This is a genomic window from Mesorhizobium sp. AA22 (genome assembly GCF_001672375.2).
Taxonomy (GTDB): domain Bacteria; phylum Pseudomonadota; class Alphaproteobacteria; order Rhizobiales; family Rhizobiaceae; genus Mesorhizobium; species Mesorhizobium wenxiniae.
On the sequence record NZ_CP048406.1, the window covers coordinates 172,633 to 287,975 of the forward strand.

The 115,343-nt window shown below is 62.4% G+C and carries 99 protein-coding genes, 1 tRNA gene and 5 pseudogenes (2 of these 105 only partly in view); 58 read left to right on the forward strand and 47 right to left on the reverse strand.

The features are described 5' to 3' along the window. The 3 genes from A9K68_RS00795 to A9K68_RS00805 all read right to left on the reverse strand — a co-directional run. Window positions 1-1,084, reverse strand: the 5' portion of a protein-coding gene (locus tag A9K68_RS00795) for an amidase (protein WP_065006146.1). 290 nt of this gene lie to the left of the window's left edge; only the first 1,084 of its 1,374 coding nucleotides appear in the window; its start codon is at window positions 1,082-1,084; its stop codon lies off the left edge, out of view. Window positions 1,085-1,253: 169 nt separating this feature from the next. Next, a complete protein-coding gene (locus tag A9K68_RS00800) occupies window positions 1,254-2,054 on the reverse strand; it encodes a class II glutamine amidotransferase (RefSeq protein ID WP_065005998.1) in 801 nt (266 codons plus the stop codon). A gap of 14 nt (window positions 2,055-2,068) precedes the next feature. After that, the gene (locus A9K68_RS00805; protein WP_065005999.1) at window positions 2,069-2,323 is read right to left on the reverse strand and encodes a DUF6356 family protein; all 255 of its coding nucleotides are present in this window, start codon (window positions 2,321-2,323) and stop codon (window positions 2,069-2,071) included. Window positions 2,324-2,435: 112 nt separating this feature from the next. Between A9K68_RS00805 and A9K68_RS00810 the strand changes: the two genes are divergently transcribed. From A9K68_RS00810 to A9K68_RS00835, 6 genes are all read left to right on the forward strand, one after another. After that, entirely contained in the window at window positions 2,436-2,906 is a 471-nt protein-coding gene (locus A9K68_RS00810) for an Lrp/AsnC family transcriptional regulator (protein ID WP_065006000.1), read from the forward strand. Window positions 2,907-2,990: 84 nt separating this feature from the next. Beyond that, window positions 2,991-3,476: a dUTP diphosphatase gene (gene dut, locus A9K68_RS00815; RefSeq protein ID WP_065006001.1), complete on the forward strand. Its 486-nt coding sequence runs from the start codon at window positions 2,991-2,993 to the stop codon at window positions 3,474-3,476. Window positions 3,477-3,488: 12 nt separating this feature from the next. Further along, a complete protein-coding gene (locus A9K68_RS00820; RefSeq protein WP_065006002.1) occupies window positions 3,489-4,196 on the forward strand; it encodes an HAD family phosphatase in 708 nt (235 codons plus the stop codon). Window positions 4,197-4,230: 34 nt separating this feature from the next. Then, a complete protein-coding gene (locus tag A9K68_RS00825) occupies window positions 4,231-5,079 on the forward strand; it encodes a hypothetical protein (RefSeq protein ID WP_065006003.1) in 849 nt (282 codons plus the stop codon). A gap of 69 nt (window positions 5,080-5,148) precedes the next feature. After that, the gene (locus A9K68_RS00830) at window positions 5,149-5,952 is read left to right on the forward strand and encodes an oxaloacetate decarboxylase (RefSeq protein WP_065006004.1); all 804 of its coding nucleotides are present in this window, start codon (window positions 5,149-5,151) and stop codon (window positions 5,950-5,952) included. Next, a complete protein-coding gene (locus A9K68_RS00835; RefSeq protein ID WP_065006005.1) occupies window positions 5,949-6,944 on the forward strand; it encodes a proline racemase family protein in 996 nt (331 codons plus the stop codon). Before A9K68_RS00830 ends, A9K68_RS00835 begins: the two co-directional genes overlap by 4 nt. A 143-nt stretch (window positions 6,945-7,087) precedes the next feature. Here A9K68_RS00835 and A9K68_RS00840 read toward each other — a convergent pair whose 3' ends face one another. Next, the gene (locus A9K68_RS00840; RefSeq protein ID WP_029347756.1) at window positions 7,088-7,783 is read right to left on the reverse strand and encodes a sulfate transporter family protein; all 696 of its coding nucleotides are present in this window, start codon (window positions 7,781-7,783) and stop codon (window positions 7,088-7,090) included. Window positions 7,784-7,978: 195 nt separating this feature from the next. On the opposite strand from A9K68_RS00840, the gene A9K68_RS00845 reads away from it, so the two are divergent. Then, window positions 7,979-8,971, forward strand: a complete 993-nt coding sequence (locus tag A9K68_RS00845) for an adenosine kinase (protein ID WP_065006006.1) — start codon at window positions 7,979-7,981, stop codon at window positions 8,969-8,971. A 58-nt stretch (window positions 8,972-9,029) separates the two neighbouring features. Here A9K68_RS00845 and A9K68_RS00850 read toward each other — a convergent pair whose 3' ends face one another. Next, window positions 9,030-11,309, reverse strand: coding sequence for an NADP-dependent malic enzyme (locus A9K68_RS00850; protein ID WP_065006007.1), 2,280 nt, complete (start codon window positions 11,307-11,309; stop codon window positions 9,030-9,032). Window positions 11,310-11,450: 141 nt separating this feature from the next. Here A9K68_RS00850 and mutS point away from each other — a divergent pair, with 141 nt between their 5' ends. Continuing rightward, entirely contained in the window at window positions 11,451-14,201 is a 2,751-nt protein-coding gene (gene mutS, locus A9K68_RS00855) for a DNA mismatch repair protein MutS (RefSeq protein WP_065006008.1), read from the forward strand. A 51-nt stretch (window positions 14,202-14,252) separates the two neighbouring features. Here the strand turns inward: mutS and A9K68_RS00860 are convergent. The 3 genes and pseudogenes from A9K68_RS00860 to A9K68_RS00870 form a co-directional block, all read right to left on the reverse strand. Then, window positions 14,253-15,099, reverse strand: a pseudogene (locus tag A9K68_RS00860) (aldo/keto reductase). Between the two features lie 79 nt (window positions 15,100-15,178). Further along, window positions 15,179-15,580, reverse strand: a complete 402-nt coding sequence (locus A9K68_RS00865; RefSeq protein ID WP_065006009.1) for a DUF305 domain-containing protein — start codon at window positions 15,578-15,580, stop codon at window positions 15,179-15,181. 43 nt (window positions 15,581-15,623) lie between these two features. Then, window positions 15,624-18,128, reverse strand: coding sequence for a heavy metal translocating P-type ATPase (locus A9K68_RS00870; RefSeq protein WP_065006010.1), 2,505 nt, complete (start codon window positions 18,126-18,128; stop codon window positions 15,624-15,626). Between the two features lie 242 nt (window positions 18,129-18,370). On the opposite strand from A9K68_RS00870, the gene A9K68_RS00875 reads away from it, so the two are divergent. From A9K68_RS00875 to A9K68_RS00895, 5 genes are all read left to right on the forward strand, one after another. After that, entirely contained in the window at window positions 18,371-21,172 is a 2,802-nt protein-coding gene (locus A9K68_RS00875) for a [protein-PII] uridylyltransferase (protein ID WP_065006011.1), read from the forward strand. A 46-nt stretch (window positions 21,173-21,218) separates the two neighbouring features. After that, complete coding sequence (gene murJ / locus A9K68_RS00880; RefSeq protein ID WP_065006012.1) at window positions 21,219-22,817, forward strand: murein biosynthesis integral membrane protein MurJ; 1,599 nt, start codon at window positions 21,219-21,221, stop codon at window positions 22,815-22,817. Between the two features lie 207 nt (window positions 22,818-23,024). Beyond that, a complete protein-coding gene (gene trpS / locus A9K68_RS00885) occupies window positions 23,025-24,137 on the forward strand; it encodes a tryptophan--tRNA ligase (protein WP_065006013.1) in 1,113 nt (370 codons plus the stop codon). 90 nt (window positions 24,138-24,227) lie between these two features. Further along, window positions 24,228-24,719, forward strand: coding sequence for a universal stress protein (locus A9K68_RS00890; RefSeq protein WP_029347740.1), 492 nt, complete (start codon window positions 24,228-24,230; stop codon window positions 24,717-24,719). Window positions 24,720-25,067: 348 nt separating this feature from the next. Further along, window positions 25,068-25,637, forward strand: a complete 570-nt coding sequence (locus tag A9K68_RS00895; protein ID WP_029347737.1) for a NifU family protein — start codon at window positions 25,068-25,070, stop codon at window positions 25,635-25,637. 371 nt (window positions 25,638-26,008) lie between these two features. On the opposite strand, the gene A9K68_RS00900 is transcribed toward A9K68_RS00895, so the two are convergent. Beyond that, window positions 26,009-26,626, reverse strand: a complete 618-nt coding sequence (locus A9K68_RS00900; RefSeq protein WP_029347736.1) for a L,D-transpeptidase — start codon at window positions 26,624-26,626, stop codon at window positions 26,009-26,011. Between the two features lie 226 nt (window positions 26,627-26,852). Here A9K68_RS00900 and A9K68_RS00905 point away from each other — a divergent pair. Further along, window positions 26,853-27,273: pseudogene (locus A9K68_RS00905) on the forward strand (MerR family DNA-binding protein). Between the two features lie 41 nt (window positions 27,274-27,314). Here A9K68_RS00905 and A9K68_RS00910 read toward each other — a convergent pair. Then, window positions 27,315-27,641: a GYD domain-containing protein gene (locus A9K68_RS00910; protein ID WP_065006014.1), complete on the reverse strand. Its 327-nt coding sequence runs from the start codon at window positions 27,639-27,641 to the stop codon at window positions 27,315-27,317. A gap of 151 nt (window positions 27,642-27,792) precedes the next feature. Between A9K68_RS00910 and A9K68_RS00915 the strand changes: the two genes are divergently transcribed. The 4 genes and pseudogenes from A9K68_RS00915 (at window position 27,793) to A9K68_RS00930 (ending at window position 30,784) form a co-directional block, all read left to right on the forward strand. After that, a complete protein-coding gene (locus tag A9K68_RS00915) occupies window positions 27,793-28,092 on the forward strand; it encodes a DUF1330 domain-containing protein (RefSeq protein ID WP_065006015.1) in 300 nt (99 codons plus the stop codon). Between the two features lie 98 nt (window positions 28,093-28,190). Beyond that, a pseudogene (locus tag A9K68_RS00920) lies at window positions 28,191-29,131 on the forward strand (IS1595 family transposase). A 486-nt stretch (window positions 29,132-29,617) separates the two neighbouring features. Then, on the forward strand, window positions 29,618-30,340 hold the full coding sequence (locus A9K68_RS00925; RefSeq protein ID WP_156768171.1) for a DUF5343 domain-containing protein: 723 nt from the start codon (window positions 29,618-29,620) through the stop codon (window positions 30,338-30,340). A 267-nt stretch (window positions 30,341-30,607) separates the two neighbouring features. Next, complete coding sequence (locus A9K68_RS00930) at window positions 30,608-30,784, forward strand: hypothetical protein (RefSeq protein ID WP_156768172.1); 177 nt, start codon at window positions 30,608-30,610, stop codon at window positions 30,782-30,784. Window positions 30,785-30,898: 114 nt separating this feature from the next. On the opposite strand, the gene A9K68_RS00935 is transcribed toward A9K68_RS00930, so the two are convergent. Beyond that, complete coding sequence (locus tag A9K68_RS00935; RefSeq protein WP_156768173.1) at window positions 30,899-31,639, reverse strand: hypothetical protein; 741 nt, start codon at window positions 31,637-31,639, stop codon at window positions 30,899-30,901. Window positions 31,640-31,930: 291 nt separating this feature from the next. Between A9K68_RS00935 and A9K68_RS00940 the strand changes: the two genes are divergently transcribed. Beyond that, a complete protein-coding gene (locus A9K68_RS00940) occupies window positions 31,931-32,431 on the forward strand; it encodes an MmcB family DNA repair protein (RefSeq protein WP_065006020.1) in 501 nt (166 codons plus the stop codon). A gap of 83 nt (window positions 32,432-32,514) precedes the next feature. On the opposite strand, the gene nhaA is transcribed toward A9K68_RS00940, so the two are convergent. The 4 genes from nhaA to hrpB form a co-directional block, all read right to left on the reverse strand. Beyond that, window positions 32,515-33,711 carry a Na+/H+ antiporter NhaA gene (gene nhaA / locus A9K68_RS00945; RefSeq protein ID WP_065006147.1) on the reverse strand — a complete coding sequence of 399 codons (1,197 nt, stop codon included), beginning with the start codon at window positions 33,709-33,711 and terminating at the stop codon, window positions 32,515-32,517. A gap of 208 nt (window positions 33,712-33,919) precedes the next feature. Further along, a complete protein-coding gene (locus A9K68_RS00950) occupies window positions 33,920-34,483 on the reverse strand; it encodes an ActR/PrrA/RegA family redox response regulator transcription factor (protein WP_082982096.1) in 564 nt (187 codons plus the stop codon). A 64-nt stretch (window positions 34,484-34,547) separates the two neighbouring features. After that, the gene (locus A9K68_RS00955) at window positions 34,548-35,873 is read right to left on the reverse strand and encodes an ActS/PrrB/RegB family redox-sensitive histidine kinase (RefSeq protein WP_065006021.1); all 1,326 of its coding nucleotides are present in this window, start codon (window positions 35,871-35,873) and stop codon (window positions 34,548-34,550) included. A gap of 33 nt (window positions 35,874-35,906) precedes the next feature. Further along, the gene (hrpB, locus tag A9K68_RS00960) at window positions 35,907-38,486 is read right to left on the reverse strand and encodes an ATP-dependent helicase HrpB (protein ID WP_065006022.1); all 2,580 of its coding nucleotides are present in this window, start codon (window positions 38,484-38,486) and stop codon (window positions 35,907-35,909) included. 400 nt (window positions 38,487-38,886) lie between these two features. Here hrpB and A9K68_RS00970 point away from each other — a divergent pair, with 400 nt between their 5' ends. The 13 genes from A9K68_RS00970 to dhaK all read left to right on the forward strand — a co-directional run bounded on the left by A9K68_RS00970 (window position 38,887) and on the right by dhaK (window position 49,858). After that, a complete protein-coding gene (locus A9K68_RS00970; RefSeq protein WP_065006023.1) occupies window positions 38,887-39,576 on the forward strand; it encodes a PIG-L deacetylase family protein in 690 nt (229 codons plus the stop codon). Window positions 39,577-39,809: 233 nt separating this feature from the next. Next, window positions 39,810-41,141 (forward strand): ABC transporter substrate-binding protein, encoded by a 1,332-nt coding sequence (locus A9K68_RS00975; protein WP_065006024.1) that lies wholly within the window; start codon window positions 39,810-39,812, stop codon window positions 41,139-41,141. A gap of 124 nt (window positions 41,142-41,265) precedes the next feature. Beyond that, window positions 41,266-42,213: a sugar ABC transporter permease gene (locus A9K68_RS00980; RefSeq protein ID WP_065006148.1), complete on the forward strand. Its 948-nt coding sequence runs from the start codon at window positions 41,266-41,268 to the stop codon at window positions 42,211-42,213. Then, a complete protein-coding gene (locus tag A9K68_RS00985) occupies window positions 42,210-43,160 on the forward strand; it encodes a carbohydrate ABC transporter permease (RefSeq protein ID WP_029347718.1) in 951 nt (316 codons plus the stop codon). Before A9K68_RS00980 ends, A9K68_RS00985 begins: the two co-directional genes overlap by 4 nt. Continuing rightward, complete coding sequence (locus A9K68_RS00990; protein WP_029347717.1) at window positions 43,157-43,363, forward strand: hypothetical protein; 207 nt, start codon at window positions 43,157-43,159, stop codon at window positions 43,361-43,363. The genes A9K68_RS00985 and A9K68_RS00990 overlap by 4 nt, the downstream gene beginning before the upstream one ends. Window positions 43,364-43,366: 3 nt before the next feature. Next, complete coding sequence (locus A9K68_RS00995) at window positions 43,367-44,479, forward strand: ABC transporter ATP-binding protein (RefSeq protein ID WP_065006025.1); 1,113 nt, start codon at window positions 43,367-43,369, stop codon at window positions 44,477-44,479. Further along, window positions 44,472-45,491 (forward strand): ABC transporter ATP-binding protein, encoded by a 1,020-nt coding sequence (locus tag A9K68_RS01000; protein WP_065006026.1) that lies wholly within the window; start codon window positions 44,472-44,474, stop codon window positions 45,489-45,491. The genes A9K68_RS00995 and A9K68_RS01000 overlap by 8 nt, the downstream gene beginning before the upstream one ends. Window positions 45,492-45,520: 29 nt before the next feature. Then, window positions 45,521-46,123: a dihydroxyacetone kinase subunit DhaL gene (dhaL, locus tag A9K68_RS01005; RefSeq protein ID WP_065006149.1), complete on the forward strand. Its 603-nt coding sequence runs from the start codon at window positions 45,521-45,523 to the stop codon at window positions 46,121-46,123. Continuing rightward, window positions 46,120-46,509: a dihydroxyacetone kinase phosphoryl donor subunit DhaM gene (gene dhaM / locus A9K68_RS01010; RefSeq protein WP_027151568.1), complete on the forward strand. Its 390-nt coding sequence runs from the start codon at window positions 46,120-46,122 to the stop codon at window positions 46,507-46,509. The genes dhaL and dhaM overlap by 4 nt, the downstream gene beginning before the upstream one ends. Window positions 46,510-46,530: 21 nt before the next feature. After that, on the forward strand, window positions 46,531-46,833 hold the full coding sequence (locus A9K68_RS01015) for an HPr family phosphocarrier protein (protein WP_065006150.1): 303 nt from the start codon (window positions 46,531-46,533) through the stop codon (window positions 46,831-46,833). Further along, window positions 46,817-48,403, forward strand: a complete 1,587-nt coding sequence (gene ptsP / locus A9K68_RS01020; RefSeq protein ID WP_065006027.1) for a phosphoenolpyruvate--protein phosphotransferase — start codon at window positions 46,817-46,819, stop codon at window positions 48,401-48,403. Before A9K68_RS01015 ends, ptsP begins: the two co-directional genes overlap by 17 nt. An 8-nt stretch (window positions 48,404-48,411) precedes the next feature. Further along, window positions 48,412-48,837: a hypothetical protein gene (locus tag A9K68_RS01025; RefSeq protein WP_065006028.1), complete on the forward strand. Its 426-nt coding sequence runs from the start codon at window positions 48,412-48,414 to the stop codon at window positions 48,835-48,837. A 34-nt stretch (window positions 48,838-48,871) separates the two neighbouring features. Next, window positions 48,872-49,858 (forward strand): dihydroxyacetone kinase subunit DhaK, encoded by a 987-nt coding sequence (gene dhaK, locus A9K68_RS01030; protein WP_065006029.1) that lies wholly within the window; start codon window positions 48,872-48,874, stop codon window positions 49,856-49,858. Between the two features lie 327 nt (window positions 49,859-50,185). On the opposite strand, the gene A9K68_RS31505 is transcribed toward dhaK, so the two are convergent. Both A9K68_RS31505 and A9K68_RS01035 read right to left on the reverse strand, forming a co-directional pair. Further along, the gene (locus A9K68_RS31505; RefSeq protein WP_065006030.1) at window positions 50,186-50,377 is read right to left on the reverse strand and encodes a DUF2259 domain-containing protein; all 192 of its coding nucleotides are present in this window, start codon (window positions 50,375-50,377) and stop codon (window positions 50,186-50,188) included. After that, the gene (locus A9K68_RS01035) at window positions 50,361-50,930 is read right to left on the reverse strand and encodes a DUF2259 domain-containing protein (RefSeq protein ID WP_246811273.1); all 570 of its coding nucleotides are present in this window, start codon (window positions 50,928-50,930) and stop codon (window positions 50,361-50,363) included. Before A9K68_RS01035 ends, A9K68_RS31505 begins: the two co-directional genes overlap by 17 nt. A gap of 215 nt (window positions 50,931-51,145) precedes the next feature. Between A9K68_RS01035 and A9K68_RS01040 the strand changes: the two genes are divergently transcribed. The 3 genes from A9K68_RS01040 to A9K68_RS31515 all read left to right on the forward strand — a co-directional run bounded on the left by A9K68_RS01040 (window position 51,146) and on the right by A9K68_RS31515 (window position 54,002). Continuing rightward, window positions 51,146-53,053, forward strand: coding sequence for a propionyl-CoA synthetase (locus tag A9K68_RS01040; protein ID WP_065006032.1), 1,908 nt, complete (start codon window positions 51,146-51,148; stop codon window positions 53,051-53,053). 223 nt (window positions 53,054-53,276) lie between these two features. Then, the gene (locus A9K68_RS31510; RefSeq protein ID WP_246811274.1) at window positions 53,277-53,708 is read left to right on the forward strand and encodes a hypothetical protein; all 432 of its coding nucleotides are present in this window, start codon (window positions 53,277-53,279) and stop codon (window positions 53,706-53,708) included. A 60-nt stretch (window positions 53,709-53,768) separates the two neighbouring features. Further along, window positions 53,769-54,002, forward strand: coding sequence for a hypothetical protein (locus A9K68_RS31515; protein ID WP_246811275.1), 234 nt, complete (start codon window positions 53,769-53,771; stop codon window positions 54,000-54,002). A 376-nt stretch (window positions 54,003-54,378) separates the two neighbouring features. Here the strand turns inward: A9K68_RS31515 and A9K68_RS01050 are convergent, their stop codons facing one another. The 6 genes from A9K68_RS01050 to A9K68_RS01075 form a co-directional block, all read right to left on the reverse strand. Next, window positions 54,379-56,760, reverse strand: a complete 2,382-nt coding sequence (locus A9K68_RS01050; protein ID WP_065006033.1) for a polysaccharide biosynthesis tyrosine autokinase — start codon at window positions 56,758-56,760, stop codon at window positions 54,379-54,381. A gap of 272 nt (window positions 56,761-57,032) precedes the next feature. Continuing rightward, window positions 57,033-57,929: a UTP--glucose-1-phosphate uridylyltransferase gene (locus A9K68_RS01055; protein ID WP_065006034.1), complete on the reverse strand. Its 897-nt coding sequence runs from the start codon at window positions 57,927-57,929 to the stop codon at window positions 57,033-57,035. Window positions 57,930-57,986: 57 nt separating this feature from the next. After that, window positions 57,987-58,955 carry a glycosyltransferase family 2 protein gene (locus A9K68_RS01060; protein WP_065006035.1) on the reverse strand — a complete coding sequence of 323 codons (969 nt, stop codon included), beginning with the start codon at window positions 58,953-58,955 and terminating at the stop codon, window positions 57,987-57,989. After that, on the reverse strand, window positions 58,945-59,895 hold the full coding sequence (locus A9K68_RS01065) for a glycosyltransferase family 2 protein (RefSeq protein ID WP_065006036.1): 951 nt from the start codon (window positions 59,893-59,895) through the stop codon (window positions 58,945-58,947). Before A9K68_RS01065 ends, A9K68_RS01060 begins: the two co-directional genes overlap by 11 nt. Further along, window positions 59,895-60,890 carry a glycosyltransferase family 2 protein gene (locus A9K68_RS01070; protein ID WP_082982112.1) on the reverse strand — a complete coding sequence of 332 codons (996 nt, stop codon included), beginning with the start codon at window positions 60,888-60,890 and terminating at the stop codon, window positions 59,895-59,897. The genes A9K68_RS01065 and A9K68_RS01070 overlap by 1 nt, the downstream gene beginning before the upstream one ends. 28 nt (window positions 60,891-60,918) lie before the next feature. Continuing rightward, window positions 60,919-62,091, reverse strand: coding sequence for a hypothetical protein (locus A9K68_RS01075; protein WP_029347693.1), 1,173 nt, complete (start codon window positions 62,089-62,091; stop codon window positions 60,919-60,921). Between the two features lie 309 nt (window positions 62,092-62,400). On the opposite strand from A9K68_RS01075, the gene A9K68_RS01080 reads away from it, so the two are divergent. The 4 genes and pseudogenes from A9K68_RS01080 (at window position 62,401) to A9K68_RS01095 (ending at window position 65,440) form a co-directional block, all read left to right on the forward strand. Then, the gene (locus tag A9K68_RS01080; RefSeq protein WP_065006037.1) at window positions 62,401-63,690 is read left to right on the forward strand and encodes a glycosyltransferase; all 1,290 of its coding nucleotides are present in this window, start codon (window positions 62,401-62,403) and stop codon (window positions 63,688-63,690) included. A 293-nt stretch (window positions 63,691-63,983) separates the two neighbouring features. After that, window positions 63,984-64,514, forward strand: a pseudogene (locus tag A9K68_RS32410) (phosphoribosyltransferase); the annotation flags it as partial. A 132-nt stretch (window positions 64,515-64,646) separates the two neighbouring features. Next, on the forward strand, window positions 64,647-64,943 hold the full coding sequence (locus A9K68_RS01090) for a hypothetical protein (protein WP_156768174.1): 297 nt from the start codon (window positions 64,647-64,649) through the stop codon (window positions 64,941-64,943). A gap of 38 nt (window positions 64,944-64,981) precedes the next feature. Next, window positions 64,982-65,440, forward strand: coding sequence for a family 16 glycosylhydrolase (locus tag A9K68_RS01095; protein WP_082982098.1), 459 nt, complete (start codon window positions 64,982-64,984; stop codon window positions 65,438-65,440). Between the two features lie 74 nt (window positions 65,441-65,514). Here the strand turns inward: A9K68_RS01095 and A9K68_RS01100 are convergent, their stop codons facing one another. The 6 genes from A9K68_RS01100 to A9K68_RS01125 form a co-directional block, all read right to left on the reverse strand. Further along, window positions 65,515-66,594 carry a glycosyltransferase gene (locus tag A9K68_RS01100; protein WP_065006040.1) on the reverse strand — a complete coding sequence of 360 codons (1,080 nt, stop codon included), beginning with the start codon at window positions 66,592-66,594 and terminating at the stop codon, window positions 65,515-65,517. Window positions 66,595-66,720: 126 nt separating this feature from the next. Further along, entirely contained in the window at window positions 66,721-68,052 is a 1,332-nt protein-coding gene (locus A9K68_RS01105) for a UDP-glucose/GDP-mannose dehydrogenase family protein (RefSeq protein ID WP_065006041.1), read from the reverse strand. Between the two features lie 61 nt (window positions 68,053-68,113). Then, window positions 68,114-68,983: a family 16 glycosylhydrolase gene (locus A9K68_RS01110; RefSeq protein WP_082982099.1), complete on the reverse strand. Its 870-nt coding sequence runs from the start codon at window positions 68,981-68,983 to the stop codon at window positions 68,114-68,116. A gap of 162 nt (window positions 68,984-69,145) precedes the next feature. Further along, window positions 69,146-69,538 carry a hypothetical protein gene (locus tag A9K68_RS01115; protein ID WP_065006042.1) on the reverse strand — a complete coding sequence of 131 codons (393 nt, stop codon included), beginning with the start codon at window positions 69,536-69,538 and terminating at the stop codon, window positions 69,146-69,148. A 266-nt stretch (window positions 69,539-69,804) separates the two neighbouring features. Then, window positions 69,805-70,818, reverse strand: a complete 1,014-nt coding sequence (locus A9K68_RS01120) for a glycosyltransferase family 2 protein (RefSeq protein WP_065006153.1) — start codon at window positions 70,816-70,818, stop codon at window positions 69,805-69,807. Between the two features lie 435 nt (window positions 70,819-71,253). Then, a complete protein-coding gene (locus A9K68_RS01125) occupies window positions 71,254-71,595 on the reverse strand; it encodes an exopolysaccharide production repressor exox (protein WP_245316089.1) in 342 nt (113 codons plus the stop codon). 536 nt (window positions 71,596-72,131) lie between these two features. On the opposite strand from A9K68_RS01125, the gene A9K68_RS01130 reads away from it, so the two are divergent. The 3 genes and pseudogenes from A9K68_RS01130 to A9K68_RS01140 all read left to right on the forward strand — a co-directional run. Beyond that, window positions 72,132-72,806: a sugar transferase gene (locus tag A9K68_RS01130; RefSeq protein ID WP_065006044.1), complete on the forward strand. Its 675-nt coding sequence runs from the start codon at window positions 72,132-72,134 to the stop codon at window positions 72,804-72,806. A 172-nt stretch (window positions 72,807-72,978) separates the two neighbouring features. Further along, complete coding sequence (locus A9K68_RS01135; RefSeq protein ID WP_082982113.1) at window positions 72,979-74,187, forward strand: polysaccharide biosynthesis/export family protein; 1,209 nt, start codon at window positions 72,979-72,981, stop codon at window positions 74,185-74,187. 518 nt (window positions 74,188-74,705) lie between these two features. Next, window positions 74,706-74,825 (forward strand): annotated as a pseudogene (locus tag A9K68_RS01140) (acyltransferase); the annotation flags it as partial. 81 nt (window positions 74,826-74,906) lie between these two features. Here the strand turns inward: A9K68_RS01140 and A9K68_RS01145 are convergent. Further along, window positions 74,907-76,169, reverse strand: a complete 1,263-nt coding sequence (locus tag A9K68_RS01145; RefSeq protein WP_065006045.1) for an O-antigen ligase — start codon at window positions 76,167-76,169, stop codon at window positions 74,907-74,909. A 426-nt stretch (window positions 76,170-76,595) separates the two neighbouring features. On the opposite strand from A9K68_RS01145, the gene A9K68_RS01150 reads away from it, so the two are divergent. From A9K68_RS01150 to A9K68_RS01160, 3 genes are all read left to right on the forward strand, one after another. Then, entirely contained in the window at window positions 76,596-77,525 is a 930-nt protein-coding gene (locus A9K68_RS01150; RefSeq protein WP_065006046.1) for a TIR domain-containing protein, read from the forward strand. A 163-nt stretch (window positions 77,526-77,688) separates the two neighbouring features. Continuing rightward, window positions 77,689-78,441, forward strand: a complete 753-nt coding sequence (locus A9K68_RS01155) for an SDR family NAD(P)-dependent oxidoreductase (RefSeq protein WP_065006155.1) — start codon at window positions 77,689-77,691, stop codon at window positions 78,439-78,441. 51 nt (window positions 78,442-78,492) lie between these two features. Beyond that, the gene (locus tag A9K68_RS01160; protein ID WP_065006047.1) at window positions 78,493-79,830 is read left to right on the forward strand and encodes a glucoamylase family protein; all 1,338 of its coding nucleotides are present in this window, start codon (window positions 78,493-78,495) and stop codon (window positions 79,828-79,830) included. A gap of 137 nt (window positions 79,831-79,967) precedes the next feature. On the opposite strand, the gene A9K68_RS01165 is transcribed toward A9K68_RS01160, so the two are convergent. Then, the gene (locus A9K68_RS01165; protein WP_203546912.1) at window positions 79,968-81,404 is read right to left on the reverse strand and encodes an aldehyde dehydrogenase family protein; all 1,437 of its coding nucleotides are present in this window, start codon (window positions 81,402-81,404) and stop codon (window positions 79,968-79,970) included. Between the two features lie 175 nt (window positions 81,405-81,579). Here A9K68_RS01165 and A9K68_RS01170 point away from each other — a divergent pair, with 175 nt between their 5' ends. Further along, complete coding sequence (locus tag A9K68_RS01170) at window positions 81,580-82,611, forward strand: hydroxyacid dehydrogenase (protein WP_065006048.1); 1,032 nt, start codon at window positions 81,580-81,582, stop codon at window positions 82,609-82,611. Window positions 82,612-82,638: 27 nt separating this feature from the next. On the opposite strand, the gene A9K68_RS01175 is transcribed toward A9K68_RS01170, so the two are convergent. The 11 genes from A9K68_RS01175 to A9K68_RS01225 form a co-directional block, all read right to left on the reverse strand. Beyond that, window positions 82,639-83,124, reverse strand: a complete 486-nt coding sequence (locus A9K68_RS01175; RefSeq protein ID WP_065006049.1) for a hypothetical protein — start codon at window positions 83,122-83,124, stop codon at window positions 82,639-82,641. 103 nt (window positions 83,125-83,227) lie between these two features. Further along, complete coding sequence (locus A9K68_RS01180; RefSeq protein ID WP_065006050.1) at window positions 83,228-86,029, reverse strand: nitrate reductase; 2,802 nt, start codon at window positions 86,027-86,029, stop codon at window positions 83,228-83,230. A 2-nt stretch (window positions 86,030-86,031) separates the two neighbouring features. Further along, window positions 86,032-86,361, reverse strand: a complete 330-nt coding sequence (gene nirD / locus A9K68_RS01185; protein ID WP_065006157.1) for a nitrite reductase small subunit NirD — start codon at window positions 86,359-86,361, stop codon at window positions 86,032-86,034. Window positions 86,362-86,424: 63 nt separating this feature from the next. After that, window positions 86,425-88,875 carry a nitrite reductase large subunit NirB gene (nirB, locus tag A9K68_RS01190; protein WP_065006051.1) on the reverse strand — a complete coding sequence of 817 codons (2,451 nt, stop codon included), beginning with the start codon at window positions 88,873-88,875 and terminating at the stop codon, window positions 86,425-86,427. Window positions 88,876-88,879: 4 nt separating this feature from the next. After that, window positions 88,880-89,677, reverse strand: a complete 798-nt coding sequence (locus A9K68_RS01195; RefSeq protein WP_065006052.1) for an ABC transporter ATP-binding protein — start codon at window positions 89,675-89,677, stop codon at window positions 88,880-88,882. A gap of 10 nt (window positions 89,678-89,687) precedes the next feature. Next, window positions 89,688-90,584: a nitrate ABC transporter permease gene (ntrB, locus tag A9K68_RS01200; RefSeq protein ID WP_065006158.1), complete on the reverse strand. Its 897-nt coding sequence runs from the start codon at window positions 90,582-90,584 to the stop codon at window positions 89,688-89,690. A 65-nt stretch (window positions 90,585-90,649) separates the two neighbouring features. Beyond that, on the reverse strand, window positions 90,650-91,966 hold the full coding sequence (locus tag A9K68_RS01205; protein WP_065006159.1) for a CmpA/NrtA family ABC transporter substrate-binding protein: 1,317 nt from the start codon (window positions 91,964-91,966) through the stop codon (window positions 90,650-90,652). Between the two features lie 355 nt (window positions 91,967-92,321). Next, the gene (locus tag A9K68_RS01210; RefSeq protein WP_065006053.1) at window positions 92,322-93,557 is read right to left on the reverse strand and encodes a CmpA/NrtA family ABC transporter substrate-binding protein; all 1,236 of its coding nucleotides are present in this window, start codon (window positions 93,555-93,557) and stop codon (window positions 92,322-92,324) included. Between the two features lie 2 nt (window positions 93,558-93,559). After that, the gene (locus A9K68_RS01215) at window positions 93,560-94,159 is read right to left on the reverse strand and encodes an ANTAR domain-containing response regulator (RefSeq protein WP_065006054.1); all 600 of its coding nucleotides are present in this window, start codon (window positions 94,157-94,159) and stop codon (window positions 93,560-93,562) included. Window positions 94,160-94,838: 679 nt separating this feature from the next. Beyond that, a tRNA-Ala gene (locus A9K68_RS01220) sits at window positions 94,839-94,914 on the reverse strand. A 170-nt stretch (window positions 94,915-95,084) separates the two neighbouring features. Next, window positions 95,085-95,474 (reverse strand): TIGR02300 family protein, encoded by a 390-nt coding sequence (locus A9K68_RS01225; RefSeq protein ID WP_065006160.1) that lies wholly within the window; start codon window positions 95,472-95,474, stop codon window positions 95,085-95,087. 195 nt (window positions 95,475-95,669) lie between these two features. Between A9K68_RS01225 and aroA the strand changes: the two genes are divergently transcribed. From aroA to rpsA, 3 genes are all read left to right on the forward strand, one after another. Next, on the forward strand, window positions 95,670-97,028 hold the full coding sequence (gene aroA, locus A9K68_RS01230; RefSeq protein WP_065006055.1) for a 3-phosphoshikimate 1-carboxyvinyltransferase: 1,359 nt from the start codon (window positions 95,670-95,672) through the stop codon (window positions 97,026-97,028). A 272-nt stretch (window positions 97,029-97,300) separates the two neighbouring features. Further along, window positions 97,301-97,951 carry a (d)CMP kinase gene (cmk, locus tag A9K68_RS01235; protein ID WP_065006056.1) on the forward strand — a complete coding sequence of 217 codons (651 nt, stop codon included), beginning with the start codon at window positions 97,301-97,303 and terminating at the stop codon, window positions 97,949-97,951. A 207-nt stretch (window positions 97,952-98,158) separates the two neighbouring features. Then, the gene (gene rpsA / locus A9K68_RS01240) at window positions 98,159-99,856 is read left to right on the forward strand and encodes a 30S ribosomal protein S1 (protein ID WP_065006057.1); all 1,698 of its coding nucleotides are present in this window, start codon (window positions 98,159-98,161) and stop codon (window positions 99,854-99,856) included. 92 nt (window positions 99,857-99,948) lie between these two features. On the opposite strand, the gene A9K68_RS01245 is transcribed toward rpsA, so the two are convergent. From A9K68_RS01245 to A9K68_RS01255, 3 genes are all read right to left on the reverse strand, one after another. Further along, the gene (locus A9K68_RS01245; protein ID WP_029347638.1) at window positions 99,949-100,656 is read right to left on the reverse strand and encodes an SDR family NAD(P)-dependent oxidoreductase; all 708 of its coding nucleotides are present in this window, start codon (window positions 100,654-100,656) and stop codon (window positions 99,949-99,951) included. Window positions 100,657-100,817: 161 nt separating this feature from the next. Beyond that, window positions 100,818-102,398: a 5-guanidino-2-oxopentanoate decarboxylase gene (locus A9K68_RS01250; RefSeq protein WP_065006058.1), complete on the reverse strand. Its 1,581-nt coding sequence runs from the start codon at window positions 102,396-102,398 to the stop codon at window positions 100,818-100,820. Beyond that, window positions 102,395-103,243: an arginine deiminase family protein gene (locus tag A9K68_RS01255; protein WP_065006161.1), complete on the reverse strand. Its 849-nt coding sequence runs from the start codon at window positions 103,241-103,243 to the stop codon at window positions 102,395-102,397. The genes A9K68_RS01250 and A9K68_RS01255 overlap by 4 nt, the downstream gene beginning before the upstream one ends. A 219-nt stretch (window positions 103,244-103,462) precedes the next feature. Here A9K68_RS01255 and A9K68_RS01260 point away from each other — a divergent pair, with 219 nt between their 5' ends. The 7 genes from A9K68_RS01260 to A9K68_RS01290 all read left to right on the forward strand — a co-directional run bounded on the left by A9K68_RS01260 (window position 103,463) and on the right by A9K68_RS01290 (window position 109,677). Further along, window positions 103,463-104,275, forward strand: a complete 813-nt coding sequence (locus A9K68_RS01260) for an ABC transporter ATP-binding protein (protein ID WP_065006162.1) — start codon at window positions 103,463-103,465, stop codon at window positions 104,273-104,275. A 54-nt stretch (window positions 104,276-104,329) separates the two neighbouring features. Continuing rightward, window positions 104,330-105,124 carry a transporter substrate-binding domain-containing protein gene (locus A9K68_RS01265; RefSeq protein ID WP_065006059.1) on the forward strand — a complete coding sequence of 265 codons (795 nt, stop codon included), beginning with the start codon at window positions 104,330-104,332 and terminating at the stop codon, window positions 105,122-105,124. 143 nt (window positions 105,125-105,267) lie between these two features. Continuing rightward, window positions 105,268-105,981: an ABC transporter permease gene (locus A9K68_RS01270; RefSeq protein WP_065006060.1), complete on the forward strand. Its 714-nt coding sequence runs from the start codon at window positions 105,268-105,270 to the stop codon at window positions 105,979-105,981. Next, on the forward strand, window positions 105,981-106,793 hold the full coding sequence (locus A9K68_RS01275; protein ID WP_065006061.1) for an ABC transporter permease: 813 nt from the start codon (window positions 105,981-105,983) through the stop codon (window positions 106,791-106,793). Before A9K68_RS01270 ends, A9K68_RS01275 begins: the two co-directional genes overlap by 1 nt. A 35-nt stretch (window positions 106,794-106,828) precedes the next feature. After that, window positions 106,829-107,830 (forward strand): Ldh family oxidoreductase, encoded by a 1,002-nt coding sequence (locus A9K68_RS01280; RefSeq protein ID WP_065006062.1) that lies wholly within the window; start codon window positions 106,829-106,831, stop codon window positions 107,828-107,830. A gap of 306 nt (window positions 107,831-108,136) precedes the next feature. Further along, window positions 108,137-108,589 carry a DoxX family protein gene (locus A9K68_RS01285; RefSeq protein WP_065006063.1) on the forward strand — a complete coding sequence of 151 codons (453 nt, stop codon included), beginning with the start codon at window positions 108,137-108,139 and terminating at the stop codon, window positions 108,587-108,589. 113 nt (window positions 108,590-108,702) lie between these two features. Beyond that, a complete protein-coding gene (locus tag A9K68_RS01290; protein WP_065006064.1) occupies window positions 108,703-109,677 on the forward strand; it encodes a complex I NDUFA9 subunit family protein in 975 nt (324 codons plus the stop codon). A 15-nt stretch (window positions 109,678-109,692) separates the two neighbouring features. Here A9K68_RS01290 and A9K68_RS01295 read toward each other — a convergent pair whose 3' ends face one another. Beyond that, window positions 109,693-111,063 carry a cytochrome P450 gene (locus tag A9K68_RS01295; protein ID WP_065006065.1) on the reverse strand — a complete coding sequence of 457 codons (1,371 nt, stop codon included), beginning with the start codon at window positions 111,061-111,063 and terminating at the stop codon, window positions 109,693-109,695. Window positions 111,064-111,385: 322 nt separating this feature from the next. On the opposite strand from A9K68_RS01295, the gene gyrB reads away from it, so the two are divergent. Further along, window positions 111,386-113,857, forward strand: a complete 2,472-nt coding sequence (gene gyrB / locus A9K68_RS01300) for a DNA topoisomerase (ATP-hydrolyzing) subunit B (protein WP_065006066.1) — start codon at window positions 111,386-111,388, stop codon at window positions 113,855-113,857. A 254-nt stretch (window positions 113,858-114,111) separates the two neighbouring features. Continuing rightward, window positions 114,112-115,029, forward strand: coding sequence for a hypothetical protein (locus A9K68_RS01305; protein ID WP_065006067.1), 918 nt, complete (start codon window positions 114,112-114,114; stop codon window positions 115,027-115,029). A gap of 105 nt (window positions 115,030-115,134) precedes the next feature. On the opposite strand, the gene A9K68_RS01310 is transcribed toward A9K68_RS01305, so the two are convergent. Continuing rightward, window positions 115,135-115,343, reverse strand: partial view of a hypothetical protein gene (locus A9K68_RS01310; protein WP_156768176.1) — the end only. Its footprint extends 1,297 nt past the window's final position; the window shows 209 of its 1,506 coding nt (coding positions 1,298-1,506); the start codon falls outside the window, past its right edge; the stop codon is at window positions 115,135-115,137.

The window sequence follows — 115,343 nt, forward strand, 5'->3', positions numbered from 1 at the left end:
CGCAACCTTCGAAAAAACGGTGCCAGGCAAGAATTGACTGGTCGCGGCGGGCGAGCGCCTCGAACCAGCGCGAGACCGGCGCCAGTTCTTCTGGCGGCTCCGGCTGCGCAGCCTCCAGCATCATGCCGATCAGCGCGCCGCCTTGCCTCAGATCGTCATGCAGGTCGAGCGTCGGCAGTCTTGCTTCCTCGACGGCTGCCCCCGCAGACTTGAGTTGCTCGGCCAGACTTTCGACCGCGGCCCTGATCTCGCCGGCCACCGGAAAACCCGGAAAGGCCGGCGCGAAAGCGATGCGCAAGGTCTTGAGATCAACCTCTGGCATGTCCTCGACCGGAACCGGCGCAAGATCTGTGTCGCTGCCATCCGGCCCTGCTATGATCCCCAGGATCAGCGCCAGATCTTCGACGTTGCGGGCCAGCGGACCGATACAGGACATCAGCCGCACGCTTCGCGGCGCACCGGTGGGATCGGGAAAGGCGCCGGCCAGGGAGACGCGGTGCTCGGTCGGCTTGAGGCCGTAGACGCCGCAAAAGGCTGCGGGCAGGCGGATCGAATCCTGCATGTCGGTGCCGATCTCGAATGGTGTCATGCCGGTGCTGAGCGCTGCCGCGGCGCCGCCGCTGGAGCCGCCGGCGGTGCGCGATAGATCCCAGGGATTACTGGTGCGGCCAAACAGCGGATTATTCGACTGCCAGTCGCCCAGCATCGTTGCGACATTTGTCTTGCCGACCAGCACGCCGCCGGCCGCCTTCAACCTGAGAACGACCGGGCTGTCTTTTCTCGCCACATAGTCGGCAAAAGCCGGGAAGCCGACCGTGGTCTTTATGCCTGCCGTTTCGTGCGTGTCCTTCAGCGTGAACGGCACACCGTGCAGCGGCCCGACAGCGTCGCCGCGCGCCTGGGCTTCGTCGGCTTTCTTCGCTCGAGCGCGAGCCCCTTCCCTGTCGAGCGTGACGACGGCGTTGACCGCCTCATTTTGCTTGTCGATCTCAGCCAAATGCGCGTCCAGCGCTTCCACGGCGGAAATCTTGCGGTCGCGGATCGCGGCAGCCAATTCTCTGGTGGAGGAAAAGACGAGATCCATGACCAATGCTCCGGCTTGCTAGCGGCGCCAGCCTCACCAAATGGCGGGCTACGGCGCGTCTTCAAGCCGAGTTCACCATTCCAGAACAGGCGGTGCTTGATCGGAATTGCGCTGCGAGGGTCTGCTGAGGTCGGCGCCGTCCTGCGATATTGCCGCGATAGCGAGGGATCTACACGGCCAGCGCCAGTCTTACCGGCTCCGGCGCGAACGGGCGAATGGTCATGCCGTCTCTGGTGATGGTGACGAAGCTAGAGGGCGGGATCGGCTGCCAGTCGCCGCCATCACGGTCGAAAGGCTCCGACATAAGGCATCGCCCGCCGCCATTGCCGAAGACGGAGGTGTAGAGCGTCGGCGCGTGGGCATCGGTCGCATAGCGCATCGCATGGAGCGATTCGCCGTCCGACAAGGCGGCGGTAAGTCTCAGCGCCGGTTCGAAGCCGGCCCGGCGCGAGGCGTCCATAACGCGGCTGGTGGCGCGGAGAACAGCGCCCTCCGCATCACCCGACAGCCCTTCGTCGATCATCAGGAGAAAGAAGAGTTCGGAATCGGTGGTGCCTTCGCGCTGGGCGAAGACCGCGTCAGAGAGCGAATTTTCCAGCGCGCGGCGGATTGTTTCGAAGCCGCCGATCCGGCCGTTGTGCATGAACGACCAGCGGCCGGCAGTGAAGGGATGACAGTTCATGCGGCTGGTGGCGCCGCCGGTCGAGGCGCGCACATGGGCAAGGAACAGGCTGGACCTGATCTGGCGACACAGGCTCTTCAGATTGGGATCGGACCAGGCCGGCAGGATGTCGCGATAGAGACCCGGTTCGGGCCGGTCGCCGTACCAGGCGAGGCCAAAGCCATCGCCATTGGTCGGCGACTTGGCTTCCTGGGCGCAATGACTCTGGGCGATAAGCGAATGGCAGGGCGCCGTGACGATGTCTTCGAGGAAAACCGCTTCGCCAAGATAGGCCGCCCAGCGGCACATCGCTTAATCTTCCCTCAGGCGCGATCCATGAAAGCCGCAGGCTCCTTGATCGCGTGTGTGCCTCTGTTGTGCGTGCGCTCATAGAGCTCGCGAACGATTCGGCTGGCCGTGGTCTCAAACAGAAACGGCAAGAAAGCGTGAATGAGCGCGGCGAAGGCTGCCATGAACAGGCGCGAGCAGAACCACGCCGCGAAGGCCATATGGCTGAAATAGGTCTCGCCCACCTTGGCCGGGTGCGAGGTAAAGAGCCGTGCAAGCCGTATCGTCATGGTGCCCTCCTACCGGGAAAAGCCCCGATGCTGAGTATTCTGGCACGAGCTTTTGGTTCATTGGTCCCAAAACATCCTTGTATTTTGCCAATCATTGGGACAAGCATCCCACATGCCGCTGGAAATCGATGAGATCGACCGAAGATTGCTGGCCGAGCTGCAACGCGACGGTACACTGTCGGTCGACCAACTGTCGGAAAGGGTGTCGCTGTCGCGCAACGCCTGCTGGCGCCGGGTCAAGCGGCTGGAAGAAGACGGCGTGATTACCGGCCGGGTGGCGCTGGTCGATGCGGACAAGCTCGGCCTCGGCCTTTCGGTGTTCGTCCTGATCCGGACCTCCAATCACGATCCGAACTGGCTGCAAAAATTCAGGGCGGCAGTCACCGGTTTTCCCGAGATCACCGGCGTCTACCGGATGTCCGGCGACCTCGATTATGTGCTGCGTGCCCGCGTCGCCGACGTGAAGGCGTATGACCGGCTCTATCAGCGACTGATCGCCAAGGTGGCGCTGTCGGATGTTTCGGCCTCCTTCGTCATGGAGGAGATCAAGGAAACGACGGTCGTTCCCGTAGAACTGCGCTGAAGTGGAACTGCGCTGAAAGAAAGCCGTTGATAGCATTGCCGCCGAGTTGACCGAATCGGCGTTGGTAGCGATAGGATCAGCCTCATGCGCGCAGCCCTCTACACTTCCTCCGTCATCGGTCCGGCCGTCGGCTTCGTCAGGCTGCCGCATGGCGAGGGCCTGCCGCTTCCCGCCTATGAAAGCCCGGGCGCCGCCGGCATGGATCTGCGCGCCGCGGTGCCGGACGACCGGCCGCTGCTGATCCTGCCGGGAAAACGCGCTCTGGTGCCGACCGGACTGATCCTGGAGATCCCGGAGGGCGTGGAAGGTCAGGTCCGGCCGCGCTCGGGCCTCGCCTTCAAGCATGGCCTCACCTGTCTCAACACGCCGGGCACCATTGACAGCGACTATCGCGGCGAGGTCAAGGTGCTGCTGATCAATCTCGGCGACGAAGATTTCGCAGTTACGCGCGGCATGCGGATCGCCCAGATTGTCTTTGCGTCCGTGATGCAGGCGACGGTCGAGGAGCGCACATTGGCCGGCGGCACGGCGCGCGGCTCGGGCGGCTTCGGATCGACCGGCACGGCCTGATGAGCATAGTGAATGAGAATACCCAAACTCGTCATCTTCGATTGCGACGGGGTTCTGGTCGACACCGAGAACCTGGCCAATCGACGCCTCGCCGAATGGCTCAGCACTGCCGGCTACCCGGCCAGCTTCGAATATTGCCGTAAGAATTTCTCCGGCCGCTCCATGGTATCGGTGCAAAAGGAGGTCGAGGCGACCGGCGTGAGCCTCGGCGCCGATTTCGTCGAGCGTTGGAACGCCGGCCTGCCGGACCTGTTCGCGCATGGCGTCGAAGCCGTCCCCTATGTCAAGGAGTTCATCGAAGCCGTGCACGCTGCCGGCATCGCAACTTGCGTCGCTTCATCGGCACGGGTTTCGAAAATGCACATCACGCTCGGCCAGACCGGGCTGCTGCAGCTGTTCGAGCATGCGCTGTTCAGCTCGACCATGGTTTCGCGCGGCAAGCCGTTTCCCGACCTGTTCCTGCATGCTGCAGGCACGATGGGCTTCGCGCCCGCCGATTGCATCGTCATCGAGGACAGCGTCGCCGGGACGTTGGCCGGCATTGCCGCCGGCATGCGCGTATTTTCCTACTACGGCGACCCGCATTCCGACCGCGATGGCCTGACCGAGGCCGGCGGCATCCTGTTCGACGACATGCGCGAACTTGCCGGGCTGGTGCCGATCCACCGATCTGATCTTCAGGCTTCCCATCCGGCTGGATGCCTCGGTCGTCCGTGCTAGTTTGCGAACGTTCGACAGTGGGAGGCGCCAGCATATGAATTCCATCCTGCTTCGCTTCATTCTCGCCTGTTTGCTGCTGCCGTGCCTGTGGACTGCGGCCGGCGCCCAAGGCGTCAGTTTCCCGGACCTTGGCAGCGCCGTTCCCGGCCACAAAGACACGATCTATCTCGACCTCGCCAGGATGGTCATTCCCGATCTGGCGGCGGACAAGGACGGCTTCTATCGGGGCTCCATGCCGATCGAGATGCGCCATATCGAGGGTCCGGATAGCGGTGGCTCGCCACCCGTAACGTCGGGCTTTTCTGATGCTGGCGTGCTCCAGATCAAGGCAGGCGGCAAGAATCGGCTGGCCATGCTGTTCGACCTCGGGAGCTCCTCCGACAGCGCCGAGGGTTTTGCGGTGCTGGCGCTCTACGATCTTGCCAGCAGGCCGAGACTGCTCGACGCTGTCAATGTCGCCGTCGACCGGAGCACCTATTTCCGCGATCCGGGCAAGCTGCCGATCGGGCCCAGCGATGACGCCATCATCACCCTGAGCACGCATTTCAATTCGAGCCAGGGCTATGTGAGCACGCCGCTGATCCTGGTCCGCGACGACAGGTTCGAACTGATCGACGTGATCTACACGTTCGACGAGTCACTGTGCGCCTACAAGCGCACGCAGGAGGTGGCGTTTCAGACCATTGCGGGCGGCCAGCCCTATGCGGCCATCAAGGCGACGGTGACCGATGCCACCGTGCCGAATGGCGAAAGCTGCGACGAACCGGCGCCCGAGCCTTCCTCGCGCGACATCTCCGTCACCTACCATTGGGACGGCACCGCATACGTCAAGGGGTCCGACGCACTGGATAAATTGGCAGGAGAGAACGCCAATCGTTTCTGAGCCAATCGCATTCGTTTGCCCGGCGGGCAGTGGCGGGATAAAATGCGCTTCGCACTCTGGGGAGCATCCATGGAAAAGGGCAAAATCTTTCGCGACCTGCACAGCTCGATCTTCGTCATGCCCAATCCCTGGGACGTCGGCACGACGAAACTGCTGGCCTCATTCGGTTTCAAGGCGCTGGCGACGACCAGCGCCGGCTTTGCCTTTTCGCGCGGCCTGCCCGACGGCGCGGTGACCTTCGAGGCGATGATCCACCACTGCCGCGAGGTGGCGGCGGCGACCGGCCTGCCGGTCTCGGCCGATCTCGAAAAGGGCAAGGGCGACAGCGCGACAAGTGCATCCGAAACCATCTTCGCGGCCGAGGCCGCGGGCCTCGCCGGCTGCTCGATCGAGGACCACACCGGCGAGCCCGACAAGCCGATCTATGGTTTTTCGCATGCCGTCGAGCGCGTCGCCGCCGCAGCGGAGGCGGCACGGGCGCTGAAGCACGATTTCGTCTTCACCGCGCGGGCTGAGAATTTTCTATGGGGCAAGCCCGACATCGACGACACGATCAAGCGGCTGCAGGCCTTCGAGAAGGCCGGCGCCGACGTGCTCTACGCGCCGGGCATCAGTGACATCGAAACGGTGCGAACCGTCTGCTCGGCGCTGACCAAGCCGGTCAACGTCATGGTGAGGCCCGGCTTCACCATCGCCGATCTTTCCCTGGCAGGCGTCAAGCGCATTTCGCTCGGGCCCTGGCTGACCAATTTCGCCTTCGGCATGCTGGAGACGGCGGCGCGCGAGATCCAGCAGGACGGCACCTTCGGCTTCACCCGCACCGCCATGCCTTTCGGCAAGCTGCAGGCGTTGTTTGCCGAACCCCACGTATGACGCTCACCGTCGTCGACATGCACACCGGCGGCGAGCCGCTGCGGATCGTCACCGGCGGCTATCCCAAGATCCCCGCAGGCACGATCCTGGAAAAGCGCGCCTATGTGCGCGACCACCTCGATCATCTCAGGAAGATCCTGATGTTCGAGCCGCGCGGCCACTACGACATGTATGGCGCGCTGCTGGTGGAACCCGACCTGCCCGGCGCCGACCTCGCCGTGCTGTTCATGCACAATGAGGGCTATTCGACGATGTGCGGCCACGCCATCGTCGCGCTCGGCCGCTACGCCGTCGACGAGAGGCTGGTGGCGCGGCAGGAGCCGGTGACGACAGTCAATATCGAAGCGCCGTGCGGGCTGGTCGTCGCCTCGGTCGAGGTGCAGGACGGCAAGGCCGGCGCGGTGTCGTTCGAAAGCGTGCCGGCCTTTCTGTTCGCCCGCGACCAGGAGATAGAATTGCCGGGCTTCGGTTCGATCGGCTTCGACATCGCCTATGGCGGCGCCTTCTATGCGCTCGCCGATTGCCGCCAGTTCGGGCTGGAATTCGGCAGGAACCGCGTGCGCGATTTCGTCGATGCGGCGACAATGCTGACCGGGAAACTGAAGGCCGAGTTTCCGCTGTCGCATCCCGACCATGCCGACCTTGCCTTTCTCTACGGTACCATCCTGACCGACGGACAGGACGCATTTTCCGATACCCCGACCAAAAACATCTGCGTCTTCGCCGAGGCCGAGGTCGACCGTTCGCCGACCGGCTCGGGCGTCACTGCGCGGCTGGCGGCAATGCATGCCAAGGGCGAAATCGCCGGCCAGACGCGGCTGTTCGAGAGTGTTGCAGGCTCGCGCTTTTTCGGCAGCGTGGCGAGGACCGCGAAAGCCGGGCTGCATGACGCCATTATCGCCCGAGTCGGCGGCCGCGCCTACTACTGCGGCCGGGTCGAATTCATCGTCGAACCCGACGACGAGTTGGGACGCGGTTTTCTTTTACGCTAGCGCCGGGGTGCGCTGAGATTCGGTCAGCCCGTGCTGAGAACGGTGGGTTCCGAGAACCGGAACGGAGCGTAACGTTTGGGTGCTTACCGGAAGCACAGGAAAACGCCATTCGCAAGCCGGCATCACCCGAATATCAGCACGCCCTAAGCGGCTTCCCGCGCACTGATCGCCTTGTGCAAATGCACCATCATGGCGGCGGCGAAGAGCGGCGTCAGAAGGTTGAGCAGCGGCACGGCGAGGAAGGCAGCGATAACCAGCCCGGCGAGGAACACCGTGACGGCATGTTTTTTGCGCAACGCCCGTGCCTCGGCCTCCGGGCGAAAACGCATGGCGGCGAACTCGAAGAACTCACGCCCCAGCAGATAGCCGTTGACGATGAAGAAGGCAGCGATGTTGATGCCCGGCACCAGCAGAAGCAGCAAGGCCACGATGTTGCCGACGATGACGACGCCGAAGAATCTTATCGCCAGCACCATCGAGCGCAGTGCCGGCATGGCGCGGCCGGGCGGGTCATTGGGATAGTCGGTGCGCTCGACCACTTCGGCGACGTCGTCGAGGAACAGGCCGGCGATGATCGCCGTCACCGGCGCGATCAGCAGCGCCAGACCCAGCGCGAGACCGATGCCGGCGACGATGAAGCCCAGCCATCCGGCCCAGGACGGCAGGCTGGGCAGCCATGCGTCGATCCATGGCCAGGCCAGCCATTCGAACAGGCCCTCGATGGCGAACCACAGCGCGGCGAGCGCCAACAAGGTCAGGCCCAGCGTTTTTGCGAACACCGAGCGGAATTCGGGCGAAAACAGCCGGCTGGCGGCGGCGCGGGCGGCGCTAGAGATCACGGCGTTTCCAATTCCATGGCTGGTATCTCCGAGGCAGGCGGAGACAGGCAAGACACAGGCGGACAGCGTGTTGCAGTGCATCTGCCGTTCGACCAGATTAATAGATCCCGACCCTAGGCAAAGCCGCATCAAATCGCTAGACCCGCCCGCGGCCGGCGTGCCAGAAAGCCGGTGGTTTTCGCGGAGACATCATTGATGCCGAACTATGACGTGCTTTGTATCGGTAATGCCATCGTCGACATCATCGCCCAGTGCGACGAGGCATTTCTGGAAACGAACGGCATCATCAAGGGCGCGATGAACCTGATCGACACGAGGCGCGCCGAGCTCCTCTACAGCCGCATGGGCCCGGCCATCGAAGCCTCCGGCGGCAGCGCCGGCAACACAGCGGCAGGTGTCGCCAGCTTCGGCGGGCGCGCCGCTTTCTTCGGCAAGGTCTCGAACGACACGCTCGGCGAAATCTACGCCCACGACATGCATGCGCAGGGCGTCGCCTTCGACACCAGGCCGCTCAACGGCGAACCGCCGACGGCGCGCTCGATGATCTTCGTCACGCCGGACGGCGAGCGCTCGATGAACACCTATCTCGGCGCCTGCGTCGAGCTCGGGCCGGAGGATGTCGAGGCCGACAAGGCCTCGGGCGCCGCCGTCACCTATTTCGAGGGCTATCTGTGGGACCCGCCGCGCGCCAAGGAAGCGTTCCGGCAGACAGCGAAGCTCGCCCATGCCGCCGGGCGCGAAGTGTCGATGACGCTGTCGGATTCGTTCTGCGTCGACCGCTATCGCGACGAGTTTCTGGAGCTGATGCGCTCAGGCACCGTCGACATCGTCTTCGCCAACAGCCACGAGATCAAGTCGCTTTACCAGACCGCCTCCTTCGACGAGGCGCTGGCGCAGATCCGCAAGGACTGCAAGATCGCCGCCGTCACCCGCTCGGAAAAGGGCTCGGTAATCGTGCGCGGCGACGAGACCGTCACCATCGATGCGACCAAAATCCGCGAACTGGTCGACACCACCGGCGCCGGCGACCTCTATGCCGCCGGCTTCCTCTACGGCTACACGCAAGGGCGCAGCCTGAAGGATTGCGGCGACCTCGGCTCGCTGGCGGCCGGACTGGTCATCCAGCAGATCGGGCCAAGGCCGCGGCAGAATTTGCGCCACGAGGCTGAGCAGGCAGGGCTGCTGTAGGCCTCGACGTCGTCTCTTCCTTCTCTCCCTTATGGGAGAAGGCAGAGACGTCCGCTCCTCACGCCCCCGCCGTATACGCCGCGATCGCCGCCATGTTGACGATGTCACTGTCCTTGGCGTTGAGCGCGACGATCTGAACTGGCTTGTCCAATCCGACCAGCAGCGGGCCGATGACCGTCGAGCCGCCAAGTTCCTGCAGCATCTTGGTTGAGATCGAGGCCGAGTGGAACGCCGGCATGATCAGCACATTGGCCGGGCCGGTCAGCCGGATGAACGGGTATTGCGCCATGGCGCGCGCGTTGAGCGCCACGTCGGCGGCCATCTCGCCGTCATACTCGAAATCGACGCGCCGCTTGTCGAGGATGCGCACCGCTTCCTGGACGCGCTCGGAGCGCTCACCCTGCGGATGTCCGAAGGTGGAATAGGCGAGCATGGCGAGCCTTGGTTCATAACCCATGCGGCGGGCAAAGCCGGCGGCTTCCTCGGCGATGTCGGCGATCTGTTCGGCATTGGGCATGTCGTGCACGGCGGTATCGGCGACGATCACGGTTCGGCCCCGCGCCAGCACGATCGAAACGCCAATGACGCGGTGGCCGGGCTTGGCGTCGATGACACGGCGGATGTCGTCGAGCGCTGTGGAGTAGTTGCGGGTGACGCCGGTGACGATGCCGTCGGCATCACCCAGCGCCACCATGCAGGCGGCGAAATGGTTGCGGTCGTTGTTGATCAGGCGCTGGCAGTCGCGAAACAAGAAGCCCTTGCGCTGCATGCGCTCGTACAGATAGTCGGTGTAGACGCCATTGCGGCGCGACAGCCGCGCATTGATGATCTCGATGCCTTGCTTGTTCAGCTCGATGCCGGCGTTCCTGGCGTTCTCCTTGATGATGTCGTCGCGGCCGAGCAGGATGGCGGTGCCGAGCCGCTGGTTCACATAGGAGACGGCGGCGCGCATCACCTGCTCCTCCTCGCCCTCGGCGAAAACGATGCGCTTGGGCTGGCGGCGCACGCGGTCGTAGATGCGCTGCAGCGTCGAGGCGATCGGATCGCGGCGGGCGGAAAGCTCCTGCGCGTAGCGGTCGAGGTCGAGGATCGGCTTGCGCGCGACGCCGGACTCCATCGCTGCCTTGGCGACCGCGATCGGAATGGCCGAGATCAGGCGCGGATCGAACGGCACCGGGATGATGTAGTTGGGGCCGAATTTCGGCCGCATGCCCTGGTAGGCGGCGGCGACGTCGTCGGGCACGTCCTGGCGTGCCAGTTCGGCCAGCGCCCGCGCCGCGGCGATCTTCATGTCATCATTGATGGTGGTCGCCCGCACGTCCAGCGCGCCGCGGAAGATGTAGGGGAAGCCGAGCACGTTGTTGACCTGGTTCGGATAGTCCGAACGGCCGGTGGCCATGATGGCATCGGTGCGGATTTCGGCGACTTCCTCCGGCGTGATCTCCGGATCGGGATTGGCCATGGCGAAGATGATCGGCTTCTCGGCCATCGACTGCACCATCTTGGTGGTCAGTGCGCCCTTGGCGGACAGGCCGAGAAACACGTCGGCGCCGTCCAGCGCCTCGGCTAGCGAGCGCGCGTCGGTCTTGACGGCATGCGCCGACTTCCACTGGTTCATGCCTTCTGTGCGGCCCTGGAAGACGACGCCTTTGGTGTCGCACAGAATGATGTTTTCAGGCGCAAAGCCCATTGCCTTCATCAGCTCGATGCAGGCGATGCCAGCCGCACCCGCGCCGTTGCAGACCATTTTCGTGGTCTTCATGTCGCGGCCGGTGATTTCCAGCGCGTTGATCAGGCCGGCGGCCGAGATGATGGCTGTGCCGTGCTGGTCGTCGTGGAAGACCGGTATGTCCATCAGTTCGCGCAGCCGCTGCTCGATGATGAAGCATTCCGGCGCCTTGATGTCTTCCAGGTTGATGCCGCCGAAGGAGGGCCCGAGGAAGCGCACGCAGTTGATGAACTCGTCGGCATCCTCGGTGTCGACCTCGAGATCGATGGAATCGACATCGGCGAAGCGCTTGAACAGCACCGCCTTGCCTTCCATCACCGGCTTGGCGGCCAGCGCGCCGAGATTGCCGAGGCCGAGGATGGCGGTGCCGTTGGAAATGACCGCGACCATATTGCCGCGCGCCGTGTAGTCGAATGCGCGGCTGGGATCCTCGGCGATGGCGAGGACCGGAACCGCGACGCCCGGCGAATAGGCGAGGCTCAAGTCGCGCTGGGTGGCCATCGGCTTGGTGGCGACGATCTCCAGCTTGCCGGGACGGCCCATGGCGTGGAATTCCAGCGCCTCCTGCGCACTGACGGAGGGCCCGGGGTTTTCGGTTTTCCTGGCCATGATGCTTTCGATTTCCTCACCCGTGCAGCACCTCGTCGAGACGGGCGCAATGCTTTCTTTTGTGGAACGTTCGGGATTAAGGCTACACTTCGCCGCTGTAAACCGCCAAGCAGATAGCTCGGGAATTTTGGAAGCAGCTTCTTGAACGACGAAACGCCCATTCGCAGCGACAGCGCTACGCCGGCCTTTGCGCCGGCGACGCCGATGATGGAGCAGTATATCGAGATCAAGGCGGCGAACCCGGATTCGCTGCTGTTCTACCGCATGGGCGATTTCTACGAGCTGTTCTTCGACGACGCCGAGAAGGCGAGCCGGGCGCTTGGCATCGTCCTGACCAAGCGCGGCAAGCACCAGGGCCTCGACATCCCGATGTGCGGCGTGCCGGTGCATGCCGCCGACGACTACCTGCAGAAGCTGATCGGACAAGGGTTCCGCGTCGCCGTCTGCGAGCAGATCGAGGATCCGGCCGAGGCGAAGAAACGCGGCGGCAAGTCGGTGGTGCGCCGCGACGTGGTGCGCTTGGTGACGCCCGGCACCATCACCGAGGACAAGTTGCTGGCGCCGTCGGAATCGAGCTTTTTGATGGCGCTTGGCCGGGTCAAGGGCGGGGCCGAGCCAAGAGGCGGGGAGCGCGGCAGCGCGACAGGGAACCAAGGAAGTTTTGCGCTGGCCTGGATCGAGATCTCGACCGGCGCCTTCCGCGTTGCCGAGACCACCGCAGACCGGCTGCTCGCCGATGTCTTTCGCGTCGACCCGCGCGAGCTGATTGTCGCCGAGCCGGTGTTTTACGATCCCGAGCTGAAACCGGTGTTCGACGTGCTCGGCCGGGTCGCCAATCCGCAGCCGCCGAGCCTGTTCGACTCGGCATCAGCCGCCGGGCGCATCGCCCGTTTCTTCGCGGTGGCGACGCCGGACAGTTTCGGCACGTTTTCCCGCGCCGAGCTATCGGCGATCTCAGGCGCTATCGCTTATGTCGAGAAAACGCAGAAGGCCGAGCGGCCGCCGCTATCGTGGCCCGAGCGCGAGGAGCAGGGTTCGACGCTGTTCATCGATCCGGCGACACGCGCCAATCTGGAGCTGCTGCGCACCCTTTCCGGCAGCCGCGAGGGCTCGCTGTTCAAGGCGATCGACCGCACGGTGACCGGCGGTGGGGCGCGACTGCTCGCCGATCGGCTGATGGCGCCGCTGACCGATCCGGTGGCAATTGGTGCAAGGTTAGATTCGGTGTCGTTCTTCCGGTCGGAGACACGACTGTGCCAGGCGGTGCGGGCGAGCCTGAAAAGCGTCGCCGACATGCCTCGCGCCCTGTCGCGGCTGGCGCTCAACCGCGGCGGCCCGCGCGATCTCGGCGCGCTGCGTGCCGGGTTCGACGCTGCCGGCACTATTGCCGAACTGTTCGGGGCGACCGCCCTTCCGCAAGAACTGGCGGCGGCGCTGGCGGCGATCGAGGCGCTGCCACGTCCGCTGGCCGAGCATCTGACGCAGGCGCTCAGTGACGAGCTGCCGCTGCTCAAGCGCGACGGCGGCTTCGTCCGCAGCGGCTACCACGTTGAGCTCGACGAGTTGCGGGCACTGCGCGATGAATCGCGCAAGGTGATTGCCGGGCTGGAGCGCTCGCTGATCGACGAAACCGGCATCCGCTCGCTGAAAATCCGGCACAACAATGTGCTTGGCTATTATATCGAAGTCACCGCCAACCACCATGCGATCATGACGAGCAGCGATGGAGCGAAGGCGCGCTTCATCCATCGTCAGACCATGGCCAATGCCATGCGCTTCACCACGACCGAACTCGCCGAGCTGGAATCGAAGATCGCCAATGCCGCCGACCGGGCGCTGGCGATCGAGCTTGCCGCCTTCGACAGGCTGACGGCGGAAGCGGTCGGCCAGGCGGACAAGATCCGCGGCGGCGCAGAAGCGCTTGCCGTGCTCGACGTGTCGGCGGCACTTGCGCTGCTTTCCGAAAGCGAAGCCTGGTGCCGGCCCGTGGTGGACGCCAGCCTCGCCTTCGCAATTTCGGGCGGACGGCATCCGGTGGTGGAACAGTCTCTGCGGCGTTCGGGCGAAGGATCGTTCGTCGCCAATGATTGCGATCTATCGCCGGAAGGCGATGCCAAGAACGGCGCGATCTGGCTGCTGACCGGCCCCAATATGGGCGGCAAATCGACCTTCCTCAGGCAGAACGCGCTGATCGCCATCCTCGCCCAGACCGGCTCCTTCGTGCCGGCGGCATCAGCCCATATCGGCGTCGTCGACCGGCTGTTTTCACGTGTCGGGGCCTCGGACGATCTGGCGCGCGGCCGCTCGACCTTCATGGTCGAGATGGTCGAAACGGCGGCGATCCTCAACCAGGCCGGCGAACGCGCGCTGGTGATCCTGGACGAGATCGGCCGCGGCACAGCTACCTTCGACGGCCTGTCGATCGCCTGGGCGGCGGTCGAGTATCTGCACGAGAAGAACCGTTGCCGGGCGATCTTCGCCACCCACTTCCACGAGATGACGGCGCTGGCCAGCAAACTCGCTCGGCTGCACAACGTCACCATGCGGGTCAAGGAATGGGAGGGCGACGTGGTCTTCCTGCACGAGGTCGGCAAGGGTGCCGCCGACCGCTCCTACGGCGTGCAGGTGGCGCGTCTGGCCGGCTTGCCGGAAGCGGTGGTCGGGCGGGCCAGGGAAGTGCTGCACCAGCTGGAAGCGGGCGAGGTTTCGGGCAAGCCAAACCGGCTGGTCGACGATCTGCCGCTGTTTTCGGTGGCGGTGAAACGAGAGGCGCCGAAGCCGGCAAAGAGCGATGGACTGAGCGCGGCGCTAGGGGAGATCAATCCCGACGAGATGACGCCGAGGGAGGCGCTGGAAGCGCTGTATCGGCTGAAGGGAATGGCGGGGAAGTAGTCAGGCTTCGTACGATAGCGCAGGGAACGCGACCCTAGGTCCTGCGCCACCTCAAATCATCTGCAGCCCGCGCTTGCGGGTCGGTGGCGGGAAGGCACGGTCGATTTCTGCGGAATCTTCCGAGGTGAGCTCGATGTCCAACGCAGCGACATTCTGGCGGACATGCTCTTGCCTGCCGGCCTTTGGGATGGCGATGACGCCGTCCTGTGCCATCAGCCAGGCCAGCGCCAACTGAGCCGCCGTGGCACTGTGGCGGGCGGCGATGGCTTCGAGCGTGGTATTGCGCGCCAATAGGCCCTGATCGACCGGCGAATAGGCCATCAGCGGAATGCCGCGTTGCCGGTTCCAGGGCGCAAGGTCGAATTCGGGGCCGCGCTGAGACAGATTGTAGAGGATCTGGTTGGTCTGGACGCTGTCGCCGGCCGGCAGGCTGACCAGTTCGTCCATCTCATGGGTGTCGAAATTGCTGACGCCCCAGTGGCGGATCTTGCCGGCCTTTTTCAACGCGTCGAAGGCCTCGACCGTTTCCGCCAGAGGCAGGCTGCCGGGCCAGTGCAGCAGATAGAGATCGATACGGTCGGTGCGCAGATGCTTGAGGCTTCTGTCGCAGGCCGCCGGAACGCCGATGCGCGAGGCGTTGGACGGCAGCACCTTGGAGACCAGGAACACCTCGTCGCGGCGCCCGGCAATGGCATCCGCCACCACCTCCCTCGGCCCCGCCGCTGGCATACATTTCGGCGGTGTCGATCAGCGTCATGCCGAGATCGAGCCCGAGCTTCAGCGCGTTGACCTCATCGGCATGGCGGCTGAAATCCTCGCCCATCCTCCACGTGCCTTGACCCAGCACGGGAAGGGCTTCGCCCGAGGGCAATGTGGTGGTTCTTATCGTTGATGGCATGGCGCGCTCCAGTCGACGCCCGATGGCAGCACACCCTTCGGGAGAAATCCACCCCGGATTTCCCGCGAGCTGCCTGGTGCTACTCCACCGGATGGGCGGCCAGCCAATCCTGCATCTGCTTGATCTCGGCTTCCTGCGCTGCGATCACCGCTTCGGCCATTTTGCGCATTTCCGGATCCTTGCCATTGGCAAGCTCGATCTTGGCCATGTCGATTGCGGCCTGATGATGCGGGATCATGCCGCGGGCGAAATCGACATCGGTATTGCCGGAAGGTTCGATCGCCATCATGGCGGTGTGCATCTTGTCCATCGCCGCCTTGTACCCGTTGGTCGAGGGGCTTTGCGCGCCCATCGCGCCCATGTCGTGCGCCCCCTTGTCGTGTTTCATCTCCTGGGCTTGCGACGGAATGCTTTCGAGGAAAACGGCAAGCAGCATTCCGGCCGCTATCAGCAGCAGCACGATCTTCTTGGCCAAGGTCATTCATGATCTCCTTTTTGAACGAATTTCTATCTGGAGGCTTGGCTCAGAGTCTCAACGTCCTGAGCCGCAACGCGTTGGTGATGACCGAAACCGAGGACAGGCTCATCGCCGCTGCCGCAATCATCGGCGACAATAGGGTGCCGGTGAGCGGATAGAGCACGCCGGCGGCAACCGGCACGCCAAGCACGTTGTAGAGGAAGGCGAAGAACAGGTTCTGGCGGATGTTGCGGATCGTCGCCTGGGCGAGCGTGCGAGCCCGGACGATGCCGTTGAGATCGCCCTTGACCAGCGTGATCCCAGCGCTTTCGACCGCTACATCGGCGCCGGTGCCCATGGCGATGCCGACATCGGCGGCGGCCAGCGCCGGCGCGTCGTTGACGCCGTCGCCGGCCATGGCGACGCCGGCGCCCCTGGCGCGCAACTCCTCGACCAGCGCACTCTTCTGTTCCGGCAGCAGGCCGGCACGCACCTCGTCGATGCCGAGTTTGCTGGCGATGGCTTTCGCCGTGCGTTCGTTATCGCCGGTCGCCATGATGATCTTGAGGCCGCGGTCGTGCAGCGCCTTGATCGCTTCTGATGTCGTTGCCTTGATCGGGTCGGCGACGGCGACGATGCCGGCCAGTTTCTTGCCGACGGCGACGAACATCGCGGTCTCGCCTTGGGCCTGCAGCACTTCGGCGCTGGTCGAGATGGATGCGATATCGATGCCGAGATCGGCCATCATCGCGGCGTTGCCGAGCGCGACGTTCTTTCCCGACACCGTGCCGGAAACGCCCTTGCCGGTCACCGCCTCGAAACCGCCGACGTCGGGAATCTTTACCCCGCGTTCACGGGCGCCTTCGACGATCGCCTCGGCCAGCGGATGCTCCGAGCCTTTTTCGAGGCCGGCGGCAAATGCCAGCAGATCATCCTGCGTTATGCCTTCGGCCGCGACGAGGTCGGTCAATCTCGGCCGGCCTTCGGTCAATGTGCCGGTCTTGTCGACGATCAGCGTGTCGACCGAAGCAAAGCGTTCGAGCGCCTCGGCATCCTTGATCAGCACGCCGGCATGCGCGCCGCGCCCCGTGGCGGTCATGATCGACATAGGCGTGGCAAGCCCCAGCGCGCAAGGACAGGCGATGATCAGCACCGAGACCGCAGAGACGATGGCAAAGACGAGGCTGGGTTGCGGCCCGAAGATCGCCCAGGCGATGAACGCAACGATCGCAACCACCACGACGGCCGGGACGAAATAGAAGGAGACGCGGTCGGCCAGACCCTGGATCGGCGCGCGCGAACGCTGCGCCTTGGCGACGAGCTCGACGATCCGCGCCAGCGTGGTTTCGGCGCCGATCCTCTCGGCGCGCATGATCAGCGAACCGTTCTTGTTGAGCGTGCCGCCGGTGAGCGGGTCGCCTTCGTTCTTTTCGACCGGCAGCGGCTCGCCTGACAGCATCGATTCGTCGATGGAAGAGCGGCCTTCCAGCACGATGCCGTCGACCGGCACGGCATCGCCGGGGCGAATGCGCAGGCGATCGCCCGCCTTGACCGTGTCGAGCGGCACGTCGTTTTCGGAACCGTCCTCGCCGATCAGCCGCGCGGTCTTCGGCGCGAGGTCGAGCAGCGCGCGGATCGCCGAGCCGGTTTTCTCACGGGCGCGCAACTCCAGCACCTGGCCGAGGAAAACCAGCGCCACGATGACGGCGGCCGCCTCGAAATAGACCGGCACCGTGCCCTCATGACCGCGGAACTGGTGCGGAAATATATCCGGGAACAGCGCGGCGACGACGCTGTAGAGATAGGCGGCACCAACGCCGAGCGAAATCAGCGTCCACATGTTGGGGCTGCGGTTGAGAACCGAATCCCAGCCGCGGTGGAAGAAAGGGAATGCCGCCCACAGCACAACCGGGCTGGCCAGCGCCAATTCCATCCAGATCTTCGCCGAATCCTCGATGAAGGCGCTAAACGTCACGCCGAGCATTGGCGCCATGGCGAATATCAGCAATGGCACCGACAACACGGCGCTCACCCAGAACCGCCTCGTGAAGTCGACCAGTTCCGGGTTCGGCCCCTCATCGCCGGTCGGCACGCCCATCGGCTCCAACGCCATGCCGCAGATCGGGCAGGCGCCCGGCTTGTCGCGGACGATTTCGGGATGCATCGGACAGGTGTATTGCGTGCCTTTCGGCATCGCCTGCGGCTCTGGCTTGTCGCCAAGATACTTTGCCGGCTCCGCCTCGAATTTCACCTTGCAGCCGGCCGAACAAAAATAGAAGCCCTGGCCTTCATGCCGGGAAAAGTGCTTCGCGGCGGCACGGTCGACACGCATGCCGCAGACCGGGTCGGTGGCGGTAAGGTACTTTTCCGGCTCGGCCGTGAATTTCGAACGGCAGCGCTCGCTGCAGAAATGATAGAGGTGGCCGCCATGCTCGGCTGTCGGCTTGCCGGCGGCCGGATCGACGGTCATGCCGCAGACCGGATCGCGAATGACGGCGTCGGCGACGGACGGAATAGCTTTTGCCGCGCAGCAGCCGCTATGGGCGTGATGGTCATGGTCGGAATGCGTCATGCGGAAATGCCCCTGTGTCTCGGTTCTGAAACGGAGGTAGTGCTTCCAGTGACTGGAAGGTCAAGGACCAATTTCTGTTTTTCTTGCCGAGGCGCGCGCCAAACCACCGGCGGACAATCCCGCATCCAGCCGCCGCCGCATGCCATCGACGACTCCGTGGAGAGCGTGTCCGTCCGCCCCATACCCAGCGCCGCGAAAACGCGCTATAGACGCCGCCAAAACGGCGAGGCCGAACGGCACTTATGGCAAGAATCTCTCTAAAGCTCGATGAACTGATCGACAGCCAAGCCTTGCGCTGCGAGATGACGGCGCTGACCGCGGCCACGGCAGGCGACGGCTCCGGCAAGGCTGCGCGCGCCGGTGTTCTCCAGCTTCTCAAGGGCAGGCTGACCGCCGGCCGCAGCATCGCCGAACGCATGCTGATGGACGACGGCAGTGGCACCGCCTGCGCCGCCCGGCTGTCGCATCTCATGGACGAGATCATCCGCGCGCTCTACGATTTCGCCGCCAGCCATGTCTATCGCGTCAAAAACCCGTCATCGGCCGAACGCATGGCCGTCGTCGCAGTCGGCGGCTATGGCCGCGGCACGCTGGCGCCAGGATCCGACATCGATCTCCTCTTCCTGCTGCCCTACAAGCAGACGCCATGGGGCGAGCAGATCGTCGAATACATGCTCTACATACTTTGGGATCTGGGGCTGAAGGTCGGCCACGCCACCCGCAACATCGACGAATGCCTGCGGCTGTCGCGCACCGACATCACCATCCGCACCTCGATCCTGGAAGCGCGTTTCCTGTGGGGCGAGCAGAAGCTCTATGACGAGCTCTTGCAGCGTTTCGACCGCGAGGTGGTGCGCACGACCGGGCCCGAATATGTGCAGGCCAAGCTTGCCGAACGCGACGAGCGCCATGCCAAGGCCGGCGAAAGCCGCTATCTGGTCGAACCCAACGTCAAGGACGGCAAAGGCGGCCTGCGCGACCTGCAGACGCTGTTCTGGATCGGCAAGTATTTCTACCGGGTGCGAACCGGCGAGGAGCTGGTCGACAAGGGCGTCTTCACCGGCACCGAATACCGGGAGTTCCAGAAGGCCGAGGATTTCCTGTGGGCGGTGCGCTGCCACATGCATTTCCTCACCGGCAAAGCCGAGGAACGGCTGCATTTCGACATCCAGCGCGAGATTGCCGAGCGGCTGGGCTACACCACACATCCAGGCCTGTCGGCGGTCGAGCGCTTCATGAAGCATTACTTCCTCGTCGCCAAGGATGTCGGGGATCTCACCCGCATCTTCTGCGCTGCACTCGAGGAAGAGCAGGCCAAGCATGTGCCGGGCTTCAACCGCATCTTCCTCACCTTCTCGCGCCGCAAGCGCAAGCTTGCCGGCACGTCCGATTTCATTATCGACAACCATCGCATCAACGTCGCCGACGACCTGGTGTTCGAGCGCGATCCGGTCAATCTCTTGAGGCTGTTCTGGTTCGCCGACAAGCACGGGCTGGAATTTCACCCCGATGCGCTGAAGCTGCTGACCCGTTCGCTCGGCCTCGTCGGCAAGGCGCTCAGGCGCGACGAGGAAGCCAACCGGCTGTTCCTCGACATATTGACGTCGGACCGCAATGCCGAACTCAATCTCAGGCGCATGAACGAGGCGGGACTGCTGGCAAAGCTGATCCCGGATTTCGGCAAGATCGTCGCCATGATGCAGTTCTCGATGTACCACCACTATACGGTGGATGAGCACCTGATCCGCTGTATCGGCGTGTTGGCCGAGATCGAGCGTGGCGACGGTGAAAAGATCCACCCGCTTGCCCACACGCTGATGCCGGGGCTGAAGAAAAGCCACGAGGCGCTCTACGTCGCGGTGCTTTTGCACGACATCGCCAAGGGACGGCCCGAGGACCATTCCGAAGTGGGTGCCCGGATCGCGCGGCGCATCTGCCCGCATATGGGGCTGTCGGCGGCCGACACCGAAACAGTTGCCTGGCTGGTCGAGAACCACCTCGTCATGTCGATGACGGCACAGACCCGCGATCTCAACGACCGCAAGACAATCGAGGATTTCGCCGCGATCGTGCAGTCGGTCGAACGACTGAAGTTGCTGCTAATCCTCACCGTCTGCGATATCAGAGGCGTCGGGCCGGGCGTCTGGAACGGCTGGAAAGGCCAATTGCTGCGCACGCTCTACTATGAGACCGAATTGCTGTTGACCGGGGGATTTTCGGAAGTGTCGCGCGCCGAGCGAACGGCGGCGGCACGCGAGCGGCTGGCCGAAGCGCTTGCCGATTGGTCCGAAAAAGCCCGCAAGCGCTATGTCGGCCTGCACTACGAGAACTATCTGCTGACGGTCGATCTCGCCGACCAGCTTCGCCACGCCGAATTCATCCGCGAGGCGGATGCGGCGGGCAAAAAGCTCGCCACGATGATCAAGACCCATCAGTTCGAGGCGGTGACCGAGATCACCCTGCTGGCGCAGGACCATCCCCGCCTGCTTTCGGTCATTGCCGGGGCATGTGTGGCGGCCGGCGGCAACATTGTCGACGCGCAGATCTTCACCACCGCCGATGGCCGCGCGCTGGACACCATCCTGATCTCGAGGGAATTCGACCGCGACGAGGACGAACGCCGCCGCGCCGGGCGCGTCGGCCGCCTGATCGAGGATGTGCTGTCGGGCAAGAGCTGGCTGCCGGAGATGATCGAGAAGCGCACCAAGCCGCGGCGCGGCGCCAAGGTCTTCCGCATCCCGCCGCGCGCCGAAATCCGCAACACGCTGTCGAACCGGTTCTCGGTGATCGAGGTCGAGGGGTTGGATCGGCCGGGCCTGCTGTCCGAGATCACCGGGGCGTTGTCCGACCTGTCGCTCGACATCGCGTCGGCACACATCACCACCTTCGGCGAAAAGGTCATCGATACCTTCTATGTAACCGATCTCACCGGCCAGAAGATCGACAGCCCGACGCGCATGGCCGCCATCCAAAACAGGCTGGTCGCGGTTCTCGAAGGCACCGTGCTGGAGCGCGGCGGCAAGGCGAAGGCCGCGGCCGAGTGACAACCACCATTTATTTGTCCCAATCCTGCAGGCAGTCTCCAGACGCATGAGCCTTGTCAAAAAGTTCGCGACGGTCGCTTCCGGCACGCTGATGAGCCGTGCCCTCGGCTTCGGCCGCGAGATGCTGATGGCGGCCGCACTCGGCACCGGGCCGATTGCCGACGCCTTCAACGCGGCGTTCCAGTTTCCCAATACCTTTCGCCGGCTGTTTGCCGAAGGCGCCTTCAATGCCGCCTTCGTGCCGCTGTTCGCCAAGGAAATCGAGACCCACGGCACCGATGGCGCCAAGCGCTTTTCGGAAGAGGTGTTCGGCGTGCTGTTCACGGCGCTGCTGGCGCTGACCATCGCCATGGAACTGGCGATGCCGCTGATCGTGCGCTACCTGGTGGCGCCGGGCTTTGCCGACACGCCGGGAAAGTTCGAGATGACGGTCCGGCTTGCGACCATCATGTTTCCCTACCTGATCTGCATGTCGCTCGGCGCCATGATGGCCGGCATGCTGAATTCGCTGCGCCGCTATTTCGCCGCGGCGGTGGCGCCAGTGTTCCTCAACATCATCCTGATCGGCGTGCTCGCCTATTCCTGGCACAAGGGATCGGACGCGCGCACCGTCGGCTTCGCGTTGGCCTGGGGCGTACTGGCGGCGGGGCTGGTGCAACTGGCGATCGTCTGGGTGGCGGTGCGCCATGCCGGCATCTCGATCGGTTTCCGCAGGCCAAAGATGACGCCCAATGTCAAGCGGCTGCTGATCCTGGCGCTGCCGGCGGCAATCACCGGCGGCATCACTCAGATCAACCAGCTGATCGGCACCGCGATCGCCTCGGCGCAGGACAGTGCGGTGTCGTCGCTCGCCTATGCCGACCGTATCTACCAACTACCGCTCGGCGTCGTCGGCGTCGCCGTCGCCATCGTGCTTCTGCCCGAACTGTCGCGGGCGCTGAAGTCAGGCAATCTGATCGAAGCGGCCAATCTGCAGAACCGGTCGGTGGAGTTCACCTTGTTCCTGACCTTGCCGGCGGCGGCGGCACTGCTGGTCATGTCGGAGCCGATCGTGGGGCTGGTCTACGAACGCGGGGCATTTGCCGCCAACAACTCGACGCCAATCGTGGCGGCAATCCTGGCGATCTTCGGCTTGGGTTTGCCGGCCTTTGTGCTGATCAAGGCGTTCACGCCCGGCTATTTCGCCCGCGAAGACACGCGCACGCCGATGATCTTCGCCGCCATCTCGGTGGCGGTGAACATCACCACCGCGCTGACGCTGTTTCCGCAGATGGGCGCGCCGGGCATCGCCGTCGCCTCGGCCGTCGCCGGCTGGGTCAATGCGCTGATGCTGCTCGGCGTGCTGATCCGGCGCGGTCACTGGGGCCGCGACGTACCACTCATGAGACGCATCCCACGGCTGGTGCTGTCGGCGGCGATGATGGGGGCGGCGCTCTATTTTGCCGAGCACTGGTTTGCCGCCCAACTGGCCTCGGGCTCACCGCTGGTCGTCAAAGCTACGACGCTTCTCGCGCTGGTTGCCGGCGGAGCGTTGCTTTATTTCGTCACCGCCTTCGCCACCGGCGGCGCCGATTTCGGCATGATTCGGCGCAATGTCAGGCGGAAGGGATCGCCGCCTGTTAATGAGCCGAACGGTAGACAATGAGGGGCAGCGTCGGCCTGTCAAGCCGAGCGACAAGCGCAACAAGCGCGATGCCTCAAACGGTATGGAACAAGCAATCTGGCCCGAAGCGATTTGCCCCGCCGTGCTAGCCGACAACCTCTTGATCCGCTCCCCGCTCTCGTCCATAAGCGCGCCGTCGAAAGACTTTCGCCGCGTGCGAAACGGCCCTCCACAAGCCAGGAAAACACCATGACTGACTCCAATCAGCCCGCCTTCAATCAGCCTGCCTTCAATCAGCCTGCTTTCAAGCCACTTGTCTTTTCCGGCGTCCAGCCGACCGGCAATCTGCATCTTGGCAACTATCTCGGCGCCATCAAGAAATTCGTCGCCCTGCAGGACACCTCCGATTGCATCTATTGCGTCGTCGACCTGCATTCGCTGACCGCGCAGCTTGTCCATGACGATCTCAAGGACCAGACACGCTCGATCACCGCGGCGTTTCTCGCCTCCGGCATCGACCCGAAGAAGCACATCGTCTTCAACCAGTCGCGGGTCATGCAGCACGCCGAGCTTGCCTGGATCTTCAATTGCGTGGCGCGCATCGGCTGGATGAACCGGATGACGCAGTTCAAGGACAAGGCCGGCAAAGACCGCGAGAACGCCTCGCTTGGGCTGCTTGCCTATCCGAGCCTGATGGCGGCCGACATCCTCGTCTACCGCGCCACCCACGTGCCGGTCGGCGATGACCAGAAGCAGCATCTGGAGCTGACACGCGACATCGCGCAAAAATTCAACAACGACTTTTCGGACCGCATCGCCGGCCTTGGCGCCGGCGTCGAGATGAAGGTTGGCGAGGAGACGGTGAACGGTTATTTTCCGCTGACCGAGCCGATCATCGGCGGACCGGCGGCGCGCATCATGTCGCTGCGCGACGGCTCCAAGAAGATGTCGAAGTCGGACCCGTCGGATCTATCGCGCATCAATTTGACTGATGATGCCGACAGCATCTCGAAGAAGATCCGCAAGGCCAAAACTGACCCCGAGGCATTGCCAAGTGAATTGGACGGCCTTGCCGGCCGGCCGGAAGCCGAAAACCTGGTCGGCATCTATGCGGGTCTGGCCGAGATATCGAAGGAGGCGGTGCTGAAAGAGTTCGGCGGCCAGCAGTTTTCGGTGTTCAAGCCGGCGCTGGCCGACCTTGCCGTGGAAAAGCTGGCGCCGGTCGCCGGCGAGATGCGCCGCATTTCCGACGACCGCGCATATGTCGACGCAGTGCTGAGGGATGGCGGCGAACGCGCCGGCACACTGGCCGAAGCGACGATGAAGACGGTGCGCGACATCATCGGCCTGCTGCAAGGCTGATCTGCACCCAACATCGCTGCACCCGCGGGTCGCTTGCCGCCGGGCTGTGGCGGTGGCAGATTGCGACCGAAACCATCGAACAGGGTGAACATGGTCTCCAAACGCCTCAGCCGCGAAGCCGGCCATCGCCGCAAATTCCTGGCGATCATCGACGACACGCCCGAATGCGAGCGGGCCGTCGCCTACGCCTCGAAGCGCGCGCAGAGCACCAGCGGCGTGCTGGTGCTGCTCTATGTGATCGAACCTGACGATTTCCAGCATTGGCTGGGTGTCGAGAAGATCATGCGCGAGGAGGCCACCGCCACCGCGCGGGCGGCGCTTGATGCGTACGCCAACAAGGTGCGCCAAAAGCTCGGCATCGAGCCGGAACTGGTGGTGCGCGAAGGCAAGCCGACGGAAGAGATCCACAAATTGATCGAGGAAGACCAGGATATCGCCATCCTCGTGCTGGCGGCCGGCGCCGGTAAAGAGGGCCCGGGGCCATTGGTCGGCGCGGTCGCCGGCAAGGGCGCCGCCTTTCCCATCCCAGTGACGGTGGTGCCGCAGAACCTGTCGGACGAAGAGATCGACAGCCTCGCCTAAGGTATGTTGATATTCAGGTGATGCCGGAGTGCGAATGGCGGTTTCCTGCGCTTCCGGTGCTCACGTACCCAAAAGTACGAAGCCACCCAGTCTGGTCGCTTCGCGCGCCCGTCTTCGACTGCGACGCGGCCTGACCTGAATCTTCAACAACCCTAAGCGCAAAATCCCTGGCCAGCGCAAAAGTCGAAGTGCTGCAGCCCTGCACGTCCAATCAGAACGCGCTGCTGCAGAAGAAAATTCATTCTCTTGGCAGCCGGTTCCGGCAATGCCTTTCGCTTGAATGTCTCGCCGATAAGGCCTATTTAGAATTATTCCAAACTATCTGCCCGAATGGGCACGGAGACATCCATGTTCATCCAGACCGAATCGACGCCAAATCCGGCGACATTGAAGTTCCTGCCCGGCAAGGAAGTGCTTGTCGAAGGCACCGCCGATTTCCGCGATGCCGACAGCGCCGCTACGGCTTCGCCGCTGGCCGGCCGGCTGTTCGAGATCCCCGGCGTCACCGGCGTCTTCTTCGGCTATGATTTCATCACCGTGACCAAGGACGGCCCCGACTGGCAGCATCTGAAGCCGGCGATCCTCGGCGCCATCATGGAGCACTTCATGTCCGGCGCGCCGGTGATGGCCAAGGCCGGCCCCGCTGCCGAGACCAGCCAGACCGGCGAATTCTACGACAAGGCCGACGAGGAACTGGTCATCACCATCAAGGAACTGCTCGACACGCGGGTGCGCCCGGCCGTCGCCCAGGATGGCGGCGACATCACCTTCCGCGGCTTCGAGAACGGCACCGTGTTCCTGCACATGAAGGGCGCCTGCGCCGGCTGCCCGTCGTCGACGGCGACGCTGAAGCACGGCATCCAGAACCTGCTCCGGCATTTTGTGCCCGAGGTGCAGCAGGTCGAACAGGTCTCTTAGAGACCCGGCTCAAAGAACGCCAATCCGCCTTCACGCGATAGCCAGGGCAATCGCTTCGGGTTGCGCCGCCCCTCATCGCCTTGCCGGGCACTTCTCCCCGTATAGTGACGGAGAGAAGGACGCCTTCGCAAGGGATTTCGCCAATCTCCAGCGTTGCGGAAAGGGTGCCAAGGTTGCGGCCTGCCCCTTCTCCCCGTCACTATACGGGGAGAAGATGCCGGCAGGCAGATGAGGGGCGGCGCCGGGATCGACAACTGGTCTTTTGTCTGAAGCGATTGTTCTGGCGCGATAACAAAAAACCGGGCCAAAGTGCCCGGTTTTCTGTTCTGCGACGTCCATTTGTTGCCTAGACGGTCCGCGTATGAAAGTTTTTACAAGACTATCACTTTGGCGCCGACCGAGGTGCGGTCGTACAGGTCGATAATGTCTTGATTCATCAGCCGGATGCAGCCCGACGACATCGCCTTGCCGATCGAGTTCCACTCCGGGCTGCCATGCAGGCGGTAGCCGGAATCGCCGCCCTTGTTGAACAGATACAGGGCGCGCGCACCGAGTGGGTTGGTCAATCCGGGCTCCATGCCGCCGGCAAACTTGGCGAGCTCCGGCTGGCGCTTGATCATCGCCGAAGGCGGCGTCCAGGTCGGCCATTCGCGCTTCACCGCGATACGGGCGGTGCCGCGCCATTCAAAACCCTCGCGGCCGACGCCGATCCCGTAACGCATCGCCTCGCCGCCGCCCATGACATAATAGAGAAACTTGTTCTGCGTATCGACGACGATGGTGCCCGGCTTTTCATCGGTGTCGTAGCTAACGACCTGCCGGCGATACTTGAACGGCACCTTTTCGATCGGAATGCGCGGCAGTTGATAGCCCGCATCGGTCATCGGGCCATAGTTGTTGGTGAATATCTGCGAGCCGATGGTGCTGCAACCAGCAATAGCCGTCGACAGCGCAAGTGCGGCGACGATTGCGAATGACTTCATGCGCATGAAAAGGTCCGATGCCCCGCCCGAAATAGAGCGGCTCGAGACGGCCGCTTTGTCGCCATCATTCATGCTGGCATTTGCTTTGCTTGCCAAGCGCGCGATGCCTATATGCAGGGGCTTACCTGCCGGTAAGTCCTCAACTGTGGCTTTTCGGCAACGGCGATCATAAGATTATGTAGCAAATTCAATGGGGCAGCCCGCCAAGCCGCCGGAAGTCAAGGAACCCATCATGAATGGAGATGCCACCCAGCGTTCCGGCCTGCCGGCCAAGACCATTCGCTACTATGAGGGAGATCGGCCTGATCCGTCAGGCGCGCGCCGGCAACGGCTACCGCGACTATTGCGGCGACGACATCCACCGGCGGACTTTCCTGCGCCGCGCGCGCAACCTCGGTTTTTCAATCGACGACTGCCGCCAGCTGATGGCGCTCTACCGGGACCGCAGCCGCGCCAGCCATGACGTGCGCGAGATCGACGCCGCGCATGTGACGGCAATCGAGGAGAAGGTGCGCGAGCTGCAATCGATGCGCTCGACCTTGCAGAAGCCGATCCATGCCTGCCACGGCGACGACCGGCCGGACTGCCCGATCCTGGAGGATATTGCGGGGGCTGCGCAGGCTGGAGATAAAATCGCTTCCGCGGCTGCATGAGCGACTAGCCTCCGACACTCCGCGAGGCCGCAAAGGGGCTCTTACGACCCCGGCGGGCGATACCGGATCGACTTTGCCTTCCCGAGCGCTTGGATCGTCTCTTCGACGCTTAGGAGGACGGTGGTCTCATACGAGTTGATCGCTCCTCCCGCACCGATAGCCAGCATGACAGATGCCATCGAAACGTTGTCTGGCGCCTCCCACAGGTTCCAGCCATCGTGCTCTCCGAAGGCATACCAGAACCCGTGCAGCTTTCCGCCCACCGACTCGATGTAGGTGCGGGCCGCCTCGCGTCTATCCTCGGGGTTTTCGATCAGGCGCGCCCAGGTCTCGGGCGTATAGCTGAATTGCGTGAGATACATCGGCATGGTTCGTCTCCTCCCAGAGCTGCCCCCAACGAATGTAGTAAAGCGCCCGATACGGGGAGAGGCGAGTCGTTTCCGAGGCGTAGTACCGCTGGCTTAGTTGTGGGGCCGCTAATGGAGCTGCTTCACTGGCTTTCTTCAACGAGTAAGGCCAATGGCAGCGTATCTCATTGCTGATGTAGACATAACCGATGCCGCCGTTTTCGAGGAATACCGCCGGGATGTGCCAGCAACCGAAGCGCGCTATGGGGGACGGTACATCGCTCGTGGCGGAGCCACCAAAGTGCTGGAAGGCGATTGGGAACCTCATCGCCTGGTCATTGTCGAGTTTCCGGACATGGCCTCCCTCATGGCATGGCACGGCTCTCCAGAGTACAGCCGGTTCAAAGCTATCCGTGAACGCTGTGCAAAGACGAGGATCATTGCTCTGGAGGGCGTGATTCCCGTTGGTTGAAGGCCGGGTTTGCTAACCGGATAATCGGCTTCTTGGGGTGATTATATGGTTGACAAACCCAAATGGAACTGCGATAACTATTCCAAAGAGTTATCGCTATGTCCGTTTTGTCCCGCCCCGAGTTCCATGACGAAGCCAAGGCTTTCGAGCATGTCGAATCCATACTGTGGCCGAACGGTCCTGTTTGCCCTAAGTGCGGTAGCGTTGATCGCCACTACGCATTGAAGGGCGTTCGCACCAAGCCTTCCAAAAAGAACCCGAACGGCGTGGAGCGTCATGGCCTGTATAAGTGCAGCGCTTGCCGTTCGCAGTTCACCGTCCGCATGGGCACGATCTTCGAGGAAAGCCATTTGCCGCTGACCAAGTGGCTACAGGCTATCCATCTTATGTGCGCCTCTAAGAAGGGCGTCAGCGCTCACCAGATGCACCGCATACTCGAATGCACCTACGAAGCCGCTTGGTTCCTGTGCCACCGCATTCGCCTTGCAATGGCGTCTGGCGAGCTTTCTCCGATGGATGGCGGCGGCAACACCGTCGAAGTTGACGAGACGTATATCGGTCGCTTGAAGGGCACGCCGGTTAAGCCCGGTGGCGGCGCTCACAAGAACAGCGTCGTCACGCTGGTCGAGCGCGGTGGCCGCGCCCGTTCCTTCCATGTCGATACCGCTCGCATGGGCAACGTCATGCCGATCGTCCGCGCCAACATCGCCAAGGAAAGCGCGCTCATGACCGACGAGTCCCGGTAATCTATCGCCGCGCCAGCCAGGATTTCGCCTCGCATGAAACCGTGAACCATTCCAAAGACGAGTATGTTCGCGGCCACGTCCACACCAATACCGTCGAAGGCTTCTTTTCGATCTTCAAGCGCGGCATGAAGGGCGTCTATCAGCATTGCAGTGAACACCATCTGCATCGTTATTTGGCTGAATTCGATTTCCGCTATTCCAACCGCGTCGCGCTTTGCGTTGATGACGGCACCCCTTTCATCGCGCTCAACGGCGTGAAGGGCAAGCGCCTCACCTATCGCAGACCTGCTTGACGACAAGCGTAGGCATTACCGGAAGCCGGTGCAGCTAGAATTGCCGCTCTGGCGAAGTGGCGGCGGTCGGCGCTCGAAAGCGCGCTAGAGCGCCCCATGTTGCCCGTTGCGTTGCCGCCTGCGCCCGCCATTCGCGGTCCAGCGCATCGAAACCCTCGCTATTGAATTCGAACGTATGGCCTCCGGAAATCCTACCGCGATGGTTTCCCCCGATTCGATTTGCGTTTCTGCTCCCGGTCGGACCACATAAACCAGTCCATTTGCCAGTTGGACGGCTACCCGACGCAAGGGCTGACCGCCGAAAGCGCGAACGACAACGTCACCTTGAAACATCGCTTCTCTCCTTGTTATGCAAGGGATACAGCGGCGATAGATGGACACAAAAGCTCTTTCTTGGCGCAGGATATTCCACGCTTGTCTATTTGGAACCGATATGGCATATGAATTTCCAGTTAGCGCGCAGCGCGATTCTTCGAGGATGAAGAAATGGCACAGGACGACGAGAGCACGAAAACAGCGCTTAGTCCGCCATACATCGCCTTTGCATCACTGAGGACGCTTTTCTCGTCTCTTAAGGAGCACGGGCTTCCGGGGCGGATTGATCGGAGCGTATTGACCAACTTCTCCGGCGCTGTCGGCAGCCAGATCATTACGGCGCTGCGATTCATGAAGCTTATCGATGCGGACAACCGCCCGAAACCGGATTTCCAGTTGTATTTGAACGCTTTCGGCACAGACGTTTGGCCGGCGGAATTGGGCAGCCTCCTCCAGAATACCTATGCCCCTATCTTCGAGTTGGATTTGAAGACAGCTTCGCCTTCGCAGTTCATTGAGAGGTTCCGCGCGACTTATCCCAACAAGGAAGAAACGCTTCGGAAATGCGTAACGTTCTTTTTGAACGCGGCGCGGGAAGCTGAGTTGCCGATCAGCGCATATATCATGCGGAACAAGAAGCCACGCGCTAGCAATGGGCCAAAGAAGCCCAAGGTCGCCCGTCAGCAAAAAACCGATAACGAGAACAATGGAAACGCCGCTAGCGCCGGGGCAGGCGCAGGAGGTGGGAACGGCGGGAAATCAGATCCGGTTGATGATTTCAAGAACCAGTTGCTCGGCAAGTTTCCAGATTTTGATCCCACTTGGCCCGACAACATCAAGGCTGAATGGTTCAAAGGTTTCGACCAGTTCATGGCTATGGCCAAGAAACAATGAAGCCGTCTGACTTTCGCCAGACGGCTTTCAAGAGCTTCAGTGCAGAGCGCGCGAACTTTCGCAGGGGACCGCGCAATGCGCCCAACGGAGAGAAAGGAGGATGCGTCATGTGGTCCATGACCCGGAGAATACCGGTATCCGCCTGACGGCGGTTTCACCCTGCCCCCTTCCATAAGGGGTAGATTGAGAGGCGACGGTGCGTCCAAAGCGCCGTCGTTCTCGTTGCTTACATAGCAATTTCGCTCGATTCCGTCTAGGTTTATGGCCATGCCCGACAAGAAGCCGCAGATTGAGAAGTTCCGCGAAGCCGCGCGCTCGCTCGGAAGCGTGGGCAATGATGAGTATGACGACGCCGTTGCGAAAGTCGCGAAGGCCCAGAGGCTTTCGGAAGAGCAGATAAAGAAACTGGTGCGCGACCAGCGGAAAGAGAAACGCCCGGCCTGATCTGATTGATGCCGGGCGTCGCTTGTCAGAATTGATTCTGTCTATTTCCAGGACTCATTTCGACGCACGAGCTTAGGGCGCCCACGAAGCAGCGCCCGGGCTTCCTCATGCATCTCACGCGTGACGCGCTCGTAGGATTTTCTTTCCGAGGTCGACATAGCCTGAACATCCGAGGATCGCTCGGCCTTCTGCATCAGTGAGACACTCGTACGAAAATCCGAGATTTTTGTGGCAAAAACTTCCAAGATCGTTCCCATAGAAACGCTCCAAGTCTGCCCGAGTATCATCGCCCAACCTAATTCTTCGAGGACGACCATCGCCCAATGCGATAGCGCTCATAACTATAACTCGGCCACCTTTACGCTCAATGAACGAACGAAGGTCGGCCAAGGTTCCGCCCGTGGTTATAACGTCATCCACTATTACATACGAGGCGGACTTGTCAATTTCGCCGTAAAAGTCGCAACGGTTGGCTATCCTCCTCCAGTTTAGCGAAAGATCGCGCGACACCGTTTTCTGCTGGAAAACCTCTGTATCGACATCCCAATCGAGTTCATGAGACAGCCATTGGGCATAGCCGATGGCTAAAGCATTGTTGGAATCACCTGGCTGGCAGGACGGCGCGATTATTTTCGGCTTTCCGCCTTGGTCCTCAACATAATCGGCCAGCGAAAGGACGCTTTCGAGGTTGTGAAGATCGTCAACGATGGCAATCGCGGCTTCAATGTTCCGTTGGCCCTTCGCGGCATCGTAAAGAGGATGCGACTTGAGAGTGGCAATCTTTTTATCCGCGCTCGCCCAAGGCACGTTAACAAATGCATCCGGGAAATTATTTGGCCAAGGAACGCGCGTCATGACACCGACTCAGAAGAACCGGCCCATATAATCGATTCGTGACGTGTATTGCTACGATTCCACGCGGGGTTACTCAGCTTCGGCCATATGCTGACTCAGCAGGGGCTACAGCACTTGTAAGCGATTATAGCGCCACCATTCCCCACGCAGTCCCCATCGTCGCCACCTAGTTACCCTCAGAGGTACCGGCCTGTCAGGCATATATTCCTACCGCACTCTTGGTTTGTCAACCAGATAATCGCCTCAAGAAAACGGGTTCAAACCGTGAACAAAGTCTGGCATGGTGCTCCCATGCCAATCATCTCGCCTGTCCCTCTCAACCCGCTTATCGACGGCCGTCAGTCGGAGCGCGCCATGCTCGTGCGGCGTGGCGTGCAGCGTCTGCTCAAGGAAATGGGCGCGCATGTGCTGCCCGAACTGTCACTGGCGACCGGGCGCCGCGCCGACCTCGTCGCGCTGACCCGGCAGGGCGACATCTGGATCATCGAGATCAAATCCTCGATCGAGGATTTCAGGGTCGACCGTAAATGGCCGGACTACCGGCTGCATTCGGACCGCTTCTTCTTCGCCACACATCCCGGCGTACCCTCGGAGATCTTTCCCGAGGGATGCGGTTTTATCCTTTCCGACGGCTATGGCGCCGAAATCCTGCGCGATGCGCCCGAGCACCGCCTGGCGGCGGCGACACGCAAGGCGCTGATGCTGAGGATCGCGCGGGCCGGTGCATCGCGGCTGCTCGCGGCGGAACTCGCCGGCGTGGCGGTGCCGGCGCTGGAAGGTGAGAGCGAGTAGGGGTTTGAGCGCTTCGGTTAGTCTCACTGGAACGTTTGTGCCTTCCTACCCCTTCGCGCTGCCTGGAAACCGCAGCGGCAGCTTTATTCCATCTCCTCGTCCGCCCCATTCGCAGCCGACGCGACCAGCAGCACGGCGGCACCGAGGATCGCGGCGATAAAGGACCCGACGAGGATGCCGACCTTGACCGCGTCCTGCAGCTCGACATTGCTGGCGAAGGCGAGCAGGCCGATGAACAGGCTCATGGTGAAGCCGATGCCGCAGAGCAGCGAAATGCCGATCATGTGCAGCCAGCCGGCATTGACCGGCAGGTCGGCGAAGCCGAGCCGGATGACAAGCGCGGAAGAACCGAACACGCCGACCAGCTTGCCGGCGACGAGGCCGGCGGCGACTCCCAGCGTCAGCGGCTCGACCAGGGCGGCTGCGCTCAGGCCGGCGAGCGAAACGCCGGCATTGGCGAAACCAAAGATCGGGATGACGACGAACGGCACTATTCTGTGCAGGCCGTGCTCGAGCCGGTGCAGCGGCGAATGGTCGAGATCATGCCCGATGCCCGGGGAGACTTTCAAAGGTATGGTCATGGCCAGCGCCACGCCGGCGAGCGTGGCATGGACGCCCGATTTCAGCACCAGCACCCACAGGACGACACCGAGCAGGATGTAGGGCACCAGCGTCAGCACCTTCATGCGGTTGAGCACGATCAGCAGAGCAATGACCGCGAAGGCGGCGCCGAGATAGGCGAGCGACAGGCCGGTCGTGTAGAACACCGCGATGATGATGACCGCGCCGAGGTCGTCGATGATGGCGAGCGCGGTGAGGAATACCTTCAGCGACCCCGGCACGCGGCTGCCGAGCAGCGACAGCACGCCGAGCGCAAACGCGATGTCGGTGGCGGTCGGGATCGCCCAGCCGGACAGAGCGGCCGGGTTGTCGCGGTTGATGGCGACATAGACAAGTGCCGGCACCAGCATGCCGCCGGCGGCGGCGATGCCGGGAAGGGCGCGCCGTGGCCAGGTCGAGAGCTGGCCATCCAGCATCTCGCGCTTGATCTCCAGGCCGACCAGCAGGAAGAACACGGCCATCAGGCCGTCATTGATCCAGTGCGATACGCTGAGCGGTCCGAGATAGGCGTGAAGGGCGTCGAAATAGGCTTCGGCCAGCGGCGAATTGGCGACGATCAGGGCCAGTGCCGCGGCTGCCATCAGGACGATGCCGCCTGCCGCCTCGCTGTCGAGGAATTCGCGAAAAATGGAGACCGGCCGTTGCTTCTGGTCCTGCATGTCGTCTCCGTCGCGTCGCCTACCCGCCGGCAGGGCCAACATCACCCGATGCCATGATGCGCAAACACCAATGGCAGGGGCAAGTCTCTACAGCGCTGCGTGTCCTTTGGGGCGCGCAAAGCACGCTGTAGCACTTGAGTTTGCGCGTGATCCCCAGCGAAAACCGATTCCGCCATTCGCCGACACGAACCTTCGGTTCGGTCAGACGTCAGCGCGGCGCGCGCTTGGCCAGTATCCGCTGCAGCGTGCGGCGATGCATATTAAGCCGGCGCGCGGTCTCGGAGACGTTGCGGTCGCACATTTCGTAGACGCGCTGGATGTGCTCCCAGCGCACGCGGTCGGCCGACATCGGGTTTTCAGGCGGTGCGGCGCGTTCGCCTGCCGTGCGGGTAAGTGCGGCGAAAATGTCGTCGGCATCGGCCGGCTTCGACAGGTAGTCGATGGCCCCCAGCTTCACCGCCGTCACTGCGGTGGCGATGTTGCCGTAGCCGGTGAGGATAATGGCGCGGGCGTCGTCGCGCTTCTCGCGGATGGCGGCAACGACGTCGAGGCCGTTGCCGTCGGCGAGCCGCATGTCGACCACGGCATAGGCGGGCGGGTTGGCGCGCGCCTTGGCCACCGCCTCCTCGACGCTCTCGGCGGTCTCGACTACAAAACCCCTGGTTTCCATGGCGCGGGCGAGGCGCGTGAGGAACGGCTTGTCGTCGTCGACGATCAGCAGCGAGGTGTCCTCGCCTTCAACCATTGCGCCAATCGTTTCGTCGCCGTTCATCGTCTTCTAAATTCCTGCTGCCCGATTTTTACGCAGATATAGTTTTGGAGCGCTATTGTCCAATTCAAGCCGTGTCAAACATGGTGGCCGAAGCCGATTCAGGGTTGAGGAAGACGCTGCGCGGCCACGATATCTGCACGACGGCGCCCTCGCCCGGTTCGTTTGAATTGCGGAAATCGAGCGTGGCCCCCGAGCGTTCAAGCAAGGTCTTGGCGATGAAAAGCCCCAGTCCGAGGCCGCCGCCGGCCTCGGTGCCCTGGCGCGTCGACATATAGGGCTCGCCGATGCGGTCGATGATTTCGGGAGGGAAACCCGGCCCGTCGTCGATGATCGAGAAGGTGACGGCAGCCTCGTTCCAGCTCCAGCGCACGGTGACGCTCTTACGGGCAAAATCGACGGCATTCTCGACCAGATTGCCAAGGCCGTAGATGACGCCGGGATTGCGCCGCCCGACCGGTTCGGGGCCAATGCGCTCGCCAGGGCGAAGCTTGATCGAGATGCCGAAATCGCGGTGCGGGGCAGTCATCTCCTCGACCAGCGAAGTTAGCGGCATGCGGGAGAGATGCGCCTCGCCCTCGGACGACAAGCTGGTCAGGCGCTTGAGGATTTCCCGGCAACGCTCGCTCTGCGAGCGCAGCAGCGTCACGTCCTCGCCGTATTTTGGATCGTTGCGGAGCGCCTTCTCCATCTCCTTGGCGACAAGCGTGATGGTGGCAAGCGGCGTGCCCAGCTCATGCGCGGCGGCGGCGGCAAGGCCGTCCAGTGCCGACAAATGCTGCTCGCGCTGCAGCACCAGCTCGGTGGCGGCAAGCGCGTTGGCGAGCAGCCGGGCTTCCTCGGCCACGCGGAAGGCATAGATCGCGGTGAAGGCGATCGAGGAAAACACCGCCATCCACATGCCGGCGACATAAATGAACGGCATCTCCAGCGGCGCGCCCTCGTACCAGGGCAGCGGCAGATGGAAGAACACCAGCAGGCTCGCCGCCACCATCACCAGCGCGCCGAGGATGGCGGTCAGGCGCAGCGGCAGCGACGTCGCCGAGATGACCACGGGCACGGTGACCAGCACTGAAAACGGATTGGTGAGGCCGCCCGTCAGGTAGAGCAGGCCGGCAAGCTGCAGGCTGTCGATGGTCAGGATGGCGAAAGCCGGCAGCGGGGTCAGCCGATGCGCCGCCGGATAGCGGAAGGTCAGCAACAGGTTCATCCAGGCAGAACAGGCGATCAGCGCGAAGCAGGGACTGACGGGCAGCGGGAACTTCAGCCCATAGGCAACGACGATAACCGCCAGGCTCTGGCCCACGATGGCAAGCCAGCGCAGCCTGATCAGCGTGTTAAGGCGCAGCCGCTGGCTTTGCTGGAAGTCGGGCGCCCGCAGGATGTTTATCATGGCCAAGGATTTATAGCCGGAAAAGGGTAAAGGCTAGGTCCCCCGCGGTTTGGCGCGGCTGGTGGCTGTGGCGAGAAGCGGGTTCTCCGGCCAGACGTGCTTTGGGTAACGACCACGCATGTCGGCCCGCACATCGGCCCAGGAGCCGCGCCAGAAACCGGGCAGGTCGCGGGTCGTCTGGATCGGCCGGTGCGCCGGCGATAAAAGCTCGAGCGTCAGCGGCACGGTGCCACTGGCGATCGCGGGATGCCGGTCGAGACCGAACAATTCCTGGACGCGGATCGCCAGCACCGGCCATTCGCCATCATAGCGGATCGGCACGCGGCTGCCGGACGGAGCGTCGAAATGGGTCGGCGCCAGTGCCTCGATCCTGCGCTGGAGATCGTGCGGCACCAATGCCATAAGGCCGGCCGAAAGCACGCCCGGATCGATCGCCGCAAAGGACGCCGCGCCGGAGAGATACGGCAGCAGCCAGTCGTCGAGGCTATCGTCGAGCGCGGCGTCGGAAACATCGGGCCAGGGCGGGCCGAGGCCGCGATGCAGCCAGCCGAGCCGTTGACGCAGCGTTTCAGCCTCCTTGCCCCACGGCAAAAGCGACAGCCCGTGTTGGCGCAAGGCGTCGAGGATGGCGCGATCCGCCTCAGTGCCGGCCGGCGGCGGCAGCATACGTTCGGACAGCGTGATGGCGCCGATGCGAACGGTTTCGCGCACGCGCACCGCGCGCCTGTCGCGGTCGAAGCTGGTTTCACGGCTTGTCTCGATTTTTTGCGCAAGCGTAGCGCGAATGTCGGTCTCATCTATTGCCGCTGCTGCCGTGATGCGGGCGTTCTGCGCCTTGCCCTGCAGATCGGCGACGACGAGCCAGGCCGCGCCCGCCAGCGGGTCGGCGGCGTCGAGCATGGCGCCCGAACCGTTGGCCAGCACGAAACGGCCGCGCTCGCCGCGCGCCTTGGCGACGCGATCCGGCCAGGCATGGATGAGGAGCGCGCCGGCCCTACGCTCCCCCTCGAGGGGAGGGTCGATCCGCGAAGCGGAGCGGGGTGGGGTCGGATCGGGCACGCCATCGGCGATCCCACCCCGTCTCCCTCGCTTCGCTGCGCTCGGCTCGCGCGCCGGCCCTCCCCTCGAGGGGGAGGCTGAGGCCTGTTTCGCCAATCGCTCGGCGAGCTGCCGCGCGGCGGTGGCGCGCGGCGATCTTTCGGATCGGAACCGCATCAGCCGCCGTTCGAGGTCGGCGCCATCGCCGCCAAGGCCACGCTCGGTGAGCAGCACGGCGAGCATGGCCGCTTCGAACGCCTGGCCGGTCTTTGCCGCGTCGGCGACCATGTGGGCCAGCCGCACCGGCAGCGCCAGCCTGCGCATCGCAGCACCCGATTCCGTCAGGCGCCCTGCCTCGTCGATGGCGTCGAGCGCACGAAGAAGCGACCTTGCCTCGTTGAGTGCTGGGGTGGGCGGCGGATCGAGGAACGAAAGGCTCACCGGGTCGACGACACCGAAGGCGGCGCAATCGAGCATCAACCCCGACAGATCGGCTTCGAGGATTTCCGGCGGGGTGAAGGCGGGAAGCGCCGCCGTCTGCTCGGCCCGCCACAGCCGGATGGCGACGCCCGGCTGCGTGCGCCCGGCGCGGCCGGCGCGCTGGTCGGCCGAGGCTTTGCTGACCCGCACCGTCTCCAGCCGCGTCAGGCCGCTGGCCGGTTCGTAGCGCGGCAGGCGCGACAGGCCGGAATCGATGACGACGCGCACGCCGTCGATGGTGATCGAGGTCTCGGCGATCGAGGTCGCCAGCACCACCTTGCGGCGGCCGGACGGCGCCGGCTTGATCGCGGCGTCCTGCGCCTTGTTGTCGAGCATGCCGTAGAGCGGCACGATATCGGTGTCGGCACTGACGCGGCCTTGCAGCCGCTCGGCGGTGCGCTCGATCTCGCGCTGGCCGGGCAGGAAAGCGAGCACGCTGCCGCTCTCATCGGCAAGGACCGTGCGGATCGCCTTGGCCATGGCGTCTTCGATGGCGATGCCGGCCGGCCGCTCGTCGTAGCGGATGTCGACGGGAAAGGCGCGGCCTTCGCTCTCGATCACCGGGGCGCCGGAAAGCAGCCGCGAGACTCGCCCGCCGTCAAGCGTCGCCGACATGACCAGCAATCGCAGCTCGGGCCTCAGTGCACCTTCCACGTCGAGCGCCAGCGCCAGCCCGAAATCGCCGTCGAGCGAACGCTCATGGAACTCGTCGAAGAATACCGCCGAGACACCGGGCAACTCCGGATCGTCGAGGATCATCCGCGACAGCACGCCTTCTGTCACGACGAGGATTTTGGTCCTCGCAGAAGTGCGGTTTTCCATGCGCATGGCGTAACCGACTGTTTCGCCGGGTTCCTCGCCGAGCAGTTCGGCCATGCGGCGGGCGGCAGCGCGGGCAGCGAGCCGGCGCGGCTCGAGCAGAATGATCTTTCCCGTGCCGAGCCATGGCGCGTCGAGCAGCGCCAGCGGCACCAGCGTCGTCTTGCCGGCGCCGGGCGACGCCACCAGCACGGCGCTGTTGCCTTGGCCGAGCGCTTCGCTGAGCGCCGGCAGCAGGGCGGAGACCGGAAGCTCCGGCAAGGGTTTTCTGGTCATTGTTCCAAGGATGCATCCATCCAATTGCGGCGGATCCGCAGCGCCCGCATATCAGCGGTGGCGGTCGCCGCGCAACTCAAAGCCGGGTCCGCGAGAACGGGTTCCAGCGCACCGTGCCGAGCCTCACATCCTCGACCACCATCGTCAAAAGGCCGAAGCCGCCAATGACGTCGAGGCCGACAGGCGACAGAAGATCTGGCGACAGAGATCTGGCGACAGAGGATCTGGATATTCCTGGAGAACGCGCCCAGGATCACTGGCCCGAGGATCTGCGAATAATGTGTCGGCGCGATCCGCCCAGGCTTTTGACAACGGCATCGTTGCATGAACAGCTTGCATAGGGGGCTGGGCGAGCAGAATTCCGTTGTCCACGTTATTCCAGTTCCAGGGAGAATGCAGAGTGAAGATACTGGCGCTCGGTGCGCATCCGGACGATATCGAGATCTTCATGTTCGGTACGATGGCGGCCTATGCCGCACAAGGCGCAGAATTGGTTTTTGCGATAGCCACGGACGGCGCCAAGGGCGGGAAGGGCGATCCGGAATTACTCGCCCGCGCCCGCCGCGAGGAAGCGGCTGTGGCGGCGGACCTGCTTGGCGCAACTCCGCACTTCCTCGACTTTCCGGATGGCACGCTGGTTGCCGATGCCGCGCTAATCGCGGCGCTGAAGGCGCTGGTTGGCGACCTGAAGCCAGATCTGGTGATCACCCATGCGCCGAACGACTACCATGGCGACCACCGTGCGCTGTCGGACGGCCTGCGCATCGCGGCATCCTTCACTGTCCCGGTGCTGCATGCCGATACGCTCGGTGGCACCGGCTTTTCGCCGACGCATTATGTCGATATCTCCGGGCATTTCGAGCTCAAGGCGATGGCGATCCGGGCACACCAGTCGCAGGATCCCGAACGTTTCGTCGATGCGGCGCGCACGCAGAACGCGTTTCGCGCCGGCCAGTGCAATGGCGCGGCCGGTTCCTTCGCTGAGGCCTTCCGCTTCGAACCGATCTTCCCCTTCGCCGATATCCGCGCCCTGCTGCCGCCGGCCCCAGTGATCCGGCCGGTGACGGTGAGCACCAAAACGGTCGAATGAGCCGGCGCCCGCGCGCCGGACGATCGGACCACCCGCCTTTCCTGAATCAAGCGACCCATGCGCCATGCTGCAGCGCAGCGACGAATTCGCTTGCCTTGTTTAGTAAAAATTGCATCACTAAACAAATTACTAAACACCCGACGCTCAACCGCGTCGCCATGTTTGGACCCCTGAGGAGGGGGGTTGAGGTTTGAAACCGTCATCCGGACGCGTTTCGTAAATGGGAGGAAGGCATGAAATCGACCTTGAAACTGACGTTGGGACTGACCTCGGCGATGTTTGCGTCGACCGCCGTTTCGAACGTCGCGCAGGCGGAAGATCTGACGCTTTGCTGGGCAGCTTGGGACCCGGCCAACGCGCTTGTCGAATTGTCCAAGGATTTTACCAAGGAATCCGGCATCGGCATGAAATTCGAGTTCGTGCCGTGGACCAACTATGCCGATCGCTTCCTCAACGAGTTGAATTCCAAGGGCAAGCTGTGCGACCTGATCATCGGCGACAGCCAGTGGATCGGCGGCTCAGCCGAGAACGGCCACTACGTCAAGCTGAACGACTTCTTCGATAAGGAGAAGATCAGCATGGACGACTTCGTGCCGGCGACCGTCGTCGGCTATTCGGAATGGCCGAAGAACTCGCCGAACTACTGGGCGCTGCCGGCCATGGGCGATGTCGTCGGCTGGACCTACCGCAAGGACTGGTTCTCCAAGCCGGAACTGCAGAAGGAATTCAAGGAAAAATACGGCTGGGATCTCGCCGCGCCGACGACCTTCGACCAGTTGAAGCAGATCGCCGAGTTCTTCCAGAAGCGCGAGATCGACGGCAAGACGGTCTATGGCGCGTCGATCTATACCGAGCGCGGCTCTGAAGGCATCACCATGGGCGCCATGGACGTGCTCTACAGCTTCGGCTTCAACTATGAGAATCCCGACAAGCCCTACGAGATGGACGGCTTTGTCAACTCCGAGAAATCGGTGAAGGGCCTGGAGTTTTACAAGGCGCTCTATGACTGCTGCACGCCTCCCGGGGCCTCGAACAGCTACATGGGCGAAGGCGTCGACGCCTTCAAATCCGGCCAGGTGGCGATGCACATGAATTTCGCCTTTACCTGGCCCGGCCTGCAGAAAGACGAGAATGTCGGCGGCGACAAGATCGGTTATTTCGCCAATCCCAAAGGACCCGACGGCGATCAATTCGCCCAGCTCGGCGGCCAGGGCATTTCGGTGGTGTCCTATTCCGACAAGCAGGAGGCCGCGCTCAAATACATCAAGTGGTTCGCCAACAAGGACGTGCAGGCCAAATGGTGGTCGCTCGGCGGCTTTTCCTGCCTCAACGCAGTCGTCAAGGATCCAGGCTTCCCGGCCAGCCAGCCTTACGCGCAGACCTTCCTCGACTCCATGGCCATCGTGAAGGATTTTTGGGCAGAGCCCAGCTATGCGCCGCTGCTGCAGGCGTCGCAGAAGCGCTTCCATGACTATGTCGTCGCCGGCCAGGGTTCGGCCAAGGATGCGCTGGACGGCCTGGTCAAGGACTGGACCGAGGTCTTCCAGGACGATGGCAAGATGTAGTTGGGGCAGATGTAATCGGCTCCTCCCGAGCCATGCCGCGTGTCCCGTGCCGCCCTTGGCACGGGACACAGTTCAGATAAATTTCCATTGTCGAGACGACCAAGTGACCGAAGCGGGACTGACCATGCTCAATCGGACTGCGGACAGCGTTGCCCGGGCTACGCCTGAGCCGTTGGCCCGCAAGGTCCGGGGCATCAGCGACAAGGGCCTCGCCTGGCTGTTTATCTCGCCGACGATCCTGTTGCTGCTCGCCATCAACATCTTCCCGCTGTTCTGGGCGATCTATCTCTCCTTCACCAATTACCGGGCCAATCGCCCCAACGAGGTGGTCAGGAACGTCGGCCTTGCCAATTACAAACGCATCCTCGGTGACCAGGACATCTGGATCGCCATGCAGACGACCGCGCATTTCGTGTTCTGGAGCATCCTGCTGCAGACGCTGATCGGCTTCACGCTGGCTTGGCTGATAGACCGGAAGTTTCGCGGCCACGCCTTCTGGACGACCATCATTCTCGTGCCGATGATGCTGTCACCGGCAGTTGTCGGCAATTTCTGGCGCTTCCTCTACGAGCCGCAGATCGGTCTGTTCGCCTATGCCGTCTCGTTCGTCACCGGCATTCCGGCAACGCAGATCGGCATGCTCTCCAACGTGTCGCTGGCGCCGTGGTCGATCGTCATCGTCGACACCTGGATGTGGACGCCTTACGTGATGCTGATCTGTCTCGCCGGGCTGCGCTCGATCCCCGAATACATCTATGAGGCGGCCGAGGTCGACCGCGCCTCCAACTGGCGGCAGTTCTGGTCGATCACGCTGCCGATGGCGCTGCCCTTTATCATGCTGGCGGTGCTGTTCCGCGGCATCGAGAACTTCAAGATGTTCGACATGGTCAACCTGCTCACCGGCGGCGGACCGGGCTCGACCACCGAAGTCGCCTCGATCACGCTGAAGCGGCAGGCCTTCGAAAGCTGGCGGACGGGTTATTCCTCAGCCTTCGCCATCATCCTGTTCGTCGCGGTGTTCGGGCTGGCCAATATCTACGTCAAGGCGCTCAACAAGGTGAAGCAGAGATGAGCCTGACGTCAGCCCATTCAGTCGTCGCACCCTCGGCCACGTCGAAGCGCGTCGCCGGCACGATCATCGTGCTTTACGCGCTGATCTCGATCGTGCCGCTGCTGTGGATCTTCGCCACCAGCTTCAAGACGCCGCCGGATTCGATCGCCTATCCGCCGAAGATCCTGTTCCAGCCGAGCCTCGAGGGCTACTGCAATCTGTTCTCGACCCGCACCCGGCAGACACCGGAATACATCAACTCGCTGGGACCGGCGACGGGCGTCTGCGACGAGACAGTGCGCAAGCGCAACATGGTGATCGCCGGGCCGTCCAACTTCATGCCGCGCTTCATAAACTCGCTGATCATCGCCTTCGGCTCGACCTTCTGCGCGGTGTTCCTCGGCACAATGTCGGCCTATGGCTTCTCGCGCTTCAAGGTGCCGTTGGCCGACGATCTGCTGTTCTTCATCCTGTCGACGCGGATGATGCCGCCGATCGCGGTCGCTATTCCCATCTACCTGATGTACCGCGAGCTCGGCCTGTCGGACACCGCACTCGGCATGATCCTGCTCTACACGGCGGTCAACGTGTCGCTGGCCGTGTGGCTGCTCAAGGGCTTCATCGACGAGATCCCGCGCGAATACGAAGAAGCGGCGATGATCGACGGCTATACGCGGCTGCAGGCCTTCTGGCGCACCGTGCTGCCGCAGGCGACCACCGGCATTGCCGCGACGGCCATCTTCTGCCTGATCTTCGCCTGGAACGAGTATGCGTTCGCCGCACTGCTGACCTCGGGCACGGCGCAGACCGCACCGCCCTTTATCCCGACCATCATCGGCGAAGGCGGCCAGGACTGGCCGGCCGTCGCCGCGGGCACGACGATCTTCCTGGTGCCGATCCTGGTGTTCACCATCCTGCTCCGCAAGCAGTTGCTGCGTGGCATCACCTTCGGCGCGGTGCGCAAATGAGCCTGACCCAACCCGCAAAACGCAAGTCGCGCTGGCCGGCATGGGCGAGGCGCGGCCTGATGGAGAATATCGCGACGGTGATCATAGCCATTGGCTTCCTGATGTTGTTCCAGCCCTTCGCGCTGTCGCTCTATACTTATTCGTTCATCACCATGCTGGCCGGCACGGCGATGTTCATAATCGTCTCGAAATTTCCGGAGTAGACGATGGCGGAGATCAGGGTCGAGCATCTGAGAAAGGCTTTCGGCGATTTCGTCGCCGTGCAGGATTCCAGCTTCGTCGTTAGAGATGGCGAGTTCTTCGTCATGCTGGGCCCGTCGGGTTGCGGCAAGACGACGACCTTGCGCATGATCGCCGGCCTGGAATTGCCGACCGGCGGCAAGATCCTGCTTGGCGGCGAGGACGTCACCATGCGGCGTGCCCGCGAGCGCGACATCGCCTTCGTCTTCCAGCTGTTCGCGCTCTATCCGCATATGAATGTGCGCAGGAACATCGGCTTCCCGCTGCTGGCGCAAGGCATGCCAGGCATCGAAATCCGCCAGCGCGTCGAGGAGACGGCGAAGCTGTTGCGCATCGACCATCTGCTCAACAAATCAGTCTCCGGCCTTGCCGGCGGCGACCGCCAGCGCGTGGCGCTTGGCCGCGCCATCGTGCGGCGGCCAAAATGCTTCCTGATGGACGAGCCGCTCGGCACGCTCGACACCGAATTCCGCGATCTCATGGTCCATGAGCTGCGCGAACTGCACAACCGCATCCATGCCACCACCGTCTACGTCACGCATGACCAGATGGAAGCGATGTCGATGGCCGACAAGATCGCGGTGATGAACCACGGCGTCATCGAGCAGTTTGGAAGTCCACGCGAAATCTACGACCGGCCGGCGACGATGTTCGTCGCCGATTTCATCGGCTCGCCGCCGATGAATTTTCTCGGCTTTGGTGGCGGGCTTTCAAAGGGCGCCAGGGAGATCGTAGTGCAAGGCGCCAAGGTGGCAGTGCCGGAGGTGCGCGAGGATATCGCGTCGACCGACATGGCGCTCGGCATCCGGCCGGAACACATCCGCTTCGACGACGGCTCGAAGCTGCGCGGCGCCATCTATGGCACCGAATATCTCGGCACCACGCAGATCGTTGCGGTGGAGACATCAGGCGGCATCATCAAGGCGCGGGTGCCGGCCGAAATCCGGCTCAATGCGGGCGACCATGTCGGCCTGGCGCTGAGCAGCGCGCGGCTGTCGCTGTTCGAGAAGGGATCCGGCCGCGCGGTGCGAACCGCAATCCATGACGGGGGCTCTCAGGGAAAAGCGCATCATGGCTGACGTGCACATCAAAGGCGTGACAAAAGCCTTCGGCGAGCATGTCGCCGTGGACACTCTCGATCTGCACGTCGCCGATGGCGAATTCGTCGTGCTGCTCGGCCCGACCGGGGCCGGCAAGACGACGACGCTTCGGCTGGTCGCAGGATTGGAACGGCCGGATACGGGCTCAATCCATATCGGCGGCCGTGATGCGACAATGTTGTCGCCGGCCGAGCGCGACACCGCCTTCGTCTTCCAGCAATATTCGCTCTATCCGCATCTGTCAGTCTACGACAACCTGGCCTTTCCGCTGCGCTCGCCGGCGCGGCGGCTGAACGAGGACGCGGTGCGCCGCCGCGTCGAGGATGTGGCCGAGATGGTGCGTATCCACCACAAGCTCTCCAATCGCTCCACCAAACTTTCCGGCGGCGAGATGCAGCGCGTCGCCATCGGACGCGCCCTTGTGCGCAAGCCCGCGATCTACCTGATGGACGAGCCGCTGTCGTCGCTCGACGCCAAGCTGCGCGCCGACCTCCGGCTTGAGCTGAAGCGCATTCAGGCCGAGGTCGGCGCTACCATGCTTTATGTCACGCACGACCAGATCGAAGCGATGACGATGGCCGATCGGATCGGGATTCTCGCCGATGGCGTTCTGGTGCAGATCGGCACGCCGCGGACAATCTATTCCGAGCCGGCAAACCTTCATGTCGCCGCAAGGCTCGGCCAGCCGGCGATCAATCTGTTGCCGACCGGCCTGCTGCCCGATGGCGACATGCCGGCGGGAACCAAGACGATCGGTGCGCGTACAGAACATCTGTCGATCGGCAAGGCATCGAACGGCCCCGCCGACGGCGTTGTTGACTGGGTCGAACATCTGGGCGACCAGAATCACCTGCATGTGACGGTGGGAAGCAAAAAGCTGGTGACGCTGACCGACCCCGACACGCAATTGGAAAGAGGCGACAGGGTGGCTATTCGTTACCGGGCGCCGCTGTTCTTCGACCAGGCCGGCAACAGGATTGCAAACCGATGAGCCCTGGGACGCTGGACAAGACTTGGACGATGGACAAGGTTGACCTGAAGACGCTGATACCAGCCACCGCCGATACGATTGCAGCTCACGCGGACGAGCTGACCGCGCTCGACCAGGCGATCGGCGACGGCGACCATGGGCTCAATATGAAGCGCGGCTTTGAGGCGGTGCGGGCTGAGGCCGAGGCGTTCGCGGCAAAGCCATTGCCGGAGGCGCTGAAGGCGATCGGCACCAAGCTGGTGATGACGGTCGGCGGGGCATCGGGACCGCTGTTCGGGACGCTGTTCATGGCGCTCGGCAAGGAGATTTCCGCTGAGCCGGATCACGCCAATCTGGCGGCGGCTTTCGGTAAGGCAATCGAGGCGGTGGCAGCCAGGGGCAAGTCGCAGGTCGGGCAAAAGACCATGCTCGACGTGCTGAAGCCGGTGCATGACGCCCTGCTGCAGGGAAAAACCGGGGCGGAAATCGCCGATGTCGCGGACAATGCGGCCGCTGCCACCGTGCCGATGAAAGCCTTGCGCGGACGCGCCTCGTTTCTCGGCGACCGCTCGATCGGCCATATGGATGCCGGCGGGCGCTCGGTCGCGCTTTTGGTGCGGGCCGTCGTCGAAAGCATCGAGGGGCAAGCATGAGCAATGTCGGCATCGTCATCGTATCGCATTCCCCGCTGGTCGCCGAAGGCACGGCCGATATGGTGCGCCAGATGGTCGGCGACGAAGTGCCGCTTGCATGGTGCGGCGGAAACGGCCATGGCGGGCTGGGAACCAATGTCGAGGCGATCATGGGCGCCATCGACAAGGCCTGGTCGGAGGCGGGTGTCGCCATACTTGTCGATCTTGGCGGCGCCGAGACCAACAGCGAGATGGCGGTCGAGATGATCGGCGAGCCGCGCGCGCACAAGATCATCGTCTGCAATGCGCCGATCGTCGAAGGCGCGGTGATGGCGGCGACGGAGGCGTCCGGCGGCGCCTCGCTCAGGGAAGTGGTGGCGACGGCACACGAATTGTCGCCATCGTGAATGAACAGGAATTTTGACAGCATGTCCGCATCCGCCGAAGCCACAGTCCTGATCACCCATGAGGTCGGCCTGCATGCGCGCCCTTCGGTGAAGTTTACCAAGCTCGCCAAGACATTTTCAGCCGAAGTCGAAGTGGCGCTCGCCGCCAACGGGCCTTGGTTCGACGCCAAGAGCATCGTCAAGGTGATGGCGGCCAAGGCGCCGAAAGGCACGGTGCTGCATATCCGAGCGAGGGGTGACGGCGCCGGCGAGGCGGTCGGCGCGCTGGTCGAGCTGGTGCGGCGCGACTTCGACGAGGGCGTGAACCATGCCCGAACCGCTTAGGCTGAAGGGGATTTCGGCTTCGGCCGGCTATGCCGAAGGTCCGCTGTTCAACCTCGATCCGGTTGTCGCGCGCTATAACCGTAAGGCGACCGCCGCTGACGAGAGGCTCGCGCTCGGAACGGCAATCAAGGCAGCGACCGGCCGACTTGCCACGCTCGTCGAAGCGACCGAGGGCGATGCAGCCGAAATTCTCGAATTCCAGCTCGCCATGCTGGAGGACGATGCACTGACCGGCCCGGCCTTTGCCGCGATTGCCGTCGGCCAGCCGGCCGATACGGCATGGCGGCAGGCGCTCGACGCCGAAATTGTGGGCTACGCGACGTCCGATCAGGACTATTTCCGGGCGCGCGCCGCCGACATGCGCGACATACGCGACCAGGTACTGCGTGCACTGACCGAAGAGAGCGAGGCTGCGGCGCCGGCAGGAGCCATCTTCTATGGCGAGGACATCGCGCCGACGCGCTTTCTCGAAACCGACTGGAGTTCCGGCGGCGGCATTGCGCTGAAAGCGGGCAGTGCCGCCAGCCATGTCGCCATGCTGGCGCGCTCGCGCGGCGTGCCAATGATCGTGGGGCTCGGTGCTTCGCCGGCTCATCTTGCCGGCGTCGCCCTGCTTGATGCCGAGCATGGCGGCATCATATTGGCGCCATCAAGGGCAGAGGTCGAGGCGTTCCGGCGAAAATCGTCCTCTTTCGCGGCACGTCGCGACCGGGCGGAAACTTTTTTGACCCGGCCGGCAGTGACGAAGGCCGGCACGGCGGTGCGGGTGCAGGTCAACATCGCCGATCCGTCCGATGTCGACAGCATCGATGTCTCGACCTGCGACGGCGTCGGGCTAATGCGGACCGAATTCCTGTTCGGCAGGACGCTGCCGGATGAGGAAACGCAGTATCGAGCCTACCGCAAAGTGCTCGAATGGGCTGAAGACAGACCGGTGACAATTCGTACCGTCGACGCCGGCGGCGACAAGCCGGTGCCGGGCTTCACCGTCGAGGAGGGCAATCCTTTTCTCGGCCTGCGCGGCATCAGGCTATCGCTGGCGCGGCCGGAGGTTTTTCGGGTACAGATCCGGGCGCTGCTGCGCGCCGCCATTCATGGCAATCTCAAGGTGATGTTCCCGATGATCGCCGTTGTGGACGAATATCAGCGTGCCGCCGCCCTGTTCGCGGAAGAGAAGGCCGCGCTTGCCGCTCGCGGCGTCGCGCAAAAAATGCCGCCGCTCGGCATCATGGTCGAGGTGCCATCGGTGGCGATCGCTCCCGAGGCTTTTGCCGAGGTCGCTTTCTTGTCGATCGGCTCGAACGACCTGACCCAGTATGTGATGGCGGCGGCGCGCGACAATGCTTCGGTTGCGCATCTCAATTCGATCAGGCATCCGGCCGTGCTTCGGCTGATCGCCTCGGTTGCGGCGTTCGGCCGCGCGCAAAAGATTCCGGTCAGCTTGTGCGGCGACGCAGGCGGCGATCCGGCGGCGATCCCGGCGCTGATCGAGGCCGGCCTGCGTGACCTTTCCGTGGTTCCCGCCCAACTCGCAATGGCCAAGGCGGCCATTGCGGACGTTTCGATCTAGGCGCGGGCATGGCCGAGAAGACACCCGAACCCGGCTCCGAAGAGGCGATCCGCGCCTATAAGATGATCCTGTCGCAGGTCCTCGACCAGCGCCCGTCCGGCATGCGCCAGCGCTTGGCCGATGCGCTCGGCAAGCACCGCAGCTTCGTCACGCAGATTTCCAGCCCGGCCTATTCGATCCCGATCCCGTCGAAACATTTGCCGGCTATTTTCTCCGTCTGCCATTTCAGCCCGGCCGAACGCGACCATTTTCTTGCCGCCTACCATCAGGCGCATCCCGGAAAAATGTCGGTGGCATCAGGCATGCGCAAGACGCGGCATGTCTCGCTGATCGTTCCCGATTTCGGCGACGACAAGCAGAATGCAGCGCTCGACCGGGCGGTCAACGATTTCATCCAGAAAATCACCAGCATCGCCGGCAAGGGCGGGACATAGTCGCGCCACGCCTGGCCATTTCGGAAGGACGGTCATGAAGAAATTTCTGAATTCGGTCGACACGGTGCTGGCCGAAAGCCTCGACGGCTTCGTCGCCGCGCACTCCGACATACTGGTGCTGGGCGACGATCACAAATTCGTTCGCCGCAAGGCGCTCAAGCCCGGCAAGGTGGCGCTGATTTCCGGCGGCGGCTCTGGCCACGAACCGCTGCATGGCGGGCTGGTCGGTCATGGAATGCTGGACGCCGCCTGCCCCGGTCAGGTGTTCACCTCGCCGACGCCGGACCAGATGCTGGCGGCTGCGGAGGCGGTCAACACCGGCGCCGGTTGCCTGTTTATCGTCAAGAACTACGAGGGGGATGTGATGAATTTCGAGATGGCCGCCGAAATGTCGGAGGGGGTCATGCAAGTGGTGACCAATGACGACGTCGCGGTCGAGAACTCCTCCTACACCACTGGCCGGCGCGGCGTTGCCGGCACACTGGTGGTCGAGAAGATCGTCGGCGCCGCAGCCGAGCAAGGCATGGCACTGAATCCGTTGAAGGCGCTTGGCGAACGCGTCAATACCGCAACGCGGTCTATGGGCGTTGCGCTGACCAGCTGCACCGTACCGGCGGCAGGCAAGCCGACCTTCGATATCGGCGACGGCGAGATGGAGTTCGGCGTCGGCATTCATGGCGAGCCCGGCCGCCGCCGCGACACGTTGAAGAGCGCCGATGCCATCGCCGAGGAGATCTGCGCGGCAATCCTGGGCGATCTGCGCGACAGGGCGAAAGGCCCGGCGCTGCTTTTCGTCAACGGCTTCGGCGGCACGCCGCTTATGGAGCTCTATCTGATGTACAACAGCGCCCGGAGAATCTTCGAGAACAACGGCGTGACGGTCACTCGCTCACTGGTCGGGTCCTATGTGACATCGCTCGACATGGCCGGCTGCTCGATCACGCTGACCATGGTCGACGACGAGACGACCGCATTGTGGGACGCACCGGTGCATACGGCTGCGCTGCGCTGGGGGATGTAGAACCGCCAACACCGCGCTGCCGCTTACGACAAAAAATGGCCGCCAAAAAGCAAAGCCCGTTTCAGTCTGCGAAGTGGGGCTTCGCAAGGACTATCAGGCCAGTGTGGTGGAGTTAGGCACAATGTTGCTTTGTTTACCTTTGGTAAGGTAAGGAATCCGGCGGTTTTGGGAGGGCAGAACATGCGTTACAATTGGGATCGAGCGCCGACGGGTTTCGAACGTCACAGAAAGGCGCTGGCCGCTGCCTTGCTGATCGCCGGCGGTGTCGGCCTCATGCTCGCGGCGCTGCCGCTTTAGAACCATATTTGAGCGCAAGCAAGGCGCTTTTCAACGCAGCTGGCCAGTCACGGCGATAAAGCGGCGGTCCAGTCCTTCAAATCCCTGGCTGAAGCGTTGCACGAGCACGGCAAGCACTGCCGGTCTGCCGTCCGGGGTGAATGCATAGGATTCCGACAGGCTGTAGGAGGTCGGGCAATTCCTCGAGGCGGGCACGGTCTTGTCCTCATGCAGCAGTTGCAACGGAGTGCCATCCTGTGCCTGCAGCGTCAGGCGGAAACCGAACGCCTTGCCGGCCGTGGCGCCCTTGCTGCTCGTCGAAACTCGACGAGCAATCCATCGTGCTGTCGGCAAGTATCTGGTGGAGCTGGATGATCGAGATGCCGAGCTCGTCATAGGTCGGCGAAAGCCATTTCTGCGAGACCTGGTCGGGGCGCGCAATGTCTTGGTAAGCGACCATGTCGTCCGGAAAGGTGAACCTGTCAAAGGCCGTCCGCTCGCCGCGCGCCGCTATGGCATATTGGGCGAGGATCGGCGCCGCCTGCGCGGCAGCCTGTGCCCTCGCCTGATCGAGAGTGAGCGTCGCCTCCTCGGTTTCGTCGACGATGCGGATCGGCTTACCACCGACGAACTCATCGGTGCGGGTGTCGATGATGTCGATCTCCGACCAGCCCGAATTCGAAGCACCGGCGTCGAGCGTGCCGTACTGTTCGAAGGCGAAGTAGGTACCGTCCGGCCAAAAGCCGAAGATGCGCCGTGCCGCCGCATCGCCGGCCTGAGCGGCGGAAGCGACCATCAACAGCATCGCCGCAAATACGGCAGATCCAACCTTGCATCGCAAGTTCATTGCGCCTTGCCCCCAATTATGACCCCACACCCCAATTATGACCCGAGACCATCGTGCCGGGTATTTGCGACCAAGGCGAGAACGCCAAAAGACGAAATTGCATATGCTTGCAAAAACAGCATACGCTATTCAAAGACAGCAGACATTCCTGGGGAGGAAGCCGGATGGCGTCACGCTACCACGAGGTCTATGACGGCTGGAAACGCGACCCGGAAAAATTCTGGGCGAATGCGGCCAAAGCCATCGACTGGTTCACACCGTTCGACACGGTCTTCGATCCGAATGCCGGCGTCTATGGGCGCTGGTTTGGCGGCGCCTCCTGCAACACCTGCTTCAACGCCGTCGACCGCCACGTGGCGGGTGGCCGCGCCGATCAGATCGCGCTGATCCATGACAGCGCGATTTCCGGCACGATCAGGAAATTCACCTATGCCGAACTGAAACGCGAGGTGGTCGCGCTGACGTCGGTGCTGAAGAACCGCGGCGTCCAGAAAGGCGATCGGGTCATCATCTATATGCCGATGGTGCCGGAAGCGGCGTTTGCCATGCTTGCCTGCGCCCGCATCGGCGCCGTGCATTCGGTCGTCTTCGGCGGCTTTGCCTCGCACGAGCTCGCCACGCGCATCGACGATGCCAGGCCGAAGCTGATCATTTCCGCCTCTTGCGGCCTGGAACCCGGGCGCGTCGTCGCCTACAAGCCGCTGCTCGACAAGGCGATCGAAATGTCGCGGCACAAGCCCGAGGCCTGCCTCATCCTCCAGCGCGACCAGCTGCGCTGCGAGCTCAAGGAAAACCACGACATCGACTATGCCGACGCCGTCGCCCGTGAGCGGGCCGCAGGCGCCAATGTCGACTGCGTTCCAGTGCTCGCCACCGATCCGCTCTACATCATCTACACGTCCGGAACGACCGGCCAGCCCAAAGGCATCGTGCGCGACAATGGCGGCCACATGGTTGCGCTGAAATGGTCGATGGAGAACGAGTTCGGCGTCAAGCCGGGCGAGGTGTTCTGGGCGGCTTCTGACGTCGGCTGGGTGGTCGGCCATTCCTACATCGTCTACGGCCCGCTGCTGCATGGCTGCACGACCGTCATGTTCGAAGGCAAGCCGGTCGGCACGCCCGACGCCGGCACCTACTGGCGGGTGATCGCGGAGCATGGCGTCGTCGCGCTGTTTACCGCGCCGACCGCCTTCCGCGCCATCAAGGGACAGGATCCCAAGGGCGAATTCGTCCCGAAATACGACCTGTCGAAATTCCGCACGCTGTTCCTCGCCGGCGAGCGCGCCGATCCGGAAACCATCAAATGGGCGGAGCAGAAACTGAGCGTGCCGGTGATCGACCATTGGTGGCAGACCGAGACCGGCTCGCCGATGACGATCAACCCAGCCGGATTGGGCCTGCTGCCGGTGAAATACGGCTCGCCCGGGGTGCCGATGCCCGGCTACGACATCCGTGTGCTCGACGATGCCGGCCACGAAGTGCCGCGCGGCACGTTGGGCAATGTCGTGGTCAAGCTGCCGCTGCCGGCCGGCTGTCTGCCGACGCTGTGGAATGCCGATGACCGGTTTCGCCAAGCCTATCTCGATGAATTCCCCGGTTTCTACAAAACGGCGGATGCCGGCATGATGGACGAGGACGGCTATTTGTTCGTCATGGCCCGAACCGACGACATCATCAATGTCGCCGGCCACCGGCTTTCGACCGGCGCCATGGAGGAGGTGCTGGCCGGGCATCCAGACGTTGCCGAATGCGCCGTCATCGGCATCGCCGACGCGATGAAGGGCCAGGTTCCGCTCGGCTTCGTCGTGCTGAATGCGGGTGTCGCGCGTGACACCGGCACTATAGAGACCGAGGTGGTCACGCTGGTGCGCGAGCGGATCGGCCCGGTCGCCGCCTTCAAGACGGTGGTGACGATCAAGCGCCTGCCAAAGACGCGCTCCGGCAAGATCCTGCGCGGCACCATGCAGAAGATTGCCGACAAGGAAGAATGGACGATGCCGGCGACCATCGACGATCCGATCATTCTCGACGAAATCACCGCAGCGCTCAAGAGACGCGGAATCGGCCTGTAAAGACATCGGGGCATCGACAGCGCGCCGGGGCGCCAATTTGGCCATTGTGCAATGCAGCAAATCGCATACAGTTTTGTCGGGGTCGCCCACCGACGATCCCGCCGCATCCGGAACTGGAGAAGCTCGGCTCCGGATGGGGGCGTACAGGTGTTTTCGTCATCAGCGGCTTCGTCATCGCCTTCAGCGCCGAAAACTCGACCGCCTTGCGGTTTTCGAGGCAAGGATGAGGCGGCTGGCGCCGGCGGTCTGGATCTGCGCGCCGGTCACCGCGGCGGTGCTGCTCCTCGTCGGGCTCAGCTGGCCGACGGAGGCCGTGACCCGGCTCGTTCGCACGGCATTGTTCGCTCCCTACTCGCCCTGGGTCGACAGCGTCTATTGGACGCTCGGCATCGAGATCGCCTTTTACGCCGTCGTCTGGACCTTGCTGTGGCTGGGCCGCTTCCATCTGATGGAGGTGGTGGCCATCGCGATCGGCCTGATCAGCACGCTCTTCTGGTGCCTATTATCCGCTCGACTGGTCGGAGTTTGCCGAGACGCGTTGGTTAGCCCTGCTGCTGGTGCATCATGGACGCTTCTTTGCGACGGGCGTGATGATCTGGCTGATGCGCTTCAAGGCGGTGACGCCGTTCCGTCTTGTCCTCTGCGCTGTTTCTAGCCGGCTGCGTCCTGCAGATCGCCAGTTCGGTCGATGTTCAGACCGTAGGTCGAAGAGCAGATGCCATACGCGCCACCGATCGTCTTCTTCCTGGTTGCCATAGCCCTGATGGCATGGTCCTTGCGGCTCGACCTGTCCTGGCGCGGCTGGTGCCGGAATGGCCTGATGACCTATCCTCTCTATCTGATCCATGATGTCGTCGGCGCGGCCATTCTCGGCGCCCTGATGCGTGCGGGAGTGCCGTACCTGCTTTCGGTGGTCATCGTCGGCGCGACCATGATCGCCGCGAGCTGACTGATTGCGATCGAGGCCGAACCGTGATCCGGCTTCTGCTCGACCACACGATCGTCCGCTACCGTCTCAAGGCGGCGTAAGCGGGCCCGGTTCCTGGCTGCAAACGTCCTGCGGTGGGAATGTGCGGCGCGAAGCATAGTGCCCACGCCTTTTGCGCGACCCGTCGCGGCTCGGCGACCTCTACTGGTCAAGCGAGGAGATCGACCCGCACCTAAGAGAGATCATTCCCCGCGATCTTACCGGCTCTTGCGCAGGGCTGCCGGTCATGGTCTTTTCGAGGGGGCATTCGTGTTCGCTCACGCCGGCTCAGGCCCGGTATCGGCCTGGCCGCGCAGGAACCACGATCTGCTCAACATCCGTTCCTAATATACCGGCCTCAGGTGTTTGCTTTCGTCCGCGCTTCCGATTTTTCCAGATAGTAGGACGAATATCTGTCGAAGAATTTTTCCGAGCCGCCGATCGATCCATACTTCGCCAGCTTCTTCAAATCGACCTTGTTGAGGACGACGCCGACGATCTTGTTGGCGATATAGGGTTCCGAACTCAGTATGGATTGCACCATCGCACGCGGTGTGCGCCCCCATTCGGTTACGAGCACGAAGCCGTCGGCAAGCGGAGCAAAGGCCTTGGCATCGACCACGGGGCCGAGCGGCGGCAGATCGACGATGATGTACTCGAAGGTCTCCTTGGCATTGTCGATGAAACGCCGCATCCCGGCCGACGATAGAAGCTCGCTGGTGTGCGAGAAATGACCGCGCGGCACAGCCGGGACAATCGCCAGCTTGGTCTGCCGGTCGATCTTGCCGACGGACTGCCAGGTCTGCCCGCTCACTACCGCCTCCATCAGGCCTTGCTCGGCCTCCATGCCAAGGCTGCGGCTGAGGCCGGGTTTGCGCAGGTCGCCGTCCACCAGCAGGGTTTTCGACCCGTTGGCAGCAAGCAGTCCGGCCAGATTCGCCGCCACGGTCGACTTGCCCTCACCGGGAAGAACCGAGATCACGCCAATGACCCGGCTGCCTTGCCCTTCCATCACGACGTCGAAGGCAATCTTGGCGCTGCGAAGCGTCTCGGAAAACATCGATGCCGGGGCGTCGATGCTCACCCGCATGCGCGCGCGTCTTTCAGCGGCCGACGGTGATTGGGCCGTTTTGATGTCCGCCTGACCGTCATCGCGTTTATCGTCCTTGGCGACCTTACTGCCAATGATCGGCAGGTAGCCAAGGAATTTGAGGCCGACGCGATCGCGAACGTCTTCGCCGGTCCTGAAGAACCGCTCCCTGAATTCATTCAGGCCACCAACCCCGGCCCCCATCATCACGCCAAGCACAAGCGAAAGTCCCAGCACTATGGACGTGCGCGGGGTTGCCGCGGACTGCGGCAGCGTCGCGTCCGAGATGACGCGGATCTTGCCAACGGGGAAGGATTGCTGCTGGGAGGCTTCTTCGTAGCGGCCAAGGAACGTCTGATAGAGCGTCGAGAGCGCCGTTGCCTTCTGCTCGAGTTCGCGCAGCTTGACCTGCGACTGGTTGTCGATGGAACTCTTGCCCGCCGCTAACGCGACATTTGCGCGGAGCGCCGTCTCGCGCGCGAGAGCAACTTCGTATTCGTTGCGATAGCTTTCGGTCAACTGCTTCAGCTCGCCGAAAATCTGCGCTGATATGTCGGCCTTTTCCTTGGCAAGTGCGACCGCCTGGGGATGCTCTGCCCCGAAATTGGCTTCGATATCCTGCTGCCGCTTGGCGACAGTGAGATAGCGGGTCTTGAGCGTTGAAATGATCGAGTTGCTTGGCTGGTCGGCGGATATGGCGGCATCCCTGAATGCGTTGTCCGAACCGCTTTCGACGATCGACTTGTATTGCTGGTAGCGGGCGCTGGCGCGGGCGGTATCGGCCTGCGCCTCAATGAGCTGGCCATTGAGGTCCGACAGTTGCTTGTCGCTGATCAACTGGCCGTCATCGACGGCCAATCCGTGTTCGGCCCTGAACTTCTCGACGGCGAGCGACGCTGCCTGGGAACTTTCACGAAGCTCCGTCAGCCGGCCTTGCAGCCAGACCGCCGCGCGCTCGGTCGCATCGAAGCTCGCATCGAGCTGATCCGCGAGGTAGGCGTCTGCGTAGGCTTTGGTGATCGCGGTCGCAAGTGCGGCATCCGTCGCTTGATAAGCGATGGAGATCACATAGCTTCGACCGATGCGCTCGGCCTGCACTTCGTTTTGCAGTTTGAGGATCGCGTAATCGCGGCGTGACGAGGCAATCATCGCGTCACGCGTCGCCGGATCAAGCTGGGTGACGTCGGTGGTGCCCACGGCGGGGCTGGGACGGAAGTACCGGATCACGCCGCGCACCAAGCCGGCCGCCTTCGACACGGCCGATGTGGGAGGATACAAGAAAGCGTCGTTCTGATCGAGCTTCTGCTTGTCGACGACCACCGCCGCCAACCTCGCCGAGTGAAGAATTTCGATCTGGCTCAGAATGGCGGAATCGGTCTGCATGCTGACCGACGCCGCCGACACCTCGTCAACGACCTTATTCAAGCCTTCGTCGATAAGCACGCGGCTGGTCGCCATGTAGGTGGGAGGCGTGGTCTGCAAATAGAGCACGCCCAAAAAAAGACCGATGGCAGCGCATGCCGCAACCACCTTTGCCTGCCTTGCTGCCATGCTGAGCAAGCGCTCGATATCGATGAAGTCGTCGGCGCTGACTGCGTCCGAACTCGGCAATGGTTTCCTCTTGTCAAGAGGAAAATTGGCATAATTCATCTTCGGTCCAATTCTACTTTGCATCTAGAGCGGCGGTCCCTCAAGTCGACCTGTGCCGCCGCTCTATCTCTTGTTTGAGCATCGGATTTCCCAAAACCCGCCTCTATTTTTGGGTCCGATGCTCTCGTTTGCAGGCGCTGAAGCAAGATCGGGAGAATCAGCACATATACGACGCAAGCTTCATGCCAGACAACGCGAAACCCGGGCCGCCAAGCGCATCGGCATGTCTTGCTTCACCGTCCATATACACTAATGCTCCCAAAAAATGGGCATTATGCGGCTTCCACCCGGCGCCCATGCGACCGCACAAACTCCTCAAGCATCTCGAAGATTGGCCCCTTCATGTCGTCACGCGCCAGCGCGAAGGCGATATTGGCTTGGATGAACCCTTCCTTCGAGCCGCAGTCGAACATCCGGCCGTTGAAGGGCTGGGCAAAGAAAGCCTGGTTCTGCGCAAGGCGAACCATGGCGTCGGTCAGCTGGATTTCGTTGCCGGCGCCGCGCTGCTGATTGCCGAGCAGCGCGAATATCTCGGGCTGCAGGATGTAGCGGCCGTTGATGTAGTAGTTCGACGGCGCATTGGCTGGAGCCGGCTTTTCGACCATGGCGGTGACCTCGAAGCCCGAGCCGACATCGGCGCCGCAGCCGACAATTCCGTATTTGCTGGTCTCGGTCGGATCGCAGCGCTCGACGGCGATGACGTTTCCGCCGGTCTGTGCATAGAGGTCGGCAATTTCAGCGAGACATCCACGCCCGCCGAAGGACACCATGTCCGGCAACAGCAATGCGAAAGGTTCATCGCCGATGACTTCCCGGGCGCACCATACCGCATGGCCGAGACCTTGCGGCGACTGCTGCCGGATGAAGCTCGTCGCACCAGCCACGGGAAGCAGGCTTTCGAGCGCCTGAAGCTGCGCCGTCTTGCCAGTCTGCTCCAAAGTCCCGATCAATTCTGGATGCAGGTCGAAATAATCCTCTATGACTGCCTTGTTGCGGCCCGTCACGAAGACAATGTGCTCGATGCCGGCTTCGAACGCCTCGTCCACCGCATATTGCACGACAGGCCTGTCGACGACCGGCAGCATTTCCTTCGGCATCGACTTGGTCGCCGGCAGGAATCGCGTTCCAAGCCCCGCTACCGGTATGACTGCCTTCCTGACTTTTTTCATTGCATATTCCTTCTGAGGAGATCGACTTCAACCTGTCGCAGGCCGCGAAAACTGTTTTCACCTGCCTGCACCTTTCACCTCCCCCGCACCCACGGCAAATTGTGCCGCCACCCTTCGCAGCCGAACGGCGATCGGCATGCTCATATGCCGAACGGCCGCCGGATCGCTGAGCGCCGTCCACACCGCCTTGAGCGGGGACCGCGCCTTGATGTGCTGGACTAGCGACAGAAACGACGCTGCCTTGCGCAGGCTGCGTGTGCGCCTTGCGAAAGCGGCCTCGGCCTTGGCGTCCATCGAATGGGTTCTGGCGAAGGCGAGATCGGCCTTGCGCATCGCCTCGACGTGATGAAGTTCGAGCACGCGGGAAATGGAGCCGGTCCGGATATGGTAGACGTAGCCGGTCGTCGGCTCGACCACACATTTTCCGCCCTTGGCCAGAGCACTGGCCAGCAGGATGTAATCTTCGCCGATGATCAGGCCTTCGTCATAGCGAAGCCCGTTTTCGTTCAGGAAGCGTCGCTGGAAGATCGGCTTGAGATAGCCGAGATTGAACCTGGATTCGAAGACCACATTGCCGGCGATATAGTCCGCTAGCGAGATTTCACTCAAGCGCTCGAGATAGTCGGCCGGGAACATCGTCTCTTCGGCAACGCCGTCCTCGCGAACGACCTGGAGATTGTCGACCGCGATCTCGGCGCCCGCTTTCTCCGCGCGGTCAATCATGGTGCAGATCCGCCCGGGATAGATCGCGTCATCGGAATCGAGGACCGCGACCCACCGGCCGCGGGCAAGCTCAAGGCCGGCATTCCTGGCGCCGCCGGGACCACGGTTCTGTGCAAGGGCGACGACGCGCACGATATCCTCGGGGTAGGATCGCGCCAGATCGAGCGTCCGGTCGCGCGACTGATCGTCGACGACGATCACCTCAACGCTGACATCGCGCTGGGCGATAGCGCTGGCGATCGCCCGCTCGATGGTCAGCTCCGCATTGTAGGCGGCAATGACAAAGGTGACGTCAGGCTGCACGCTTGCCCCCTTCCTGCGGCGATGGCAAGCCGTATTGGCGGATTTCACGCACACCGACGAGACCGCTCACGACGCCGACATGCATGATGCCGCGAAGCACGCTGCGGTTCCTGCGCACGGGATTGATGGCGACCGGGATCGCCAATGCGAAACAGTAGACCGCCTTTGCCGAGGCGAGGCCGACTTGCCTGACCAGCGCGAGGCCACTCGCGTCGCGCCCCAGGAGGTGCCCATGCGTCTGCCCGACGCGGAACCGGCGGCGGCGGAGCCAGTCGAATGCGGCCCTGGCGCGCGGTACCACTTCATCGACCCAGGCTTGCGGCGAAAAGGCGATGCGACCGCCGGCCTTGACCATATGGTCGAAGAATTCGGTGTCCTCGCCGCCGGTCTGGCCACGCGCCAGGCTGAACCGCCGGCCGCGGAGGCTGTCGGCGCCCATCCTGAGCAGGACGTTGCAGGTGTAGCCCGTGCGGATCTCGCCGCCCACCCAGACCGGCAGGGTGGAGTGAAAATCGCCGCGGCGCATCCAGGCGGGCGCATCCGGCCGATAGCGCGCCCGCACCGGTCCGAGCACGGCGGCAGCGCCACTCACTTCCGCCGTCGCAACCAGTTCGGCGAGCCATCTGGACGATGCCGTTTCGTCATCGTCGAGGAAGGCGACGAAATCCGCCATGCTGGCGTCGAGGCAGGCGTTGCGGGCGATCGAGATGTTGCGCGCCGGGCAATGACGATAGGTAATCGGCAGCTTCAACGTCTCCGCCAGCGTCGCCACCAGCAACTCGGCCGTCGGCCCGTCATCATTGTCGGCGACGATGACGCGGATGTCGAATCCCGAAGGCACCTCCAGGGCGGCTATGGAGCGAAGCGTGTCGGCAAGCTCCGGCCGCCGAAACGTGCAGACGCAGATGTCGATGCTGCGGTTTTTTCCGGCCACACCCATCACGCTACCCTCCTACTCTGTGATCGCGGTCCAAGCAGTTGCAGCCAGAAGCCAACGGACCAGCCGAAATGCATGACCATCGCCGAAATCCCAGCAAGCGCATTGTCCGGATTGCGCTGGCTGATGGCAGTCCACACGCCGTAGCCAAGACAAACCGACGCCCACACCAGAAGCGGCACGACCGCCAACCAATGCACGAAGAAAAAGGCAGAGAGAAGGACAACGGGGAACACCAGAAGCGGCACCATCTGCCGGACCTTGGGTATCATGCGGTGCTTGAGAACGTTCTTTGCGCGGCCGCGGCCATAGCCGAGATACTGGAAATACAGGCCGGCGAGCGACGCGCGCGGGTAATAGATCATTTGCGTCTTGCCGCTCATCCAGATTCGGTAACCGGCCTGACGGAGCCGATAGTCGAACTCCGCATCCTCGTTGTGGCTGAACGTCTCGTCATAGCCGCCCACCGCCTTGAAGGCCGATATCCGCATCAGCGCATGGTGGCCGTGATCGACCCACTCGCCCACTGAGAGATGCCGGTGCTTCGAGCCGCCCGTGCCGAGCTTGGAATTCTGTGCAGCCGCCACCGCTTTCTGCACCGTGCCGCTGCCGCTGGTCAGCATGGAGACGACGACCGAATCGGCGCCGGTGGCCAGCGCCTCCTCGACCAGCCGATCGCAATAGTCGGGGGGATAGCCGCCATGCGCGTCAATGCGAATGAGATATTCAGCCCCCTCGCCGTAATTGGCAACGGCGAGATTGATCGCCGCGCTCTGGAGGCGCTTTTCATTGTGAAGAAGGATGATCCGCGGATCTTTCCCGGCAATCTCCTCGACGATTGCCCTCGTGCCGTCCGTGCTGCCGCCATCGGCAACGACGATCCGGGCACCGAGCCTCTCGGCCGACGGTCGAAGCTCATGAACAAGCGCACCGATGTGAGCCGCTTCGTTCAGGCACGGAATCACGATCAGGCAGGGCGCAAGCTTTTCGGATGGCATCATCGGCCCATGTCCATCGATAGCCATCCTAAGCCAGTGCCTGGGCAGCATACGGATCCTGCACAACCGTCAACCCACGAAGCTTTTCGACGAGCGCCCGGCAATCGCTGCGATCATGGCTCCAGGTTCGCGGATTGCGGGCAAGAACACGCGCCCGCAATTTCCCGAAACGATGCTCGTCCATATCCCCCAGGGCGGCTTCGAGGGCCTCAGGCGTGGCTTGAGGCAAAAGAACGCCTATACCCTGCCGGTCGAGGAACCGGCCGGTTTCGGTGTTGGCCATCGAGATCGGCACGGCGCCGAAGCGGCAGCCCTCGTAGAGACGGTTGGGCAGCAGCCATTCGGAATTCAGCCCCTGCTCGAAAAAATCGATGGCCCAGGAGAAATGGACCTCGCGGTAGATCGTCGCCATATCCTCGGGGTTCCGATAGGGCCCGCCAAACGAAAGCCAGGGCTCGGCTTCGACAAAACCGTGAAAATCCGGGAATTCGGAAAGCGCCGGGCGGCCCCTGAGGATGATTTCGAAGCGACCGTCGAGCCGTCGGGAAAATTCGGCCAGAAGCTCCAGGGAGCGGCGGCACCGGAGTGCACCGAACCAGCCGATCCGCCAAGGCGGAGCGACGGGATCATCCGCCACCATGCGATCATCCAGCGCAACCGCGGCAGGCTCGAAATATTTGTTCTCGAGCAGCTCGACCGGCGCGGCAATCTGCCCAAACGGCTTGAAATAGTTGGCGATAAATGCCGGCGAACTGGTCACCAGCAGCATTACATCCCTGGCCAGATAGCGTTCCGCGCCGCGCATCGCCTTGCCCAAAAAGTCGTCGCGAAGCACAAGGCGGTGAATGTCGAGGCACTCGTAGACGATCGGCACCGTCGCCTGGAAAGCCGATCTGGCACGCCGGGCAAGCGCCAGCATTTCCAGATTGCGCGCGATGATGAGGTCGGGTCTTGGCATCGAGCCGAGCTTCGAGCCGATCGAGACCGCCGCCTTTGTGACTGCTGCCAGCCGCTGGGCGAATCGGCCGTCGCGCGTCGCCCCAAGGTCGATCGGGCGCAAGCCTTCGACGTCGGCGACCGGACTTGCTATCCGACGGAAGCCCGCCAGTGTGACCTGGGCGCCGCCTGCCTTAAGCATTATGATCCGCCGGCGCACTGCCGGGTCGGAGACGTCGTGTACCAAGTACAAGACATGCAGCATGAAAACTCGACCGCTGTTGGCCCGCCCGCAGGAATGCTAGTACAGCTCTTGCTGCATCGCAACATTTTTGGTGCTATGTAGCGGATTTAGCGGTTGTCGCGCACCGCACAAACATTAGGCCGCGCGAATGTTCTATTGCGTTGCAGCAAAAAATCGGTTTTCATATGACGAGAAGTTGGTGAGAATTGGGGCCGGGGGGTTCATGCGCTTGTATTTGGTTCCAGTGGAATTGCAGGATTTGGCAGTTCTGCGCCCATAGGGCAGTTCGCTAAAATCCCCTATCCGCTGTTTGGATACGGTGGTTAAGGCATGGCCAAATCTCTTCGTATTGCCGTCTATAACGACAAATATCCGACCAGTTTCGTTACGCCGCGCGTCTCCAGACATACAATCCTGCGCAAGCGGTTCCTACCGTTCAACCTGGTCTCGTCGAAGTTGGAAGGTGTGACGTTGATCGAGCCTGCCCTGTCCGTCGACGTGGTGCATGCGTTCAACCGGATCCCGGTCAATTCTTCGAAATTCATCATCTCGTTCGAATCCCATTTGCCGCGTCAGTTCGCCCTTCGCAAGCGCGGGCCGATGGCGCGTTACCTGGCGTCGCGGATTGCGAACCCCGGCTGCCGCCGCATTATTGCCTTGTCGCATTTTGCCCGCAGGTGTTTTCTGGGTCAGCACGCCGACAATCCGAACGTAAGCCTTCTGACGGAGAAGCTGATGGTCCGCCATCCGAACATCGTCGTGCCTGCCGTGGAAGATGCGATGCTTGAGAACACCGCGGAGGAACTTGTGCTGACGTTCGTCGGCGCCCATTTTGGCCGCAAGGGCGGCTGCGTTGCGGTCAAGATCGCGGAAAAAGCAATAGAGCAGAATTTGCCTATCCGAGTGAACATCGTTTCGAGTCTGCAGGTAGGCGGCGGCATATGGACGGATCCGACAACTCCAGGATTCTTTGACCAGTATATCAAGTTGCTCGACCTGAAGAATGTCCAGCATTATAGCGCGTTGCCAAACCATTCGGTGCGACGATTGTTGCGCAATTCGCATTTTGGCATCCTAGCTACCTTCGGCGATACATTTGGATACTCGGCGATAGAATCGATGTCGGAACACACCCCGGTTCTCGGAACGGGGGTCTGTGCCCTGCCTGAATTCCTGGAGGATGGTGTCAACGGAATCTCATTACCCATGAGACTCAACGATCTCGGCAATTGCTGGAATCCGGGATACAACTCGCGCGGCGAGGCGAAATTTGCCCAATATTTCCAGGATGAGGTCGAGCGCCTCGCTTGCCTGTCCATCGAACGATTGAAGACATATATCGGTCAGCCGAAGCTGATGGCGCCACTGCGACGTCAAGCCCGGTGGACGGCAGAGATCATGTTTGCCGCGGAACCGGCGGGCGCATTCCTCGATGCGCTTTACGACCGTGTGGCGTTGGAGCGAACCAAAGAACCTGTGCAACTCGACCCGGCCCTTGATGCTTCATCTCCGGAAGCCTTGCCGCTTGAACCCGACAAGCAGAAGATATCCCCGCGCCACGGTGGCACGCCGGCAGCATCGCTCAGCGTCTTGCCACCCCGGATGGCCTGGCGTGCATGAACGCTCGACAGCTATCGCAGTCGTACCTCACGAGAGCGTGAGAATCGGATTGGGTTGCCATTGTAATTTGGCGTGCTGAGCGGCGGAGATCGTGCTCCTTCCTGGGATTCGGATAGCCTACTGTCGCTCCGAATTTCCGGGCTATTTTGTTGCGTGCAACATTTTTGATGCGGTCGGGAAGTTGCCATATCGTTGTGGGAAGCTGTGAAGCTCCTGCCGGCGCGGTCGCCGCCCGCGCCGGCACCGAGCGAGGTGAAGTGAATGCGCGCACCGGCAAAATCACCGCTCTGCACACTGAAAACCAAGTCGACGACGGACCCGCACACGAGAAATTCCTGAGCGAGGCGCTGCCGCTGTTTGGCCCAACCCGCAAGATCGGATGGCTGGTCACCAGCCGGCTTGAGAAATACCGCAACCACACGGAAGCATGGCTCCAAAAGCACGACATCAAATACGACAAGCTGATCATGCTCGAACTGCCGAGCAAGGCGGAGCGGCAGCGGCTTGGCGTGCATGGCAATTTCAAGGCCGATTTCTAGCGCAAGTCCGATGCCATGCTGTTCATCGAAAGCGAGCACCAGCAGGCCCTTAAGATCGCCGAGCTTTCCGGCAAACCGGTGCTGTGCGTGGAAACGCATCTGGTCATTTATCCCGACTCGCTGTCGCTGCCTGCACTTGGACGGATCGCCCGCAACTTTCCAGGCAGTTTGAAACAGATGAATTCGCAGGAAGGGCGCAAGACGGCCATCAAGATCGTCGCGCGCAGGCTGCTTGGCGAACGCGGCTATGAGACACTGAAGAGCCGGGTCAAACGACCGGCTTAGATGTCGAGCCAAAACTGTGGCCAAGGGACATCATGCCGCCGATTTCGCCATTTACGGTGTGGTTCGCCGGTCACCACGAACGGCCATCATGAGCCGTCGGGAAAGCTGGAATCTGCCGTCGGAGATAGACGCATGAATTTCACACGCAGACAACTGTCGGCTCTTCTTGCTACCTCGGCAGCATTGCAACTGGTTCATAGGCGAGCCGTGGCAGAGAGTGCTGCCGCAGGAGACGCGGAAGCTGCCGTTGACAAGCTTCCGGATTGGTCAGCGATCAAGCTCCAACTTTGGAAGTATAACAATCCCTTCGTGCCATCGCAGTGGGGCGAGCCAAAGCTCGGAGGTTATGACTGGAAGGCGGCGAACGCCAAAATCGTTGACGGCGCGCTTCAGCTTACTGTCAGCGAGAAAGCTTCCGCACAGGCGTAGCCGGCGGTAAATCGGACTTTTCATCGGCAAGGTGGGAAGTGGATGTCACTCTCCCGACGATGAAGCCAGGGCTTGTTGCAGCGCCGCTTTGGACTTTTAACGACAAAGCCCATGAGGAAATCGATTTTGAATTCGTGGGCACGAAAGGACTACAGCTCAATGTTTGGGCAAACGTCGACAATCAGCACAAGAGCGTTTGGCTAAAGTGGATCCAACTCGGCGACCTCTCGGGGAAAAGATACCGCCTTGGCATAGAATACGAGGCGGGAAAACGTGTTGCTTTCCTCATTGACGGCAAAGAAGCTGCCGTGGTTACGCCGGCTGACACTCTGGGCGGTGCCTTTCCGAACAAGCCCATGAAGGCGTACTTCGATCTATGGGTTGCGGCAGGCGCGGTGATGGACGCAGGTTGGGCCGGCAAATGGGAGCCGATGCCGGCATCGGACAAACTGGTCATGACAATTCATGGCTACAGGCGAACTGATGTCGATCAGTGAGATTGCAATTCATCCGACCGCTGCGCAACCTCGGTTCAAGCCTCAAGGGCATGCTTTTGGGCGACATGCATTAATCAGGCGGCTTGGCGCGAACCCTGCTGGGCCGCCCGGCCGAGCATCGAAAAGAAGGTCGCGAACTGACGTTCAGGATCCAGCGCCGGCCGCTCGGAAAATTCACGTGCCGCCGCCGAGAGCCGTTCATATTCCTGGCTGTCGTTCCACAGCCGCCTGATCGCCGCGGCCCAGTCGTCGAGCGGTGCGTCATAATCGAGCACCACGCCACCGGCGCCAATCGCTTCCGGCAGGCCGCCGCGCCGGGACCCGACGACCGGAATGCCGCTGCAATGGGCCTCGGATGCCACGCGCCCCCAGGCCTCTTCCCATTTGCTGGGCGCCAGCAGGATCTTGGTCCGGCTATAGACCGTCTTCATGTCGCTGGTGCGGCTTTCCAGCCTGACATTGCGCAGCGGCGCGATGGTCCGTTCGATCTGTGCCCGGTGGTCGTCGTCGAGCTTCCAACTTTCGACGAACAGGAACGGAATTTCGGAGCATTGGCCGGCAATGCGCACCGCGAGTTCGAATCCTTTTTCATTGTAAGGGTTGATCAGCGTAACAAACTCGCCTGTCGTCGGCGTGCTGTAGAGCGCGGGATTGATGGTCGGCGGTATGACCGTCGAATCGATGTCGAATTTTGCCTTGTAGGTGCGCGCCGTGAACTCGGAATTGGCGATATAAAGCGCCGAATGCAGCTCTCGCAGATCCCCGCCCAATTCGTGGAATTCGACGTTCCGCAGATAGACGACCAGCGGCACGCCAAGCGCCTGCAGCGCCTTTCCGATCGGCACCGATTTGTGGCACTGCACGACGGCGACGTCGGGATCGAGCCTTTCGACGGCAAAGCGCGCCGCTTCCCAGGGAAACCACGCCCGCACCACAGGGTAACCGGGATAGCTGTCGATGACGGCGCGCTGCCTCAGAAGCTTCATCTTGGCGCGCGCCTTGTAGCCAAAGACGCCCTGGCCGAACAGCGCGGCAAGCACTGATGCCTCGTGGCCATGTTCAAGCAACTGTTCGGCCAGATGGTGGGTGCTGGATTGGACACCGCCGCTGAACTGGGGAGTGTAACCGTTGCCACCTGCAAAAAGGACTTTCATGGCTCCAGCTCCTTGTCGCATTCTGGGTTTGTTCAAAAGCGGTTTACTAAGGCAGAAGATATCCATCAGTTCCCGCCAGCCTCCGTCGTGTCCCGCTGTCAAGGCAACAGGCTTTCCCGCATGATCTCACGCCGCCATCCTGCCGATGCTGTGATATTCGATGCCGTAGCGAGCGATGACCTTGGGGTCGTAGAGATTTCTGCCGTCGAAGATGATCGGCGTGATCAGCGCATCCTTCATCGCGTCGAACGACGGCGCCTGGAAGTTCTTCCACTCGGTTGCGATCATGAGCGCATCGGCGCCACGCAGCGCTGCCTCCTTGGTCCCGCACAAAAGCAGATCCTCGCGCAGTCCGTAGATGGCCTGGCATTCCTGCATCGCCTCGGGATCGTAAGCCTGCACTTTGGCACCGGCCTTCCAGAGCGCTTCCATCAAGACACGCGCCGGCGCCTCGCGCATGTCGTCGGTATTGGGCTTGAAAGCGAGGCCCCACAGCGCAAAGGTCTTGCCCTTCAGATTGCCCTTGAAATAGCGGCTCACCTTGTCGAACAGGACCGACTTCTGTTCGTTGTTGCGTTCCTCGACCGCGCGCAGCAGCTTGGCATCGAATTTGACGCCTTCGGCGGTCTTGATCAGGGCGCGCACGTCCTTGGGGAAGCATGAGCCGCCATAGCCGAGGCCCGGATAGATGAAGTGGTAGCCGATGCGCGGATCGCTGCCGATGCCCTTGCGGACCTCCTCGATGTCGGCGCCGAGTTCCTCGGCCAGGTTGGCCATTTCGTTCATAAAGCTGATCTTGGTCGCCAGCATGCAATTGGCCGCGTATTTGGTGAACTCGGCGCTGCGCACATCCATGACGATCATCTTTTCGTGGTTGCGGTTGAACGGAGCGTAAAGCTCACGCATCACCGCCTCGGTATCCTCGCTGCCGGTGCCGACGATGATGCGGTCGGGCTTCATGCAGTCGGCCACCGCGGAGCCTTCCTTGAGGAATTCCGGATTGGAGGCGACGTCGAAACCCAGATCCTCGCGGCCGCGCGCCTTCAGCGTCGCGGCGATCCTGGCCTTTATCTTCTCGCAGGTGCCGACCGGCACGGTCGACTTACCGACGACGATCTTGGGCGCGTCCATCTCCCGGCCGATGGCCTCGGCAACGGCCAGCACATATTTGAGGTCGGCAGAACCATCCTCGCCCGGAGGCGTGCCGACAGCGATCATCTGTATCTGGCCATGCTTGACGGCGGCCGCGGCATCGGTGGTGAACTTGATGCGGCCGGCCGCGTGGTTCTCCTTGACGAGGTTTTCGAGCCCAGGCTCGAAAATCGGGATGAGGCCCTGATTGAGCCGCTCGACCTTTTTCACGTCGATGTCGACGCACACCACCTGGTGTCCGACTTCGGCAAGCACCGCCGCCTGCACGAGACCGACATAGCCAATTCCAAAAACCGTCAAATTCATTTGGTTTCATTCCTGTTCAAGACTTCGGAGCGCTTTCGGTCCGGCCGGTTCAGATTAGTCTTTACTTTATGCTGCATGCCAGCGATTCCGGAAACTGGCATGGCTGACCTAGCGCCGTGAAAGCGACACGGTCCACTTGCATGATGAGTTTTCGACCCGGATCCGAAAACGGTCCCATCCAGTTCTTCAGCGTGTCGCTGCCCCACAGGCTGAAGAATATCTTTTGCGCGTGAGTGGGCAGCTTTGCCGGATCTTTGATCGTGTTCACCAGTTGGCCGTTGACGTACCAGCGCAGTCTGTCCTTCTCCCAGACGAAGGCGTAGTCGTTAAAAACCTTGTCGGTACCGCCAGCTACATCCACCAATTTCTCGTTCTTGCCCTTGCCGGCTATGTAGGCGTTGACCTGCACCTTGGAGGTGTCCTTCGTCAGCACCTCGAAGTCGATTTCGTCATGCGGCTGCTTGTCAGTGGGGCCGATGTAGGTGAAGAAGGCGGCATTGATGCCGGAGCCCGCATCGGTTTTCATCCGCGCCTCATAGGTGCCATAGCCGAAGCGCTGCTTGGTCTGGACCTCGCCGCAGGCAAAGTCGCGATCCTTTAGCTTCCGCTTTTCGAAACCGAGCGTCAGCATGCCGTCGGAAAGCCGGACCTGGCTTTTGGACCAGGTGCAGTTCTGGTGCTTGCCGTTCGTCCAGCCGTCGGCAATGTACCAACGCGCACGATCGAAGCTGGTGAAATCGTCGACGAACGATGGCGCTGTCGGGATGTCCTGCGAATGGGAAGGGGTCGGGCCTGCAACCACGCTGCCGAGTGCAAACAGCAGAAACGCGCCGCCCGAACATAACTGCCTCAGGTTCCCTTGCCTGATCGAGCGCGTGAACGGCCTGCCGCCGGTTGCTGGGGTGGACGTGCTTTTCGGATCCGCGTTCATACCAAACTCACCTTTGTGCTGCGCCCCAACCCAAAGTCGACGTTCAAACCATGACGAAACGAGCTGACCTTGACCTTCTGCCAGTACCTTCCTTGTGCTTGCCTTAACTTGCCCAGTGACACCAAACCTCCTGCCTGTGGGCCCATCCAGGGATCTTGAAGTTCACTCCGTGCCGGCGGCCGGCTTGGCGAAATCTGCCTTCGAGCTACGCTGGGCGCTTTCGTCGAAGATTGCATCCAGCGAATGACGGAGATCTTTCATCAATTCGTTCTGGCGCGCGAGCGCCGCGATGCGCCGCTCGTAGTTCAGGATCGACTTCGTCAGCTCGCTGACCTCGGAGGATCTGCTGGAGGAGGCCGCCCCATTCTCCATCGCCTCGACCAGGAAGGCCGCGTTGGTGGCCGTTGTCTGGTAGCGATTCTCAAGGCCGTTTTTCTCCGCCTCGACCTCGGCTGCGATCTGGTCAAGCAGCTTTGCCAGGCGGTCAAGGCGCGAGATGTCGGTCTGCCTGTCTCGGGCCGGATCCCTAGATCTGAAGCCAAATATCGAGGCCATGCGCTCAGTTTCCTGTCATAACCGGCCTAAGGCTATCCCTGTGCCCGTCCGGCCAAAAAAGTCTTGTCGCATCGTCCAACTCCTCTGACTGGGGGACATTTTCGTGCCGATTCAAATAGCCAATCAAAATTGCTGCACCGCAACATACATGCCATCCCCAAAGCGAGTAGGCAACCACCTAGTGCGGCGAATCGGAAATTCGCATCACTTTGAAGCGTGGTAAGGACCTGTTGACATGATCGGCATGGCGCCGGTTGCGGACCAGCTCAAGGCTTGCCGACCGGGCTGGTTGCGGCCATGAGAAAGCGCAGCGGCGGCACAGGCTGCTTCGAGGCAAAGCCGGCGCGGCGAAACAACGCATCCAGCTTGTCGGCGGCCACGCCGCGAAGGATGGGGATGAGGTTGGATTGGCTGGCCAGGGCGTAGGCCGCAGCCGATGTCAGCCCCTGCTCGTTCTTCACGTCGAGGAAGTTTCGCAACCGATATTTGTCGCGTACCTGCCGTTCGTGCCTTCTGAGCACGGCCTTAGACCCTTCCGGCAAACTATCGATCGTCAGCAGCGCCAGATCCGCGTCGGCCAGACGCTTGAGGTCCTGCGTCTTGTGCTGGCCGCTCAGCGAGTCCGCGCGAACGATCGCGCCATAGCCGCAGGACCTGATGACTTTGAAGCGCGCCCCGCAAGCAACCGCGCGCGCGTAGAGTTCATAGTCTTCGCCAAGCCGCAGGTTTTCGTCATAGCGCAGTCCATGTCGGTCAAGAAAAGCGCGGCTGATCACCGGTTTGAGGAAACCCAACTCACCTCTCTGCACACGGCGACTGGAGATGTTGCCTTCGATGAAACGCTCGAAATCGAGGAATTCCGGATCGGCCGAAAACCGCGGAGCGGTGATTTTCGAGACGTCGGTCACCGCATCGTCCCTGATCATCATGATGTTGTCCGCAGCGAAATCCCAATCGGCGCTGGCGAACAACTCGCGAAATCTGCCCTCGAGAAAAAAATCGTCGGCGTCCAGAATGCTGATGAACGGCGATCTGGAGCTGGCGATCGCGGCGTTGCGGGCGAAGGAGGGACCGCCGTTGACGTCGAGCCGGATGACGGAAAGCCTGCCGCTGCCATCGTCGGCCGCCCGAGCGACTTTCGCGGTGTCGTCAGTGGAGGCGTCATCGACGACGACGACTTCGGCCACCTCCGGCTCGCGCAATGCCGACGCGATGCCCACTGGAATTGTCCGCGCCGCGTTGCGGGCGGCGATGATCACGCAGACCTGGGGTTCTGTCATCCATTCGTTTCTCGACTGCACAGGTAGCTCCGAACTTCTCGCCGCCCCCGGTTTGATGTCCATGCAGCTCTCGTTCTCACTGCCTGTCCGGCTGTTCGAAAACATCAGCCGGCGCTTATGCTGCAATTGCGAAGCAAAGCATCGTTAAAATCATTCGCTCCGTCCAGTCTTTCCTTTCGGTGTCGTCATGGCGCAATCGATGGGCGGTGAAATACCCGCGGATAGACGGACTGCTTCGCAAACCGTCCCTGCTCATCATGGATGGGACCGTCAGCGCACTCGAATCGCTGATCACCAGGTCGATCGACAGAGTTTACGCAAATTAGAGCTGAGTCACAGGATCCGAGGCTGAATGAAAAATCCGGAGGCCGGTTGCCCAGGATGCTGTCGGGCGAGCAGTCCGCCAGCATCCGGCCGACGCTTTCTGTCGTCAGGTCAGTGCAGGCTTCTCCTGGCACTGAACTTCTCGCCGTCGGCCACTTCGGTCGAACTCAGCTTTCGTTCGGCATCGCGAATCTTATCAGCCGACGTCGGGGAATTTCTGACAACCATGACGAAAACCAGCAGAAAGTAGCCCAGCTGGATGACAATGGCGCAGGCTACAGCGCGAAAAAGCGTCGTGTCTAGCGAAGCACCGTCGAAACAAGACCATGCGACCACGATCGCCAGAGCGAAAATCATGCCGACAATGAATTTTGGTAGCGACATACCCGACAGCCCGTCAACCTGCTCGGGCAAAAATCGATGATCGACCCACCCCGAGCCTCCCTTCGCCATGCGAGCTTGTTGAGGCCGCTCGCTTTCTTTGGCCGGTTGCTTCCGGCCTTCCCACGCTGTCCATACTCTGACAGAAACAATTTGCAACTCTATTAAGGTGTGCAATATCGGGCAAGGCCAACCGCAAATTATTTTGGATAAGTTCGCGGGATCGACTCTGCCATGTTGCGATGCACACATCGACATCACGACCAATCACCCCGTAGCGACCCGCTTCAGTAGGAGCTACAATATTAATCAGTACTTTACTTTAAACCCTCTCTATATTTTACCAAACTAAAGGATGATAAATGCTCAATAACCCGGCACAAAGAGCGATTTGCCCAACCTAAGCCTCAAAAACGCACTAGATTTTTCAAGGTTGCCCAGAATTTGTCACGAACGCGCCATAAAGGCGAAAATTTGTGCAGGATCGGTTTATTATTTAGTCAAGTCATGACGTGATTATTTCAGGCGCTCAAGAAATTGTGTGTTGCGATGCAGCATTTTTTTGATATCGTGCGGCAAACCATCCGTTCAACGTATGGAGTTTATGCATGAGGGACGTAGCCAAGCCGGCCGACGCGGATTTTTCGCAGGCAGGTATCGATTTTCCACCGATCGGCGGCCTGCTCAAACGCAGCTTCGATATCGCCGGTTCACTGATTGGCCTGGTTGCTCTCAGTCCGCTGTTTGTGATGGTCGCGCTGCTTGTCAAGTTCTCTGACGGCGGACCGATTTTCTACGGTCACAGCCGGATCGGTCGCGGAGGACGGATTTTCCCGTGCCTCAAGTTTCGCACCATGGTTCAGAATGGCGAACAGGTGCTGGCTTCATATCTTGCCGCCAACCCGGACGCCAAAGCCGAATGGATGGCGACCCGCAAGCTCAAGAACGATCCGCGCGTCACGCGCGTCGGGGCCGTGCTGAGGAAGCTCAGCCTCGATGAACTGCCGCAAATCATCAATATTCTTCAGGGTGACATGAGCCTTGTCGGTCCTCGCCCCGTCGTACGCGACGAGCTTGAGATTTATGGCAGTTCGGCCGTCTATTACCTGAAATCGCGCCCCGGCCTAACCGGGCTTTGGCAGGTCAGCGGCCGCAATGACGTTTCCTATGACAGCCGCGTCGCATTCGATCGCCACTATGTCGAGAACTGGTCGCTGTTCCAGGACATTCGCATCATCGTCAAGACCGTGCCTGCCGTCTGGATGTCGCGGGGCTGCTACTGAGCGACCGGGAGCCGGTTCTGTGTGGAAGAGTGACTGTCCAGATGCCAACCATTCTGCAGCAAGTTTCATCGGGCGGGGCTAAAGCGGATCGGAAAACGTACAGTTGAAAACAGATATCTTCAAAATCTCCTGCGCCGGCATTGCTGGCAATCGCATGCGGCGGATGCGGCTTATGACCACTTGCCTCGCGCTGGCGCTCACCATTCCCCAACTCGCCGCCGCCGATGAGTATCGCCTCGGATCGCAGGACAAGCTGACCATCCGCGTGGCCGAATGGCAGACCGTTGAAGGCACGTTCCGCGACTGGACGGCCGTCAACGGAGAGTACACAGTCGGCCCGGCCGGAACATTGTCCGTGCCGTTCGTCGGCGAAATGCCGGCATCCGGCAAGACCACATCCGAGATCGCGGCAGCGATCGGCCAGGCGCTCCAGCGCAAGCTCGCCTTGGCGGACCGGCCGGAAGCCTCCGTCGAAATGGCGGAGTACAGGCCATTCTACATTTCCGGGGAGGTGCAGACGCCTGGCCAGTATCCCTACGTGCCTGGTCTGACCGTCCTGAGGGCGATGAGCATCGCCGGCGGTGTCCGGCGGGCCCCCGAAGGACAGCGGTACGACCGCGACATGATCAATGCCAAGGGCGATTTTGACGTTCTCGAAGACCAACGGGTCCGGCTGATCGTCAGGCGCGCGCGCATCGAAGCGGAGATGGCGGACAAGCCGACATTTGACGTGCCGAAGGAGGTGGCCAACGATCCGAAGGTGGCAAGCGTCGTTGCGGACGAGATGGCGATCCTGACGGCCGATCAAAAGAAGCTTAAACTGCGCCTTCAGGCGCTCGACGATTTGAAGAAGCTACTGCAGAGCGAGATCGATTCGCTGCAGAAAAAGATCGTCAACCAGCAGCGGCAGGTCGACCTGGCAAAGGAACAGCTCAGCGGCATCGGCTCGCTGGCGCAGAAAGGCCTTGTCGTCAACACGCGGGTTCTGACTTCGCAACAAACGATCGCCGACCTGGAAGGCCAGATCCTGGATTACGACACGGCCATCCTTACCGCCAAGCAGTCGATCAGCAAGGCCAATCAGGATGCCATCGACCTGGAAAACACTCAGAATGCGAGCCTCGCCGCCGACCGGCAACAGGTAGAAGCCGATCTCAGTGCGACGATGCTCAAGATGAACATGCAAACCGGCCTGATGGCCGAAGCCATGTCGGGGAACCCGGCATTACAACGCTATCGCGACGGCGAAGAGCCAACGATGTCCTTTGCCCTGGTTCGGGTGGTCGACGGCAAGACCAGCGAAATTGCCGCCAGTGAAGACACGCCCGTGCTGCCCGGGGACGTGATCAAGGTGAAGCTGGCGCCAATGGCTAGCCAATAGAACTCGAGCGATCGAATACCCCAACGTCAGCTGACGCTCAAAGGGAGCGTCATGCCGAGGCCGTCCGCATAGATGCACGCTTCTCGGCGAAAAGTGCCAATCGGTGGGGGAAGCGAGGTGAATATCTATCGTGGTAGAAGGTATATTAAAGGCGCAATAGTTACATTCATTTGGGCAGTGAGGGGTATCGAAATAACCGATCGAGTTTCGGTACTTGGTGTCTCGCCTCATATAGGAGGAAAAGGCAATTTTTAGATTTGGCTCTCGCGTTTCGTTTCGAGGGTTTGGGTCACGTTCCTGGTTTCATGCACGCCGGAACGCAAGTCTGTCAATTGGCTCTAGATCTTTTATAAACAGCGGAGCTACGATCGACGCATCTGTCGCAGTAAGCATCGGAAAAGGATGCCTTATTGGCGAATCGGTTGTAATCCAAGACTCAAACTATCATGAGGTCGAAGAGGGTGCCGGTGTTAAAGCGAAAGCTGTCCTGATTGGGATAATGTTTGGATAGGCCGAATTCAATAATCCTGCCTGGGGTCGAAATCGGGGATCATAGCGTAATTGGAGCCGGCTCTGTGGTCACCAAAAGTGCACCGCCGCGAAGCCTGGTTGCAGGAAATCCCGCCCGAATAATTCGCGAAATTGTGGCGCCCCAAGATTACATTCGTTTTTGACGGTAATTTTAACGAACGAAATCAAGGTGACATTCTGCGCTTCTCTTAGCCCTTTGCGGTTTCTGGTTCCGCGAGGCTCGCCGCCGTCCACCGAGGGCGGGCGACAGGCACCTTCACCAGTTTGAAGTAGCTGTAATACAGAAGGAAGGAGCCCATAATGTAGGGGTTGAGGGTCTCGACCTCGACGAAGGACCGGATGAACAGAAGCACCATCACGCCGGCAAGAATCACAGATTCGGCCTGCCACGTCCTGAATATCAACGCCGATATGTGGCCCCACAGCGTGCGCACGATGATCAGCGAAATCAGCGTCGCCCCGACATAGCCAAGCTCGACGAGCGCTTCGACATAGGTGTTGTGGAAGTGGAAGCCGCTTCGGGTCGTGATGTAGAATTCGTTCCAAAGCCGTTCGGCCTCGGCGAAACCCTGCACCCAGTAGCCCGCGTAGCCGACGCCGAGGATCGGCGCTTGCTGCGCCGCACGCCAGCCCTGCTCCCAGAGATAGGTCCGTCCGGTGAGCGTGGAGTCTTTTCCGAAGACGCCAAGGACGAAATCCAGAAGCCCCGCAAAGGCAACCGCGGTGACCGCGACCAGCCCGCATGCGCCGACCAGGAAAATCACCCGTCGGTAGCGGAGCGAAAGCTTCTTCGCCATGGCAAGCAGAGCGACCAGAGCGAGAACTGCCGGTACCGAAGCCATCGAGGTGGCTGAATGCGAAATGACCAGCAGATAGGCCGACAGGACGAGGACGGGCGCCGTCAAGAAAAGGCTGATCCGGCCGCGCTTGAGAAAGGTCAGCAAGACAACGCAAAAATAGATGCCAAGGGAGGCAACAAAGCCAATCTGGTTCTTGGAGCTGAATGCGCCGACGAAATTATACGTCCCGTCGAGGCCATCATACGAATAACCCCCGACCATAAGCGAGTAGAGCAGGACGAGAAAGATCCCGATCAGTGAGCCTATTGTCAACGTCCGAACGCTGACGGTGCGCGCGGCGATATAGGCGCAGGCGATATGAGAGCAATACTGGATCGCCGTCCTCAACGTGATGCCCGGAGCATCCGACCAGAACACCGAGAGGCAGACGTAGATTGCAAACGCCAGTGGCAGCCACGCGCTGGAGGCATGTCGCAACAGCCGCCGGTAATCTACCATGATCAGGGGAAGCCAGACCGCATAATAGGCCAGGATCAGGATCTGGCCGAAAAGGTAGGAGTAGGAGAACGCCCAAATGGAGATGGCGACAGCAAATGTGCCATAGACCGTGCTCTTCTCCGGGTCGACCAACAGAGATTTTGGTATCTTCATCTCGGTAGCGAATTCCCGTCCATGAGTTCAATGCCGATTCGCCGCCGCGCCAGGCGCGAACGCTTCCATTGTGCAGTGCAATATAACCCATCCCCTGCAGCCTGTCACCCAAATGAGGCAAAAACAGCCACAAGGACGCCCCGGGAAGGCGGTAAAAGGCCGCAAGAACTGAGCATCCAGGCCGGCTTCTGGCTCCAAACATTGTCAGCGCCTCGGCATCACGGTCAAGAGCCATCGCCGCCGGATTCATGAGAAGCTCGGCATCGCCACCGCGCGGAACTGTTTTCGCAGTCCACAGCACCGGACCGAAAAATAGCAGCCGGCATTCCTTGCATCCGTTGCAATGAATGAGGCCCTCCGCGTACGCTATGGCGGGGACAACCAGCAGACGCTGGTGGTCCCGATCTGCTGGGCTGGAGCAAACGGATGGACAAACCTCGAATCTTCCTGGGCTCGTCGGGGAAGCAGAAAAAACTGCTGCAGGCGCTGACACGCGGTCTTGAAGACATCGCGTATGTGGAACCCTGGACGACATCCTTCAATCCCGGGACAACCACACTGGAGCGCCTCCTTGAGCTTACGCGTGAAGTCGACTTCGCTGCTTTTGTGTTCGCCCAGGACGACTGGACGAGTGCAAGCCTGATGGCATCACCTGCTCCTGTATCCGCTCAAGCTTCTCCGCGAGACAATGTGGTCTTCGAAGCCGGCCTTTTCGGCGGTGTCCTCGGAATGCGCCGAACGTTTATCCTCCATGCCAACGGCTCCAAGCTTCCAAGCGATCTCCTCGGCCTGACGTCCGTGAGGTACGGCGAAGCGACAACCGCCGCCGAGATGAGAGCGGTCAACCAAAAGCTGCGAAAAGCGATTGAAAATGAGGGCCGCGCCGCCCGAATAGAGGGTCTTTGGTGGCAGTTTTCCCTGTCGGAGCGGACCGTGAAGGAACCTTCCGCGGTGAGCCTCCTGCGGATCTCGCGAGACCGCGATGGTGCGCTGGAGCTAGCCGGCCGCTCATGGCAAGAGAATGGCAGTCTGTCCGCGAGATACTGGAGCGAAGCAGTAAAGGAGAGAAAGGAGCCTGCCGGCATCTTTTACTTTTGGAATGGAGAACGGCCCTTGGACGCGAACGCGTCGCAGTTGTACGGGACAGGAGAGATCCGGCTGGAGTCCGCCGATCGCGCGTCCGGGTACTTCACCACACGAGCCGACACACAGCCAAAACTGAACGCCCGCACCTCCGGTGTCTATCTGCGCGCCGAGCCGGAGGACTTGAGCATCCTGGACGGGCGCGACAACCAGCGACGAGTAGAGCTGATCGCGGAGCGGCTGAACCATTGGAAATCGATCAAGAACGTCTGAACCGGTGCGCGCGGCGTAACTCCAGCTAGCCCGACGCTCTAGCCCTGCCGCGGCTTTTCCTACCGCCTCGTGGCCCACCATGAACCTGTTCGGAGCTTCAGCCTCTGGCTTGAACTCCTCCGCCATTGACTTCACATTCGCCGCCGATTGGGAGGAAGAGCACATGCCGATGAGTTTTGCGGGACGGTTTGCCGGGCGGTCGGCAGTGATCACTGGTGGCGCGTCCGGAATCGGCCTGGCTGTCGCGCTAAGAATCGCTGAAGAGGGCGGGCGCGTTTGCGTCTGGGATCGCGACCCCACCCAGATCGAGCAGGCCAAGGCTGTCATTGCCGATTTGCATAGCGTGACTGTCGACGTCGCCGATGCCGTGGCGGTCGAACAGGCCGCCCGGCAGACGATCTGTGCCCTTGGCGCGGTCGATATCCTGGTCACCAGTGCGGCCATCACCGGACCGAACATGACGACCTGGGACTATTCGGTGGAGGATTGGCACCGGGTCATCGACATCAACGTCAACGGCGTCTTCTACTGCAACAAGGCGCTGGTTCCGCACATGCTCGAGCGCAATTACGGCAGGATCGTCAACATCGCTTCGATCGCCGGCAAAGAGGGAAACCCGAATGCCTCTGCCTACAGCACCTCCAAGGCGGCGGTGATCGGCCTGACCAAGTCTCTGGGCAAGGAACTGGCCAAGACCAAGGTAACGGTGAACTGCGTCACGCCGGCGGCGGTGCGCACCGCGATTTTCCAGCAGATGAGCCAGCAGCACATCGATTTCATGCTGTCGAAGATACCGATGGCGCGGTTTGGCGAGGTCGAGGAGGTGGCGGCGCTGATCTCGTGGATCGCTTCCGAGGAATGCTCCTTCACCACCGCCGCCGTTTTCGACGTTTCCGGCGGCCGGGCCACCTATTGAAGCAAGTTGGGCGATCTACCGCCAAGGCCGCTAGACTGGAGTTCCCGTCGCTTGCTTAGGGTCGAACCTCGACTGTCCGACGAAGACCTGCTCGACCGCTTCCAGTGCGCGGCCTTCGGCTATTTTCTGGAAACCGTGAATCCGGAGAACGGGCTGGTTGCCGACACCTCGCGGCCAAATTGGCCGGCAAGCATCGCGGTCGTCGGCTTCGCCCTGTCCTGCTATCCGGTCGGGGTCGAGCGTGGCTGGATGACCCGAGATGCAGCCGTAAAGCTGACGCTTGCCGCACTGCGCTTCTTCTGGAACAGCCGGCAAGGCAATGGCGACGACGTCACCGGCCACAAGGGTTTCTATTACCATTTCCTCGACATCCGGACCGGCCTGCGCACCTGGCGATGCGAATTGTCGATGGTTGACACTGCGCTTTTGATGGCTGGCGTGCTCGTGGCTGGCGCCTATTTCACGGGCGACAATGACGAAGAAACCGAAGTCCGCGAACTGGCGGAAGTCCTCTACCGGCGCGTCGACTGGCGATGGGCGCAAGGCAGCAATTCGACCTTGCGACAGGGCTGGAAGCCGAAGAGCGGCTTTCTGCGTTATGGCTGGGAAGGCTACAACGAAGCGACCATGCTCTACGTTCTGGCAATGGCCTCCCCGGACAAGCCAGCCTCGGACGACAGTTATGCCGGCTGGACGGCCACATATCGATGGGAAAACATCTACGGCTACGACGTGCTCTATGGCGGGCCGCTGTTCATGCACCAGTTCTCGCATGCCTGGATTGACTTCGACGGCATCCGGGATGCGTTCATGCGGGAGAAGAACTCGGACTATTTCGAAAACAGCCGCCGCGCGACCTACCTTCATCGGGATTATGCGCGGCACAACCCCTCTGGCTACGACGGCTACGGCGAAGGACTTTGGGGCCTTTCGGCGGGTGACGGGCCCGGCAACTTCCGCGCGAAGATCGAGCGGCGACCGCGCAAATTTTCCGGCTACGCCGCGCGCGGCGCACCGTTCGGCCCCGACGACGGAACGATAGCGCCGTGGTCGTATCTCGCATCGCTGCCCTTCGCGCCGGAAATCTGCCTGCCGGCGCTGCGCCACCTCAGAGAACGCCATCCTGAGGTGGTCGACAGTTTCAGGGTGCCGAGCGGTTTCAACCCCACGCTGGCGAACCGGCGGAAGTTCGGGCCGAGTGGCTGGATATCGGATGCGCATTACGGACTGGACCAGGGTATCGTCGTGCTGATGATCGAAAACCACCGCTCGCGCCTGATCTGGGACCTGATGCGGTCGAGCCCGCACATCCGTCGCGGCCTGTGCAAGGCCGGGTTCAGCGGCGGCTGGCTATCGCAGCCGGCGAACCCTAAGGACCGTGCTCAATGACGGCTACCGCCCAGCTGTCGCTGTCGTGTCGGACACTAAGATGTTCGCCCTTCCCAGCAACTCGCGCTTGCTGGGAAGTGCGTCACTGGCCTGCTCGCATGTTCGATTTCATTTGGCCCGGCAAGTCACCGTCATGATTAGCCGGCGAACGTGTAGGCGGTCTTCACCGTGGTGTAGAACTCCGCCGCGTAGCGGCCCTGCTCGCGCGGGCCGAAGCTCGATCCCTTGCGGCCGCCGAAAGGCACATGGAAATCGACGCCCGCCGTCGGCAGATTGACCATCACCATGCCGGCCTCCGAGTTGCGCTTGAAATGCGTGGCGTGCTTGAGGCTCGACGTGCAGATGCCCGACGTCAGCCCGAACGGCGTGTCGTTGGCCACCGCCAGCGCCTCGTCATAGTCCTTGACGCGGATGACGTTGGCCACGGGCCCGAAGATCTCCTCGCGCGAGATGCGCATGGCGTTGGTGGCTTGCGTAAACAGCGCCGGTTGCAGGTAGAAGCCGCGGGTTTCGCGATCGAGCCGCTCGCCACCGAAGGCCAGATCGGCGCCTTCCTGGCGGCCGATGGCGATATAGTCTTCGTCCTGTTTCAACTGGCTCTGGTCGACCACCGGTCCGATCTGGGTTTTGGCATCGAGAGCGTCGCCGACGGCCAGCTTGCCCAGGCGATCTTTCATCGCGTCGACGAAGCGGTCATGGATGCCGTCCGTCACCACCAAGCGGGACGATGCCGTGCAGCGCTGGCCAGTCGAGAAGTATGCGCCATTGATCGCGCAGTCGACGGCGACCGCAAGATCTGCATCGTCGAGCACGACGAGCGGGTTCTTGCCGCCCATTTCGAGCTGGAACTTGCGCATGTGCTCTACGCTGGCGGCAGCCACGCGCTTGCCGGTGCCGACCGAGCCGGTGAAGGTGATGGCATTGAGGTCAGGGCTGTCGAGCATGGCCTGGCCGACCACCGAACCCTTGCCCATGACGAGATTGAGCACGCCCTTCGGCAGGCCGGCGCGGTGCAGGATGTCGACAATGGTCCAGGCGCTCTCCGGAACCAACTCGGCCGGTTTGAAGACGATGGTGTTGCCGTAGGCCAGGGCAGGAGCGATTTTCCACGCCGGAATGGCGATCGGGAAATTCCACGGCGTGATGATGCCGACGACGCCGACCGCCTCCCGGGTGATTTCGACACCGACGCCGGGCCGCACGCTTGGAACCAGCTCGCCAGACAGGCGCAGCGTCTCACCAGCAAAGAAATCGAAGATCTGGGCGGCCCGCACGGTCTCGCCAATGCCCTCGACCAGCGTCTTGCCTTCTTCGCGCGCCAATGCCCGGCCGATTTCATCTTTACGCGCGGTGATCTCGTCCGACGCCTTCCTCAGCACCGCATGGCGTGCCAGCAGGCCCGATCGGGACCAAGCCGGAAATGCCGCTTTCGCCGCCGTGATGGCCTGCCGGGCCTGCTCGGCGTCCCCCGACGCATATTCGCCGACCACATCGTCGAGATTGGACGGGTTGATGTTGCGGGAGCCGGCGTTGCCCACCCACTCGCCATCGATGAGGTTCTTTCGAAACGGGATCATGTCGCTGTCTTCCTTGTCGTCCTTCGATTGCCGTCTATCTGGACTACCGGCCGCCACACCGCAAGGCCGCCGGCGGCAAAGTTCTCTTGCTCGACAGGCATGTGCTAGGTGTCGAGGCGGTAAAAGTTGATTCTAGTGTTGTGCGACGCGGATCGCACCGGGAGGAACCGCCATGTCCGACAGCGTGTTGCCGCTGGTGATCAGCGCGCCCGAGCCGCGCACGCTCGACCTGATTTTCACGCCCGAGGCACTGGCGAGATTCCGCGCCAAATATCGTATCGTCGAAACGTCGCCAGAAGGCGTAGTGGCCCTGCCGACCGACGTGCTCGCCGAGGCGCGCTACATCGTCGGCCAGCCGCCGATCGCGCCGGAGACGCTCGACAAGATGCGAACACTGCGCTGCGTCTTCAATGTCGAGAGCAACCTCATCAACAACATGCCGTATGAGACGCTTTTTTCGCGCGGCATCCATGTTGTTACCACCGGCCTGGTCTTTGCCGAGCCAGTGGCCGAGCTCGGCCTTGCCATGGCGCTCAATCTCGCCCGCGACATCGTCGACGCTGACCTCGCGTTTCGTGAGGGCAAGGAGCTGTGGGGCGGTGACGGCAACCGGACGGCGCGGCTTCTGTCCGGCGCGGATGTCGGTATCATCGGCTTCGGCGATCTCGGCCGCGCGCTCAACCGGCTGCTGTCGGGCTTTCGCACGCGGACCAAGGTCTTCGATCCGTGGCTGCCGCCGTCGATCCTCATCGAGAACGGCGTCGAGCCGGCTACGCTCGACACGGTTCTGTCGACCAGCGATTTCGTCTTCGTCGTCGCTTCGGTGACCAGCGAAAACCAAGGGTTTCTCGGCGCTGACGCCTTTGCCAGAATGCGCACTGGAGCCGCGTTCATCCTGCTCAGCCGTGCCGGTGTGGTCGATTTTCCGGCGCTGATGGACGCCGTTCGCAGCGGCCACATCGTCGCCGCCAGCGACGTGTTTCCGGAAGAGCCGCTGGCGCAGGATCATCCCGTGCGCACGCTGCCCGGCTTCCTGCGTTCCGCCCACCGGGCCGGTGCGCTCGACATCGCTTTCAAGCGCATGGGCGACATGGTGCTGGAGGACATGGACCTGATCGACCGCGGCCTGCCGCCGATGCGTTCGAAGCGGGCCGAACGCGAGACCGTTTCGCGGATGCGTTCGAAGCCAGTCGACAAGAACTGAGCCGCAAGCCAGAGCCTGCATCGGTTCTCAGATGGCGAACGACCAGAACAGGCAGGCCAGTGTCGCAGCGGCGAAGACGACGAAGAACAGGCTTCTCAGCAGGATATTGCGGCGCAACTCGTTCATGAAGAGATGGCATCCGACGACTGCTGCGACAAACAGGAAGCGCCAGTTCAGCAGCGCCGGCAAGATGTTGCCCCGATCGAAAGCCCATCTGGCAGCGAGACAGCCAATGATGGCCGCGAACAACACGATGACTGTCCAGAAGATCGCATCCGCGGCGTTCGTCAGGACGACGCTGGCGGCTCTGATCGGCAGGATCATCATGAGCAGCGCGCTGAAGAAGTAGACTGATGCAAGCGGGATAAACGTTCCGGCATCGGCGACGTCGTCCAGGCGTTTTGCGCCGATCGCACCATAGGGATAGCCATGCCTGGCCACTGCCAGGCTGAGCGCCATCAGCAAAGCCGTCAATATGGCGACCAATGCGAATGAAGTGAGGGCTTTGCTCATAAGGGTCCTGTTCGGAACGAATCGAATAAGGACGTTGGTAGCCCATGGTTTGTAAATTGCTGGTAAGCGTCGAGGCCCGGCGTGACAGAGTTTCTCGACGCCCTCACTCCGCCGCTTGAAGGCGTCGCGCCTCAATGATGGTCCTGATCTCGGCGCGGCAAGAGCCGCAGTTGGTGCCGGCATGCAGGGTGGCGCCGATCGCCTCGACGCTGGTGCAGCCGCCGCGTACCGCCTCCGCGATCTGATTGGCGCCGACCCCGAAACAGGAGCAGACGACGGCGCCACGATCGACGGTATTGCCGCCCGGCCGCCCGGCTACGATCGCCAGCCGCTCGCGCCGATCGGCATGGTCCGCACTCAACTGCTCCACCGCCCAGCTGCGCGACACCGCGACCGGCTTGGGCGCAAGATAGAGCGCGCCAGCCAGCCGGCTGCCGGCGAAGCGGGCAAAGCGATGGTGCCCGCCGGCGACATCATGATAGGCGAGCGTCTCGCCTTGCGCGTCCGCGCCAAAAAGCGAAGCTGCGAAAACCGGCCAATCCCGGCCAGCTTCCAGTGCAAGCTCAAGGCGCCAGCCGGCGGCGCAACGGGCGAGGCTCCAATAGTCGGCGTCGATCGAGCCCGGCCGTTCGGCAAGCACGGCGAAGCCGAAGGCGGCGGCAGCAAAGCGTTCCACGCGGCCGGCAACATTCTTCGAGGCCGGCTGGCCTGAAATCGCATCGGTGATGGGCGCCACCAGTGCATCGACGCGAGCACGCGCTGAGAACTGGTCCGTCCAGTGCATCGGCACGAAGACTGATCCCGGCCGCTGCCGCGCTGTCACCAGCGCGCGAACCAGCACCTCGCCGTGCCCAGTGGAGACGCGCACGATGTTGGCATCGCCGATGGCGAAGTGCTGTGCATCCAGCGGATGGATTTCGGCGAAGGGCTCGGCCATATGCTGCGACAGCCGCTGGCTCTTGCCGGTCCGCGTCATGGTGTGCCAATGGTCGCGAATCCGCCCGGTGTTGAGGATTAGCGGATAGTCCGGACTGGTGCGGATGTGTGCAGTCGGGTGGATGGCGATGAAACGCGCCTTGCGGTCGGGCGTGTAGTAGCCGCCATTGGCGAAGAAGCGGATACCCTCCCCCTTGAGGGGAGGGTCGGCGAGCGAGCTTTGCGCAGCAGGGCGAGAGAGCCGGGGTGGGGTCGGAGAGGCTCCACCGACCCCACCCAGTCCCGCTTGTTTCGCTTCGCTCAACGCGCGCGCCGACCCTCCCCTCGAGGGGGAGGGTGAGGCCGGTGCTGGCCATTGGAATGGCGCCAACTCCTCGTAGGTCTTCGCGTCAACACCGGCGTACGCCCCTATATCAAAATCGCGGGCGCCGTCATTCTCGAAGGCCGAGAGCGCGGCGTGCTCGGCGAAAATCGCGGCCGGCGACGCATACGAAAACGCCTCGGCAATCCCCATCCGCTTGGCCACTTCGGCGATGATCCACCAGTCGGCTCTTGCCTCGCCTGGCACTGGCAAAAAGGCGCGTTGGCGCGAGATGCGGCGCTCCGAATTGGTTACGCTGCCGTCCTTCTCGCCCCATGCGGCGGCGGGCAGCCGGACATGGGCGTGGCGGACCGTGTCGGTCATGGCCAGCACGTCCGACACCACGACAAAAGGGCAGGCCTTGATCGCCGCCTCGACGGCATCGGCATCCGGCATCGAATCGACCGGGTTGGTCGCCATGATCCACAGCGCCCGGATTCGCCCGTCGGCCACCGCCTGGAACATCTCGACAGCCTTCAAGCCGGGTTTTTCGGCGATGGCCGGCGCGCTCCAGAAGCGCTGCACGCGGCCGCGGTGTTCGGGGTTTTCGATCTCCATATGGGCGGCCAGCATGTTGGCCAAGCCGCCGACCTCACGGCCGCCCATGGCATTGGGCTGGCCGGTCACCGAAAACGGCCCGGTGCCGGGCTTGCCGATGCGGCCGGTGGCGAGATGGCAATTGATGATGGCGTTGACCTTGTCGGTGCCCGAGGACGACTGGTTCACGCCCTGGCTATAGACGGTCACCGTTTTCGCCGTCGCGGCAAACAGGCTGTAGAAGCGGACAAGCTCGTCCCCGCCGAGGCCCGTGGCAGCGGCGATGCCGGCAAGGTCGAGCGAGGAAGCGGCAATCGCGCCTTCGAAGCCCGTGGTATGTGCAGCGATATAGGCGCGGTCCAGAGCGTCATTTTTGCCAAGATAGGCGAGCAGGCCGGTGAACAGCGGGACGTCGCCATCGGCCGCGATCGCCAGATGCATGTCGGCGATATCGGCGGTCATCGTGCGGCGCGGATCGATCAGCACCACCTTCATCTCGGCCCGTTTTTCCCGGGCCGCGGCAATGCGCTGGTAGAGCACCGGGTGGCACCAGCCGAGATTGGAGCCGACCAACACAATCAGATCCGCAAGCTCCAGATCCTCATAACTGCCCGGCACGGTGTCAGCGCCGAAGGCGCGGCGATGGCCGGCAACCGACGAAGCCATGCACAGGCGCGAATTGGTGTCGATATTGGCCGAGCCGATGAAGCCTTTCATCAGTTTGTTGGCGACATAATAGTCCTCGGTCAGCAACTGGCCGGAAACGTAGAAGGCGACCGCGTCGGGGCCGTGCTCGGCAATGGTTTGCGAGAAAGTCGAGGCGACGAGGTCGAGCGCTTCGTCCCAGCCAGTGCGGCGACCGTGGATCTCCGGATAGAGCAGCCGGCCGTCGAGATCGATCGTCTCCGCCAGCGCCGAGCCCTTGGAACAGAGCCGGCCGAAATTTGCCGGATGGTCTGGGTCGCCGCGAACGGTTATTTCGCCATCCGCGGCGACCTTCGCCAGCACGCCGCAACCCACCCCGCAATAGGGGCAGGTGGTCCTCACCTCGCGCGCTTCGTCGATCTTCATGCTCAGGCCGCGCGGCTGGCCAGCGCTTCCAGCGCAATGAACAGACGCTCGCCCTCGATCCGCACCGGAACGGTGCGTACCGCACCTTCATCGGCGCCGAGCGCCTTGCCGGTCTCCAGCGAGATCACCCAATTGTGCAGGGGACAGGTCACCGCCGCGCCGTGGACGATGCCCTGCGAGAGCGGCCCGCCCTTGTGCGGACAGTGGTCCTCGATGGCGAAGACCTGGTCCTCCGCGGTGCGGAAGACGGCGATCTTGCCTTGCGGCGTGGCGACGCAGCGCGCGCCGCGGCGCGGAATGTCCGATATCGAGCCGATTGATACCCAGTTCATCTGCCTCATCCTTTGCGCGTGTTCTTAACCGAAAACCGGTTTCCACTTTTCGGGAACACGCGCCTACTCCGCCGCCTGCGCGAAACCGACCGAAGCCATCGGCCGGAATTCGTGCTTGTCCTTGCCGGAGACGCGTTCCGACCACGGGTCGACCTGCGCGAATTTCTGCGAAAACACGAAGCGATCGAAATAGGCCCTGCGCTTCTCGCCATCATCCAAGATCTGGCGCTTGATCTCGGCGATGCCGATGCGCTTGGCCCATTTGTAGATGCGCTCAAGATAGCGGCCCTGCTCGCGATACATTTGCGTCAGCGCCACGATATGCTCGAGCGCTTCGTCCTCGGTCTTGACCAGGCCGAGCACCTCTGTGCCCTTGATGTCGAGGCCGGCAGCACCGGCGAAATGGATTTCGTAGCCTGAATCGACGCAGATCACGCCGACATCCTTGCAGGTCGCCTCGGCACAGTTTCTAGGGCAGCCCGAGACCGCCATCTTGACCTTGGCGGGCGTCCACGACCCCCACATGAATTTCTCGATGCGGACGCCGAACCCCGTCGAATCCTGCGTGCCGAAGCGGCACCAGTCGGAACCGACGCAGGTCTTCACGGTGCGTAGGCCTTTGGCATAGGCATGGCCGGAGACGAAGCCGGCCTGACCGAGGTCGGCCCACACCGCCGGCAGGTCTTCCTTGCGGATGCCGAGCATGTCAATGCGCTGTCCGCCGGTAACCTTGACCATCGGGATCTCAAACTTGTCGACGACGTCGGCGATGGCGCGCAGTTCGGCGGCATTGGTGACGCCACCCCACATGCGCGGCACCACAGAATAGGTGCCGTCCTTCTGGATGTTGGCGTGAACGCGCTCGTTGATGAAGCGCGACTGGTAGTCGTCGGCATACTCGTCCGGCCAGTCGCAGACGAGATAGTAATTGAGCGCCGGCCGGCATTTGGCGCAGCCGCAGGAGGTGGTCCATTCCAGTTCCTGCATGACGGCGGGAATGGTCTTCAGGCTCTTGGCCTTGATCAACCGGCGGACTTCGTCATGGCCGAGCGTGGTACAGCCGCACATCGGTTGCACAGCCGCCGGATTGTATTTGTCGCCGATGGTCAGCGCCATCAGCTTCTCGACCAGACCGGTGCAGGAGCCGCACGAAGCGGAAGCCTTGGTGTGGGCACGCACGTCGTCTACCGACGTCAGGCCCTTGGCCGTGATCGCGCCGGTGATTTTTCCTTTGCAAACGCCGTTGCAGCCGCAGATTTCCGCATCATCCGGCAAGGCTGCAACGGCCGCCATAGGGTCCAGGGAGGCACCTCCCTGGTATGACTGGCCGAAGATAAGGGTGTCGCGCATTTGCGATATGTCGGTCTGCTTCTTCTTGAGGTCGTTGAACCACGCCCCGTCCGCCGTCTCGCCGTAGAGCACGGTGCCGATGATGCGGTCATCCCTAAGCACCAGCCGCTTGTAGACGCCGGCGGCGGCATCGCGCAGCACGATCTCCTGGCGGTCCTCGCCCTCGGCGAAGTCGCCGAGCGAGAACAGCTCGATGCCGGTGACCTTGAGCTTGGTCGGCGTGTCCATATGGACGAAAGCCGCCGCCTCGTTGCCGGCAAGCTGGCTGGCCGCGACGCGCGCCATCTCGTAGAGGGGTGCTACCAGCCCGTAGACCTGGCCGTTGACCTCGGCGCATTCGCCGAGCGCGTAGATGTGGGGATCGTTGCTGCGCATGCCGGCGTCGACGACGATGCCGCGATTGACGGCAATGCCGGCTTCCTTCGCCAGCGCCGCATTCGGCCTGATGCCCACCGCCATGACGACCAGCGTCGCCGGGATGATGGTGCCGTCGGCAAGCTCCACCTGCTCGACCTTGCCCTTGCCTGTGATCGCCTGAGTGTTGGCCTTGGTGACGACCTTGATACCGCGTTGCTCGACGGCGCGCTGCAGCAGATAGCCGGCCGCCGGGTCGAGCTGGCGCTCCATCAGCGTCGGCATCACATGCAGCACGGTGACGTCCATGCCTTGCGAGTTCAAGCCCGCTGCCGCCTCCAGCCCGAGCAGGCCGCCGCCGATGACCACGGCCTTGGCCCGTGACTGGGCGGCGAGCAGCATGGCCTGAACGTCGTCGAGATCGCGATAGGTGAGCACGCCCGGTAAGTCATGGCCGGGCACCGGAATGATGAACGGCACCGAACCGGTGGCGATGACGAGCTTGTCATAGGGCTCGGTGACGCCGTGGTCGGAAGTGACGGTCTTCGCCGTCCGGTCGATGGCGACGATCTTGTGGCCCTTGTAGAGGGTGATGCCGTTGGCGATGTACCAGCCGTCGCCATGGATGATGATTTCCTCAAAGGCCTTCTCGCCGGACAGCACCGGCGACAGCATGATGCGGTCGTAATTGACCCGCGGCTCGGCGTTGAAGATGGTGACCTGGTAGCGACCGGGTGCCTGTTCGAACAGATGCTCCAGCATCCGCCCGGGCGCCATGCCGTTGCCGATGATGACGAGTTTTTCGGTCATTGAGCTACTCCGCGGCTTCAACGAAGCGGTGGCGTTCGTAGAGGAACTTCAGCACCGCCTCGCGGCAGCGCAGGAACGCCCGGTCGGAGGAAAGCTCGACGCGGCGGCGCGGCCGGGCCAGCGGCACGGGAAGCACCTCGCCGATGGTTGCCGCCGGGCCGTTGGTCATCATGACAATGCGGTCGGACAACAGCACCGCCTCGTCGACATCGTGCGTGATCATGATCGTCGTCGAGCCAAGCCTCGAATGGATATCCATCACCGCGTCCTGCAGATGGGCGCGCGTCAGCGCGTCGAGCGCACCGAAGGGTTCGTCGAGCAGCAGGATCTTCGGCTCCATGGCCAACGCGCGGGCGATGCCGACGCGCTGCTTCATGCCACCCGATATTTCGGCGGGCCGCTTGTCCCTGGCATGCGCCATCTGCACGAGGTCGAGATTGCGCATGATCCAGTCGTGACGTTCGGCCCGGCTCCTGGTGCGGCCGAAGACCTTAGATACTGCCAGGTTGATGTTTTCGTAGACGGTGAGCCATGGCAGCAGGCTGTGGTTCTGAAACACCACGGCGCGTTCAGGACCGGGGCTGTCGACCTCCTTGTCTTCGAGCAGGACCGCCCCGGCGGACACATTCGTCAGCCCGGCGATCAGGTTGAGCAAGGTCGACTTGCCGCAGCCGGAATGGCCGATGATCGAGACGAATTCGCCCTTGTCGATGGTCAGCTGGATGTCATTCAGCACCTCGCTGACTTGGCCGCCGCGGGTGAAGGATTTGTCGATATGGTCGAGTTTCAGATAGGCCGTCATTGCCCTCTCCTCACTTTGCCGTTGTGCCGCGGGTGACGAAGGCGCCGACCGCCGCGACAAGGCGATCGAGGCAAAAGCCGGTGATGCCGATATAGGCGAGCGCAACGATGATGTCGGGCAGCCGCGACGAGTTCCAGGCATCCCAGATGAAGAAGCCGATTCCGACGCCGCCTGTCAGCATTTCGGCGGCGACGATGGCAAGCCAGGACAGACCGATGCCGATGCGCAGGCCGGTGAAGATGTAAGGCGCCGCGGCCGGCACCATGATCTTCACGAAGAACTCGAGCTGGTTGAGCCTGAGGATGCGGGAGACGTTGCGATAATCCTCTGGAATGTTGCGGACGCCGACGGCGGTGTTGATGATCACAGGCCAGATCGAGGTGATGAAGATGACGAAGATCGCCGATGGGCTGGAATCGCGGAAGGCGGCCAGCGACAGCGGCAGCCAGGCGAGCGGCGGCACGGTGCGCAGGATCTGGAACACAGGGTCGAGGCCGCGCATCGCCCAGATCGACTGGCCGACCAGCGCGCCGAGCGCAACGCCGACGATTGCAGCCAGGCCGAAGCCGATGGCGACGCGCTGCAGCGAGATCAGCACCCGCCAGGCGAGTCCGATATCCTGCGGACCATAATCGAAGAAGGGATGGGCGATCAGATCGTAGGCCTCGTTCCATACCTGGCTGGGTGGCGGCAAGCTGGCGTTGGGCGACGAGCAGGCGATCTGCCAGATGACGAGCATGACGACGATGACGACTGCCGGCGGCACCAGCGTGCTTGCCAGCTTGCCGGCGATCGCGGCGGGATCGAAGCGGCGCCTCACCTTGGCGGTGAAAGCTATGACCTCTGCGGGCTTGGCAGGCGTGGGGAACGCCTTCACCTTGGCGTCCTCGATGGCTTGGATAGACATTTTCGCAAAAAGCTCCTTGAGCATTGGAGTGACAGCGGCGCCACTGGCGCCGCTTGCCAGCGACGTCAGGCCGATGCCTTGATCTTCAGGCTGTCGAGATAGGCGGACGGATTGGCCGGATCGAAGATCTTGCCGTCGAAGAAGGTCTCGACGCCGCGCGATGAAGACGCCGGGATGTCGGCCGCAGCGACGCCGAGGTCCTTGGCCGCCTCGCGCCACAGATCTTCGCGGTTGACTTGATCGACCAGCGCCCTGATGTCTGTGGTCGCCGCGAATTTGCCCCAGCGGATGTTTTCGGCGAGGAACCAGCTGTCGTGGCTCTTGAATGGGTAGGACACGCCGCCCTTCCAGAACTTCATGTAGAGGTCGGTGCCGGTGGCGACGCGGTCATTGCCGTAGTTGATGTCGCCCTTGAGGCGACCGATGATGTCGGCGGTCGGCACGTTCATCCATTGCCGCTTGCCGATGATGGCCGCCATCTCGTCCTTGTTTTCCATGGCTTCGCACCATTGCTGGGCTTCCATGACGGCCATCAGGATCGCCTTGGTGGCGTTCGGGTTCTTGTCAATGAAGGCGGCGCGCAGGCCGAGCGCCTTTTCCGGATGGCCTTTCCAGAGTTCGCCTGTCGTGGTGGCGGTGAAGCCGACACCCTGATGGACGAGTTGCTCGTTCCACGGCTCGCCGACGCAGAACACGTCCATATTGCCAACCTTCATGTTGGCGACCATTTGCGGCGGCGGCACGACGATGGTTGAGACATCCTTGTCGGGATCGATGCCGCCGGCAGCCAGCCAGTAGCGCAACCAGAGATCATGAGTGCCGCCCGGGAAGGTCATGGCGGCCTTCACCTCTTTGCCCTCGGCCTTCTTGGCCGCGAAGGCGTCCTTCAGCTTGGAGGCATCGAGGCCGACGCCGGTGCCGGCATATTCCTGCGCGACGGAAATCGCCTGGCAGTCGTAGTTGAGCCGCGCCACGATCGCCATCGGCATCGGCTGGTTGTTCTGCGTCACCTTGCCGGTATGCATCAGGTAAGGCATCGGCGTCAGGATATGGGCGCCGTCGATGCCGTTGGCTTCGCCGCCGAGCATCAGGTTGTCGCGTGTCGCGCCCCAGGAGGCCTGCTTGAGAACCTCGACATCGGGCATGCCGAATTTTTCGAACAGGCCCTTCTCCTTGGCGATCATCAGCGGCGCTGCATCGGTCAGCGCGATGAAGCCTAGCTTGGCGCCGGTGACTTCCGGCGCTGCCGTCGCCGCATAGGCGCGGGACGGCAGCAGCGCGCGTGCCGCCGCCAGCGTTGCCGCGGTGGCCGCGCTCATCATCAGGAAATCGCGGCGCGTTACACCCTTGAGGGCGGATTGGGTTTTGATGCGTTTCGTCATCGTCATCTCCGGTTGGGCGCGGCTTGGGATCTGCGCCGTCGATTGCGTGTTCGACCAAAACAAAAAAAGCCGCCGGCCAGGCCGCTGCGTCCGTTGATCCGGATCGCGTGTGACCTGAGCGGCAGCTTTGCCTGTGGCGCCCGCCATTGGACGCCGTATTCCGTGGCCGTGAAGGCCTATGGATTACTATGCAGGAACCGTGCCAGCTGGAAGAAGCGGTGGATTAAGCAATAAAAACAATCGAGCGCGCGGGCGTAAAGGCTGGAGCGCCGGATTGTCGATGCTCATACGGCAGTCACGATCATTGTGCAGTAGCACAAAAATTGTGCAGTGCACGATAGTGCGCAAGGAATGCTCAACTCGTCGGCATCGCCCAGTCGCGGATAGCGAGATAGTCGTCGATCCTGTCGGGATCGAAGATGCGGCCGTCGAAGAAACCATCCGGACCAAGGACGAGGCTGGCGCCGGCCGAGCCGACCGGCGTGGCAGCGGTCAGGGCCCCCTCGACCTTGGCATTGGCTCCAGGCAGGGCGACGCCGAGCGGCTTCAGCGCTGCGCGATAGAGGTCGGGCCGGTAGGTGTCGCGCGCGAGCGCCATGTGGGCAGCGCTGTGCTTGATCTGCCCCCAACGGACCATCTGCGTGTAGAACCACAGCGCATGGCTCTTCCAGGGGAAATTCGCCGCCTTGCCGAAAGTCAGAAAGAAGTCCTCGACGCTCAGTTCCGCGCCGCCTAGCGCAAGATGTCCGGTCAGAATCGGCATCTGCAACGCCGGCGAAACTCCGAGGAAGGAAGGCTGCGCCATCAGCGCGGCCAGTTCGCCGCGGTTTGCCGGATTCTGGCACCAGCGCGCCGCGTGATGGAGCGCGCGCAGCAGGGCTGAAAGGGCTTCGGGGTGTTTTTCGGCCCAGGCCTTGCGCACGCCGACGACTTTTTCAGGGCTGGTCTTCCAGATAGCGGCCTTGACCGTAGCGATATGGCCGGTGCCGGCGACCACCGAGACGCTGTTCCAGGGTTCGCCGGCGCAGTAGCCGTCGATCCTGCCGGCGGCGAGTGCGTCGGCCATGAAGGGGGGCGGCACGATGACGATTTCTATTTCGCGCGACGGATCGATGCCGCAGGCCGCGAGCCAGTAGCGCAGTTCGAAATTGTGTCCGGAGTGCGGATGCACGACCGCAAAGCGCAGCGGGTCGCGACCGGCATTTGCCCGTTCACGGATTAGCGCTCCCAAGGCCTTGCCGGCTCGCGCCGGATCGAGGTCGGGCAAGGCGCCGTGCGCGGCCATGCCCGCCCAGACCACGTTCGAAACCGTGACGCAATTGCCGCCCAGTCCCAGCGAGAACGGCACGATCGTATCGGAGGCGAGTGGCGTGAGCCCCAGATTGCAGGCGATCGGCATCGGCCCCAGCATATGCGCCAGATCGAAATGCCCGATCGCGATGCGGTCGCGGATGTTGGCCCAGGATGTCTCGCGACTGAGCGTCAGGTCGACGCCTTCGCGCGCGGCAAAGCCGATCTCGCGCGCTGCGACAAGAACCGCGCTGTCGAAGAGCGGTATGAAACCGGCATTGATCTGGTGTTCGGCCGCCATGCTCAACTCTCTCCGGGATCCAGAAGGCCTGCCGCCGTCACCAGGCTCTGCGCGATTTCGCTGATCTTGCGGTTCTGGTTCATGGCGGTCTTGCGCAGAAGCGTGTAGGCCGCGTCCTCCGACAGCCCGCGCGACCTCATAAGGATGCCCTTGGCGCGGTCGATGACCTTGCGGTCCTCCAATTCACCGCGGGCTTCTTCCAGTTCGCGCGCCATCCGCGAGAACGCGTTGAAGCGGCTGATCGCCATATCGAGGATCGGCTTGACGCGCTCCTGGCGCAGCCCGTCGACGACATAGGCGGAGACCCCCGCTGCCACCGCAGCTTCGATCGAAGCCTGATCCGACCGATCGACGAACATGGCGATCGGCCGCTTCACGACGCGCGACAGCTGGAACATGTTTTCAAGCATGTCGCGGTTGGGATTTTCGAGGTCGATGACGATTACGTCCGGTTCGATCTCGGCGATGCGTCGCGCTATTCCGGCAACGTCGTGAACGACCGTGACCTGCTCATGCCCGGCCTCCCGCAATCCCGCCTCAATGATGGAGGCGCGGATGTGGTTTTCGTCGATCACCAGGACGGTGAGGGATTTCCGGATCATGCCGCATTTTGCGCACGCCGCGCGATTGTGCAATGCGGCATGTTGAGAATTGCCGCAGTTATCGCTTCGGGGACTGCCATATGTTCGCGGAGCTGATCCGTTAAGCTTCTTTAAATACCATTCGTAGGGTCTACTTTGCTTTTCTATCGCCTGCGCTATCTTTCAGTTTGCGAATCTTGTCTCGCTGTCTAGAAGATTGGAGGTTTCCATGGATCGGCGATCATTTTTGACAGGAATGTTTGGCATTGCTGGGGCAGCAGCCCTTGCGAGCGCAGTTCGGCCCATCAACGCGGTAGCCGGCGTACCGGGCGCCCGAAGTGGCATCCTCGATGAACTCGACGCGCCGGATACGGAAGCCTTCGAGGATGAAGATACTAAAGCGGAGCCGGTCCGCCATCGGCGGTGGCACCGCAGGCGGCGGCGCCGGCGGCGCGTTTGGAGAAGGATCTGTCGTCGTGTCTGGCGAAATGGCTTTCCGCGCAGACGGTGCTTTCGCAGGCGTGTTTGGGTTTGGGCCTGGTATTATTAGCAGTTAGTGTGCTGAAAACCCTGGTGATTGCCCAGGGTTTTCAGCTTCAGGCTAACCGAAATACAGTGAAATTTTTCAGGGGACCCGCCCGAGTTGTCGGCCTGCGAGTGATAGGCAGGCCTACAACGACTAATTTTCCCAAGAGAAAACTGGTGGAGCCAATCGGAATCGAACCGACGACCTCTTGAATGCCATTCAAGCGCTCTCCCAACTGAGCTATGGCCCCACTCCGGCAGTCTACCGGCGCCGTTGCCGGCGAAGAGATCCGGCGCGGGTTGAGACCGCGCCGTTAGTGCAGCGGCTTCTAACCCCGCCTTCCGTCAATATCAAGCCTTCAAGAGCCGCTTTTTATTAAGACGCCGCGAAAGTCGGCAGGCGCTTGCGCTAGAGGCTCGATCAGACTTCGTCGTCGTCGTCGCCGACGCCGATCATGTCGGCGACATCGTCGTCTTCTTCCTCTTCGTCGGCGAGGAAAGTATCGTCATCCTCGTCACCGAGGTCCACATCGTCCTCGTCATCGCCGAGATCGGGAAGATCGTCGGCTTTCGCATCCTCGTCCGCCTCTTCTAGCGAGACGACCTCGACGCTCTCTTCCTCCTCAGAGTCCACTTCCTTCTCGGCAACTTCCTCTTCCTCCTCGAGGGCGGCGATCTTGCCTTCCTCGAAATAGGAACGCGGGTAGCTCTTGCCGGTATAGGGCGAGACGATCGGATCCTTATTCAGGTCGTAGAATTTTTGACCCGTCTCGGGGTCGATGCGTTTGGTGCCAAGTTCGGGTTTTGCCACTGCAAGCCTCGTCGATGAAAGTTTGGTCCCCATAACCACAGTTTGCGGCGCTGTCAAAGCCTAAAGCCAGCGTCATAAATCGCCGCGTTGAGCGACCTCTTGCAAGGGGATGACCATTTCCGTCCGCCGTGATACGAGACCGCCCAAACCAAAAGAAAAAGGCCGGCCACCGGCATTTTCACGCAGGGAAAAGCCATGTCGCATACTGCCGCCCCGAAACCGGCCACCGCCCGCAAATCGTCAGCGCTTTCAGGCGCGGCGCGGGTGCCCGGCGACAAGTCGATCTCGCACCGCTCGTTCATGTTCGGCGGCCTCGCCTCCGGCGAGACCCGCATCACCGGCCTGCTGGAAGGCGAGGACGTGATGCGCACGGGCGCCGCGATGAAGGCAATGGGCGCGCATATAGAAAAGCTCGGCACTGAGTGGGTGATCCGCGGCACCGGCAACGGCGCGCTGCTGCAGCCGGAAGGCCCGCTCGATTTCGGCAATGCCGGTACCGGCTCGCGCCTCACCATGGGCCTGGTCGGCACCTACGACATGGAGACGACCTTCATCGGCGACGCTTCGCTGTCCGGCCGGCCGATGGGCCGCGTGCTTGAGCCGCTGCGCCAGATGGGCGTGCAGGTGCTGAAGGCGACGCCCGGCGACCGCATGCCGATCACGCTGCACGGGCCCAAGCACGCCGCACCCATCACCTACCGCGTGCCGATGGCCTCGGCGCAGGTGAAGTCGGCGGTGCTGCTCGCCGGGCTGAACACGCCCGGCGTCACCACCGTCATCGAGCCGGCAATGACGCGCGACCACACCGAAAAGATGCTGAAGGGATTCGGCGCCAATCTGTCGGTCGAGACCGACGAGCGCGGCGTGCGCCACATTTTCATCGAGGGCCAGGGCAAGCTCACCGGCCAGACGATCGCTGTGCCGGGCGACCCGTCCTCGGCCGGCTTTCCGCTGGTGGCGGCGCTGATCGTGCCGGGCTCAGACATTACAATCGAAAACGTGCTGATGAACCCGACCCGGACCGGGTTGCTTTTGACGCTGCAGGAAATGGGCGCCCGGATCGACATTCTCGACCCGCGTAATGAAGGCGGCGAGGATGTCGCCGATCTGCGCGTGCGTCATTCGGAACTGAAAGCCGTCACCGTGCCGCCGGAACGGGCGCCGACGATGATCGACGAATATCCGGTGCTTGCTGTCGCCGCCAGCTTCGCCGAGGGCGAGACGCTGATGCAGGGACTGGAAGAGCTGCGGGTGAAAGAATCCGACCGGCTGTCGGCAGTGGCCGAAGGACTGAAGCTCAACGGCGTCGACTGTACCGAGGGCGAGGCCTCGTTGGCGGTGCGCGGGAAACCCGGCGGCAAGGGGCTCGGCCGGCACCCCAATGGACACAACACCGTCGTCCAGACCCATCTCGACCACCGCATCGCCATGAGCTTTCTGGTCATGGGGCTGGCAACGGAAAAGCCTGTGACCATAGACGACCAGGCGATGATCGCGACCAGCTTTCCGGAGTTCATGGGGCTGATGAAGGGGCTGGGCGCGGAGATTGAGTGACATGGCAGTCGCAAACCTTGGAAATTGGCCCCCAACACCTCTGCCTTCGTCATCCTGGGGCGGAGCAAGGAGCGAAGCGACGCGGCGCAGACCCCAGGATCCATGCCGTGACATCAGAGCGCCGCAGCGATGCTGAATTCTGGTTGGCAGCACTCTTTGGCTGATGTCACGGCATGGATCCCAGGGTCTTCGCTCCGCTACGTGTTCGCTGCGCCCTGGGATGACGAAGGCGCGAGGGCTTGTTGCCGGGCGGACAAAGCGTTGAGCCGTCAATGACACACGTCTTCACCATCGCCATCGACGGACCCGCCGGCGCCGGCAAAGGCACGCTGGCGCGAAGGCTGGCCGACCACTACCGGCTGAACCTGCTCGACACCGGCCTCACCTATCGCGCTGTGGCCCATGCGCTGCTTCGGCTCGGTCTGCCGCTCGACAATGTGTCGGCCGCCGAAACCGCCGCCCGTCAGGTCGACCTGGCCAAGCTCGACCGGTCGGTGCTGTCGGCGCATGCGGTCGGCGAGGCGGCTTCGAAAGTGGCGGTGTTCCCTTCGGTGCGGCGCGTACTGGTCGAAAAGCAGCGCGAATTCGCCAAGGCGCCGCCGGGCGCCGTCCTCGACGGCCGCGACATCGGCACCGTCGTCTGTCCCGACGCCGACATCAAGCTCTATGTGACGGCCAGCGCCGAAGTGCGGGCAGAGCGGCGGCTGGCCGAGATCGAGAGCATCGGCGGCACCGCCGATTTCAACGAAATCCTCGCCGATATCCTGCGCCGCGACGAGCGCGACATGGGTCGCGCCGACTCGCCGCTGAAGCCTGCCGCCGACGCGCACTTGCTCGACACCTCGGAAATGGCTATAGAAGCCGCGTTCCTGGCGGCTAGGGCGATCATCGACGACGTTCTGGCCAAGAGAAACAAAGCCTGAGCTGGGTTTTGCTCCCGCTGCCGATTGTCGGCGGCGAAAAGAAACCTATATCGGGTGCACGAACCAGCCTGCCAGCATTTTTCATGCGCCGGAATTGCCGCTTAGGCGGCCAAGGGCTTTTCTGAAGCCCGGAACGCCGGCAGGCCAACGCAACGCTAACCCACGGCGCCCGTCCCGCTTGAGATGCGGGGCATTCCAGGAGAAACTATGTCAGTTGCAAACCCCACTCGCGATGATTTCGCGAGCCTGCTCGAAGAATCATTTTCCGCCGGCCATTCCGGCGAAGGCCAGGTCGTCAAGGGCACGATCACCGCGATCGAAAAGGACATGGCCATCATCGATGTCGGCCTCAAGGTCGAAGGCCGCGTGCCGCTGAAGGAATTCGGCGTCAAGGGCAAGGACTCGACGCTCAAGGTCGGGGACTCGGTCGAGGTCTATGTCGAGCGCATCGAGAACGCGCTTGGCGAAGCGATGCTTTCCCGTGAAAAGGCCCGCCGCGAAGAGAGCTGGGTCCGTCTCGAAGAGAAGTTCACCAAGGGTGAGCGCGTCGAAGGCGTGATCTTCAACCAGGTCAAGGGCGGCTTCACCGTCGATCTCGACGGCGCCGTGGCCTTCCTGCCGCGCAGCCAGGTCGACATCCGCCCGATTCGCGACGTCTCGCCGCTGATGCACAATCCGCAGCCTTTCGAGATCCTCAAGATGGATCGCCGCCGAGGCAACATCGTGGTGTCGCGCCGTACCGTGCTCGAGGAAAGCCGCGCCGAACAGCGTTCGGAAATCGTGCAGAACCTCGAAGAAGGCCAAGTGGTCGAAGGCGTCGTCAAGAACATCACCGATTATGGTGCGTTCGTCGACCTCGGCGGCATCGACGGCCTGCTGCATGTCACCGACATGGCATGGCGCCGCGTCAACCATCCGACCGAAATCCTCAACATCGGCCAGACGGTCAAGGTGCAGATCATCCGCATCAACCAGGAAACCCACCGCATCTCGCTCGGCATGAAGCAGCTCGAGAGCGATCCGTGGTCCGAGATCGGAACGAAATTCCCGATAGGCAAGAAGATCAAGGGCACCGTCACCAACATCACCGACTATGGCGCATTCGTCGAGCTGGAGCCGGGCATCGAGGGCCTCATCCACGTTTCGGAAATGTCGTGGACGAAGAAGAACGTCCATCCCGGCAAGATCCTGTCGACGACGCAGGAAGTCGATGTGGTGGTGCTCGAGGTCGATCCGGCCAAGCGCCGCATTTCACTCGGCCTCAAGCAGACGCTCGAGAACCCGTGGCAGGCTTTCGCCAGCAGCCATCCAGTCGGCAGCCAGGTCGAGGGCGAGGTCAAGAACAAGACCGAATTCGGCCTGTTCATCGGCCTCGAAGGCGATGTCGACGGCATGGTCCATCTTTCCGACCTCGACTGGACCCGTCCGGGCGAGCAGGTGATCGAGGAGTACAATCGCGGCGACATGGTCAAGGCGCAGGTGCTCGACGTCGACATCGACAAGGAGCGCATCTCGCTCGGCATCAAGCAGCTGGCCAAGGACACGGCCGGCGAGGCGGCGACTTCAGGCGAACTGCGCAAGAACGCGGTCGTCACCTGCGAGGTCACCGGCGTCAAGGATGGCGGTCTGGAAGTGCGGCTCGTCGAGAGCGGCATCGAGACCTTCATCAAGCGCTCCGACCTCAGCCGCGACCGCGACGAGCAGCGCCCAGAGCGCTTCACGGTCGGCCAGAAGGTCGACGCCCGCGTCATCGCCTTCGACAAGAAGACCCGCAAGCTGCAGGTCTCGATCAAGGCGCTGGAAATCGCCGAGGAGAAGGAAGCGGTCGCCCAGTACGGCTCGACCGATTCCGGCGCTTCGCTGGGCGACATCCTGGGTGCCGCGCTGAAGAAGCAGGGCAGCTAAAGATTGGTTGCTGCCGCATTTCGGTGCGGCTGTGACGAAAAACCCCGCCGGAGCGATCCGGCGGGGTTTTCTTTGGTCGACGACCTGTTGTGTCAGGCCCTGCCGTAAAGCGGCACCAGCGTGCCGCTCATCGCCAGATTGGCCGGCGAAGCGAGATAGGCAATGGCCTCAGCGGCCGCTTCGAGGCTGACCCATTTGCTGAAATCGGCGGCCGGCATGTCTGCTCTGGTGGCCGGCGTGTCGAGCGTCGAGGGCGCGACCGCGTTGACCAGGATTCCCTTGCCCTTGAGTTCTTCCGCCATCGCCACCGTCATTGCCGCGACCGCCGCCTTGCTGGCGCCGTAGGCGACCATGCCGGAACCGCGCCGAAGGTCGAGCCCGGCGCGCGCCGTGACATTGACGATGCGCCCCGACACTGAAGATTCCAGCATCGAGCGGATCGCCGCGCGGCAGCACAGGAAGGTGGTGCGGGCGTTGGTATCCATCATTTCGGCAAAGGACGCGGGCTCGATCTTCTCGACCGGCGCAGCGGTGAAACCTCCGGCCAGATGGATGGATGCCCACAAATCGGTAACGCTGGCATAGAACGCATCGACCTTAGCGGGATCGGCGAGATCGACATTGTGCGCCAGCCTGACGCGCTCATGTGCCGGGAAGGGAAAATGCGCGGGCGCGGCAGCATGGGCATTCGGCACATGGCAGACCGCACCCTGCTCCAGCAGTTTGCCGACAACCGCGCCACCGAGCGCTCCTGTGCCGCCGGTCACCACAACATGCCTGCCGTCCAGTGTATCCGTCATCTTCGACCGCTCCAGTCACTCATATGCCGCGCCGCCGTCGAAGGTCGCGCCTTTCGCGCGATCACTCAACCGAAATCTCGATGACACAGTGTCGTTTACGCGCCACAAGCCGGCGGCCATCCGACGAGGATCGCATCCCCAAGCAGACGCTGCCACAGCACTCAATCGACCGGGATCTCGATAACATACGGCAGTCCGGTCGCCCGCGCGCGCTGGAGTGCGTCCGCCAGATGACCGATGCCGGCAAGCCGCTCGGCGGCAATGCCATAGGCCTCGGCCAGCTTGCAGAAATCAGGCGGCGCTGGCGAGACGCCGACCGGCTCGACGCCGACATCGAGCATCGAGGTTTCGATTTCGCGATAGCCGCGATTGTTCCAGACGACGAAGATCACCGGCGCCGAGGCGTCGAGCGCGGCGCCCAGTTCCGGCAGCGTGAACTGGAAACCACCGTCGCCGGTGAGACAAACGACCGGCGCATCAGGCACGGCAAGGGCCGCACCGATCGCCGCCGGCGGACCATAGCCGAGCGCGCCGAAGCCGGTGGCGGCGTTGAACCAACTGCCCGGTCGATCGTGATCGTAATAGAGGTTGGCGGCATAGACCGGCTGGGTCGAATCGCCGACGATAATCGAGCCTGGCAACGCATCGCGGATCGCCTCGACGGCTCGTGTTTGCGCCTGGAGGCTCGGGCTGATTTCGGCGAAGGCCGCTTGCCTCGTCGCAGCGGCGCGAGCCGGACCGTCGTCCGATGGCGGCTGGCCCTTGCCGATTTCGGCAAGCAGCGCCTCGAGTGCTACGCCGCAATCGGCCCGGATCGAAATCCGGGCCGGCCGGCGGGCAAGCTGGTCGGCGCCGATGTCGATGCGGATCAGATTGGTCGGCAGGACAAAGCCGCCGTCGCTATACCCATCATAGTCGGTCGGGCCGAATTCGGTGCCGGCGGCAATGACCAGATCGGCCTCGGCCATCAGCGCACGCACCGCCTTCAGACTCGGGCTCGCCGGCACGCCAAGCGGATGGCGATGCAGCAGGCCGCGGGCATTGGCCGTCTGGACAACCGGCGCTCCCATCCTTTCGGCGAGACGCTTCAGTGGCGCTTCGGCTCTCTTGGCGCCGCCGCCGGCGAGGATCAGCGGGCGGCGGGCAGCCGCGCAAAGCCTTGCCGCCTCTGCTATCGCCGCCGCATCCGGTTCGGGCGGCGCGACATTGGTCAGCAAAGCTGCGATGCCGTCGGCCGGCTTGACCATGATGTCGGTCGGGATCTCGATATGGACCGGACCGGCGCGCGATGACGAAAACAGGGCAAAGGCGCGGGCAAGCACGCCCGGCAGTTCGTCGGCGTCGGTGACACGGTGCGAGAAGAGCGCCACCTTCTCCATCATGCCACGCTGGTCGGGGAGTTCGTGCAGATGGCCGAGGCCCTTGCCCAGCGTCGGCGTGGCATTGACGCCTGAGATCACCAGCATCGGAACCGAATCGGCGCGGGCCTGGCCCATGGCGGTTATGGTGTTGGTTAGTCCCGGTCCGGTGATGACGAAGGCGACGCCAGGCTTGCCGCTGGCGCGCGCATAACCGTCGGCCATGAAGCCGGCGCCCTGCTCATGACGCGGGGTGACGTGGCGGATTTTCGAGCGCGCCAGCCCGCGATAGAGTTCGACAGTATGCACACCCGGAATGCCGAAGACCGTGTCGACGTCATGGGCTTCGAGCAAAGTGATGAGCGCTTCGCCGACTGTCGTCATTGTCTGAGCACCGGACGTGTGAGGCAAGTCGGTCCGCCCTCGCAGGCAATGCACAGCGCGTCCGCCTCGAAGGTTGAAACCCTGCAGCCGGCGGCCGCCATGGCCGCCGCCGTCTTCGGGAAGCCGGCAACGGCGATCACCTCGCGCGGCGCGGTCGGCAGCACATTGAGGCTGAGACCGTTGGAGGCGAAGAACTCCTCGGCGTCGCCCTCGACCAGGCGAATGCCGCGCGCCCGCAGCATCTGGTAAAAGGCAGCCGGCAAAAGCGGTGCATAGACCAGCGCCAGATCGTCGGCGAGCGGACTGATCACCGACATCAGGTGCAGGCAGGCCTCCTCGCCATGCCAGAGCGGCAGGTCGTAACCATAGACCTGTATACCCTTGGGTGTTAGCAGGTTGGCGAGTTGCTGGATGCCATCCTGGTTGGTGCGCACGCCGCGGCCGACGGCCAGCGTCCGAGAATCCACCCAGACGCAGTCGCCGCCCTCGACTTGGCCGGGATGCTCGATGCGGCCCAGGATAGGCACGCCCATGCGCTTGTAGGCCGCCTCGTGCAGGCCGGGCTCAGCCAGGCGCAGCGCCTTGCCCATGGCAAGAATGATGGCGCCGTGGTCGGTCATCAGTGAAGGATCGTGTGTGAAGACGGAATCGGCAAGCCCGTCATCGGCATCGGTCAGCCATTCGATCTCGGCGCCGGATGCCAGAACCAGCGTCGTCAGCGCCTGATGCTGGGCGGCGGCCTTTTGCGGATCGAAGCCAGGACCATAGTGCCATTCCGATGCTTTGGCGCGAGGCATGGCGCTTGCGGCGGACCGCATCAGCACGCGCTGCAGAGGCCCGGCCATGGACTGCGACCCGTATGCTTTACCCACCAAGTGCTCCTGAAACATCCCATTCAGCCAATAGCCACTCAGCGAGCCGCGATCAATGGTCCAAAAAAGCATGGTTGACGGAGGCAAGCGGAACGGTCCATCTTGAGAATGAGAAGTCTGTCCAGTGATGGTAATGGGTAAAAAATTCCAGCAGCGACGGGTCCAGCCGCTTCGTGAGGCACCCCAAAGGTGATAGCGCAAGGCACGGCCCCCGCCCTGAAGTACACGGCGCAGGACGACGCCGCCGAAGCCATCCATGTCGAGAACCTGCATAAAAGATTCGGCGAACTGCATGTGCTGAAGGGTGTTTCGCTGTCGGCGCGCGACGGCGAGGTCATCGCCATCATCGGTGGCAGCGGCTCGGGCAAGTCGACCCTGCTGCGCTGCATCAATTGCCTGGAGAACCCGACCAGCGGAATCATCCGCGTCAATGGCGAGGAGATCCGGATGAAGGCCGACAGTCACGGCCACACCGTTCCCGCCGACCGCAAGCAGATCGAGCGCATCCGCTCCAAGCTCGGCATGGTCTTTCAGAATTTCAATTTGTGGAGCCACATGACGCTGATCGAGAACGTAATCGAGGTTCCGGTGCATGTTCTCGGCGTCAAGCGCGACGTGGCCATCGCCGAGGCCGAAAAGCTGCTCGCCCGCGTCGGGCTGGCCGAAAAGCGCGATGTCTATCCGGCCTATCTGTCGGGCGGCCAGCAGCAGCGCGCGGCCATCGCCCGGGCGCTGGCCATCAATCCGCGCGTCATGCTGTTCGACGAGCCGACCTCGGCACTCGACCCGGAACTGATCGGCGAGGTGCTGAAGGTGATCGGCGATCTGGCGCGCGAGGGCCGCACCATGGTGCTGGTGACCCACGAGATGAAGTTCGCCCGCGAAGTCGCGACGCATGTCGTCTACCTTTACAACGGGTTGGTCGAGGAAGAAGGGCCACCGGAGCAGATCTTCGGTGCGCCCAAATCCGAAAGGCTGAAGCAGTTTCTGCGCAATGTTGGATGACTTGCGAGAAAAGCAGACGGGAACGTCAAACCGAAAAACGGGAGAAATGAAAAAATGAAACCTTTTCTCAAAACGGCGCTCGCGGCCACGCTGATCGCGTTGTCGGGCGCATTTTCGGCAAGCGCCGAACAGATCAAGGTGGGTTTTTCGCCTGAAGCCTATCCGCCGTTTTACTCGCAGGATGCTTCCGGCAACTGGGGTGGCTGGGAAGTAGACATCGTCAACGCCATCTGCAGCGAAGCCAAGCTGGATTGCGTATTGACGCCAATCCCCTGGGACGGCCTTATCCCGGCGCTTAAAACCAAGAAGATCGACGCGATTATGAATTCGATGTCCATTACCGACGAACGCAAGAAGGAAATCGATTTTTCGGAGAAATACTACAATACGCCGACTGCGGTGATCGGGGCCAAGGATCAGAAATTCGATGCGACGCCAGAGGGGCTGAAAGCCAAGATTGTCGGCGTTCAGGCGTCCACGGTGCACGCTGCTTACGCCAAGAAGCACTTCACCGATGCTGCCGAGATCAAAGAATACCAGACGCAGGACGAGGCAAATCAGGATCTCGCCGCCGGCCGGATCGATGCCACTCAGGCCGATTCGATCGCGCTCGACGCGTTTTTGAAGTCGGATCAAGGCAAAGCGTGCTGCGACCTCAAAGGTTATGTCGCACCGGACCTTGAAGTGCTCGGGCCTGGCGTCGGCGCCGGCGTACGTCAAGGCGACACCGAGCTCAAGGACAAGCTCAATGCCGCAATCAAGGCCATCCGCGCCAATGGCAAGTATGCCGAAATCACCAAGAAGTACTTCGACTTCGACATCTACGGCGAAGAGTCGCAGTCCAACTGACGGCAGCGGCATCAAGCCGGGCATGCCTAGCCGCCATCGTCGCGATGGCACGTCCGGCTTGATACATCATTGGCGCCTCAACCCGGAAGTCCAGGGGACATAAGCTGAGCGACGTTCTTGCCACCATCTTCGGAGCCAGTTCGCTGGAATTGCTTTCCTTCCAGCCGCCGAACGGCAGGGGTCTCAGCCTTCTGCATGGGTTGGCAAACTCCGTCGGAATTGCTTTCGGCTCCTTTGGAGTCGGTCTTGTGATCGGCGTCGGCGGCGCTTATGGCAAGCTCTATGGCGGGCCGGTGGTCCGTGACCTGCTGGAAGTCTACACCACCGTGGTCCGCGCCGTGCCCGAACTGGTGCTGATCCTGCTGCTTTATTTCGCTGGTACCGACCTCATCAACCAGTTGCTCACCGCGCTCGGCCATGCCGCAATCGATATCAACGGTGTTGTCGCCGGAATAGGCGTGCTCGGGGTCGTGCAGGGCGCCTACTCTACCGAAGTCTTGCGCGGCGCGATTCTCGGCATTCCGCAGGGCCAGATCGAAGCCGCGCGGGCGTATGGAATGCCCCCCGGCCTGCTTCTCAGGCGTATCACGCTACCTGCGATGCTGCCCTTCGCTATCCCAGGGCTGGCAAATCTGTGGCTGATCGCCACCAAGGACACCGCGCTTCTCGCGATCGTCGGCGTCAATGAACTGACGCAAACCACACGGACGGCAGCTGGCGCGACGAAGGCTTATTTCACCTTCTTCATGGCGGCGGGCGCGCTCTATCTCGTTCTGACCCTCGTCTCCAACGTCGTCATCGGGCGTGTTGAGCGCTGGGCGCGACGCGGCATGCCTTCGATCGCGGGAACTCACTGATGGCGGCTGCCGAAACCCCGGTCATTAACGCCGCCGCCCGAGCTTCGCTCTGGATGCGGCCACATCGGATAGCGCTGATCCTGATCGCGCTGGTTATCATATTGGCGTCGATTTTCCTCATGCGCTGGGATTGGCTGCCCACCTATCTGCCGCTGGCTTTGCAGGGCATATGGCGGACCATATGGCTGCTGGTGGTGACGTCGGCTCTGGGCATCGCGCTCGCTATCCCCCTCGGCCTCGCGCAGGTGATCGGCCCGCCGATTCTGAGCGTTCCGGCCAAGGTGTTCTGCACGGTTATTCGTGGTACGCCGCTGCTGCTCCAGCTCTGGCTGCTCTACTTCGGACTCGGTTCGCTGTTTCCACAATTTCCGTGGATACGCGAGTCGTTCCTCTGGCCCATTCTCAGGCAGGCATGGCCCTATGCGGTTCTTTCGCTGACGATTTCCTATGCTGGCTACGAAGGCGAAGTAATGCGTGGCGCCTTCGCAGGCGTACCGAAAGGTCAACTCGAGGCGGCCAGAGCTTTCGGCATGAGCCGTTGGAAAATGTTCAGGCGAGTATGGCTTCCGCAGGCGATCCACCGGGCGCTGCCGACGCTGGCCGGCGAAACCGTTCTCCAGCTGAAGGCAACACCGCTGGTGGCGACCATAACCATGGTCGACATCTATGCCGTAGCCTCGAGGGTGCGCCAGGATCTGTTCGTCACCTACGAACCCTTGCTGCTTCTGGCGTTGGTCTATATGGCCATTACCGGTATCCTGGTCTTCGGCTTCCGCCGGCTCGAGGCGCGGATTCCAAACCGGCTCGGCTGACATCGAGACAGTTTCACAAATTCAGGACTTACGAAATGCAACTCAGTCTCGACCAGGCGACAGGGCTGTGCCGGATGGCGGCGCTCGGCGCCGGCGCCAATGAAGAAGCGGCGCAGTCGCTTGCAGCCTCCATAGTAGCGGCCGAGGCGGAAGGGCTGTCGACGGTCGGGTTGTCGCATTTCATCGACTATCTCGAAGCGCTGGAGGCCGGCCGCATCGACGGCAAGGCCGAACCGGTCATCACTAGGCCGGCCTTGGCGGTCTATCTCTCTGACGCGAAAGGCGGTCTGGCGCATACCGGCTTCGACCGCACCATCGACAATCTCGCCAAGGCGGCGCGTCTGTTCGGCGTCGCCATCTTTTCGCAGAAGAACGCCTATACATGCGGCGCACTCGGTTATTTCACCGGGCGGCTGGCCGCGCTGGGACTGGTGTCCTTCGCCGCGACGAACGGGCCCGCCGTGCTTGCCGGCTCGGGCTCAGTCAAGCCGGTCTACTGCACCAACCCGATGTCCTTCGCCGCGCCCGCCGCCGACGGAGCGCCTCTGGTCATTGACCAGTCGTCGAGCGCCACTGCCTTCGTCAACATTCGCAAGGCGGCCGAGGACGGCAGAAAAATTCCAGAAGGCTGGGCACTGGACGCGAGCGGCAACCCGACCACCGATCCCGCCGCCGCCATGAAAGGCGCGATGCTGGCCTTCGGCGGCCAGCGCGGCGCCAACATCGCCCTGATGGTCGAAGTGCTGGCGGCTGGCCTGTCGGGCGCCAACTGGTCGCTCGATGCGCCATGGTTCAGCGGCGGACCGGACAGTCCCGGAACCGGCCTCTTCGTGCTGGCCGTCGAGCCTAAGCTGCTCGATCCGGATTTCGAGAAACGCATGAAGGACCAGCTCGAACGGTTGCGCCGCCGCTACGGCGTGCATGTGCCCGGCCGTGCCCGGGCCGAAGCGGCGGAGAAGGCGGCAGCACGGGGCATAACGGCTCCGAAAGCCGTGGTGCAGCGCATCTCCGAATTCGCCGCCCGGTATTCTTCCTAAAAAGTTTGTCTGCGATTTTTTCGCCGCCGCTAAACCTTTTTGCGCGGTGCCGCGACCAATGCCTGTCCGGGGTGGGGTTTGCCCGGACGGTGACATCCGGTCGGAATGTCCCGGGCTGGGCGGGCGTCTCACGCCGTCGGACCCTGACTCCGACCTTGGAAGTCACCCCGAAAACCCCGCTTCGGCGGGGTTTTCTGCGTTCTCTCGCATCTGGTCAGTTAACACGCCTTTCTAGTCAACTTTTGTTCATTTGACTTTGACTGAGGTGGTCGGGTGTTTGCGCGAAGCAGCAAAAGAGGAGCCCCAATGTCCGCAAGCACCGACAATTCCAGAAGAAGCCTTTTCGTCCCGGCCCTTGGCAGCCTTTATGCGGCGCTGCACACCACCTCTGAAACCATCCTGCGTGCCGTAGCCGGCATCTTCCTCGCCATTCATGGTTCGCAGAAGATCACCGATCCGTTTGGCGCCGCCGAGATGGTCGAGGGCCTCGGCTTCTATCCGGGCGCATTTTGGTCCCTGCTCTTGGCATGCACCGAGTTCTTCGGAGGCATTTTCATCGCCATAGGTCTCTTGACCCGACCGGCCGCCTTCGCCGGAATGTTCGTGCTTCTGGTCACCGTCTGGTTCCATTGGATCACTATGGGCGAGGGCTTTTCGGGCGCCGAAAAATCGTTGCTCTGGGCGGCGATCCTGTTCTTCTTCGTCATTCGCGGCGGCAACCGCCAATCGGTCGACGCACGCATAGGCAGGGCGTTCTGACGCGGTCGAAACCTCCGGCGACTTATCGTCGCCCTTTGCCTTTGGCGCGAAACGGACTAAGAAACGGCTTCAGTCAAGCACCAGTAAATCTGGAAACTGCGCCGGAGCCAGCAATGACCGAAATCCTGCAGACCCCAAAGCTCGTCGTCGTGTTCGGCGGTTCCGGCTTTGTCGGCCGTCACGTCGTGCGGGCGCTGGCCAGGCGCGGCTACCGCATAAGGGTCGCCTGCCGCCGGCCCGATCTCGCCGGCCATCTGCAGCCGCTCGGCAATGTCGGCCAGATCCAGCCGGTGCAGGCCAATGTTCGCGTGCGCTGGTCGGTCGACCGCGCCGTGCAAGACGCCGATCATGTCGTCAATCTGGTGGCCATCCTGCATGAGAGCGGCCGGCAGAAATTCACCTCCGTCCATGAATTCGGCGCACGCGCCATCGCCGAAGCGGCGCGCGCCGTCGGCGCTGGCCTCACCCATATCTCGGCTCTGGGCGCCGATCTGAACGCGCAATCGGACTACGCGCGCACCAAGGCGCTCGGCGAAAAAGCGGTCCTGGAAACGATCAGCGATGCCGTCATCTTGCGGCCGTCGATCAATTTCGGGCCGGAGGACAGCTTCTTCAACCGGTTCGCCAATATGGCGCGCTATTCGCCGGTCCTGCCGCTGATCGGCGGTGGGCAGACCAAATTCCAGCCGGTCTATGTCGGCGATGTCGCCGAAGCGGTGGCGCGCTCGGTCGACGGCAAAGTCCAGGGCGGCCGGATCTATGAGCTTGGCGGGCCGCAGGTGCTCACCTTCAAGCAATGCATGCAGGAAATGCTTGCCATGATCGACCGCAAGCGACTTCTGGTGTCGGTGCCTTGGTGGGTGGCGAACATGCAGGCATCGATTCTCGGGCTTTTGCCCAATCCACTGCTGACCAAGGATCAGGTCCTGCAATTGCGCGAGCACAACGTCGTGTCGGAAGCGGCCACCAGGGAAAACAGGACGCTCGCCGGTCTCGATATCCAGCCACAGTCGATCGGCAGCATCCTGCCCAGCTATCTCTGGCGTTACCGGGCCGCGGGCCAGTTCCAGCGCAAGACGGCGGCCTAGCCAATCAGGCGCTCACTAAAGGCGCCGCGTGACCTGCATCGGCAGGCCGCCCTGCGGTTGCGTCGTCAGTTTCTGCACCGGCCACGGCTTAGTCTCGGCGGTGGTGTCGAAGCGGAAACGCGACAGCATGATCGCCAGAGCGATGATCGCCTCCTGCATGGCAAAGCTGGCGCCGATGCAGACGCGAGGACCGGCGCCGAACGGTAAATACTGGAAGCGGTCGATCTTCTCGCGATTTCCCGGATGGAAGCGTTCGGGCATGAACGCGTCGGGCCGCTCCCACAGCTTGCGATGGCGATGAACAACCCACGGCATGACCAGCACCGCGGCGCGCCTCGGTATATAGAGGCCGTTCCAGATTTCGGGTTCGATCGGCTCGCGGTTGATCGACGGCGCCGGCGGATAGAGCCTGAGCGCCTCGTCGAAGGCGGCGCGGGTGAACGGCATGGCGTCGAGCCACTTTGTCGGATCGGACTCGCGCGCCAGCACCGCGTCGATCTCGCGCTCGATCTTTTCGCGCTCCCAAGGCGCTTCGGCCAAGCAATAGAGCGTCCATCCAAGTGCACGCGCCGTGGTCTCATGGCCGGCACCGATGAAGGTGATGATGTTGTCCTCGACCTCGGCGCGCGTCAGCCCGTCCGGTCCCTCCGCCTTGAGCAAAAGCGTGAGAAAATCCTGCGGCACCTTGTCCGGATCGCGCTTGACCCGCTCTTCGCGCATCTTGACGGTGTCGGTGACGATCTTGCGGAAATAGGCCATGGTCTTGCGGCCGCGGATGCGGGTCAGGCGCGGCAGCCAATCGGGCGCCCGCAACAGATCGAGCGGATCAACGCGGCCCATGGTCTCGAACAGCCGGTCGATCTCCTTGGCGAAGCTGCCCGGCTCACCTGATATCTCACCGGAAAACAGCGTCTCGGCCAGGATGTCAAAGGTAAGCAGCGTCATGTCATGGGCGATGTCCGACGTGCCGCCGCCCTCGTAGCGCGTGACGAACTCCCGTGTGCGCCTCAGCATCGGCTCGGCAAAACCGAAGATGTGCCGCGGCGTGAACACCGGCGCCATCGCCTTGCGCGAGCGCCTCCATACCTCGCCCTCAGCGGTCAGCAGGCCGTCGCGCAGGATCGGCCGCAGGATCATCTGACGCACCGTCGCCATCTTGTAGTTTTTCGCATTGTCGACCAGCACGTGGCGAATGAGGCCGGGGTCATTGGCGATGACCAGCGGCCCGCCGATGCCGGTCACCGAAATCCAGGGTTCGTTGTAGGTCGGCTCGCCCCACAGTTCGAGCGGATTGCGATAGACGATGCGGATCATCTCCAGCGTCGAAGGCGGCGAGGTTCGCGGCTTCGGTGCCGGCGGGACGAAGGGGGCGGGCTGACTGTCCATGGCGTGCTCCGCTGGTCACCTCAATGTAGTGGCTGGTAAGGCAAGCGTCCATGTCGCCGGCCTCTCCGGAATGTAACCGAGGCACTGGAAAGTACCTGATGCCGGAACAGGGCGGCCTGCTCTTGTTGCCGCCGCTCTGTTCCAAAACCGATCCACTTTTTGGGTCCGATGCCATGGCCGGCCGAGCGTGCTCTTCTTCCATTCGGAAATGCTTGCAAACCTTGGAAAAACCGCCTTTTGCACTTATATCTAGGACATCAAAGACGCGCGATTCGGAGCCGATTTCTGCGCTGGATGTGCGGCATCAATCAGACAGGTTTTCATGAGCGATCAGAACGACAACGCCAACGGCGCTGAGGCCGAGTACGGCGCCGATTCCATCAAGGTTTTGAAGGGGTTGGATGCCGTCCGCAAGCGGCCTGGCATGTATATCGGCGATACCGACGACGGGTCGGGCCTGCATCACATGGTCTACGAGGTCGTCGACAACGCCATCGATGAAGCGCTGGCCGGCCATGCCGACCTTGTCACGGTAACGCTCAACCCCGATGGTTCGGTGACGGTGATCGACAATGGCCGCGGCATTCCGACCGATATCCACACCGGCGAAGGCATTTCGGCGGCCGAAGTGATCATGACGCAGCTGCATGCCGGCGGCAAGTTCGACCAGAACTCCTATAAGGTGTCCGGCGGTCTGCACGGCGTCGGCGTCTCGGTAGTCAACGCGCTGTCGGGCTGGCTGAAGCTGAAGATCCGCCGCAACGGCCAGATCTACGAGATGAGCTTCACGCACGGCAATGCCGACGCGCCGCTGAGGGTCACCGGCACCTACGAACAGCGCAAGGTTGCCGGCACTTATGAGGGGCGCAGCGGCAGCGAGATCACCTTTTTCCCGTCAGCCGAGACGTTCACCATGGTCGAGTTCGACTTCGGCACGCTGGAGCACCGGCTGCGCGAACTCGCTTTCCTGAATTCCGGCGTTCGCATCGTTCTGACCGATGCCCGCCATGCCGACGTCGTGCGCCATGAGCTGCACTATGATGGCGGGCTGGAGGAGTTCGTCAAATATCTCGACCGCGTCAAGAAACCGCTGATCGACAAGCCGATTGCGATCAAAGCCGAGCGTGACGGCATCACCGTCGAGGTCGCCATGTGGTGGAACGACAGCTACCACGAGAACGTGCTGGCCTTCACCAACAACATTCCGCAACGCGATGGCGGCACGCATCTTGCCGGCTTTCGCGGCGCGCTGACGCGCCAGATAACCGGCTACGGCGAATCCTCGGGCCTCACCAAGAAGGAGAAGGTGGCGCTGATCGGCGACGATTGCCGCGAAGGGCTGACGGCCGTGCTGTCGGTCAAGGTTCCCGACCCGAAATTCTCCTCGCAGACCAAGGACAAGCTGGTCTCGTCCGAAGTCCGTCCGGTAGTGGAAGGGCTCGTCAACGAAGCTCTCGGCACCTGGCTCGAAGAGCACCCGACCGAGGGCAAGGTGGTCATCGAGAAGGTCATCCAGGCGGCAGCGGCGCGCGAAGCCGCGCGCAAGGCGCGCGACATCACCCGCAAGAGCTCGCTCGGCGTCACCTCGCTGCCCGGCAAGCTGGCCGACTGCCAGGAACGCGACCCGGCGAAGTCCGAAATCTTCATCGTTGAGGGCGACAGCGCCGGCGGCTCGGCCAAGGGCGGCCGTTCGCGTCAGAACCAGGCCATTCTTCCCCTGCGCGGCAAGATTCTCAATGTCGAGCGGGCTCGCTTCGACCGCATGCTAGGCTCCGACATGATCGGTACGCTGATCACCGCGCTCGGCACTTCGATCGGCAAGGACGAGTTCAACGCCGACAAATTGCGCTATCACAAGATCATCCTGATGACCGACGCAGACGTCGACGGCGCCCACATCCGCACCTTGCTGCTGACCTTCTTCTTTCGGCAGATGCCCGAGCTGATCGAGCGCGGCCATCTCTATATCGCCCAGCCGCCGCTCTACAAGGTGACGCGCGGCAAAAGCTCGCAATACCTCAAGGACGAAAGCGCCTTCGAGGAATTCCTGATCGGCTCGGGGCTGGAGGAGGCGTCGCTTGCGCTCAGCACCGGCGAGGTGCGGGCCGGACAGGACCTGCGCAGCGCCATCGACGATGCGCTGGCGGTGCGCCAACTCATCAACGGGCTGCACACGCGCTACAACAGAGGCGTAGTCGAGCAGGCCGCGATTGCCGGCGCGCTCAACCCGGACGTTTTCGCCGATCTCGGCCGGGCCAACGCCATGGCCGATCGCGTCGCCCGGCGTCTCGACATCATCGCCGAGGACACTGAACGCGGCTGGACGGGCCGCATGTCGACCTCAAACGAAGGGGTCGGCGGCTATGTGTTCGAGCGCACGGTGCGCAGCGTCAAGGAATTCGCGCATCTCGATCTCGCGTTGATCAACTCGGCCGACGCTCGCCAGATCGACCGCTACGCACCGCGCCTCGCAGAAGTCTATGGCGAGCCGCCGGTGCTGCGCCGCAAGGATGTGTCGGAAACCATCTCGGGACCGCTGGCGCTGCTCAACGCCGTGTTTGCCACCGGCCGCAAGGGCCTGACCATGCAGCGCTACAAGGGCCTCGGCGAGATGAACGCCGAGCAGCTCTGGGAAACCACGCTCGACCCGAACGTGCGCTCGCTTTTGCAGGTCAAGGTCAATGACGCGACGGACGCCGACTCGCTGTTTTCGCGGCTGATGGGCGACGAGGTCGAGCCCAGGCGCGAGTTCATCCAGGAAAACGCGCTGTCCGTCGCCAATCTGGATATTTAAAGCCCAGGCCGGGCGCTCAATTTCGAGCGCTCGAGACATCGTTGGTAGACCTAGGCCTGCCAATGATGTCTGCTGCATCGCAACAAAGGTTCACTGAGGAGGGCCCGGTCGGAACGGAAAGGCTTCCAAGGCATTGTGATTGATCACAATCGCCGCAGGAGGCACTCATGGGACGTGGCATTTTGCTCTGGCTTCTCGGAGTCCCGATTCCGATCATTATTCTCATCATGCTTTTCGCACGGTAGGGGGCTGACATGCAGTCAACCCTAACGGCTGTCGACGTTTCCGCACCGACGGAATCCTCTTCCACCGCTGTCAGCTGGGGGCCGATCGTGGCCGGCGCCTTTGCTGCCTCGGGGCTAACACTGATCCTGATGTTGCTCGGCTCCGGGCTCGGGCTGACCATGGTTTCGCCGTGGTCCGGCTTAAGCACATCGGTCACAACTTTCGCGGCCTCCACCGCCGCGTGGCTGATCATCGTGCAGTGGCTGTCGTCGGCTGCCGGCGGTTATCTTGCCGGGCGCCTGCGCACCAAATGGGTCGGCGTCCACACCGATGAAGTCTTTTTCCGCGATACCGCCCACGGCTTCCTCGCCTGGGCGCTTGCAACGTTGCTCGTCGCCGGCGTGCTCGGCTCGGCGCTTTCCGCAGCTGTCGGAACCGGCGTCCAGGCCGCTTCGACAGTCGCGTCGGGCGCGGCAATGGGCGCTTCGGCAGGTGCCACTGCAAACGCTGGAGGCGCCGCGACCGACAACGCAACGTCGTACTTCGTCGATGCATTGTTCCGCCCGGCCGATGCGGCCAGGCTTGCTGCCGCCAGCCCAGAGAGCGATGCGGCGGCGACGGCGCAGGCTTCGCGCATTTTGATCGCGAGCGCAGCAGCAGGAGAAGTGTCTGCCGACGACAAGACCTATCTGTCGCAGCTGGTGGCTGCCCGAGCCGGGCTGTCGGAACCGGATGCTAGGGCTCGTGTCGATGCCGTGCTTGCCAGGGTCGAAGAGGCGAAGGTTCAGGCTCAGCAGGCTGCCGATACCGCCAGGAAAGCCGGTGCCACCTTCGCGCTGCTTGGCGCACTGTCGCTGGTTGTCGGCGCTTTCATCGCAAGCGCCGCGGCAGCCCTTGGCGGCAGGCAGCGCGACGACGAGGAGGCGGTCTTCCTGACCAACCCCTGATCGGTGCTTGACGGTTTCTTCTATGCAGGGACACTGCCCCTGCATAGACAGGCTGTTTCGATGGGGTGATTGCCAGCGCCGGTTCACCGAAACGAGCGCCGGCTCTTACTTTCCGGCAAAAACCGTGGACACCGCCTGGCTTGGCTCCAGTTTGCGGCCGAGATCGACGGCGTCGCGCAGCACCTCGATATGCGAGCGCGGCGGCGTTTCGGCCGCTGCGGCGACCTCGACGCCGGTCGCCTTCAGCGACCAATAGAGCCTGTGGGTGAAGATGCGGCCAAGCGAACTGCGCAGCTCGACCTGAATGTTCTCCA

Coding starts and splice junctions, on each gene's coding strand:
- A9K68_RS00800 (WP_065005998.1), bottom strand. CDS start 2,054: ATGTGCCGCTGGGCGGCCTATCTTGGCGAAGCGGTTTTCCTCGAAGAC.
- A9K68_RS00805 (WP_065005999.1), bottom strand. CDS start 2,323: ATGACGATACGGCTTGCACGGCTCTTTACCTCGCACCCGGCCAAGGTG.
- A9K68_RS00810 (WP_065006000.1), top strand. CDS start 2,436: ATGCCGCTGGAAATCGATGAGATCGACCGAAGATTGCTGGCCGAGCTG.
- dut (WP_065006001.1), top strand. CDS start 2,991: ATGCGCGCAGCCCTCTACACTTCCTCCGTCATCGGTCCGGCCGTCGGC.
- A9K68_RS00820 (WP_065006002.1), top strand. CDS start 3,489: ATGAGAATACCCAAACTCGTCATCTTCGATTGCGACGGGGTTCTGGTC.
- A9K68_RS00825 (WP_065006003.1), top strand. CDS start 4,231: ATGAATTCCATCCTGCTTCGCTTCATTCTCGCCTGTTTGCTGCTGCCG.
- A9K68_RS00830 (WP_065006004.1), top strand. CDS start 5,149: ATGGAAAAGGGCAAAATCTTTCGCGACCTGCACAGCTCGATCTTCGTC.
- A9K68_RS00835 (WP_065006005.1), top strand. CDS start 5,949: ATGACGCTCACCGTCGTCGACATGCACACCGGCGGCGAGCCGCTGCGG.
- A9K68_RS00845 (WP_065006006.1), top strand. CDS start 7,979: ATGCCGAACTATGACGTGCTTTGTATCGGTAATGCCATCGTCGACATC.
- A9K68_RS00850 (WP_065006007.1), bottom strand. CDS start 11,309: ATGGCCAGGAAAACCGAAAACCCCGGGCCCTCCGTCAGTGCGCAGGAG.
- A9K68_RS00865 (WP_065006009.1), bottom strand. CDS start 15,580: ATGACCTTGGCCAAGAAGATCGTGCTGCTGCTGATAGCGGCCGGAATG.
- A9K68_RS00870 (WP_065006010.1), bottom strand. CDS start 18,128: ATGACGCATTCCGACCATGACCATCACGCCCATAGCGGCTGCTGCGCG.
- A9K68_RS00875 (WP_065006011.1), top strand. CDS start 18,371: ATGGCAAGAATCTCTCTAAAGCTCGATGAACTGATCGACAGCCAAGCC.
- murJ (WP_065006012.1), top strand. CDS start 21,219: ATGAGCCTTGTCAAAAAGTTCGCGACGGTCGCTTCCGGCACGCTGATG.
- trpS (WP_065006013.1), top strand. CDS start 23,025: ATGACTGACTCCAATCAGCCCGCCTTCAATCAGCCTGCCTTCAATCAG.
- A9K68_RS00890 (WP_029347740.1), top strand. CDS start 24,228: ATGGTCTCCAAACGCCTCAGCCGCGAAGCCGGCCATCGCCGCAAATTC.
- A9K68_RS00895 (WP_029347737.1), top strand. CDS start 25,068: ATGTTCATCCAGACCGAATCGACGCCAAATCCGGCGACATTGAAGTTC.
- A9K68_RS00900 (WP_029347736.1), bottom strand. CDS start 26,626: ATGCGCATGAAGTCATTCGCAATCGTCGCCGCACTTGCGCTGTCGACG.
- A9K68_RS00910 (WP_065006014.1), bottom strand. CDS start 27,641: ATGCCGATGTATCTCACGCAATTCAGCTATACGCCCGAGACCTGGGCG.
- A9K68_RS00915 (WP_065006015.1), top strand. CDS start 27,793: ATGGCAGCGTATCTCATTGCTGATGTAGACATAACCGATGCCGCCGTT.
- A9K68_RS00925 (WP_156768171.1), top strand. CDS start 29,618: ATGGCACAGGACGACGAGAGCACGAAAACAGCGCTTAGTCCGCCATAC.
- A9K68_RS00930 (WP_156768172.1), top strand. CDS start 30,608: ATGCCCGACAAGAAGCCGCAGATTGAGAAGTTCCGCGAAGCCGCGCGC.
- A9K68_RS00935 (WP_156768173.1), bottom strand. CDS start 31,639: ATGACGCGCGTTCCTTGGCCAAATAATTTCCCGGATGCATTTGTTAAC.
- A9K68_RS00940 (WP_065006020.1), top strand. CDS start 31,931: ATGCCAATCATCTCGCCTGTCCCTCTCAACCCGCTTATCGACGGCCGT.
- nhaA (WP_065006147.1), bottom strand. CDS start 33,711: ATGCAGGACCAGAAGCAACGGCCGGTCTCCATTTTTCGCGAATTCCTC.
- A9K68_RS00950 (WP_082982096.1), bottom strand. CDS start 34,483: ATGAACGGCGACGAAACGATTGGCGCAATGGTTGAAGGCGAGGACACC.
- A9K68_RS00955 (WP_065006021.1), bottom strand. CDS start 35,873: ATGATAAACATCCTGCGGGCGCCCGACTTCCAGCAAAGCCAGCGGCTG.
- hrpB (WP_065006022.1), bottom strand. CDS start 38,486: ATGACCAGAAAACCCTTGCCGGAGCTTCCGGTCTCCGCCCTGCTGCCG.
- A9K68_RS00975 (WP_065006024.1), top strand. CDS start 39,810: ATGAAATCGACCTTGAAACTGACGTTGGGACTGACCTCGGCGATGTTT.
- A9K68_RS00980 (WP_065006148.1), top strand. CDS start 41,266: ATGCTCAATCGGACTGCGGACAGCGTTGCCCGGGCTACGCCTGAGCCG.
- A9K68_RS00985 (WP_029347718.1), top strand. CDS start 42,210: ATGAGCCTGACGTCAGCCCATTCAGTCGTCGCACCCTCGGCCACGTCG.
- A9K68_RS00990 (WP_029347717.1), top strand. CDS start 43,157: ATGAGCCTGACCCAACCCGCAAAACGCAAGTCGCGCTGGCCGGCATGG.
- A9K68_RS00995 (WP_065006025.1), top strand. CDS start 43,367: ATGGCGGAGATCAGGGTCGAGCATCTGAGAAAGGCTTTCGGCGATTTC.
- A9K68_RS01000 (WP_065006026.1), top strand. CDS start 44,472: ATGGCTGACGTGCACATCAAAGGCGTGACAAAAGCCTTCGGCGAGCAT.
- dhaL (WP_065006149.1), top strand. CDS start 45,521: ATGGACAAGGTTGACCTGAAGACGCTGATACCAGCCACCGCCGATACG.
- dhaM (WP_027151568.1), top strand. CDS start 46,120: ATGAGCAATGTCGGCATCGTCATCGTATCGCATTCCCCGCTGGTCGCC.
- A9K68_RS01015 (WP_065006150.1), top strand. CDS start 46,531: ATGTCCGCATCCGCCGAAGCCACAGTCCTGATCACCCATGAGGTCGGC.
- ptsP (WP_065006027.1), top strand. CDS start 46,817: ATGCCCGAACCGCTTAGGCTGAAGGGGATTTCGGCTTCGGCCGGCTAT.
- A9K68_RS01025 (WP_065006028.1), top strand. CDS start 48,412: ATGGCCGAGAAGACACCCGAACCCGGCTCCGAAGAGGCGATCCGCGCC.
- dhaK (WP_065006029.1), top strand. CDS start 48,872: ATGAAGAAATTTCTGAATTCGGTCGACACGGTGCTGGCCGAAAGCCTC.
- A9K68_RS01035 (WP_246811273.1), bottom strand. CDS start 50,930: ATGGTCGCTTCCGCCGCTCAGGCCGGCGATGCGGCGGCACGGCGCATC.
- A9K68_RS01040 (WP_065006032.1), top strand. CDS start 51,146: ATGGCGTCACGCTACCACGAGGTCTATGACGGCTGGAAACGCGACCCG.
- A9K68_RS31510 (WP_246811274.1), top strand. CDS start 53,277: ATGAGGCGGCTGGCGCCGGCGGTCTGGATCTGCGCGCCGGTCACCGCG.
- A9K68_RS31515 (WP_246811275.1), top strand. CDS start 53,769: ATGCCATACGCGCCACCGATCGTCTTCTTCCTGGTTGCCATAGCCCTG.
- A9K68_RS01050 (WP_065006033.1), bottom strand. CDS start 56,760: ATGAATTATGCCAATTTTCCTCTTGACAAGAGGAAACCATTGCCGAGT.
- A9K68_RS01055 (WP_065006034.1), bottom strand. CDS start 57,929: ATGAAAAAAGTCAGGAAGGCAGTCATACCGGTAGCGGGGCTTGGAACG.
- A9K68_RS01065 (WP_065006036.1), bottom strand. CDS start 59,895: ATGGGTGTGGCCGGAAAAAACCGCAGCATCGACATCTGCGTCTGCACG.
- A9K68_RS01070 (WP_082982112.1), bottom strand. CDS start 60,890: ATGCCATCCGAAAAGCTTGCGCCCTGCCTGATCGTGATTCCGTGCCTG.
- A9K68_RS01075 (WP_029347693.1), bottom strand. CDS start 62,091: ATGCTGCATGTCTTGTACTTGGTACACGACGTCTCCGACCCGGCAGTG.
- A9K68_RS01080 (WP_065006037.1), top strand. CDS start 62,401: ATGGCCAAATCTCTTCGTATTGCCGTCTATAACGACAAATATCCGACC.
- A9K68_RS01090 (WP_156768174.1), top strand. CDS start 64,647: ATGAATTTCACACGCAGACAACTGTCGGCTCTTCTTGCTACCTCGGCA.
- A9K68_RS01100 (WP_065006040.1), bottom strand. CDS start 66,594: ATGAAAGTCCTTTTTGCAGGTGGCAACGGTTACACTCCCCAGTTCAGC.
- A9K68_RS01105 (WP_065006041.1), bottom strand. CDS start 68,052: ATGAATTTGACGGTTTTTGGAATTGGCTATGTCGGTCTCGTGCAGGCG.
- A9K68_RS01110 (WP_082982099.1), bottom strand. CDS start 68,983: ATGAACGCGGATCCGAAAAGCACGTCCACCCCAGCAACCGGCGGCAGG.
- A9K68_RS01115 (WP_065006042.1), bottom strand. CDS start 69,538: ATGGCCTCGATATTTGGCTTCAGATCTAGGGATCCGGCCCGAGACAGG.
- A9K68_RS01120 (WP_065006153.1), bottom strand. CDS start 70,818: ATGACAGAACCCCAGGTCTGCGTGATCATCGCCGCCCGCAACGCGGCG.
- A9K68_RS01125 (WP_245316089.1), bottom strand. CDS start 71,595: ATGGCGAAGGGAGGCTCGGGGTGGGTCGATCATCGATTTTTGCCCGAG.
- A9K68_RS01130 (WP_065006044.1), top strand. CDS start 72,132: ATGAGGGACGTAGCCAAGCCGGCCGACGCGGATTTTTCGCAGGCAGGT.
- A9K68_RS01135 (WP_082982113.1), top strand. CDS start 72,979: ATGACCACTTGCCTCGCGCTGGCGCTCACCATTCCCCAACTCGCCGCC.
- A9K68_RS01145 (WP_065006045.1), bottom strand. CDS start 76,169: ATGAAGATACCAAAATCTCTGTTGGTCGACCCGGAGAAGAGCACGGTC.
- A9K68_RS01150 (WP_065006046.1), top strand. CDS start 76,596: ATGGACAAACCTCGAATCTTCCTGGGCTCGTCGGGGAAGCAGAAAAAA.
- A9K68_RS01155 (WP_065006155.1), top strand. CDS start 77,689: ATGCCGATGAGTTTTGCGGGACGGTTTGCCGGGCGGTCGGCAGTGATC.
- A9K68_RS01170 (WP_065006048.1), top strand. CDS start 81,580: ATGTCCGACAGCGTGTTGCCGCTGGTGATCAGCGCGCCCGAGCCGCGC.
- A9K68_RS01175 (WP_065006049.1), bottom strand. CDS start 83,124: ATGAGCAAAGCCCTCACTTCATTCGCATTGGTCGCCATATTGACGGCT.
- A9K68_RS01180 (WP_065006050.1), bottom strand. CDS start 86,029: ATGAAGATCGACGAAGCGCGCGAGGTGAGGACCACCTGCCCCTATTGC.
- nirD (WP_065006157.1), bottom strand. CDS start 86,361: ATGAACTGGGTATCAATCGGCTCGATATCGGACATTCCGCGCCGCGGC.
- nirB (WP_065006051.1), bottom strand. CDS start 88,875: ATGACCGAAAAACTCGTCATCATCGGCAACGGCATGGCGCCCGGGCGG.
- A9K68_RS01195 (WP_065006052.1), bottom strand. CDS start 89,677: ATGACGGCCTATCTGAAACTCGACCATATCGACAAATCCTTCACCCGC.
- ntrB (WP_065006158.1), bottom strand. CDS start 90,584: ATGTCTATCCAAGCCATCGAGGACGCCAAGGTGAAGGCGTTCCCCACG.
- A9K68_RS01205 (WP_065006159.1), bottom strand. CDS start 91,966: ATGACGAAACGCATCAAAACCCAATCCGCCCTCAAGGGTGTAACGCGC.
- A9K68_RS01210 (WP_065006053.1), bottom strand. CDS start 93,557: ATGGCGGCCGAACACCAGATCAATGCCGGTTTCATACCGCTCTTCGAC.
- A9K68_RS01215 (WP_065006054.1), bottom strand. CDS start 94,159: ATGATCCGGAAATCCCTCACCGTCCTGGTGATCGACGAAAACCACATC.
- aroA (WP_065006055.1), top strand. CDS start 95,670: ATGTCGCATACTGCCGCCCCGAAACCGGCCACCGCCCGCAAATCGTCA.
- cmk (WP_065006056.1), top strand. CDS start 97,301: ATGACACACGTCTTCACCATCGCCATCGACGGACCCGCCGGCGCCGGC.
- rpsA (WP_065006057.1), top strand. CDS start 98,159: ATGTCAGTTGCAAACCCCACTCGCGATGATTTCGCGAGCCTGCTCGAA.
- A9K68_RS01245 (WP_029347638.1), bottom strand. CDS start 100,656: ATGACGGATACACTGGACGGCAGGCATGTTGTGGTGACCGGCGGCACA.
- A9K68_RS01250 (WP_065006058.1), bottom strand. CDS start 102,398: ATGACGACAGTCGGCGAAGCGCTCATCACTTTGCTCGAAGCCCATGAC.
- A9K68_RS01255 (WP_065006161.1), bottom strand. CDS start 103,243: ATGGCCGGGCCTCTGCAGCGCGTGCTGATGCGGTCCGCCGCAAGCGCC.
- A9K68_RS01265 (WP_065006059.1), top strand. CDS start 104,330: ATGAAACCTTTTCTCAAAACGGCGCTCGCGGCCACGCTGATCGCGTTG.
- A9K68_RS01275 (WP_065006061.1), top strand. CDS start 105,981: ATGGCGGCTGCCGAAACCCCGGTCATTAACGCCGCCGCCCGAGCTTCG.
- A9K68_RS01280 (WP_065006062.1), top strand. CDS start 106,829: ATGCAACTCAGTCTCGACCAGGCGACAGGGCTGTGCCGGATGGCGGCG.
- A9K68_RS01285 (WP_065006063.1), top strand. CDS start 108,137: ATGTCCGCAAGCACCGACAATTCCAGAAGAAGCCTTTTCGTCCCGGCC.
- A9K68_RS01290 (WP_065006064.1), top strand. CDS start 108,703: ATGACCGAAATCCTGCAGACCCCAAAGCTCGTCGTCGTGTTCGGCGGT.
- A9K68_RS01295 (WP_065006065.1), bottom strand. CDS start 111,063: ATGGACAGTCAGCCCGCCCCCTTCGTCCCGCCGGCACCGAAGCCGCGA.
- gyrB (WP_065006066.1), top strand. CDS start 111,386: ATGAGCGATCAGAACGACAACGCCAACGGCGCTGAGGCCGAGTACGGC.
- A9K68_RS01305 (WP_065006067.1), top strand. CDS start 114,112: ATGCAGTCAACCCTAACGGCTGTCGACGTTTCCGCACCGACGGAATCC.